Genomic DNA, 115,343 nt, shown 5'->3' with positions numbered 1-115,343 from the left:
CCAGACTGGCCGTACCGTTGAGCTGCGCAATCGCGCTCAGGGCGAAGGTGCCGGTATTGAGGAACAACGTCGCTGCCGCCAGGTATAAGCCGATCGAGGCAATATGGGTGATCAGCAGGGCTTTCATGGCCGAGCGCTGTGCCTTCGGCGTCTGGTAGTAGCTAATCAACCCCCAGGAACAGCCGCCGGTGATCTCGAAGAACAGCAATTGTCCCAGAATGGTGGAGGACATCACCAGCCCGGCCATCGCCCCGATAAAGATCAGCAGGAAAGCGTAATAGCGGTTGCTGCCCTCATGGGGATGTTCGCGGTTGGCCGTGATGAGGTAACCGGTGGAATACAGGCTGACCAGCAGGCCAAGAAACACCACCGCGAAGACAATCAGCGTGCTGATGCGGTCGATGATAAAACCGAACAGCGCCACGTTGCCGTATTGCAGCAGCGTGATGGTGGTATCCGCCTTGCCATGGGCCAGGAATAACCAACCGATGATCACCGTACCCAGCGTGGCCAGCAGCGCAAACAGGGTACAGATCCACTTGGCCATCCGTTGCGGCACGCAGGCCGTCAGCAGCGCGCCGATAAACGGCAGCAGCAGCGTGGCGAGGGCGGTATATTGCAAACAGAGCGTATTTTCCATAATGGGTTTCCTGGCGGCTACAGACCGGTTAGGTAAAAGACAAAGGCCAGCGCCGCTACGCCAAAACCGAGCCAGGTAACGTGATGCGTCAACAAGAACCGCCCACGCGCCAAGGTATTTTCAAAAATGGAGGCGATGACAAACACCGCCAGCAGCTTGGCCAGCATGATGACTGCCGCCAACGCCAGCGCGGGCACCGTCAGTTCCGCCGCCTTGCCAAAGGGAATAAACACCGCCAGGAACAGCTCGGCCACCACCACCTGCTTGAGACCGATCCCCCATTTCACCAACGCCAGGCCAGAGCCGGAGTATTCGGTCAGCGGCCCTTCCTGAAGTTCCTGTTCCGCCTCCGCTACATCGAAGGGGATTTTGCCCATTTCAATAAACGCGGCGAAACCGCAGGCCAGCATGGCCAGCAGGGTAGCCGTCGGGGAACTCCAACCTTCGGTCAGGGTGGCGCTGATGGTGCCAATATTGGTGGACCCGGCAATCAGGGCCACCACCAGCAACGCCAGGATCAGCGTAGGTTCCACCAATACGCCCAGCGTCAGTTCGCGGCTGGCCCCGATCCCGGCAAACGGGCTACCGGTATCCAGACCAGACAGCGAGAAGAAGAAGCGGAACAGTGCGAACAGATAGAGCAGGGTGATCAAGTCCCCCGCACCGGCAAACGGCGACGTCCGCGTGAAAATGGGCAGCGTCATCGCCACCAGCAACATGCTGCTCAGCAACACATAAGGCATCACGCGGAAGATGGCACCCGATTGTGCCGGAGCCACCTCCTGGCGTTTGAACAGCTTGCCCATATCGCGGTAGTCCTGCCAAATGCCGGGGCCACGGCGCGAGTGCATCCGGGCGCGGATTTGGCGGGAGATCCCGGTGAACAGCGGCGCGAGCGCCAGCATTATCAGCGCCTGCATCAGCGCGAAGAGTCCCATCATTAACGACGGTGTTTCCTGCATCGACATGCTATTTCCCCTTAAACCGCGACAAGCAACAGCAGGATCACCAAGGCGATCACCACATACAGGCAATAGAAGCGGAAGTCGCCGCTCTGCATGCCCTGCAACCGCACACCCAGACGTTGAGAGGCCTTGACCAGCGGATTGATGATCCAGTCATCCCAGAACGGTTCGGCACGGGTTGCCCCTGCGGTGGTCTGTTCCAGTGCCCGCGACAATGCAGGCGTTGGATCGAGCTGCTTGCGCAGATGGTACAGCGAAGCAAACATGGCGCGCAGTGGTTGGGTAAAGCCCCCTGCGGACACCGCCATCGCCTGCTCCCAGTTATAGCCACAGGCCCACGGGTCGCCACGGCGGCGGAAGCTGGACTGATTGCTTTTCAGCAGCAGATACACCGCCAATGGGATCAGCGGCAGAGCGAGCAGCAGGATAAAGGTCAACGCCGGTGACAGCATGGCCTGGCTGGCCAGTTGCGGCACCAGCATTGAACCTTGCACGACGGTGAGGTCATGAGTGCCAACCAGCGTCATGGCAACCTGCGCCAGAATGGGTGCAACCACGCTGGCCCCTACGCCGAGCAGTACGCACAGCAGGGCCAGCAACAGCATGGAGACTGTCATCTGCCATGGCACTTCGCGAGCCTGCGCCGCTTTTTCACTGCGCGGCCCGCCGCAGAAGCTGACGCCGTAGACCTTGACGAAGCACATCGCCGCCAGCGCCCCGGTGATCGCCAGCATCACCATGGCAATCGGGCCGCTGAGGCGCATCACAACGTTGCCGTCGTGGCTCATGGAGAATAGCGATTGGTAGGTGTACCACTCGCTGATAAACCCGTTCAGCGGCGGCAGGGCGGAGATCGACATACAGCCGATCAGGAACGCCAGCCCGGTCAGCGGCATCAGCTTCGCCAGACCCCCCATCTGTTCCATATCGCGGGTATGCACGCGCCAAATCACGGCACCGGCCCCCAGGAACAGCAAGCCTTTAAACACCGCATGGTTGAGCAGGTGATACAGCGCGCCGAGCAGGCCCAGCGCAGCCATTATCGGATGTCCGCTAGCCATGCCGACCATCGCCACGCCAACGCCCATTAAAATGATGCCGATGTTCTCTACCGTGTGCCAGGCCAGCAGGCGTTTGATATCGTGCTCGGCCAATGCATACAGCACACCCAACACCGCAGACACCGCACCGAAGGCCAGCACCACGATGCCCCACCACATTTCGGTGGCACCCAGCAGATCGATCCCGACCTTGATGATGCCGAAGATGCCGATCTTCACCATCACGCCAGACATCAGCGCAGAAGCATGAGAAGGGGCTGCCGGGTGGGCACGCGGTAGCCAGCTGTGCAGCGGCAGCATCCCCGCCTTGGCCCCAAAGCCAAAGAAAGCCAGCAGGAAAACGACCGATGCCATCCAAGGGGAAAGCGACAGCGAACGGAAGGAGTCAAAGTCCAGGCTGCCGCTCTGCCGCCACATCAGGAAGAAGGCGATCATGATCAGCACCGATCCGGCATGGGCGATAAAGAAGTACAGCAAACCGGCGCTGATGGATTCGTCATCCTGATCGGCGATTACCAGGAACCAGGAGGCCAGCGACATCATTTCGAACAGAATGATGAAGTAGAAGGCGTTATCCATCACCACCAGCCCGACCATCGAGGCGATAAACAGGTTCATAAAGAACCCCATGCTCGCGGCGCCTTTACCGCGATATTCCTGCACATAGGCGATGGAATACAACGCGCAAACGGTGACCAGCAGCGAAATCACCACCAGCATGAAAGCCGCCAGCGAGTCCATGCGCACCACAAAAGCGGCAAACGAGAACAGGCCAGGGGTGGAGAAGGAGAGGGTATGCCCGCTTAACAGGACGGGAACGGCGCTGCATAGTCCTAACAGGCCACCGAGCATCGCGCTGATCCCCGCCAGCAAAATGGCAAGGCGCTCCCGGCGAAACAGCAGTAGCGACAGCACGCCACCGGCGACATAAATCACCAAAGCCCAAAGCAGTAGAGTGAGAGAGTCCATGTTTATTTCTGCCCCCTGACGAGAGAAGGAGAGGATGGCCAGCCGATCGCGACCTGGCCGGCTCGCGCCAAACGCCGGGCCTGCGCTTCCTGCTCAAACTGCTGTTCATCGACGATATGCAAGGCATTGGTTGGGCAGATGCGTACGCATTCAGGCCCATCGGCGAGGAACGCGCAGAGATCGCACTTCACCGCCACCGTTTTAACCCCGGCATTCCAGGACAGATAGGGCGATTGGCTTGCGGGACTGGTTGGCACGTCGGGCAACAGTTCTGCCGGGACATACTGTTCAAACATCGACGGGATATTGACCGGCCCACTGCCCGCAGGCGTGATTGCACCGAACGGGCAGGCCAGGCCACACAGCTTGCAGCCAATGCACAGGGTCTCGTTCAGCTCGATGGCGTGCTCGCCGTGCGTGATGGCATTGACCGGGCAAACGCGCGCGCAAGGGGCGTCTTCACATTGACGGCAAAGCATCGGTGCCGTTTGCTCTCCGACGCGCGTCACCGTCAGTCTGGGATGCGACTGTAGCCCTTCGGCCTTATGCACCTCGGTGCAGGCGGCCATGCAGGTGTTGCAGCCGATACAGTGCTGAGGATCCGCAATAACAAAGCGGTTCATGGCCGTTCCTCCAACAGAAAGCGATTCACGCTCACATTGCCAACGACAGTGGGGTGAGTGCGGCGCGGCGGCGTTTTTCCGCATTCATTTTTTGCAGCAGTTGTTGGTCTACGCAGTGCAGCGCATCGGTGGGGCAAAACTCCATACAGGCCGGGCCGTTGGCTCGCCCGGAGCAGAGATCGCACTTATGCGCTTCTGCTTTCTCGGCGGCGGGGAACATCAAGGCATTGCCATGGTGGGCTACCGGGCGGGTGATCACTTCCATCACCCCATATGGGCAAGCCATGACGCAGGCTTTACAGCCGATGCAGCGTTCCTGCGTGACCTTGACCATGCCGTCGCTCTGGCTGATGGCCCCGTTGGGGCAAACGCTGGCGCAGGGGGCATCATCACACTGACGACACAGCACCACGGTGCTGATATTGCCGCCTTTCAGCAGATGCAGGCGAGGCGTGAAGTTGGCGGCATCCAGCGCCGAGACATCCTGGTTTTGGCTATGTGCCACTACGCAGGCGATCTCACAAGTGCGGCAGCCGATGCATTTTTGCGGATCGGCCATGATAAACCTGTTCATCAGTCACTCCTGGTTACCTTCCATCGTTAAACCCCAGGCGGCGAGCCTTTGAGTCTGTGCTGCCGTTAGCTATACATAAAACGTGCCAAACGTAATAAATATATATAAAACAAATGGTTGGGTTTTTATTGGCCGCATATGAACGGCTGATTGGCATAAACGACGACGCGGGAGGGGATATTCGTCACATTCAGCCCGGATTGGCGTCGTCACTTCGTCATTTTTGACGAAATCGATAGCAAAAATGACGGTTTGGCCCTCACCCCAGCCCTCTCCCACAGGGAGAGGGAGCTGATAGCCCCTACTCTGTTGGGAGAAGGGCTGTCATATCAGCAACCTCGATCGCTCCCTTTAGCAAAGGTGAGTCAGCCGGTGTTTATGAAGGATCACTATACTTTCAGCCCAACTCGATCGGTCCCCTCTCCCACAGGGAGAGGGAGCTGATAGCCCCTACTCTGTTGGGAGAAGGGCTGTCATATCAGCAACCTCGATCGCCCCCTTTAGCAAAGGTGAGTCAGCCGGTGTTTATGAAGGATCACTGTACTTTCAGCCCAACTCGATCGGTCCCCTCTCCTTGGGGAGAGGGCCATGGGATCACCTTGGCACCGTAATTGCACTAGCTGAAGCTTCGGCCATTCATCGCCGAACAACGGAGGAGAGATGCATGAAATAACCCTGTGCCATCATGCGATGGAAATCATGCAGCAACACGCCCGGCAAAATCATGCTCGGCGTATTACCGCCGTCTGGTTTGAGATTGGCGCATTTTCCTGCGTGGAGGCGGAGTCCCTACGGTTCTGCTTCGACATGGTTTGTCGCGGCACCTTGGCCGAAGGCTGTGAGTTACATCTGCTCGAACAACAGGCCCAGTGCTGGTGTCACGACTGCCGGGCGGAGATGCAACTGCTGGTTCCCCAGGTGTTGATCTGCCCGCAATGCGGCGGCCGCAACCTGCGGGTGCAGGCGGATGACGGCTTGCAACTCAAGCGCCTGGAAATTGAATAACCAAGAGGAAAAAGCATGTGTATAGGCATTCCCGGTAAGGTTGTGGCGCTGGACGAAAACCAACCCCAGCACGCCTGGGTCGACGTCTGCGGTGTGCAACGAGAAGTGAATATTGCCCTGGTGTGTCAGGACGATGAAGCGCCAGAAGCGCTAATCGGTAGCTGGGTGCTGATCCATGTAGGCTTTGCCATGAGCCGCCTGGATGAGCACGAAGCACAGGAAACCTTGTCAGCGCTGCAAGCTATGGGAGAAGTGGAGCAGGACGTCGCGCTGTTCCTGGCAGGCGAAGGTGACCAGGAACGGCGATAAATTGTGCTATCCCCGGCAAATGATATTCCTGTTGCGGTGTTTTGTTGATCCGGTCGGGAGAAATTACCATTAACAAACCTTACTCTTTGTGAGGATGTTCGCTGGCAATAATCTTCGTGACTCAGACAAGTGATAAACCATGTCGACTGTACGCTTAGAACAACAAGACCTGCTCGAAATTACCCGCATGCTGCTCGGGCAGCATAATTTCATCGATCTGTTACTGCAATTGCGCCAGGTGTTGCGGCGCCTGCAACTGGCCGACAGCGTCGCGTTGGTGCTATTTGATCCTCATAGCGAACGGGTGAGTTTTCACGGGCTGGATCACGCCCAGCAGCCGGTAAACTATCAGGACGAAACGCTGCTGGCGAATGGCCCGGTGAGCCGCTTCCAACACAGCTCGTTACCCCAACGCTGGCAGGCCGATGAGCTGCACGATCGCTATCCGCAAATCCGCGCCCTGAAGTTGCATCCGCCCTTCAACCAATACTGTTTGATGCCGCTACATGCGGGCGGTCGGCCGCTCGGTGGCTGTGAATTACTGCGTAGCGGAAACGAGCCGTTCAGCGATGCCAGCCTGGTGCAGTTGCAAACGCTGATGGAGCTGGTGGCATTGGCCACGCAGCAGATTGTTTTGCTGGAAAACGCGCAAGGGCTACAGCACCAACTGCGTCATGAGCTGGATGACTATCGCATCTTGGTGGATGTCACCAATGCGGTGCTGTCAAAGCTGGATCTGGATGACGTAATGGGGGAGATCTCGGAGAAAATTCACCACTTTTTCAACAGTGACGCCATCAGCATCGTGTTACGCAGTAATCACGCCGAGCAGCTCACCATCTACTCCACCCACTATCTGAACAATAACGCCGCCGAACGCCAGCAGTACAACGTGGCGTTGGCAGGCACCTTAACTGAACGGGTGATGCGCAGCGGCGAAATGCTGCTGCTGAACCTGAAAAATGCCGAGCAGCTTTCTGGCTATGAACGTCGGCTGTTTGAACTTTCACAAGGCCGGATCGAGGCATTGTGCGTATTGCCACTGATATTCGGCCAAAAGAAGCTGGGCGTGCTGAAGTTGGCACAATGTCAGGCGGATGGCTTCAATGCGGCCAACTTGCGGGTGCTGCAACAGATTGCCGAGCGTATTGCCATCGCGGTGGATAACGCGCTGGCCTGTCAGGAGATCAACCGGCTCAAAGAGAGCCTGGTACATGAGAACCTGTATCTGACCGAGCAGATCAACGTCAATCATCCCGATCTGAGCGAGATTGTCGGGCGTAGCGCGGGGATGTCTGCGGTACTCAAACAGGTCGAAATCGTGGCTAAAAGCGACTGTTCGGTACTGATCCTCGGGGAAACGGGCACCGGCAAGGAGCTGATTGCGCGAGCGATCCATAACCTGAGCGAACGGCGTGACCAGCGCATGGTGAAAATGAACTGTGCGGTAATGCCTGCGGGTTTGTTGGAAAGCGACCTGTTTGGCCATGAAAAAGGCTCGTTTACCGGGGCTTCCACGCAACGCATGGGCCGATTTGAGCTGGCGGAGAAGGGGACACTGTTCCTCGATGAAGTGGGGGAGATCCCCATTGAGCTGCAACCCAAGCTGCTGCGGGTGTTACAGGAGCGGGAGTTTGAGCGAGTCGGTGGTAACAAACCGATCTCTGTTGATATCCGCCTGATCGCCGCCACCAACCGGGATTTGCAACAGATGGTGGCCGATCGTGAGTTTCGCAGCGATCTGTTCTATCGCTTGAACGTGTTTCCTATCGTCATTCCACCGCTGCGCGAACGGCCTGAGGATATCCCCCAGTTGGTGAAGTTCCTGACCCATAAAATCGCTCGCCGCATGAAACGCACCATCGACAGTATCCCGGCGCAAACGCTGCGGTTATTAAGCCAGATGCCATGGCCGGGCAACGTGCGTGAACTGGAGAACGTGATTGAGCGGGCGGTATTGCTGACGCGTGGCTCGGTGCTCGAGCTACCGCTACCTGAATTGCCGTATTCGCAACCCGCAGTGGTGCTCTCCGCGCCAGCCAAGGAAACGGTATCGCCGGAGGAGGATGAGCGCCAACGGGTGCTACGTGTGCTGAGAGAAACCAACGGCGTAGTCGCCGGGCCACGTGGGGCCGCACAGCGCCTTGGGCTAAAACGGACAACGCTGCTATCGCGGATGAAAAAGTGGGGGATTTCGGTGAATTGAGCGGCGTAACGTCCTGTCTTTGGTCTTTTTATTACTCCCAACTTTCCGACGCTGTATGGTCTAACTTCGCACTCCACGCAGCTCCCTCTCCCTGTGGGGATCGAGTTCGTTGATTTTTTCAGTGTAATGCCCGGACTTTGGTCTTTTTATTACTCCCAAGTTTCCGAAGCTGTACGGGCTAACTTCGCACTCTATGCAGCTCCCTCTCCCTGTGGGGATCGAGTTCGTTGATTTTTTCTGTGTAATGCCCGGACTTTGGTCTTTTTATTACTCCCAACTTTCCGAAGCTGTATGGTCTAACTTCGCACTCCACGCAGCTCCCTCTCCCTATAGGGATCGAGTTCGTTGATTTTTCGGTGTAATGCCCAGTCTTTGGTCTTTTTATTACTCCCAAGTTTCCGACGCTGTACGGGCTAACTTCGCACTCTATGCAGCTCCCTCTCCCTGTGGGAGAGGGTTGGGGTGAGGGGGAGATTAATAGACTAGTTCAAAGGTTTAGGGATACTTACTTACGCGCATCCAGCAGTTGGGCGGCGTTTTCGGTGGTCACCACGGTCCATGGCACCGAGTAGCGTTTAGCCGTGCCGTTATCCCACTGCATCTGGTCTGCATACTGCTTCCAGATATCCGACTGTGGCTGATAGCTGTCGCCTTTTACCGCGCGCAGCGCTACATCGATAGAACCCTGCATCTGGGCATGGGCATCTTGCAGAATCGACACCATCTCACCGGCCTGCACGGCACGAATGGCATCGGAGACGCCGTCGACCCCGGCAATCGCAAAATCTTTCACGTTCAGATTGGCACCCTTGATGGCTTCAATCGCTCCCAAGGCCATTTCGTCGTTTTGCGCGATGACGCCGTTAATCTGGCCACGGTGTTTCTGCAACCAGTTTTCCATCAGCGGCAGTGCCTCGGCACGTGACCAGTTGGCCGTCTTGCGCTCCAGCACCTTGATTTTGCCTGGACCACATTCGGCAATAGCCTTGTCGTTGCCTTGTCCGCGCTGGATCTCGCCGCTGCCGCCTTTTGGCCCTTCGATAATCACCACGTTGCCCTGGCAGTTCATTTTTTGCAGCACCGCTTTGGCTTCCAGATACCCGCCGAGCACGTCGTCAGAGACCACTTCAGAGGTCATCTGGTCGGTATTCAAACGGGCGTTGGTGACTACCACCGGGATCTTGGCCTTGTTGGCCATGGTCACCACATCGATGTTGGCCTCGTAATCCATCGGGTTAATGATGATGGCATCAGTTTTGGTCTGAATGGCGGTTTCTGCCTGATTGTTCTGCACCATCGGGTCGTAGCGGCCATCGTAAACGGTGAGCTGCACGTTGCCGTTTTTAACCTCAGGATGCTCTTTCGCCGCCTTTTCCATCAGTTGGACAAACTCGGCCTTCATGCCGTACATCAGCACGGCGATTTTCACCGGGGCGGCCTGGGCCAACGTTGAGGTCCCCAGCAGCAGGCCGGAGGTGAGCAACGCAATTTTGGTCATCTTGTTCATGGTGACTCCTGGTTATAGGGTTTTGTTGTTATGAGGTAAGTTAGTCACGCTGTTGTTTGCGTGACGGGTCGAGCAACACGGCGACAACAATCAATGCGCCCTTGATGATCTGCTGGTAATAGGACTGCACACCGAGCAAATCGAGGCCGTTATTCATCACGCCGATAATCAATACGCCGAACAGGGTGCCAACCAAGGTGCCGACGCCGCCGGCCATGCTGGTGCCGCCAATGACCACGGCGGCAATGGCGTCCAGCTCGTAGGCGCTACCGGCGTTGGTTTGTGCGGAGCCGGTACGGGCCGTCAGGATCAAACCGGCGATCCCCGCCAGGGCAGCACACAGGGTGTAGACCAATACCTTGATTTGGATCACGCTGATGCCGGAGGTGCGGGCGCTCTTCTGGTTGCCCCCCACGGCATACACATGGCGGCCGAAGATGGTCTTATTGAGCAGGATCCAGGCGAGCACAAACAGGGCGGTGAAAATAATCACCGGCACCGGGATGCCCAGCACATAGCCATTGCCTAACCAGCGGAAATCGTTGTTGAGTTGGGAAACCGGGTTACCGTCGGTCGTCAGCAGTGCCAGGCCACGGGCGGCGGAAAGCATCCCCATGGTGACGATGAAGGGCTGCAAGCGGTAGCGGGCCAGAATGGTGCCGTTGATCAGCCCGCAGACGATACCGATGCCCAGGGCGACAATCAGCGGCACCATCACGGCGTGCGCGGTATCGCCGATAGACAGCCCGCTGTTGGTGGTGGCAAAGCGGGCGGCAACGATGCCGCTCAGCGCCAATACCGAGCCCACGGAAAGATCGACCCCGGCGGTAATAATCACAAAGGTCATGCCGATGGCCAGAATGCCGTTAATCGAGATCTGGCGCAGAACGATCAGCATGTTCTCGTCGCTTAAGAAGTAATTGCTGCTCCAGGCACCTTGCGCCACCTGAACTTCGCCAATCACCGTGACGATCAGACACAACACGAAGAAGGCGATAATAATGCCGTATTTGTGCAGATGTCGTTTATTTTGCGTAAAAAAAGCTAACCCGGGCGTTAATGAGTGGGTGCCATTCATAGTAAGTTCTCTTTAAAATAATGAGTTGATTGCCTGGCTATACGGCCAGTTTCATTAGTTCCGCCTGCGTGGCGTTTTTAGTCGATAATTCACCGGCGAGCATGCCGTTACGAAACACCAGAATGCGGTCGCTCATACCGATAATTTCTGACAGCTCGGAAGACACCATGATGATCGCTTTATCCTTTAGCGCGAATTCGGACATAAAGCGGTAGATCTCTTTTTTGGCCCCCACGTCAATGCCGCGCGTCGGCTCATCGAGCAGCATGATTTGCGGATCGAGCAAGGCCCAACGCCCCAATACCACCTTCTGCTGGTTGCCGCCGCTCAGGTTGCCGACGATGTGGTCGGCATCGGGGGTTTTGATGTTGAAGCGCTGGATCATATCGTTGGCACGCTGCTGTTCCTGGCCTGGGTTAATCATGCCCAGTTGGCTGATGGCACCCAGCGAAGCTACGTTGATATTTTCTTTAACCGAGCGGCACAGCACCAGGCCGGTATCCTTGCGGTCTTCCGTCACGTAGGCCAGGCCGCTGTTGATTGATTCTTGTGGTGAATGTTTGGCGAGCTGACGATCGCCGATCTGGATGGTGCCGCTGTCCGCGTGCTGAATGCCAAAGATCAGATCGAGGAACTCACTGCGCCCGGACCCTACCAGCCCGTAAATCCCCAGGATCTCGCCGCGTTTTAACGTCAGGCTGATGTCGCGGATCTTGTTGCCCCAGCACAGGTGCTGCACCTCCATCATCACTTCATCGCCGGGCTGATTGAACTTGGCAAACTCGCTTTCGAACTCGCCGCCAATGATGTGCTCGATCAGTTGCTCGCGGGTGATATCTTGCAACAACCCTTCATGGATATAGCTACCGTCGCGAAAAATGGTGTAGCTGTCGGCAATCTGGAAGATCTCGGACAGACGGTGCGAGACATAAATGATGCCTTTGCCCTTGGCGGCCAAACGGGTGATCGCCTGGAAGATTTTCTGCACGTCCTCCTCGCCGATGGCCGACGTGGGTTCATCCATGATGATGATGTCGGCATCGGAGTGGGAGAGGGCCTTGGCGATCTCCACCAACTGCTGCTCCGCCACGCTGAGGTTGCGCATTTTTTCCGTCGGCGACAGGGCAAAATGCAGGTCCTGCAACAGCGCAGCGGTCTGCTGGTTCATGGTTTTGAAATCCACAAACCCCAGGCGGCGGGGTTCGCGCCCCAGCCAGATGTTTTCGGCCACCGTCAAATCGGGGATGGCGCTCAGCTCTTGTTGCACGATGGCGATGCCTGCCGCCAGCGCCTCTTTTGGATGAGTAAACTCACAGCGTTGGCCATTGACGAAAATATCGCCGCTGTCGGGCTGGATAAAGCCCATCAGGATGCTGAGGAAGGTGGATTTCCCGGCACCGTTGCCGCCGCACAGCGCGTGGATCGACCCTTTGCGCAGGCAGAATTCGGCGTTTTTCAGTGCGACGACGGAGCCAAACGACTTCCTCACGCCGGTGACTTCCAGCAAGTAGGCCGGGGCTTGGGTCTGGGGATCGCGTGTCATAGCTTCACCTCGGGATACTCTTTTTGCAGTAGGTTCAGGTAACCGGCATACAGATCGGCATATTGCCGCTGGCGCTGCGGATCCGGCATCACGCGGGTCTCTTCATCCAGCCGGACAAAACGCTGGCATAGCCTGGTTAACTCTTCTGAGGCCAACAGGTCGGGTTGGGCCACAAGGTTGTCACACCACATAGCTTGAATGGCGGCACCCAACGCAGCGGTTTCCTTTTCTGCCAGACACACCACCGGGCAGTTCATCACGTCGGCAACGATCTGCCGCCAGCAGGCGCTGCGAGCGCCACCGCCGGTGAGGCGAATTTCGCTGGTGGAAATACCTTGCTGCTGGAACAGGTCGAGGCCGTAACGCAGGCCATAGGTAGCGCTTTCTACTACGGCCCGGCACAGGTTGGCTCCGGTAAAGTTGTCACTGTCCAGGTTATGCAGGCTGGCCTTGGCTGCGGGCAGTGGTGGAACGCGCTCGCCGTTGAAGAATGGCAGCATCATCACGCCCGCCGCTCCAGGCTCGGTGGCGGCAAGGGCCTGATTGAATCCGGCCACGTCCTGCTGTAACAGGCGCTGTACCGAGGTGCTGGCAGAGGTGACGTTCATGGTGCAAATCAGCGGCAGCCAGCCGTTGCTGCTGGAGCAGAAACCGGCAATCGCTTCAGAATGGCTGACCACCGGCCGATCGGCATAGGCAAACAGCGTCCCGGAGGTGCCGAGACTCATCGTCACGATACCGGGGCGAATGTTACCGGTGCCGATTGCCGCCATCATGTTGTCGCCGCCGCCGCTGGCCACCCGGACATTGGGCTGCAGACCCAGCAGGGCTGCGACTTCCGGGCGCAAGTAGCCAACGCTTTCCTCGGCGTTGATCAGGCGAGGCAGGGCGTTCCACAGCAGGCCGCTATCGTCGATCAGCGCTACGGCATCGCGATCCCAGCAGCGCTGACGAATGTTAAACAGCCCGCTGCCGGAGGCATCGCCAAATTCCGCGACCCGCTCTCCGGTCAGCCAGAAGTTAAGATAGTCATGCGGTAACAGTACCGTTTTCAACCGTGCCCACAGCTGTGGATGTTGTTGCTTGAACCACAGGATCTTGGACGCGGTATAGCCCGCCGCCACCATCAGCCCCAGCTTCTGCAAGGAACCTTTGATGCCACCCAGACCCGCCAGCAGAACGTCGTTTTCCCGCTGGGTGGAGGTGTCGCACCATAGTTTCACCGCGTGTAGCACGTCGCCTTGTTCATCCAAAGCAACGAAACCGTGCTGCTGCCCGGAAACCGACAGGGCGACAATGGCCGCTGGGTCAATGCTGGCGCTGTCGATCGCCTGACGAAACGCCAGCAACAATGCCTCAATCCACCACTCGGTCAACTGTTCCCGGCGGCCGGAAGAGTCGCTGATCATCTCATGCGGCGCGCTGCCTTGGCCCACGATGGTGCCGGATGTGCCATCGACAATCACCACCTTGGTGCCTTGTGTACCACAGTCGATGCCTGCATAGAGCGCCATGGGTTACTCCATTTCCAACATGATTTTGATGTCGGTTGGATGACCCGCCGCCGCGCGTTCAAAGGCGGCCACGCTGTCTTTGAACTTGAAGCTTTGCGAGATCAGCGGCTGGACCCGCAACTTGCCGGAGCTGAGCAGGCGCAGGGTGCGTGGATACATATTGGCGTAACGGAAAATGGTCTTGAAGGTGACCTCTTTGGCCTGGGCGGCCACGATGTCCATGGGGGCTGCATCGATCGGCATGCCGACCAGCACTGCGGTGCCACCGGGAGCAATATGCTCGCTGACGCCGCCGATGGCCGGTTTGGCCCCGCTGCATTCGAACACGATGTCAACGCCGTTGCCGCTGGTCAACTCGGCGACCTTTTGCGCCAGGTTGCCGGTTTTGATATTGACCGCGTGCAGCCCCTCATAATTGGCGGCCACCTGCAGTTTCTCTTCAAACAGATCGCAGATAATCACATCTGAGCAGCCACCGGCCAACGCCGCCAGGGCGGTCACCACGCCGATGGGGCCAGCGCCAATCACCAGCGCGATATCACCCGGCTTGATCGCGGCCTTGGTGGCGGCGTGCATCCCGATAGCCAAGGGTTCAACCATGGCACCCTCGGCAAAGCTGACGTTATCCGGCAGTTTAAAGGTGAAGGCGGCAGGGTGGATGACGCTCTCTCTCAGGCAGCCGTGGATCGGCGGCGTGGCCCAGAAGCGAACGGCTGGATCCAGGTTGTAGATCCCTGCACGGGATTGCTGTGATTGCAGATCGGGAATGCCAGGCTCCATGCAAACCCGATCGCCAACCTGCAGGTGGCGAACGTTTTTGCCAACCGCCATGACGACGCCGGCAGCTTCATGGCCTAGCACCATCGGGGCGTTAACCACGAACGGTCCAATGCGGCCATGCTGATAGTAATGCACATCGCTGCCGCAAATACCGACGGAATGGATCTTGACCTGTACATCGTTTTCGCCAAGGACTTCATCAAACTGACAATCCTGGATGCTGATTTTACCGGGTTTTTCTAGCACTAATGCTTGCATGGTTATCATCCTTTCGTATCATTTTTATGGTATCGATATCATTTCAATGATCAGGATAGTAAGCGCGAGCGGGCTAAAAATGTGTGATGTTGGTTGTGTTTTTTGCTTTTGTGTTAAAATTTGTTGGTTTAATGAGGTGAAATAGTCGTTAAGATCACATTTATTGGCATGTGATGTTAATTATGATGGTATCGATATCATTAACGTTAACGAGGACATCATGCAGCGACCTATCGATGCGTTAGAAAGAACCCAAACCTTGCTTGCAGGCTGTGGCATACGGTTGACCGACGTGGAAAAACAGGAGATCGAGCTGACGGATTTCGGCCTGGCCGATTACCCGCGCTCGGGGTTACAGCTACTCACTTACATTAACACCCCGCGCTACTGCGCCAAGGAGCTGGTGTTGTTTCCACACCAGACCTGTCCGGAGCATCTCCATCCGCCGTTTGATGATACGCCGGGCAAACAGGAAACGTTCCGCTGCCGCTGGGGGGAGGTCTATCTGTTTGTGGATGATGATGCCCTGACCTTGAACACCGAGCGGGGGACCCCAGCCTGCCAACCTCCAGCCGGGTTCGAACAGTGGTATACCTGCCAGCGTTATATTTTGTTGCGCGCGGGAGAACAATATACAATCAAGCCTAATACCAGACACTGGTTCCAGGCAGGCAAGCTTGGCGCGGTGGTTTCTGAGTTCTCGTCGCAAAGCCGTGATGATCTGGATGTTTTTACCGATCCCAACGTCCGGCGCGTCGGTTGATGCTGCGGTGATGAGAGTATTTACATAAGAGGTGATAATCCTTGATCACCTTGTCATGATACAAAATGATATGTTCCAACCAGGAGTCACACTTGGCGGCCGATCGACCACTGAAAGCGACGCTAGAGAGCGTCGCAGCGCTTGCAAATGTCAGCAAAATTACCGTATCCCGCGCCTTCTCCCAGCCGGATAAAGTCCACCCCGATACGCTCGATCGCATCCTCAAGACGGCGGAGAGTCTGGGGTATGTGATGAACACGGCCGCACGCAATCTGCGGGCTAAAGCAAGCAAAACGATCGGCATCGTCAACCCTGATATGGCCAACCCGTTTTTTGGCGCACTCACCCGGCTGATGACGCTGGAGGCGCAGAAAGCGGGCTACGATACGCTGGTGTTTGACTCTTATGAGTCGCAGGAAAATGAAAACCGCATTATCGATAAACTGATTGGCTACAACGTGGACGCCATCATTTTATCGGTGATTTCATCGGACCGAAACTACACGCCCGGCTACCTGAAAAACCTGGAAAGACTCGGCATCCCGGTGGTGCTGGTCGATCGGGAACTGGATGGGGCGTTTTGCAGCGGTGTGTATATCGACAATCTGGACTGCGGTTTACAGGCGGGGCGTTATCTGCTGGAGCAGAACAGCCAAAAGGTGGTGGTGGTTTCCGGGCCAGAGGATTCCAACGTGGCCAAAGAGCGGGTTACCGGGCTGATTGCTGCGCTGCAAGGCAAGGTGGCGAGCCTGGAGATTATTCATGCGGATTTCTATATGGATGCCGCCCTGCGCGTGACTAACGAGTATCTCGATCGCCAGCCGCCGCCAGACTATTTTGTCGGCTGTAATAACCAGATCTCGCTAGGCATCATCAAATCCTGTGTCGATCATCGTTTGGCGCTGATGAAAGATGTCTCGCTGTTTGGTATTGATGAAGTTTCCAATGCGGCGATTTACGGGTTTAATTTCCCCTGTATTTCCCACGATCTGCATGAAATCGCCTGGCAGGCGTTGGGTTTGGCTATCCGTCGGGCCGTCGATCACGATATTAAACCGGGTAAAGTCATTGTCAGAGGCAAGCTGATTGGCGGCTAGCCGCTGGCCATTGAGCTTGGTGGTAGGCGGAAATAAAAACAGCCAATCTCTCGATTGGCTGCTTGGGCGAAGCTAAGGCTGGCCTTAGGCTTCGATTGGGGCACGCCAGTCGTCAGAACCCGAAGTCCCGGCGGTGGTGTGTTCCCAAGTGATTTTACGGTATGCCAGTGAAACGCGAACCAACTGAGTGAACTCAGCCTTGGTTGGATCCTGGCAGTGTGGCATTTTGCAGTCGATATCGATGATGGTGGCATCTTCCAGTTTGGTGGTAAAGAAGTGCTCTTGTTTACCTTCGATCGAGGTGCGGTACCATTTCAATTCAACCGTTGGCAGCATTTCGCCAGAGGCCAATGCGTTATACAGCAATGGAACAGCTTTGTTATAAGCCACGGTGAAGCGGAATGGCTTATGTGCACGCTGCCCTGACGGCTGGCCAGACTGCGGATCGGTTGGTACGGTAACAATATGTTCAAATTCCTGAACCAGCATTTGGTCTTCGTGGCCTTGAACAAAGATGTTACCGACAGATTCAGCGGTAAATGCGCTGGCGGTAATATTACCCTGGGTTTTCCCTGTGATAGAGATATAAGCTGGAGTTGGCATCTTAAAGATCCTTGTTAGATAAGCTTAGTAATAACTCAATGCTAGTCACACCCCTCGCCGATAATAATCGACCTCGAATGTGACTTGCCCCACTTCTCACTTCGGCCATCACTATAATCGGGTCTTTCCCTAGTGCCAAGCCACTCACAAATTTGCAAGGTTTATTGGTATCCTTAATGGTATAAATGATTATAATATTTGTATTATTGGTGTTTTATGCTGGATTAGATATTGATGTAGGTTATGGTTTGTGGGTTAAACATAATTATTAAAATTATATTATTTCATAACTATATGTTTTTATTGCATTAATTAAATTTTATAAAATTATTTTTTATGATCATAAGCCGAAAGTTGCTCTCGCCAGGAGATAAATTATTAGGAAGCTTAGTAAAGAAAAATTTATGGACTTTTACCGGTCAGATCGGGGACGATACATTCAGTGAAGCTATGCTAATGCAGGAAATGTCCAGTTTTTGCCGTGGGCAGCAATCCCGTGTTCGGGGTTTTGTCATTATTTGGGATAATTCTCAGAGTCTCGTGAAATATAGGAGGATTCCCAACTTTGCGCGTAAAACTGGATTATTCGCAGACTTCGGCACGGCATAGGAGGAAGGTATTTAGGTTTACGGTGATAGATTTACTATCTGAATAGATGGCGATGACTCTATTAGCATGGATGATATCTGAATGTCATTTTCCGGTGCTCATTCAACAAACATTAGCTGGTATTCCCTTATTGTGACTAAAAGGACGAGTGATGAGTAAGAATAATCAAAGCAGTGTTGCCCCCAAGGAAAGGATCAACATTAAGTATGTTCCTAACACGGGCGATCAAACCACTGAAATCGAACTGCCACTGAACCTGATGGTTGTTGGCGATCTCAAGGGGGTTCGTGAAGATACTCCGATTGAAGAACGTCAGGTCGTTTCCGTCAGCAAGAACAACTTTAACGCGGTGATGAACGAAGCCAATATCAACCTTTCGTTCACTGTACCCAATCACCTGGAAGGCGAAGGGAAAGAAGAGATGCCGGTAACATTGGCGATCAATTCCCTCGACGATTTCTCACCGGATAACGTGGCGAAAAACGTCCCTGAACTGAAAAAAATTCTGGAACTGCGGGAAGCGCTGGTCGCCCTGAAAGGGCCTCTGGGCAACATTCCTGCCTTCCGTTCTCGTCTGCAAGATCTCCTAGGCAATGAAGAAATGCGTGAGCAGTTGCTAAAGGAACTGGACATTCTTAATCAGAAATAATTGAGACGGAAAGAGGGAATTTTACGTATGTCTTTACATGAAGAAAATGCGGTTTTAGCTGCCGAACCTACCAGTACCACTTTCCTGCTAGACGAAATCATGTCTCAGACCCGCATGATGCCGGGCAATGATGGCTATGACGTCGCCAAACAGGGCGTGGCTGCATTTATCAGCAGCATTCTGGACACCGGCACCAACGAAGAACCGATCAACAAGCTGTTGGTCGACAGAATGATCATTGAGCTGGATAAAAAGCTCAGTGCCCAGATGGACGAAATTCTGCATGCCAAAGAATTCCGCGAAATCGAATCCTCCTGGCGTTCACTGAAGCTGTTGGTGGATCGCACCGATTTCCGTGAAAACATCAAAATCAACATCATGCACGCGACGAAAGAAGAGCTGCTGGAAGATTTTGAGTTCTCGCCGGAAATTATCCAGTCTGGTTTCTACAAGCACGTGTATTCATCCGGTTATGGCCAGTTTGGCGGCGAACCTACCGCAGCCATCATCGGTAACTATGCGTTCAGCAACAGCACCCCGGATATGAAGCTGCTGCAATACGTCAGCGCCGTTGGGGCCATGGCACATGCGCCGTTCCTTTCCAGCGTTGCGCCGGACTTCTTTGGTATCAACAGCTTTACCGAGCTGCCAGCCATCAAAGACATGAAGTCGGTGTTCGAAGGGCCAGCACACACCAAATGGCGTGCGCTGCGCGAGTCGGAAGACTCCCGCTATCTGGGCCTGACCACGCCACGTTTCCTGCTGCGTTTGCCGTATTCCACCGTTGAAAACCCGATCAAGAATTTCAACTACTACGAAGACGTCAGCAAGGATCACGAACACTTCCTGTGGGGCAACACCGCATTCCTGCTGGCAGCCTGCCTGACAGACAGCTTTGCCAAGTATCGCTGGTGTCCGAACATCATTGGGCCACAAAGCGGTGGTGCGGTGCACAACCTGCCGGTTCACCTCTATGAGGCGATGGGCCAGGTACAGGCGAAGATCCCGACCGAAGTGCTGATCACCGATCGTCGTGAATTTGAGCTGGCGGAAGAGGGCTTTATTACCCTGACCATGCGCAAAGGAACCGACAACGCGGCCTTCTTCTCGGCCAACTCGGTCCAAAAGCCGAAGGTATTCCCGAATACCCATGAAGGGCGAATGGCGGAAACCAACTACAAGTTGGGTACCCAACTGCCGTACATGTTCATCATCAACCGTCTGGCTCACTACATCAAAGTGCTACAGCGTGAGCAGATTGGTTCGTGGAAAGAGCGTCAGGATCTGGAGCGTGAGCTGAACATCTGGCTCAAGCAATACATTGCCGATCAGGAAAACCCACCGACCGATGTCCGCAGCCGCCGTCCTCTGCGCTCTGCTCAGATCCAGGTGCTGGATGTCGAAGGGGATCCGGGCTGGTACCAGGTGGCGATGCAGGTGCGTCCACACTTCAAATACATGGGAGCCAGTTTCGAGCTCTCGCTGGTTGGTCGTTTGGATAAGGAATAACAGGCAATGGCTGCGCTTCTTAATTGGGAGCGAGGAAGTTCTGCCAGCTTGTTTGAGCGTATCCAGGGGAAGGGCTTTGGCCCTTCCTCACATAGCCGTGTTCAAGAGCTATTAATCTCAATCAAGCAGCATTTGAACGAAGTCCTCAATTCGCGCCCCGGAGCCTGCCAAAGTGCTGCAGGCCTGGGGGTTATTGATCTCAATGATGCCACGGCAACCACGTCTGATTTCCGTAAGAGTATTGAGCAGGCCATCAAGGAGTGTATTGAGCGCTACGAGCCAAGAATTTCCGAGGTTACCGTTCAATCCCTGGTGGATCAGGGGGACCCACTGTTATTGAGTTTCCATATCAGTGCTCACGTTGATTTCGACAATATCGGCGATGTGGTTGAGTTCAATATTCAATTGGACAGCAACCGCCGTTACTGCCTAAACCAGGAAGCATAATGTCGTTCGAAAAGTACTTCAGGGATGAGCTGGATTATCTCCGGCAGCTAGGGCGTGATGCCGCAATCGAACGGCCGCACCTTGCTGCCTTTTTATCCGAACAGGGTTCCGATCCAGACGTTGAGCGGCTGTTGGAAGGCTTCGCCTTTCTGACCGGCAATCTGCGCGAAAAGATCGACGACCAGTTCCCGGAGTTGACACACGGCCTGCTGAATATGCTGTGGCCGAACTATTTGCGGCCAGTGCCCAGCATGACCATCGTCGAATACACGCCGAACAGCAGTGCACTCACTGAAGCGACGTTGATCGAGCGTGGTAGCCAGATCGAGAGCGTCCCGATTGCGCAAAGGGCGGAACGTGGTGCGTTGCAAAACGACAGCGAAACACACGGGCCCCAGTGCAGCTTCACCCTCTGTCGGGATGTCTGGCTGTTTCCGATGGGCATCCAGGATATCGCCGTCAACAACAGCAACGAACAGGGAATATTGAGCATTCACTTTGGCGCCAAGGCAGAGTTGAACGTGCAAGAAATGCGGCTCGATAAACTGCGTTTCTATCTGGGTGAGGACGGTTACACCAGCACCCAGCTCTATTTCTGGATCAGTCACTATTTCGAACGGGCCGACCTGGTGGTCAACGGCATCACCATCCCGATGCCGGACTTCGATTTCAACCCGGTGGGCTTTGAGCGTGAAGATGCGCTATTGCCATATCCGAAAAACGCCTATGTCGGCTACCGTATCCTGCAGGAGTATTTCTGTTTCCCGGAAGGCTTCCTGTTCTTTGACGTGGCCGGCGTGGTGGATTTCCCCGCGCATCTGAAAGCCAGCGAATTCACCCTCAATCTGCATTTCTCCCAGCCATTGCCGCCTGAGGTCAAGATACGGCCAACTACCCTGCGCCTGAACTGTACCCCGGCGGTGAACCTGTTCAAACGCGACAGCGAGGCGATAGCCCTGGATGGCACACAAACCGAATATCCGCTGTGTGCCAGCTACCATCATCCTGAGCGCTACGAGATTTTCTCGGTCGATCGCGTGGAGAGCTGGTTAAGCAAAGATCCCAAGGGCAGCGGGCGGGGGCAGGCCAGAAGCTATCCGGCGTTCGAAAGTTTCCATCATCAGGTGGAGCCTGCGCAGGAACGCAACATGCTCTATTACCGCCTGCGGGTGAGAAACTCGCTGTTCCGTAAGGGCTTTGAGCATTACATCTCCTTTGTGCGCAGTGATGAGACGCAGGTGGCGCTGTCTCAAGAAAACGTGTCGGTCAGCATGACCTGTACCAACCGCGAATTACCGCTGGCGCTACGCGTGGGTGATATTTGCCAACGGACGCAAGCAGGCCCGTCATTTGCCACCTTCCGTAATATTACCCGGCCTTCGGTACCGCTGTATCCGGTGTTGGATGGCAGCCTGCAATGGTCTCTATTGTCCAATATGTCATTGAACTACATGTCATTACTGGACAAGGATTCGTTAAAACAGATCCTGCAGACCTATGATTTTCCCAGCGTACACAACCGGCAATCCGCTCGGTCGTCGCAAAAAAAACTGGACGCGATTTCGCGTATCGAAACCCAGCCGATCGACAGGTTGTTCCGTGGTTTACCGGTCAGAGGTCTGCAAACCACCCTCTGGCTGGAGCAAAGCGCTTTTGGTTCTGAAGGTGAGCTCTACCTGTTTGGTACGGTGTTGGCACGCTTCTTCTCCCTGTATGCCAGCGTCAACTCGTTCCACCTTTTGAAAGTCATCAATCTTGATAATCAGGAATGTTACCAATGGCCGGTACAGACGGGTCAACATGCATTGATGTAAGCGCGGGTGAAGGCGTACCGCCGGAGCCAGTGCTGGATGTGTCACGTTATAACTTTTACCAATTGGTCGAGCTGCTCAACCAAATGGCGGTAGCGTGGCAAAAATCCCCGGGTTCAGCCAGGCCAGCCGATGAGGCTATCCGCTTTAAATCGACCGCCAGCCTGGCTTTTCCAACCCGTGACGTGATCGCGTTGGAGACTTCCGCTCGCGGCCAGTTTGAGCTGGAAGTCTCTTTCCTTGGGTTGCATGGCAGCCAGTCGCCGTTACCCGGTTACTACCTGGATTCGTTGGCCTGGGAAGATGCCCAGAATGAAAACCGCCTGACGGATTTTCTCAACGTGTTCAACCACCGGCTGTTAACGCTGCTGCATCAGATTTGGCGCAAATACCGCTACTACATCTGCTTTGACGAGGGTGGTAACGATGATGTCTCGCAGCGCATGTTTGCGCTAGTGGGATTAAGTAACGAGGCGATCCGCAAAAAACTGCGCATCCACCACGGCAAAATGCTGGCCTATGCCGGTTTGCTGGCCAGCCCTGGGCGTGCCCCGGAAGTGATTTGCAGCCTGGTGGCGCACTGTTTCAACCTGGCAGATGTGACGCTGCAAAGTTGGCAACTGCGCAAGGTCAAAATTGCCCCGGAGCAGCAGAATCGCCTGGGCGGCAGGGTGAAGGTCAGCGGCCAGAAATACCAGGGGAAATCGGTGCTGGGCGTCAATTTCTCACTGGGATCGCAGGTAGCGGATCGCAGTGGCAAATATCAGTTGTGCCTCAACCAACTGACGCGTGAACAGTTCTTGTCATTTTTACCTAACGGGGAGAATTACGAGCCGTTAGAGATGTTTGTGGCTTTCATTATGCGCGACCAGTTTTCGTGGGATTTACGCCTGGGTCTGGCAGAGCAGCAGGTGGGCGGCATGATCCTGGGGACAGAACAAAACAACCTGCTGGGCTGGACCAGCTTCCTCGGGGAACCCGAGCAACAGCCCCACGTAACCATCAGCGTTATGGAATGACAATCAAGATTCAGGAAGAGAGATCATGGATAAACAGCAACCGACGCTATCATTGCGAGTCGTCAATAGCGACAGATTGGAAAGTGGCAAACCGGCCAGCAGCCTGTTTAATGCACAGGGTGGGGTGGTTGGCAGTGACGGCAGCCATCATTGGTCTATTCAAGATCAGGGCGGCAATATCAGCCCTTCACAGTTTGCCATTGAATGGCGTGATGGGTCCTTTTGCCTGCGGGTGCTCAACGGTGCGGTGAGTATTAACCAGTCGATGCTGACGGCAAACTCCGGTTTGGTGCGCATCCAGCAAGGTGATGAAATCAGCGTAGGCAATCTGGCCATCAAGAGCCATATCAGCCGCTCGAGCGCCGATATGATCGATCCGCTGATGGTTTCGCCAGAATCGCTGGTCTCCAGCTACAGCAACCCGTTGGAAGCGATGATGGAGGGGGGCAATACACAGGTTTCCCACCATGAGCAGGACAACCGCCTCGCTGCCACGGTCGCCAACGGTTTCAGCCACGACCCGCTGCGGGTATTGGAAACCGAGAGCCTGACGATGCACGAACCTCTGAGCGCCCTCACCGGTGCCGATCAATCATTACAACAGGATCGCTACCGCGATCCGCTGTTCTCTTCTCCACTTTCTGATATCACCAAGGACAGTGCCATGGATCAGGAGTTTATCGATCTGCCGCAAATCAGCAGTTTTCTTTCCGGCCAGCAGGCACCGTCAGACAGCAAGATGGAACAGCAGCACGTGGCGATCACGCCGCTGATGCGGGGTTTTGGCGCGCAACTGCCAATCCGCAACAGCCAGGAGGCCAATGACTTCCTCGAGGAAGCTGGCAAAACGCTCAGGGCCGCTATTGAAGGGCTATTGGCCTTGCAGCGCAGCCAACACGGCCTGCGGGACAAGCATTTGCGGCCAATCGAAGATAACCCGCTGCGCCTGAATATGGATTACGACACCACCCTCAGCCTGCTGTTTGCCGATCAAAAAAGCCCGGTGCACCTTTCCGCCCCGGCGGCGGTGGCCGAGAGCCTGCATAACCTGCGCCTGCACCATCAGGCCAACCAACAGGCGATTGCCCAGGCGTTGAGCACCATGCTGGAAGCTTTCTCCCCAGAGCGACTGCTGACGCGCTTTAGCCATTACATGCGCAGCAACGAGCGCCAGGAACAAGACTCCGCCTGGGCCTGGGAAATGTACAAAAACTACTACCAGGAATTGGCCTCCAGCCGCCAGCAGGGCTTCGAAAAGCTGTTTGGCGAAGTGTATGAACAGGCTTACGACCAGGCGCTGCGCCAGGGGATGAAGGACAGCGAACGATGAAAGGTGGCAGAGGATACTTTCTGACGACTGCGCTATGCCTGGTGCTGATGCTGTCAGGATGCACGATATGGAAAAACAAGAAGCCGGAGCGCGTTACCGAGCAGCCTTCTACGCTGCGGTTAACGCTGCTGGCGGACGCGAACATCAACCCCAATGAGAAAGGTGAGGCCGCGCCGACCGAGATTGCGGTGGTGTACCTGAGCGACGATTCCAAACTGTTGGCGGCCGATTACGACCAGCTCGACACGGAAATATTGAAGAAAACGCTCAGTAAGAACTACATCGACCACCAGGAATACACCCTGCTGCCGAGCCAATATAAACCGTTACCCGCCATTGAGCTGGAAGAGAAGACCCACTATCTGGGGGTGATTGCCTACTATGCCGACGTTGATCGCGCTGAATGGAAAAAAATCATCAAGCTCAGCGATGTTGGTCATAACTACGGCGTGCTGATCCACGTTAAAGCGGATGAAATCGACTTAAGGAAAGAGGAAGAATAACCATGCCGACCAAGAATCGGGTGATCTGGCGCGAAGGCCTGTTCATTAAGCCACAACACTTTCAACAGCAACAAAGACATAACGATTATCAGCTGCAGCGCCGCATCACCGCGCTGACCAATTACACCTATGGCTTCCACTCGCTGCAGATCAATCAGGAACTGCTCAAGCTGGGGCGTATCGGCTTGACCAACGCCAGCGGTAGCATGGCTGATGGCACGGTGTTTGATATTCCTTATCAGGATTGCTCGCCCAAGCCGCTGGATGTACTGAACTGCAACGATGCCGCCAGCCGCGATATCTATCTGGCGTTGCCGATGCTCAACGACACCATCAATGAGGTTGCCAGCCCGCACAGCCAACTGCCTGGGGCGATCCGCTACGCCGAACATACCGATGACGTGCGTGACTTGCACACCGACGGCGGCGATGTCAGCCAATTGCTGCTGGCCCAGCTTGCGCCGCGTTTGATGCAGGGATCTGAAGATCTCAGCGCCTATTCCGTGCTGCCGGTCTGCCGCATCAAAGAGAAGCACCCGGACGGCTCGCTGATCCTGGATGAAGAATTTATTCCTACCTGCACCACCCTGCACGCTTCCGTACAGTTGAAAGACTTCATGGATGAAGTGGAAGGCACCTTGGTGGAGCGCGCCCGGTTGCTGGCCAAACGTATCGGTTCGCCGGGCCAGCAGGGGATTGCCGACGTGGCCGAATTTATGATGCTGCAGGTGTTCAACCGCATGCAGCCACTATTCACCCATCTGTCCCATCAGGCAGTGCTGCACCCACAGGATTTTTATAGCCACCTGGTGCAAACCTGCGGCGAGTTGCGCACCTTTACCGACGAATCACGTCTGGCGGGCAGCTTCATCGTCTATAACCATGACAACCTGACCGACTGCTTCCAGCCGCTGTTCCTGGCGATGCGCCAAACGCTCAGCACGGTGCTGACACCGCGTGCCATCTCGGTACAGCTGCATCCGCAGCCTAACGGCATTCGTGTGGGGACGATCAACGACAGCGATCTGTTGCGCAGCGCCGACTTTGTGCTGGCCGTCCGGGCGCAGATCCCGCAGGAACAGCTGCGGCGTCAATTCGTGCAGCAAACCAAGATCACCTCGCTGGAGAAAATCCGTGAGCTGGTTAGCCTGCAACTGCCAGGTGTGCCGCTGGTGGCGCTCTCTGCCGCACCGCGTCAACTGCCTTACCATTCCGGCTACACCTACTTCATGTTGGATCGACAAAGCCCGACCTGGAAAGAGGTCCTGCAAAGCAACGCGATTGCCTTCCACGTTTCGGGTGACTTCCCAGAACTGGATATGCAGTTCTGGGCGATTAGGAGCAGCTAATGAAAATGCATGCCGTCACGGATAACCCCGCGCTGCCCGAAACGGAAACCGTCACTTCGTATCGGCAATATCAGCTCCCGCTGCGCGGCGAGAGCCTGAATGCGATGGTGGATGCCGCCACGCCGTTACTCGGCATGGTGCTGCGCTTGAAGGACATGGAAAACCAGCCGCTGCCAGACCAGCTTTATCAGCAGGTGGTGACGGATATCCGCGCCATTGAGCAGTTTCTGCAAACCAAAGGCTACGAGCCAGGGGCGATCGTTTCGTTCCGCTACGTGCTTTGTACCTTTATCGATGAGACGGCGTTAGGGCACGGTTGGAATACGCAAAACGGCTGGCTACAGCAGTCCTTGCTGGTGCATTTCCATAACGAAACCTGGGGCGGTGAGAAGGTGTACGTCCTGCTGGAGCGCCTGATGGGCGAACCCAAACGTTATCAGGATCTGTTGGAGTTCATCTACCTGTGTTTCTGCCTGGGTTATCGCGGCCGCTACAAGGTGACATTGCAAAACAGCGATGACTTTGAACGGCTGTTCCGTCGGCTGCATCACCAACTGCAACAGCTGCGCGGTGAAGCCCCCGCGACCGTCTTGCACCAGAAACAAAGCCGCACCGGCGGGCGCTATTACCTGAGTAAACGGTTGACCATCAAGCATCTGCTATGGGGTGGCTTAGGCCTGTTGACGGTGATTTACCTGTTTTATGCCATCCAGTTACATGGACAGACTCAGGATATTTTGCAGCAGCTAAACAATTTATTGAGCTAGGAAGCACAGATGATTCAAATTGACTTGCCCACGCTGGTAAACCGCCTTAATCCCATCGCCCGCCATGCACTGGAGGCGGCGGCGGCTCACTGCGTCAGCCTGCAGGAAGCGGAAGTGACGGTCTCGCAGGTATTAATGCAGATGGTCGCCAGCCCCTTAAGCGACGTCAGGGTGATCCTTAATCATGCTGGCGTGGACACTGACGCATTGCGTGAGTCGCTCGATCAACGTATTTCCGGCTATCAGTCGGTCACTCAGGCTTATCCCAGCTTCTCCCCTTTGCTGGTGGAGTGGTTGCAGGACAGTTGGTTATTGGCGTCGGCCGAAATGGATCACAGCCAGCTGCGCGGCGGGGTGATGTTGTTGACCTTACTGCTGAGCCCTATGCGTTATCTCACACCGGCGGCCAGCCGGTTGTTATCCCCGGTGAACCGCGAACTGCTGCGCCAGAACTTTGCTGACTGGACCGCCGATTCCGCAGAAGCCCCTCGGGTAGCGAAAGCGGGTGATAAAACCGCCGCTGCCGCCGCCAATGGTGAAAGCCTGCTGGCTCGCTATGCCAGCAATATGACCGAGCAGGCCCGTAAAGGCACCTTAGATCCGGTGCTGTGCCGCGATGAAGAAATCGATCTGATGATCGATATCCTGTGCCGCCGCCGCAAGAACAACCCAATCGTGGTGGGTGAGGCTGGCGTAGGAAAAAGCGCCCTGATCGAAGGCCTGGCGCTGCGCATCGTGGACGGCCAGGTGCCGGAAAAGTTGTGCAACAGCGAACTGATGACGCTGGATCTCGGCGCGTTACAGGCCGGTGCTGCGGTCAAAGGCGAGTTCGAAAAGCGCTTCAAGGGGATCATGGCGGAAGTTGCCCAGTCGGCCACGCCGATCATCCTGTTTATTGATGAAGCCCATACGCTGATCGGCGCGGGCAATCAGCAGGGTGGCCTGGATATCTCCAACCTGTTGAAACCGGCGTTGGCGCGCGGTGAGCTGAAAACCATCGCCGCCACCACCTGGAGCGAATACAAAAAGTATTTTGAGAAAGACGCCGCGCTGTCGCGCCGCTTCCAACTGGTGAAAGTCTCTGAGCCGAGTGCTGAAGAGGCTACGGTGATCATGCGCGGCCTGCGCACTATCTATGAGAAGGCGCATGGCGTGCTGATCGACGACGAGGCACTACAAGCGTCGGCGGTGCTTAGCGATCGCTATCTCTCTGGCCGCCAACTGCCGGACAAGGCCATCGACGTGCTCGATACCGCCGCCGCGCGGGTGGCGATCAACCTGACTTCGGCACCGCGCCAGGTGTCGGCACTGAAAACGCAGCTGCACCAGCAGGCGATGGAAATCCAGATGTTGGAGCGTGAGCAGCGCCTCAACCTGAGCCAGCCGGATGAGCGTTTATCGGTGTTGCAACAGCAGCGCGCTGAGATCGAACAGCAACTGGCAGACCTGAATGCCAGTTGGCAAACCCAGCAGCAGTTGGTGCAGCAGATCATCGCCCTGCGGGCAGAGCTGCTGACGCAGGAAGAGAATGCGACGGAAGAACAGGCTATTAATCTGGCTGCGCTGGGTGCTGAGCTTGAACAACTGCAACAGCATCAAACCCTGGTGTCTCCACACGTGGATAAGCATCAGATCGCGGCGGTGATCGCCGAGTGGACCGGCGTGCCGTTAAACCGCCTGTCGCAGAGCGAATTGTCGGTGGTTACCGAGCTGCCAACGTATCTTGGCGATCAGATCAAAGGCCAGGAAACCGCGATCCACTGCCTGCATCAGCATCTGCTGACCGCCAGGGCCGATTTGCGCCGTCCGGGTCGCCCAATGGGGGCTTTCCTGCTGGTGGGGCCAAGCGGCGTCGGTAAAACCGAGACCGTATTGCAGATCTCCGAGCTGTTGTACGGCGGGCGCCACTATCTCACCACCATCAACATGTCCGAGTTCCAGGAGAAACACACCGTTTCGCGCCTGATCGGCTCACCGCCGGGCTATGTGGGTTATGGCGAAGGCGGCGTGTTGACTGAAGCCATTCGCCAGAAACCCTATTCGGTGGTGCTGCTCGATGAAGTCGAAAAAGCCCATCCCGACGTGCTCAACCTGTTCTATCAGGCGTTCGACAAGGGTGAACTGGCCGACGGCGAAGGCCGCATCATCGACTGCAAGAACGTGGTGTTCTTCCTGACCTCTAACCTGGGTTATCAGACCATTGTCGATCACGCCGAACAGCCGGAACTGCTGGGCGAATTGCTGTACCCCGAGCTGGCGGCCTTCTTCAAACCTGCCCTGTTGGCGCGTATGGAAGTAGTGCCGTACCTGCCGCTGGGCAAAGACACGCTGCAAACCATCATCCACGGCAAGCTCAAACGCCTGGATAACCTGCTGCGTCAGCGCTTTAACGCCGAAGTGGTGATTGAGCCTGAGGTAATCGACGAGATCCTGCTGCGCGCCACCCGTGCCGAGAACGGGGCGCGCATGCTGGAGTCGATTATCGACGGGGCGTTGTTGCCACCGGTTTCCCTACTGCTGTTGCAAAAAATGGCGGCAGGTACGGCAATCAGCCATATCCGCATTGCCACGGAGGGAAATGCGTTTACCGCTCAGGTCGAGGAGGCGCTATGAGGCAACGGCTGAAATGCTTACTGGCGCTGCTGGAAAACGATTCGGTCGAGCATTTGGTCCATGGCTTTTTGACGCTGGATCACCACCGTCACGGGTTTGATGGCTTGATGGTGGCGATGTTCAACGCCAGCGAGGGGCAGTTGGAATGTCTGCGCCTGTCTGATGCCAACCGTCGTGCCACGGTGAAGCTGGAAGCCGATATCGAAGACACCAACCACCCGTTGGTGCGGGTGCTGCGTAATGGCGCGCCCGAAGTCTGGTACGCGCTCAATCGCGGAGTGCGCATCGAAGATGACGGCTTTCGCGGCTTTATTGAGGCGTTGCCCAACGGTTGCAGCATGTATGGCGTACCGCTGTTTGATTTCCAGGGGCGGGCCTGCGGGGTGATAGCGGTGTTTGCCGAGGATATCGATCGATTTGTGGACAGCCGCGGCATGTTCTCCATCTATTGCCAGATTTTTCAGCACCGCCTCAACAAGCTGCAAGAGGTGGAGCATCTGCGATCGCAACTGGTCCAGCTGCGTTCGATGTTCAAGGTGCGTGAAAAACAGCTGGATGAGCTGATGGTCTCGCTGAGTACCTCCGACGTTTCCACCTCGCCAGAGCTATCACGCGATTACAGCAAGATAGATGACCTATCTAGCGCGGTGGAGGCGTTTGAAGCCGCGGTACTGACGCAGCGCCAGCGTCTGTATGGCAATGACAAAAACCGCATCGCCGACAGCCTGGGGATCACGCCGCGCACCCTGGGTTACAAGTTGGCGAAATACAGGTGTTAGCTATGAATACGTGGTTATTGATCGGTTCGTTACTGCTTTCCGGCAGCAATTCAGCCACCGAGTGGCTAAGCGGCCTTTCGCTGGCGCAGCCCGAAGGGGATGCGCATCAGTTGGCGTTGCTGATGAACTGCCGCAGTGAAAGCTCGCCGCTGGTGCGTCTGGACTGCTACGACAACGCGTTGTCAGCGGCCAGCGGCGACAACCCAGGTCAGGTACAGGCCGGGCCAGCCTGGCAGCGAGCCATGGCGCAGGAAAAAGGCCGCCGCGATCACTCGACGGCATTCCTGATAAGCGAAGGGCAGGGCAACAACCCGCAGGTGGTGCTGACCACGCCCGCGATTGGTGTGCCGCCACCGCGGCCGGTGTTGATGCTGAGCTGCATCGACAACATTACCCGTTTGCAGATCGCCTTGGTCGGCCCGCAAAAAGACGGTGCGGTGACGCTAACGGCGGATAGCGACAGGTTTAACGTGCAGTGGTTCCTGCGTGAAAACGGCTATTTGCTGGAATCTAGCCGGGGCCTGGCCGGTATTGATGAGATCAAGCGGTTGATGTCGGCGCAGACGCTGACGATCGACGGTACCAACGGCGGGTTACCCCGTCTGACATTTAATATTTCGCAGTTAACGCCAGCGCTGAAACCGCTGCGTAACGCCTGCCACTGGTGAGGACTATGGATAGCACGTCACAACATCCCTGGCATGCATTATTGCTGACACCGCTGACGCCCGAGCAGACCGCCAAGGCGTTGGCCGATGACGATCCGCAATGGGAGCATATCGACAGCCAGATGGTCAAAGTGGGTTCGCTGACCCACAGCTCGCTGAATATCGATGACCTTCAGCAGCAGGCGATGGCTCTGCTGTCGCAAAAAAGCAAAGACTTCCGTTTGGTGGTGCACCTGCTGCGTACCTTGCAGCACGGCGGTGAACCGGGCGACCTGATGCTGGCGATCTCCTTGCTGACCGCTTACGTGCAGAACTTCTGGACCAGTGCCTGGCCGTTGAACCCGCTGCATAAGCGCCGCTTTGCCCAGCAGATCCTCAAGCGTTTTGACAGCGCCAGCGGCAGCTTTAGCCAACGGGCGACGGACGCCCAACGCCAGGATGTGCAAGGTTTGCTGGCACATCTGGCCCAGGTTTGGCACAGCGAGGAACCGGCCCTGGCGAAAGAGGTGGATAGCCTGCGTGCCAGCTACGCGCGGTTGCCTACTCGCACTGTTGAACCGGTGGTTGAGGAGGAAGAACGCCCTCAGTCTGGTTCGGCATCGACATCAGCCTCTGCTGGCAGAACGATCAGCCCCAGCCTGAGCATTGATAACTCCAGCGATAAAGCCTGGCGGCAAACGCTGCTGAAAATGGCGGATTTGCTGTGTGAACTGCACCCCGAGGCCGCCATTGGTTTCCGCCTGCGTCGCCATGCCCTCTGGGGCAGCTTGACCGCGCCACCGATAGCGCAGGCCGATGGGCGCACGCCGCTGGCTGCTGTCTCTGTCGATCGCATGGCCGATTATCTGGGGCGCGTGGCCACTGCGGATCTGGCCCTGTGGCAACAGGTGGAACAGAGCCTGGCACTGGCACCTTACTGGCTGGATGGCCACGCGCTTTCGGCGCAGATCGCTATTCGGCTGGGATATACAGGGGTTGCGCAGGCCATACGTGACGAGCTGAGCGCCTTTATCGAGCGGATGCCGGCGTTAACCACCCTTTATTTTACCGATATGACGCCATTCCTCTCCCCTGAATCTGCCAGCTGGTTACAGCAGGAAACGGGTGCCAAAGGGGGAGGTAACACTATTGAACAGGATGAAATTTGGCAATGCTATCAACAGCAAGGACTGGAAGCCGCGTTACAGATGATCGATCGGCAATCGCAGCAATCCGAACCCAGGGACCGTTTTTACCTGCAATTGCTCAGCGCCCAGTTACTGGAAAAAGCGGGGATGACGGCGCTGGCACAGCAGCACTACCACAACCTGTTGCAGGTGGGGCAGCAAGTGCAGCTAAGCGAATGGGAACCGGCGTTGATCGCCTTGCTGACAGACAAGCAGCGGCAGCTCAAGCCGTGATGGCCAGGGAAGGGAACAGGAGCGTTAACGCATGAAATTGCCCTCATTTATTCATTTTGCCAGACCAGCCATTCCGCGTATCAAAGCCTCGGTGCCGGTGGTGCTGGCGCTGTTGGCCTGTATCGGCTTGATTTGGGTCTGGATTTACGGGCCGGAATGGAAGCTGAAGGATTACCAACCGTTCGAACCTTTGCTGAGCCGCTGGTTGGTGACGGCATTGGTGGTGCTGCTGGCGGTGTGCTGGCTCACCTTCAAAATGGTGCGACGTTTACAGCAGCTGGAAAAGCTGCAACTGCAGGCTAAAACGCAGGTCGACGATCCGATCCTGGCTGATATCGAACAGCAGGACCAGTATCTGGGCGTCTGGAAGCAGCAGTTGCAACGGCGGCTGAATACCCCGGCTTATCTCTATCGCCTGCCTTGGTACATGGTGATTGGCACCCGCAACAGCGGCAAAAGCACCCTGATCAAAGAAGGCTACAAGCTGACCGAAATCGCCAGCCCGGAACTGACCAGCGTGGAAGACGCCGGTGAGCTGCGCGTGCGCTGCTGGCTGGGTGAACAGGCGGTGCTGATCGATCCGGCAGGTGAGCTGATCGAGCAGCCAACGCTGTCCATCGTGGGCAAAGCGGCGCTCAATAGCCGCCTGTGGCAAAGCCTGCTGAACTGGCTGGTTGAACACCGTAAACGCCAGCCGCTGAACGGCCTGATCCTCACCGTCGATCTGCATCAGTTGCTGACGGCGAACAAGGCTCAGCGCGAAAACATGGTTGCCAGCCTCCATCAGCGTTTGCAGGATGTGCGTCAGGCGCTGCATAGCCAGCTGCCGCTGTACGTGGTGTTTACCAAACTGGACCTGCTGTACGGGTTTGAAGCGATGTACCAGACGCTGGATAAGGCCCAGCGCGAAGCGGTGCTGGGGGTGACATTCAGCCTGAACGCCGCCGAGCCGGAGGTGTGGCGCAAAGAGTTGCAGCAGTTCTGGCAGCAATGGATCGCCCAGTTGAACGGCGCAATGCCAGACATGATGCTCAACGGCGTCGATGCAGGACAACGTAGCCAGCTGTTCAGCTTTACCCGCCAGATGCAGGGCCTGCAAGAGTATGTGGTGCAACTGCTGGAGGGGATCCTCTACAGCGGCGATCATCAACAGCCGCTGTTACGCGGCATCTACCTGACATCTGCCCAACAGCGCGGACAGATGGATGACGTGTTTACCCAGTCTGCCGCCGTGCAGTATCACCTGTCACCGCAGGCCTTCCCAACCTGGCCGGTCGCCGAAACGACCCCGTACTTCACCAAAGAGCTGTTTAATCAGGTGTTGCTGGCGGAACCGAATCTGGCGGGCGAAAACGGCCTGTGGCTGCGTAACTCCAGAAAACGCCTGATGGTGTTCTCCTGCGTGGGGGCCGTGGTGGCGTTGACGCTGTGGGGGTGCTGGCAATACTACTATCAAAGCAACTACCGTGCCGGACAAGAGGTCCTTGCCCAGGCCAAAACCTTCCTCTCCATCCCGACGCCGAAGGGTGACGATCGCTATGGCAATCTGCAACTGCCGTTGCTGAACCCGATCCGTGACGCCACGCTGGCTTACGGCAACTACCATGAGCGCAACAGCCTGCTGGCGGACATGGGCCTGTATCAAGGCAACAACATCGGCCCTTATGTGGAAAGCACCTATCTGCAACTGTTGCAGCAGCGCTTTGTTCCGACGTTGATGAGTGGCCTGTTGGAGCAGTTGAATGCGGCACCTCCAGGTAGCGAAGAGAAACTCGAAATCCTGCGTGTGATGCGCATGCTGGAAGACGGCAGTGGCCGCAATATTGCGCTGGTGGAACAGTATATGGGCGACCGCTGGAGTCAGCAGTTTAACGGCCAGCGCGAATTGCAACAGCAGTTGATGGGCCATCTGGACTATGCGCTCAAGCACACCGATTGGCGTGCCGCGCGGGAAAGTGGCGATCAGGTTGCCGTCAAGAACTTTATCCCTTATCGCCAGCCGATCCAGCTGGCACAGCGCGAGTTGAGCAAGCTGTCGATTTATCAGCGGGTGTACCAGAACCTGCGCATCAAGGCACAGGACGCGCTGCCTCCGGCCCTGAACCTGCGCGATCAGATCGGGGCCAGCTTTGACGACATCTTTATCTCCAACAACGATCGCCTGCTGGTGGTGCCGCAGTTCCTGACGCGCAACGGTTTGCAGAACTACTTCACCAAGCAGAATGACCAACTGGTCGATCTGACGGTGATGGACAGCTGGGTGCTGAATCTCAGCAAAAACGTCGAGTATAGCGAGGCGGATCGCAAAGAGATCCAGCGGCAGGTGACCGAGCAGTATATCGGTGACTATACCGCCACCTGGCGTGCGGCGATGAATAACCTGTCGGTCGGTGAGTTTGAAGATCTGCCGCAGGCGATCAGCGCCATCGAGCAGGTGATCAGCGGCGAGCAGCCTTTCCGCCGTGCCTTGCAGACGCTGAGTGATAACACCCGGTTGCCTGCGGTGCCTGACGCGTTGCAGGGTAAAGAACGCCAGGAACTGATGCAAAAATCCGATTATCAACTGCTGGGCCGCGTCAACCGCGAGTTCGCGCCAGAAACCGGCGTGCTGGTGGAGAACGGTGACAAAGGCAGCGTGCTGCAAAGCGTCTACCAAAAGCTGACCGAACTGCACCGTTACCTGCTGGCGATCCAAAACTCACCGGCACCGGGTAAAGCGGCCATGAAGGCGGTACAGCTGCGCCTGGATCAAAACAGCAGCGACCCGATCTTCGAGGTTCAGCAGTTGGCGAAAAACCTGCCGGAACCGCTGAACCGCTGGGTAGGGGATTTGGCCGAACAAGCCTGGCGCGTAGTGATGATGGAAGCCATCCAATCGTTGGAAGTCGAGTGGAACGAGACGGTGGTGAAACAGTATCAGACCTACCTGGCAGGCCGTTATCCGTTCGATCCTAAATCGCAGCAGGACGTGCCGCTGAGCGAGTTTGAACGTTTCTTCGGCCCGAAAGGCACCCTGGATAGCTTCTACCAGCAGAACCTGAAGCCGTTCGTGGATAACAACCTGAGCAGCGGCAGCGACGGGCAACTGTTAATCCGCCCAGACGTGCTGCAACAGCTGACGCAGGCGCAGAAGATCCGCGAAACCTTCTTCTCGGCACAAAACGGCCTGGGCACTCAGTTCGCCATCGAACCGGTGGTACTGAGCGGCAACAAACGCCGCAGCGTGCTGAATCTGGATGGGCAGTTGCTGGATTACGCCCATGGCCGCAGCAACATGGTGCATCTGGTTTGGCCTAACTCCATGCGGGCCGGGGTAGAAAGCAAGGTAACGCTGGTCCCGGATGAAAACGGCAAGTCCCCGCGCAGCATTACCTTCAGCGGCCCTTGGGCACAGCTGCGGCTGATCAACGCCGGTGAGTTGACCAACGTCGGCACCAACTCGTTCGATGTCCGCTTCAAGGTGGACGGCGGCGAGATGACCTACCGCATCCATGTGGATGAGTCCGACAACCCGTTCGCTGGCGGTCTGTTCAGCAAGTTCACCCTGCCAGACACGCTGTATTAATCGTTGTTATCCCGTCTCTCTGCCGCGCTTGGCAGAGAGACGCTTTAAGGATGAGTCCGCATGAGCGAAGCCTCAGAAAATATCATCATTCAGACCGGCGGCGATCCGCGCCATTGGCCGGAGTTCAGCGCCATTCGTGAAGAGATCAACAAGATCAACCACCCGGCGCGGCCAGAGGTTAACTGGCGGCTGATTGAGTCGCTGGCGTTGACGCTGTTCCGTACCAACGGGGTCGATCTGCAAACCACGGTGTACTACGCCCTCGCGCGTACCCAAAGGCACGGGCTGGCCGGGTTTACCGAAAGCTGCGAGCTGTTGGCGGGCATGGTCGTTAGCCAATGGGAGCGATTGTGGCCAGAGCAGCCCCAGGCCCGCTCGGAAATACTGGAGTGGTTCAACGCCCGCGTCGGTAGCCAACTGCGCCAGCACGAGTTCGGCATTGACGACCTGCGCCTGGTGTATCGCGCCGAGCGGGCACTGCAACTGCTGTGCGACAAACTGCAACAGGTCGAGCTAAAGCGCGTACCGCGCATTGAAAACCTGCTGTACCTGATGCAGAACACCGCCAAACGGCTGGAAGCCGCCCATGAAGCGGCCAAACAGCCGCCAGCGCAACCGCTGAAGATGCCCTCGATGGTGTATCTCTCGGTGCCCGAAGCGGAGCCGATCCGCACCCTGTTCTCAGGAGCAAAACCGGCCGCGAATGAACCGCCTCCGGCCTACGAAGAACCCGTGCCGCCGCCAAAAGAACAACCGCTGCCCAATGTGGAGGTGCGTTTTGCACCGCCACCACCGGCCATACCCAAAGTGGCCAAACGCGCTGCGACGGCTTGGGGATTTGGCGGCGGTGTGCTGTGCAGCCTGGTGGTCGCCGGTGCGGCTTACCTGATGCAGGTTAAGCCGATGCAGGAACGATTGGCGGGGTTGTCCGCCACCCCAGAAGGTTCGGTGCAGTTGTGGCTGGCCCAACCCACTCTGGACGGCTACGGCCAGCAATTGAACACCCTGGAAAATCTTTCTCCGTTGGCCGGGTTGCGTACCGCCGATGCCTCGGTGGCGCTGGCCAACCAACTGTGGCCGACCGATCCGGAGCAGATTGCCCAAAGCCAACGTTGGCAACGGCTGCTACAGGCGCGACTCGGCAGCGAGCGGGCCGACAACAGCTATTTCCAGGTGCAGCAGCGCTTGCAGGCGCTGTCGGACAAGCTGCTTGAACAGGAACAAACGCGCGGCAGCCTGACGCTTTCCTATCTGAAAACGCAGGTTTATCAGATGCAAAGTGAACTGAACCGTGAAACGCCGCTGGAAGAGTTGCTGCGGCAGCTGGCGGTTTCGGTGGAACAACAACAACCGGCTTCACCGGTGCTGCTCAAGCAGATAGACGAGCGCTGGAATGCACTGCTCAGTCGCTATCACCAACTCACGCAGCAGGCAGCATCTGCCCGCTAACCTCCAGGAAGGAAAAGATATGTTTGCTGATGACAAGAAAAACGCCCCCAAGGGGGGCGTGCAGCCGAAGAACATTGTGGCCACGGAGACGCCGTCAGTCAGTGGCGATCAGGTGGTGGATATGGTGGGAGCCGCGGCTGGTGCTGTCGGCGGCAAGACGGGCAAGGTGGTATCGCAGGCGGCGGATATTGCCAAAAAGGCCGGTTCGATAGCCTCATCCGTAGGCATCAATCCGAAGAACATTGTCAGCGGGGGGAGCGCAGCGGGCATCGCGTCATCCGCAGGTGTGAAGCCGATGAACATTGTCAGCAGTGGTAGTGCCGCGGGCATGGCCTCATCTGCGGGCGTGAAGCCGATGAACTTTGCCAGCGGCGGCAGCGCCACGGCGATGGCGTCCTCGGCTGCCAGTGCCCTGATGGGCGGCGCGGAACCGAGCGGGTTGCAGTTTACGCTCTCCACGGCGAACCTGCCTCCGCAGACCTTTGTGGTGGTGGATTTCAGCCTGACCGAGATGCTCTCCTCACCGTTCGTGCTGAACGTAGGCCTGGCCAGTGCCGATCCGGCCATCGACTTTGCCGCGGTGCTGGATGAGGATGCGACGCTGGAGATCAAGCGTGAAGGTGTGTTGCAACGCAGCATCACCGGCATGGTGGCGAGCTTTGAACAGGGCGATACCGGCCTGCACCAGACTCGTTACAGCATGGTGATCCGCCCGGCACTGTGGCGCACCACGCTGCGGCGCAACTCGCGTATCTTCCAGCAGCAGAGCATTGAAAGCATCATCACCACTTTGCTGAAAGAGAACGGCATCACCGATTTTGCCTTTGGCTTGCGTAACCCCCATCCGGCCCGTGAGTTCTGCGTGCAGTACCAGGAATCGGATTTTGACTTCATCCAGCGGCTGGCCGCCGAAGAGGGGATGTTCTACTACTTCGAATATCCCGAAGGCAAAAACATCGTGGTGTATACCGATGACGTAGGCACCCTGCCGCAGGGCGCTGTGCTGCCGTATAACCCGGGCGTAGCCTCACAGGCACTGGAGCTGTGCGTCACCACCTTCACCCGCAGCGCACAGGTGCGCACCGCCGTGGTGGAGCTGAAGGATTACACCTTTAAAAACCCGCAGTGGTCGGCGGCCTTTAATGAGCAGGCCAGCGAACTGCAAAACCAACGGCCAGACTACGAACACTTCGACTTCCCCGGGCGTTTCAAAGACGAACAGCACGGCAAGGCCTTTACCCATTACCGCCTGGAAGCCCTGCGCAACGATGCCAACCTGGGGAATGGGCAGAGTAACGACTTTACCCTGCAGCCGGGCCTGCTGTTTACGTTGACCAGCCACCCGCGTAGCGATTTGAACCACCAGTGGCAATTGCTGAGCATTCAGCACAGCGGCAGCCAGCCCCAGGCGTTGGAGCAGGAGTCTGGTGGGCAAGGCACCACGCTGAGCAACCAGTTCGTCTTCCTGCCGCACACCCAAACCTGGCGACCGACGCCGATGCCGAAACCGGCAATGGACGGCCCGCAGATCGCTATGGTGGTGGGTCCAGCCGGGGAAGAAATCTACTGTGATGAGTTCGGCCGTATCCGCCTGCAATTCCTGTGGGACCGCTACGGTAAAAGCAACGACAACAGCTCGTGCTGGATCCGCGTCACCCAGCCGTGGGCCGGGCAGGGTTGGGGGATGCTGGCCATCCCACGTATCGGCCAGGAAGTGGTGGTGGATTTCCTGCATGGGGATCCGGACCAACCGATCGTCACCGGGCGTACCTATCACGCCAACAATATCCCACCGGGATCGCTGCCTGCCAGCAAGACCCAGATGGCTTTCCGCTCCAAGACCCATAAGGGCGAGGGCTTCAACGAATTGCGGTTCGAGGATGCCAAGGGGGGCGAGGGGTTACATCTCCATGCTCAGAAGGATATGGAGACGATAGTACTGAACGATCGCAGTACCACGGTTATCGCCAATCACGATGAAAAAGTGGGTCAGAATCAGTCTGTCGCCGTGACACAGAATCAAACTGTCGCTGTAGGGGCAAATCAGGAAATCTCTGTCGATGGCGCGCAGAATAAAGTGATCAAAGGCGAAAAAAATCTGGTCGTTAACGGGGGCCGCTATACGGAAATCAAACCGGGAGGTTCCGGTGATGACGCGCCTGCAGGTGGATTCGCAGCGGTGGGTGCGGCCATCGCTAAAGCGCTGGCCCCCAAAGTTAACGACACGTTGGTGGTCCAAGACAATATTACGCTAGAGTCGTTAGAAGGTGGGGTTGTCCTCAATACCAAAGGAGGATCTATCACTATTGATGCCGCAGGCAATATCGCGATAGTGGGCACCAGTATTACCGTAAATGGTGCCTATATTGGCCTGAATGCCTCACCCAAATAAATTAAAAAGGAATTTAAAATGTATCAGATGAATGAAGGCACATTTGTTGCTCCTGAAGGGTGGCGAGATGAAAGTGTTAATGTGTTTATCTGCCCGGATGAAAGCGGCATTAATCTCACGATAACCCGGGCTGCCATCAGTAAAGGTATTCCCCCAGAGGAAACGTATGAAGATACGTTGAAAGAGTTTGAGGCGCATTTACCGGGCTATAAGGAGGTCGAACGCAAACCGATCATGCTTAATGATGAGCCCGCCTATCAGTTGGAATACCACTGGAAAAGCCCAGAGGGGCCAATGCACCAATTGGTGGTGATGTACGCCAAAAGAAACCAGTTGGTGAATTTCACGTTTACATCCCCTGGGGTCATGAGTCATAGCCAGAAGGCCTCATTGTTGCCAACGATAATGGGCTTCAAACCGCGTTAATAGCAGGGAGGCGTGATGCTACAACAATCTATAGGAACCCGCATTGCCCGCATGGGCGCGATGCATGGCTATAAGCCCTCCGGTGACATTCCCAAACCCACGGAGGGTCAACCTGCAGCAACGATCGGCCATGCGATTAAGCATGCCAGTTTTTGGGCTAAATTGGCTGGCGTGGTGGCGGGTGCCATTATTGCGGCCGCCGTCATTGCCGTGACAACCGCGTTGATTGGTGGTCCGGCGGTCTTGGTTCTGGGTATTGCTGCTGTGGGCTGTATGGGGGCAGCCTACGCCGCCTCCGAGCTGGGCTCTCCGGGCGTCGCCAGTGCGGCGGCAAAAGTGGGTTCTGCTATTGGTGACGGCCTGATGCTGGGCATGACTGACATGATCACCGGGGCCAGTAATGCGGTAACGAATTTCTTTGAAGACATGGGCAGCATGGATGGGGCTATTGCCACGGGTGCGGTCGGCGTGGTGATAGAAGGTGCGCTCGCCGCAAGGGCTGGCGTCAAAATCAAAGAACCGGGCGCCCCCGCTTCGGCAGCGGACAGTTCATTGGCTGAAGGGGTATCAGAGGGCTTCTCTGCCGGGGTAACGGATACCGTCGCGTGTTCCAAACATACCTCAGCACCGCCACCAAAAATTGCAGAAGGCAGTGACACGGTCTTTATTAATGGTCAGCCTGCGGCACGTAAGGGCGATAAAATCGAATGTGGCGCGACGATTAAACAAGGGGCAAAGACCGTCTTTATTGGCGTCGAGGGAGCGACCTACCTCAATGTGGCAGAGGAGTTTTCCTGGTGGCAGAAAGCCATATTCATTGCCGTCGAGTTCTTAATCCCCCCAAGCAGGGGTATGGTAAAGGGTTTTGGTAAGCTGTTTACGCGTGCAGGGCGAAAGGCTTTAGTTAAAGGAGCGAAGATTGGCGCGCTGAAAACGGCCCGTACTATACGGCGAAACTCCGGCTGCGCGCGGCATGCTTTCAAAAATAATACCGGGTTCAAGCGTTTTTCTGAGTCAACCAAAAAGTTCTTTAAAGGTGATCCGATTGATGTGGTAACCGGTAGGGTCATGGAGCAGCGAACTGACTTCGAATTGGGGCAGACTATCCCCTTATTCTTTACCCGAACGTTCGTCGCTGACTATGTAGGCAAGGGAGTTGTTGCCAAAAACTGGGCAGACAACTTTAGCGAACGCCTGCTGCTTAATGACAGCCGGGATCTTATCGAAGTCCAATTATTTGACGGGCAATCGCTGTACTTCTCATTGCCAGCTGGTTTCGATGAGGCGTGTAACCCTGAACATCCAGATTATATACTGGCGCGTAGCAATGAAGGGTTCCTGTTAACGGATAGACGCAATCGCATCTCACGTAAATTTATCGTTTCAACCACTAATCCAACCTTGTGTTTATTACATGCGCATTGCGATCTTCACGGTAACTCGATTGTGTTTCACCGGGATGAACAGCAACGACTAACCAAGGTTCATCACAGTGATGGGATCGTTCTGACATTTAGCTGGCATGTTAATGGATATCTTCACCAGATTATTCGGGTTGATTCCGGCCTTAATGATGTGTTGGTGAGTTATCAGCAAAATACGCAAGGTTACTTGGTTGAGGCGGATAGTCTGGCGTATTACCACCTGTTTTATGATTACACTTCTCAGGGCTGGATATCGCGTTGGTTTGATAATGATAAAACCTGGACGCGTTATGAGTATGACAGTGTAGGCCGGTGTACCTTCAGTGAAGCCGCTGAGGGGTATTATACCGTTACGTTCAACTATAGCCCTGGGAGTACCGAGGTCACTGACGGAAAAGGTCATACTTCACATTATTATCATGATGAGCAACAACGGGTCACCGCCGTACAGCAGCCTGATGGTAGCATCACTCGCTATGTTTATGATGAATTTGATCACTTGCTCAGCCAGATATCGCCTCAAGGGAGAACGATAACGTTTGAGTATCTGGGAACCACCGGGTTGGTATCACGCTATATTAATGAGGCGGGTGAGTGTTGGCAGTATACGTACAATTCGGCACAGCAGTTAACCTCAGTAAAAGATCCGTTTGAACGAGTCTGGCTGCAACAATATGACGACAAAGGGGAACCAAACCATTTCCTCGCGCCTGATGGTTCGGCAACCACGCTAAATTATAATGCGGCAGGCCTGGTTATAACCGTGGAAAGTAGTAACGGCATGCGTCAGTTTTTAAATTATGACGGCCAGCATCATCTGCTCACCCTGTTTAACGAAGAGCGTGGTGCTTTGCAATTGCGCTATGACAAACAGGGCCGTGTGCGTTCTCTAGTGCAGAATGGTAAAAACGAATGGGGCTATCAATACGATCGTCGCGGAAGATTGATCAAAAATACCCGGCCGAACGCAAGCCATGAAGATTTTACTCACGATCGGCATGGCAACCTGACGGCCTACACCGACGCGAATGGTGTGGTATGGCGCATGGAGTACGGCGCTTTTGACCTGCCGATGGCGCGAACGGATGGTGAAGGGAACCGTTGGCAATATCATTATGATAAGGACACGTTGGCGTTATGCCGAGTGACTAATCCTGCGGGGGAATCGTATCAGTATGAATTGAATGAGGTTGGCCGTGTCATCACCGAGCGGGATTATGCCGGTACCGAGTGGCATTACGCCTATGATGAGGATGGCAACTGCATTGAGAAGCGGGATGCATTAGGCCAGGTTACACGCTATGAATATGATGCCTGCTGTCAATTGCTGCTAGTCGCTACGCCTGAAGGAGAAACGCGCAACTTCTATGACCGGATCGGACGTTTGCTCAGCGTTGTTACAGAAGACGATGAGTTGGTCTTCACCTATGATGAAAACGATCGCATCGTACGTGAAATGAGCCGGGATCGTGAAATTACCCGAGAATACCCGGATGAGTTCACGGTGATCCGCCATCTGACTTCTGCGAACTCAGCACCCGCTTTAACAACGGTTTTCCACTATAACCGCGTTGGTGAGCTAACGGGGGTTGATTTACCCGATGCACAATATTTGAAGTTCATTACTGACAAGGAAGGGCATGAACGTGAACGCGTGAGCCCGTCAGGATTTATGTTCTGCCAGGACTACGATGAGATGGGGATGTTGACCCGGCAACGGGCCGGACGCCAAACGCAGATCTTCAGTCCTGAAGAAGTCCATGATATTCCAAGACCGACGCTGGCGAGTCTGGACAGGACTTATCATTACGACGCGGCGCTGAATCTGGTAGGGGCCAACGATGATAATGAACGCCTGAGTTATGTGGTGAATGGTAACCAGCAGGTGGTGTCGATCAGCAACGGGCGTTCATTGAAAGAGTATTATCGCTATGATGCCAGTGGTTACGTGGCCCAAAGGCAAACTGGTGAGCAACAGCTTGTTGCCCATGATGAAATTTATCAACGGGGTCATAGGCTAAAGCAACTGGGGCAAAACTGGTATGAATACGATGCCGCGGGCCGCATGACCGTTAAGCGTATTCAGCGAGAGGGTTACCGGCCGGAATACACGCGTTTTATCTGGAACTCGAAGGACCAGTTGGTCGCGTTGAAGGATGCACAGGGGCGACGTTGGCAATACCGCTATGATCCTTTTGGTCGCCGCACGGAAAAACGCTGTGAAGAACAAGGGTTATGCGTTAGCTATCTGTGGGATGGGGACAGCATAGCGGAAATCAGGGAGTATCGGCATGGGCACTTGCAAAAGGTCCGGCACTGGGTATTTAATGGCTGGGAGTTGATTGCCCAGCAAGAGTGTAGTTACGCAACTGAGCCTTCAGAGGAAGGTGTCTGCTGGGTGTTTGAAACACAGTTTGCCGTTTGTGCTCCTTCGGGACAGCCATTGGCGCTCTTTAACACCGCAGGAAAACGCGTCTGGCGTAGGCCACAGGAATCGTTGTGGGGGATTGCCTTAGGCAAAGCAGATCTGAACCCCCAGTTAGATCCGGGGCTGAAGTTTGCAGGCCAACTATGGGATGCCGAGTCAGGGCTGCATTACAATCGGTTCAGATATTATGATCCGCAGGCTGGATGTTATCTGACGTCGGACCCGATAGGACTGGCGGGGGGCGAGAATACTTATAGTTATGTTAAGAACCCTATAGACTCGATCGATCCATTCGGTCTTTCAACTTGCTCTGATGCGAGAAAGTTAGCCGACAATTTAGGTCCGAAACCGTTAGGGGGAGGGCAGCATGATGCTCACCACATTGTTATGTCGAATTCTACGGATCCTAAAATGAAAGACTTGAGAAAGTTGATGGATGATTTGAATATTGACATCAATGATAAAAGAAACGGTATTTGGCTGCCAAATACTAAAAATGATAGGATAACGGATACATTAACTACAGCCCATAAAGGTAATGGTGTCCATGGTAAAGCATATAAACAATATGTTTATGATAAGTTGATAAATTCAAAGACGGATAAAGAGTTCTTTAGTGCTCTGAAAAATATCAAAACAGAATTATCTAATGGGAAAATATTCCCGTTGGCAAATGGAAAAATGCCAGTGTGATTTTAGAGGTGATACATGGATAAGATAATAGATGAAATGAATAAAAAGATTAATCAACTAAAAAATGAATTGGAAGATCATGAGTTTCTAGAAAATAAAATAGCGTCATGTAGCTTTAATAGTAATTTTGTCTCATGGTCTAAATCAAGAGCTTATAGTCTCATTCCGTTTTATAGTGAGTTAACTGGTTATAAAACAGATAAAATGTTAACAAAAGAGCCAAAAAATAAAAAAAATTCATATTGTTATTTTGGACGGCCAGAGATAGATAGAATTGTGAGTTATAATTCTAGAGGAGTGATTGAAGCTGAAGAGTATATTATAAGTTCTGTTAATCATAAAATCGGCATAATGAAGGATTTTAGAGGTGATTTTAGAGCTTTAACTCAGCTATTTTTTGATAGCAAGGGTCGCTATTTAGAGTGTTATTCTGTAACTGATGATGATGAATACTTCGGATATCATTATATTTATAATGAGAACAACGTATCAGAGATCATATCTGTAGCAAGTAATGGCTTAAAACCATATGTTACGCTTTATCTAGAGTATATGGATGATGGTAATTTAAGGCGAATATATTTTAAAAATGACATGAAATTAGTTGATGTTTATAGTAGTAACTAAAAATGTTATAAATGATATTTTAATTGTTTATTCTGGGAGTTTCTATCTGAAACTCCCATTTTTATGAACGCATCTCTGTTAAACTTTAGTTGCCTTGCACAACGAGGTTACTAATCTATTAATTGTCTTAATTGAAGAAGGTTTTTTCAATTTTACGAGCTAATGTAGAAAAAGTTCCTTTTGTAACTCCAGAGCGCGAGCAGTACAGTGCGTCACGTTGATCGTCAGTAGTTACGTGGTAAGGCTGCTGTATGTCCGCGACCTCAAGGTAAAGTTTGTTAATCGTACTCAGCCCACATCTTTATAGGGGCATTCCCCTGACTCAATTAATCTGTATCTACATTACCATTTGATTTACAATAATTTTGTGCAGATAAAACTATCAAGGTAGGGCGGTAGCGTATGTACTACGATGCAAAGCCCTTGATTATTTACAGACGAATTTGATGTTACGATCCGGTGGTGGGTTGTTACCTGATGCCGGACCCGATAGGACTGGCGGGGAGGGGGAAAGGCCGTACGCATATGTTCATAATCCGTTGGATTCTATGGATTCTATGGATTCTATGGATTCTATGGATTCTATGGATTCTATGGATTCTATGGATCCTTTGGGATTAGCGGCGGCTGACTATCCTTGGAATCAAAGTAACATTAGTTTCGGTGAATGGTTTGATTCTGCTAATGTTCAAGATGTCAAAGATGCAATGGCTAATAAAGCCACAAAGACTGGTGTAACTGATGCGTTACGTAACGGCGGTGGAGCTCATGAATGGTTCCTTGTTTCGATGGCTGAAAAAGCCAAGTCATTAGGATTTACTTATAATGAACTTATTGAACTATCGACGCCGCGCTCGAGTGTTTGGTTCCAAAATGTGCCAGATCCTAGAAATATAGGTGCTTATTTAAAAGGGCCGCATTCTACCGGAGCTAAATTGCCACTTGGTCAATCGGGGCGAGCAAGTTCTATTGCACATACAATTCTCTCTGAGAGATTAAGTCAAGTTACATCAAAATCTGAAGTAATAAAAACAATCAAGTCATTTGCAAGTCAATATGTGAAAAATGGTGCGGAATTTGTTAGGGCATTCAAATGCGGAAAGGGATGATTTATGGAAAATAATAGAAAAAGTTACCCAGTAAGTATATGGATTGGTATAGCTGATGAGAATTTTGATGAATATATAGATCAAGATAGCTATGGTGAGGCATGTGGTTTTTGCAAAGACATCGGACAATCATATGATGTGGATACATTCTCTGTATATGTTGCAGAGGGTCTGGTGGAGTTAATGGATTTGATTGTTGAGATGCCATTTAGTGAGTCATATGAGGATGCTTTAATTGCTAAATGCAATGAAATAGGATTAGTGAAGGTTAACTCCTATATATCGATATTAAATGAGGAGTTTGATTTCCCTGATGATAAAAAAGATTTTTCAGGGTTAAAATTTATAGGTACCTTCCAATACTATTTGCCAGATGCATGGTCTAAGGGAGGGATCATTTAAGTTTTATTTATGGAAGCTCCACATTGGAGCTTCTCTATCACCGTTGCCTGTTATTTCCGCAGTATTGCTGGCTCAAATCGAATCACCACCTTACTAGATATCACACTGATCCCTAGCGGTTGCCCGGTAAGGCCACACTGCGTAAACCTGTCCCCGCCAGATACAACTCGCTGTTATCCCGCATCCAGTCATGGAGTTAGCTGCTAATGCTTTAAATTCCAATAAAATACGTATCTGGTTCATTAGAAGCGTTGTATATGACAAAGCATAGATTCTCTGATGGCACTAGAAAGGGGTGGATTGTGTCTGCTAAGTTAAATGTTCCTGAGAGTTTTGAACCTAATATGGTTTTTGTTGAGAATACCACCGATATTATAAGCTCACCTTCGAATAAGTTCATATCATATATCTGTTATATAAAAACAAAATAACCTGAAAAATCCCCCTAGATCTTTTCGGTTATTTTTATCTGTTGCTATGCTACCATATTATCTTGCTGTACCTGAATCACCATCTGACCGAGCAGCTCGTTGTGACCGTCAGAGATTGCCCGGTCAGGCAACACTGCATTAGCTATACAGCTCGCCGTTATCCCGTACCTAGTCCACGATCTTTTTGGGGATACTGGTATGTGCATTTACATTACCATTTGATTTAAAATGACTTTGTGCAGATTAAATTAGGTAGTGTATGTACTACGATGCAAAGCCTTTGGTTTTTACAGACGAAGTTGATGTTACGACCCGCAGGAGGGTTGTTACCTTACGCCGGACCCGATAGGGCTGGCGGGGGGAATGAATACATATGGCTATGTATTTAACCCGAATGAAGGCATCGATCCCTATGGGTTAGCTGGATGTGCCCGTGCCTTAGCTCGTGAAATGACCAGAGCTAATAAAGAATTAGCTAAAGCCGAAGGTTATATGACGAGCGCTTGGCACAAGGTGAGAGGTGCAGCCACTCACTATATAGTTGCATGGGATGACCCACGGGCACTAAAGCTAGGGAGATTATATAGAGACATAAAATACATATTGATTCGGCAGTGAATGGGATATTTTTAAAACATATGGTTTCAAACTCTATTCAGCCTGGTGCGTACCACCGAGTTATAAATAAGAATAAATACTATAATAATGTTTTTTAATAATTAGAGATGCCGATAAATCAGGTGAAAAACAGGGTGTTTTTGATGAATTGAATGCGATCAGAGAAGACCTCCTTTTTAACAGGTTGATATATTTACGGTGTGGTTATGAAAATTTTCTCAATAAAGCAGGATGTTGATGCTTTTAAATTTTACTTACAAAATGAGAATGATCCTTTGTCAATAAAGGCTTACTCTTATGAAGGAGAGTCCTTGGCTTCAGGTTGGACTCCATTTAGCATAAATTTATTTAGAGGGAAAACAAAGCTGGAGAAATCCTTGAGAGAGGATTTTAATGCATCTTGCTTTGATGACGGGTTACTTTTTGTTACGGAAGATGTGGCAGAAGCTTTATGTAAAGTGACGGACTTTTTTGAACAACTACAGGTAATTACAGATGATGGTAGATGTTTTTATTATATGAACTTAACTAGAAAAATACCGTCACTAATTTTTAATGATAGAAGTGAAATTAAAGACATGTATCGCAGTGGGGTTTATACTTTCAATGAAAGTATCATTGCCAATGAAACTGTTTTTAGAGATGATATTTTGACTTCGAATTACTTTGTTACGGAAAATTTTCTAAAGGAATTTAAATATGATATTAAAGGAATCTACTTTAAAGAGGTAGGTGAGGTTTAAATACGTTAACCGGAAAGATGCCCAGAATCTTTCCGGGTGTTTTATTGTTATTATAGTGACATATTACCTTACTGAGCCTGAGTTATTACCTTACTGGGCATCATGTTGATCACCAGCGATTGCCAGTTCAGGCCACTTAGCATCAACTACTCCCAGCTAAATCCAACTCATCGCTCCGCGTATCCAGTGCCGCGCTGATATCGATTGTGTTCCAGCTTCCTAATCTGTCTGTATGTTCATTACTATCTGATTTATAATTCTTTTTAAAAAAACTATCAAGGTAGGGTGGTAGCGTATGTACTACGATGCAAAACCTTTGGTTTTTACAGATGAAGTTGATGTTACGAACCGCTGGAGGGTTGTCACCTGACGCCGGACCCGATAGGGCTGTTGTGAGGTATGAATACTTACGGGTATGTGCCAAACCTCGTGCTGAAGTTGCAAGAAAAATCCTTGGGAATCATGATATACATATAGATTCTGCTGCAATAGGATATTTTAAAAAATATGGATCCAAAATCTATACAACCTAGAGCCTATCATCAAATTATTCATTACAGATAAGTATTATAGGGATGTAGTTACAAGATTAACATCTGCCGATAAATCAGGTGGAAAATAAGGGATCCCTAACGAACTTCGAGCAATAAGTGATGATTTTCTTTTCAACAAAAAATTTGGTAGGATCTTGTCTGTGAGGATTTTTTTAATAGAACCTGATGCCGAAAATTTTAAGTTTTATGTCTTGGATGCTCAGGATCCTTTGGCTGACAACATACCTTCATTTGAAGGTCAATCATTAATGAACTCATGGAAACCATTTCGCGTTAACATTTATGATGGGAAGACAAAATCAGAAAGGAATCGGAGAGAAGATTTTAACGCATCATGCTTCGATGTTGGGTTATTGTATGTTACCCCTGACTTGGCTGTGGAAATAATTGAAATAACGAAATATGCTTAAAGTCTAAAAATAATAACAGATAACTATCGTGATTTTAATTACATAAATATCACAAGGAAAATACCATCTCTTTTATATAATGATAGGAATGAAATAAAAGACATGTATCGCAGTGAAAAATATAAGTTCATTAAAGACAATGTCCTTAATGAGATAATATTTAGAGATGAGATTCTATCGTCAAACTACTTTGTGACGGAAAAGTTTGTAGATAATCTAAAATGCGATATTAAAGGTATCATTTTTAAAGAGGTTGGTGAAGTTTAAAATATATTCACAGATGTCCATTGGACACTGACTTAAATCGTAAAGATCCTTTTTGGATCTTTACGGCTATTATCTACTTGTTGTTACGCCAACACAATATCCCGCTGTACTCGAATCACTACCTTGCCAGGTATCACCCTGATCGTCCGGTAAGGCCGCGCGGTGTCAGCTAGTCCCCCTGCAAGATACAGTTCGCCGTTATTGCGTATCCAGTCTATGTTCTCATTAGATGATGTACCCTTAATCAGTCTGCATTTACATTACTGTTTGATTCACAATAACTTTATGCAGGTAAAACTATCAAGGTAGGGCGGTAGCGTATGTACTACGATGCAAAGCCTTTGGTTATTTACAGACGAAGTTGATGCTACGGTCCACCGGTGGGTTGTTACCTGGCGCCGGACCCGATAGGGCTGGCGGGGGAATGAACCTGTATGCGTATGCACCAAATCCTATTACTTGGATCGATCCGTTAAGGATAACTGGTTGTGGGCTTGTCAATGGTGTTCCTATAAACCCAGGAATAGTACGCCGTTTTATGTCAAAAATTGAATATAAAGACTTCCTCAAAAATGGATTTAAATTTGATCCTATAGATACTCGAGGTGGAATTAGCGTAACTTCTGTGAAAGTTGATCCTAAGAATCCAGACTCTGTACAGAGAAGTACAGGGGCATTAGGTGCTGATTACTATGTTGATATTGATACTAAAAATAAAAATGTAGAATTAAAAGGGAAAACAAAAGGCGGCGTAATGGATTGGAAAATAAAAGATGATGTCAGCCCTAGCGATGTGAAAAACAAAGGCAAGGTGAGCAAATGTTAAGCGAAACGTTACATGAGTTTGACCGGATTTATAATAAGCTGTGGGCAGAGATTAGAGATGAATCAGAAAGGGGAAATTTGATTTCACAAGGTTTTGATTCTGAGGTTTCTGTTATTTTAACTGATTTAATTAAACGGAGAATATTTCAATTAAACGCATTTGAAATTATGCTTCATTTAGAGCCTAATCAAGCTTTAGATACCTTGAAGAGTTGGTATCTTTCTTTGGATCTTTCTCGTCATATTAAAGATCAAGTGTCAGATCTTGAAATTATGTTATCTGACATAAAAGATATTTTAGGTGAGGAAAAGCTTAGAGAGGTACTAAGCTGCTCTGAGTTCTTACCAGAAAATAAAAAAAATCAAAGAGTCAAGGATGCGATTGCTTTTGCATTGGATGAGGATTAAATAAAAACCGGAAATATCTCTTGGATCTTTCCGGCTTTTTCTCCATTACTATACTTGCATATTGCTTTGTTGTACCTGAATGATTACCTGACCGGGCATTACGCTGGTTGTCTGGTCAGACCGCATTGCGTCAGTCAGTCCCCGCCAGATACAGTTCACCATTATCCCGTATCCAGTCTATGCTGATTTGGGGATACTATTATGCTTCAATCAGTATGTATCTTCATTACCAATTGATTTACAATAATTTTGTGCAGGTACAACTATCACGGTACGGCGGTAGCGTATGAACTACGATGCAAAGTCTCTGACCCATTACAAGCCAAATAGGTAGTACGACCCAGAGGTAGGCCGGTTTACGACGCAGGAACCGATAGGGCTGGCGGGGGGAATGAACCTGTATGCTTATGCGCCGAACCCTATTACTTTGATCGATCCGTTAGGACTCGCTGAACTTTTTGATCTGGGTATTTATGGTGGTTTAAATGGCGGTATCCATGTTGGCGATGGCTTACAAGCACATGAACTGATTCGCCATGAGTTTCTTAAACAATCAGGATTAGCCAATGACTCTCGTTTATCTGCTAACCCCTCGATTGCATTAGACCTTGATCATCATACTCGAGGACCACTAAAAGACTTCAGGGGTATTGGAGGTGTCCACTATCATGAAGCTCAGGTTAGAGCTCAGAGAGGGTTGGGACCTAACCAATTCGCATCTACGATCGCAGATGAATTAGATATAACAACTGAAGGAATGAGAAGGGCAGGCGTTCCTGAGTCACAATTAGTAAATTACGAAGTAAAGCGGAAAAGTTCTATAATAAACTTTCTGGATGCTAACGAGGTGGCTATGCAAAAAATTTATCGGTTTATAGATGCACTTTTGCCTAATGAAGATAGTGGGGTTAAATTTGGTGGTGGTGCATTTATTGAGGGGGAATGGCCCAAAAATCCTATTGGAGAAGACTTGACGTTGTTGCTGACTATTGACAGCGATAAGTTAAATGAGAGAGTGAATACATTTAAGTTACCTGAGGGTAAATACATATCTGTGTTCTCAACGTACAATGAAAATAGATATTTTCTAGATGATGTAGTTTTCTTTGGCGATGATGTTGAGTTAAATTACATAAAATCTGGATTCACAAGGGTAACTCTAAGTGAAAGCTCAAAATTGAGTGTGAATAGTAACAACCTAAATTGTAAAAGTGTTAAGTTGGAAGTGAGAGAATTAGACTCTAGTGACTACCCTACCTTTTCTTTTCTTTCAAATGAAATTCCAAAAGGAATGGTTGGATATGAAAGTTTGCTAAGTGAATATAATTTCATATGTCAATTATACTCGGCAGATATTCCTTCAGAAGATGGAGGGGTATTGGGTCTATCAGACGCTGTTGGTTACTTATTCCTGAAAAAAGAAATTGAAGATTATAATGATGCCGGTCTGTTTTTTGTCCAAACAGCATGACTGTAATAGGCTGGAAATGGTTTTATATTTTCCCGCCTATTTATAGTGTTATTTTAGCATATTCTGCTATTGTCTTTTAATGATGACCTTACTGGGCATTACGTTGACCGCTAACGTTTGTCCCGTCAGGCCGCTTTGCATCAGCCATTCCCCCATCAGATACAGCTCACCGTTATCCCCCAGTACTACTAGATACGGGTGATACACCTACACCTCAATCAGTCAGTATTTTTATTACCAATTGATTTAAAATAATTTTGTGCAGACAAAAACTATCACGGAAAGGCGGTAGCGTATGAACTACGATGCAAAATATCTGACCCATTACAACCCAAATAGGTAGTGCGACCCAGAGGTAGGTCAGTTTACGTAGCAGGACCCGATAGGGCTAAGAGGTGGAATAAACCTCTATCAATATGCACCTAATCCGCTTACTTGGGTCGATCCGTTAGGGGTAAGCGGTGAGTGGGTTAATCCATCCTCTCTTAATTACTCACAGGCATATATATCTGATAATGTTGCGGCTTACATAAAAGATATGAAGGCTGGTAATTGGGATTGGGGGCGAAGTGGTCCATTAAATGTAGCTGAAATTGATGGTCAATTAGTTTCTCTTGACAATAGGCGACTTTATGCTGCACAAATGTCTGGCTTAGATTCAGTCCCTATTAATAAAGTTAATTTGTCAGATCCTTTGCCGAAACCTGCAACCGGTGGAATTTACGGTAGCAATCTTGATAAAAAGTTAAATTCGAAACCGAAAAATACTAATGTGCCTAAAGTGAAATTACCTAGAACGGGTACACCAGATAAACCTCAAATCGTAAGTAAAAAGACAGGTGGTGGGTGTTGAGTAAATATAATGAATTGCAAGATAAGTGGCTAAATAACCAGCTTATTGGTTTGGATGTTATTATTGCTAAGTCAGGCGTGGTAACCCCTATTAACATAGAGTATATGGAAAATGATAGTCTAACGCATACATTTGGAAAGGAATACAGTATTTCATATGGAAATAACTCTACCTTAGAAGCGTTGTTTGATAACTATGATGAACCTTGGTCTGAAATCCAAGTAAATGATCAAATCTTGATAAATAATGACTGCTTTATTCTTTGTGGTGAAGGAGAAATGGGGAGTGAAGGGTTTATTGTAAAAACAGATATCAATAGTAATATAACTTGGATGTTATACTCAACTATATCTAATCCTTTTGTAAATATAAAGACGATGGGTGATATTGTCTATGTTCAATCCTCAGCTAATTTTTATGTTGCGGTGAATCCTATAGGTGATAGTGTTTCTATCGTAAATGAAAACATCCAAAATAGATTGAAACAGAGTTAGTAATACTAAAAGACCGGGATGATCCAGAAAATATCTTCCCGGTCTTTTTTATCTGTTACCACGCAATAATATTACCTTGTTGTACTTGAATGATTACCTGGCCGGGCATTACGCTGATCGCCAGTGGTTGCCCGGTCAGGCCGCACTGCGTCAGCCAGTCTCTTGCCAGATACAGCTCGTCGTTATCCCGTATCCAGTCGGCACCGATTATGGGGCCTGTACATCCACCCGTCTGTATTTTCTTTACCATCTGATTTAAAATAGTTTTGTGCAGATAAAAACTATCACGGAAGGGCGGTAGCGTATGAACTACGATGCAAAATCCTTGACCCATTACAACTCAAATAGGTAGTACGACCCAGAAGTAGGCCGGTTCACGCAGCAGGACCCGATAGGGCTGGCGGGGGGATGAACCTGTATGCTTACGTCAAAAATCCGCTGGGATGGATCGACCCGCTAGGGTTAGCCGGATGTAATGCCAATCCTAAAAATATTCACTACATGCAAAATGCAAAGCTCAATTAAAAATCAAACAGGAGCTCATACTGTTCTGGATATCGCTGCTGCATTAGCAAATGGAGCACTTAAAGCTGCGGATCTCCCTGCTATTAAGGTTTGGCGGGATGCTACAGGAAAATATGGACTCTAGATCATCGAAGATTGGCCGCATTTAAAAATAGCAGGTCTTGAAAGCGTGCCAGTCCAATGGGCTGCAGCTAAAGAAGTTGCAGGCCAAATTTGGAAAATGACAACAAAAACTGAAGGTAAGAGCATCATTTTAAAATTAGGTGATGGAATTAAACAGATAATAGGTGGGTGAAATGGAAAGTGATTTATATCCTGTTGAAACTAGAAATGAGTTAATTAAATTGATTTTATCTTTGGCTTCGGAAGTAAAAAATAATCCTGGTGAGTGGGAGAATAATGATCTTCCATCCTTTTTAGAGGCGATGGCTTCATGGATGGAAGATATGGATGGTTTTTATGAGAATATGAATAAGCCATGCCCAGATAATGCCAGTTGGAGTGTCCTTGCTGACATATTAATGGCTGCTAGGATCTATGAATAACTAGAACAAACCGGAATGGTCATAAGAGATCTTCCGGCTTGTTTTACCGTCATTATGCCAATATATTCCCTTGCTGTACCTGTATTATCACCTTGCCGGGCATCGCATTAATCGCCAGCGGTTGCCCGGTCAGGCCGCACGGCGTCAGCCAGTCCCCCGCCAGATACAGCTCACCGTTATCCCGTATCCAGTCCACGCCGATATTGGCCTGAGCGTCCACCTCCAATAATAACCGCTCAATCTCTTCCTCATTAGAAACTAACGTTATTATCAATCCATCCTGATACGGCTCTATCTTAAATACAGCCCTCGACAAAAATCCCGCCTTGATAATATCCTCACCATCGATAATCAGCTCAGGAATAAATCTGCCAGTGGTTGCCTGTAAAATATGAGTTCCGTTCATACACTTCCCTCCGCTTGAATAATCAATCTTCCCTGTTCAACATTTACCGTGACCGACTGGCCGGTTAAAAACCCCAGCTCCTCCAGCCAATAACCCTTAATAATCAGCTGAGGAGCGGGCTTCTTGATGCCCCGGTTGGGCGTATAGCCCACGGTGTAGCGGCGTGTTGTTTTGGGTGCTTTATTTGCGGGGATACCTGACTTAGAATCGTGCTTAGCCATAATCAACTCCTGCTTAGTTGCTTGTGGTGAGCGGCGATAGTGGGCTGCAACCCGTTATCGCCGCGTTACTTATCAGTTAGTTACGCACCTGTGCAATGATTGCGCTTAACATCTCTGAAATTATCTGCTGTTTTTCCTGCGGCAAATTAGCAATCGCTTCTATCTGCTGCTGCCACTTCGGAGTCGGGACACTCTCGCGGAGGGAAGACTCCGTCGTTGCTCCAAACAATTCCTCTAGCGAAACCGAAAAAATGTTTGCTACGTCTGGGAGTGAAGACACCTTGATACGACGGCGGCCAGCCTCCCATGCTTGCACTGTCTGTTGAGAAACGCCCAACTGCTCAGCCAATTCGGTCTGAGTAATGGTACGTTCTTTACGCAGGCTGGTAATGCGTTTGCCCAACGCAATGAAAAAATCACGTTCTTCGCTACTGATCGCCATAGTTGTCTTGGTTCCTGAATGTCATAAGACAACCATAACATACCGTGCATTTTACTACGATATGATGTAAATACTACAATATGTGGTTTTATTGAGTCTAGCTGTTTTCATATGTAAATTGAGGTTTTTTGAAGCAAAAATAATGCGATGCATTTCGCAGATTGAGATAAGAGCGCTAATACGCCTTGAAAAGAGATATTGATAGCAGAAACAAGGACGATCTTGGGCTAGCCAGCTAAACGCGCCAGCCCGGCACATAATTAATCTCCCCCCTCAATGAGAAGACAGCTCGTACTTCTTTATCTTGCGATACAGCGTCGCGATGCCAATCCCCAGCTTCTCCGCCACCACCTTCTTGTTCGCATGCTGGCTCAGCGCCTCCTCAATCATCAGCTTCTCCATACTCTCCAACCCCGCCATATCGTGGTTTTCGCAACTCTCTGTGGCCTTATAAGTAGATACGCTGGCGCGAGCCTCCAGATGCTGCCCTCGGGTCAGATTGGGCGGCAGCAGATAGGTATCGATGATTTCACCGCTCGGCACCACGTTAACCAGATACTCCATCAAATTACTCAGTTCGCGCACGTTGCCTGGCCAGCGGTGTCGGCGTAACAGCTCGAGTACCTCTGCCGAGATGCCGGGGTAGATAATGCCGATCCTCTTGGTGTGCAAACTGAGGAAATAGTGCACCAGCAGTTCGATATCGCCTTCGCGCTCACGCAGCGGTGGCAGGGTGATGGGGATAACGTTCAAGCGGTAATAGAGGTCTTCACGGAACTTGCCTTCGGCAATGTACTGTTCCAGGTTCTGGTTGGTGGCGGAGATAATGCGGATATCGACCGGGATCGGCTTGCTGGAACCGATCGGCAACACCTCACGGGATTCCACCGTGCGCAGCAGCTTGGCCTGCAACATTAGCGGCATATCGCCGATCTCATCCAGGAATAGCGTCCCCTGATTGGCCGCCTGGATCAGCCCCACCTTGCCATTGGCCGAAGCGCCGGTAAATGCGCCCTTCAGGTAACCAAACAGTTCACTCTCCAGCAGTTGATCCGGAATGGCGGCGCAGTTAATGGCGATAAAGGGTTTATCGCTGCGGTTGCTCAGCCGGTGGATCGCCCGCGCCACCACTTCTTTGCCGGTGCCGCTTTCGCCAACCACCAATACGCTGGAAGGACTGGGAGCAATACGGGTAATTAAATTTTTCAGCAGGCGCATCGGTTTGCTTTCCCCCGCCAGTTGCTCAATACGCGGGTCTTGCAGGACTAGAGTTTCGTTAAATGAGGAATGTGACTGATGGAAGGCCATTAAAAATAATTGGTGATCCTGAACCTGATGTAGCTGGCCAATCATAATCTCCTGGTTATCGTCGAAGGAGAGAATATGTTGCAGATGTCCGCTGGTGTAATTTTGCTGGAAGGTGAGGGCGCGAATAGTAAAGGTTTTGCCGATAATATTTTCCTGCGGCATATTGAGCTGTTTCAATGCCATCATATTGGCAAATTTCACCTGGCTCTTTTCATTGAGTATTAACACCCCCTGATCCATATTTTCAATCAGGCTGAAAAGCACTTTATTTAAGCCACCGCTGCTGCCTTGTGTCTCCAATAAGTTAGAAACGAAAACGTTGGAGATATTGCGCACGTACCCCGAGAACTCTTGCAGATTATCCCGCAACCTTTGCTGCTGCTCCAGGGTAAAAGCCACCAGGCTGATCACGCCGATGCAGGTATCCTGGAACAGGATAGGAATGCCGAGGAAGGCCTTTTCCTGGCACTCATCTTTGCTGGTGCAGCCTTCGCACACCGGGTCATAACGGGAGTGGGTGACTATCTTTTCATTTTTAGTATCAAGTACATATTTCAACAACCAGGAATTGCTGCCGAGCTTGATGCCAAATTGTTTGCCATACGGGCCAGTGCCTGCCACGCGTACCAGGTTGGCATCGACAATCTCTACCTCCAGCAGCAACACGCTGGAGAGCATCTTGGTAAAACGCAAAATTGTCGGTTGGATCTGCATAAGAGCCGACTGGGCAGTGGCCGGTGCTATCATCACGCGTCTCCCGTTATCGTCATTGAAAAAGAAACGATAATACACTACGGCCAGATATAATTTGATAGTCATCAAGCTAATCCCACAGAGAATAGAGATTCTGCTGTTAGCATCACATTTTATTATCAAAATGATACTGCACGCTAATTCCTATCATTTTGGGTCGCGAGAAAGCTTGATAATTATAAATGGCAGGTTTACGCCGCAGGGAATTATCCCTCGCCAGCAATAGCCTGACTAAAAATTTCACTTTAACCGCTGCTAAAACCCCATTTTATGTGATCGCCATCATAATAATCCGCAGTTTTATGTTGCGTAGCTTAACTTTCCCCTTGTTGGCACGCTTATTGATTGTCCTGTAGTCAGACGCTGAAAAAAGCGTATTTGTTATTCCGAAGTTAGGCACTTGTTTTAACGGATCACCACCACACTCTCTATTTAGGGGCAAAGATGAGAACAGTTAACCAGTTAATTAAGGAAATAAGCGCGTTAAAGTCCAATTTACATCAAAAGGACTTTTTGCTGACGTGGGAACAGAGCCGTGACGAGCTGGAACTGGTGCTCAAGCTGGCGGAATCGCTGAAAACCATGCGCTCAGAAAACATTGCCACCAAGATTTTCAACAGTGGCTTAGGCATCTCCATTTTCCGTGATAACTCCACGCGTACCCGTTTTTCTTATGCCTCGGCGCTCAACCTGCTGGGGTTGGCGCAGCAAGATCTGGATGAAGGTAAATCGCAGATCGCCCATGGGGAGACGGTGCGTGAAACGGCCAATATGATCTCCTTCTGTGCGGATGCCATCGGTATCCGTGACGACATGTATCTGGGGGCAGGCAACGCCTACATGCGTGAGGTGGGGGCCGCGCTGGATGAAGGGTTCGAGAAGGGTGTGCTGCCACAGCGCCCGGCACTGGTCAACTTGCAGTGCGATATCGATCACCCAACCCAGGCCATGGCAGATCTGGCCTGGTTGCAGGAGCACTTCGGCAGCCTGGAAAACCTGAAAGGCAAGAAGATCGCCATGACCTGGGCCTATTCACCCAGCTATGGCAAACCGCTGTCGGTGCCGCAGGGCATCATTGGCCTGATGACCCGCTTTGGCATGAAGGTGACGCTGGCCCATCCAGAAGGTTACGACCTGATCCCGGACGTGATCGAAGTGGCGAAGAACAACGCCGCCGCGTCCGGTGGCAGCTTCCAGCAGGTGACCTCGATGGCCGAAGCCTTCCAGGGTGCGGACATCGTTTATCCGAAATCCTGGGCGCCGTACAAGGTCATGGAGCAGCGTACCGATCTGCTGCGTGCCGACGATCACGCGGGCCTCAAGGCGCTGGAGCAACAGTGCCTGGCGCAAAACGCCTACTACAAAAACTGGCACTGCACCGAAGAGATGATGAAGCTGACCAAAGGCGGCGAAGCGCTCTATATGCACTGCCTGCCAGCGGACATCACCGACGTCTCCTGCAGTGAAGGGGAAGTCTGTGCCAGCGTATTCGAGAAGTACCGTATTGCCACCTATAAGGAAGCCAGCTGGAAGCCTTATATCATCGCGGCGATGATCATGGCGCGCAAGTTCTCCAACCCGGGCCTGGTGTTGGATCAATTACTGAAAGAAGCAGAAAAACGCATTAAATAAATTTACCTGGTCAGGGATACCGGGCGGTGTCCCTGCACGGTGAAGATTAATGCGACCAGAAGAGGTAGCGGTTATGTCGGTTTTTTCATTGAAAGTGGCGATAGAGGATAACCGTTATTTTAACGGCGAAACCTCCCCTCTGTTCTCTAAGGCGCAAGCGCAGAAAGCGCGCGAGTTTCATAAAAAGATTGCGGGTTATCAGCCAACGCCGTTATGCGCGTTGGACGATCTCGCTCAGCTGTTCGGCGTGCGGAAAATCCTGGTCAAAGACGAATCCAAACGCTTTGGCTTAAACGCCTTCAAGATGCTCGGCGGTGCGTACGCCATTGCCCAGTTGCTGTGTGAAAAGTACCAGATTGATATCAATGCGTTTTCTTTTGAAAAGTTTAAAGCCATGGCGACCGAGAAGATGACCTTCGCCACCACCACCGACGGCAACCATGGCAGGGGCGTCGCCTGGGCGGCGCAACAGCTGGGCCAGCATGCGGTGGTGTATATGCCAAAAGGCTCGGCTCAGGAGAGGGTGGACCACATTCTTAATCTGGGTGCCGAGTGCATCGTCACCGATATGAACTACGACGATACCGTGCGCCTGACCATGAAAACGGCCCAGGAACGTGGCTGGCAGGTGGTGCAGGACACCGCCTGGGAAGGCTACACCAAGATCCCAACCTGGATCATGCAGGGTTACGCCACGCTGGCAGACGAAGCGACCGAACAGATGCGGCAGATGCAGATCGAGCGGCCAACTCATGTGCTGTTACAGGCCGGTGTCGGGGCGATGGCTGCGGGCGTGTTGGGCTATCTGGTCGACGTGTTTGGTGCGGATAAGCTGCATTCGGTGATTGTCGAGCCCGAGCTGGCCGACTGCGTTTATCGCTCCGGGGTAAAAGGGGAGATCGTCAACGTGGGCGGCGATATGGCCACCATCATGGCCGGTCTGGCCTGTGGTGAGCCTAACCCCTTGGGCTGGCCGCTGCTGCGTAACTGTGCCACACAATTTATTTCCTGCCAGGACAGCGTGGCGGCGTTAGGGATGCGGGTGTTGGGTAATCCGCTGGGTAACGACCCGCGCATTATCTCCGGCGAGTCCGGTGCCGTGGGGTTGGGCGTGCTGGCTGCGGTGCATCACAGCCCGCAACGTGCGCAGCTGATGCAAAAACTCGGTCTGGATAGCCAGTCGGTAGTGCTGTTGATCAGCTCCGAAGGCGATACAGACGTGAAGCACTATCGCGAAGTGGTGTGGGAAGGGAAGCATCCGGTTTAACCACCACCGTCAGATTACTCAACCTCTCGCAGTAGTGAGGGGGAATAAAAAATTGGAGAAAAAAATACAATGGCAAAGCAAATTCCTTTCGAATTGGTGTTAGAGAAAGCCTACCAATACAAAGATGAGATGACGCGCTTCCTGCGGGACATGATCGCCATCCCTAGCGAAAGCTGTGACGAAAAGCTGGTGGTGCTGTGTATCAAGAAAGAGATGGAGAAGGTCGGGTTCGACAAGGTTGAGATTGACCCGATGGGCAACATCCTGGGCTATATCGGCCACGGCCCACACCTGATCGCGATGGACGCGCATATCGATACCGTCGGCATCGGCAACATCAAGAACTGGACCTTTGACCCTTATCAAGGCATGGAAAACGACGAGATCATCGGTGGCCGTGGCGCATCGGATCAGGAAGGCGGCATGGCTTCCATGGTTTACGCGGGCAAAATCATCAAGGATCTGGGGCTGGAAGATCAGTATACGTTGCTGGTGACCGGCACCGTGCAGGAAGAAGACTGCGACGGCCTGTGCTGGCAGTACATTATTGAGCAATCCAACATCCGCCCAGAGTTTGTGATCAGCACCGAACCAACCGACTGCCAGATCTACCGCGGCCAGCGTGGCCGTATGGAAATCCGCGTGGATGTGCAAGGCATCAGCTGCCACGGCTCGGCACCGGAGCGTGGCGACAACGCCATTTTCAAAATGGGCCCAATCCTCAACGAACTGCAACAACTGTCCGGCAACTTGGGCAACGATGATTTCCTGGGCAAAGGTACGCTGACCGTTTCTGAGATTTTCTTCACCTCACCTAGTCGCTGCGCGGTAGCCGACAGCTGTGCGGTATCCATCGACCGCCGCCTGACCTGGGGCGAAACCTGGGAAGGGGCGTTGGACGAGATCCGTGCGTTGCCAGCGGTACAGGCGGCCAAGGCAGTCGTGTCGATGTATGACTATAGCCGTCCGTCTTACACCGGTCTGGTGTACCCAACCGAATGCTACTTCCCAACCTGGAAGGTCGAAGAAGATCACATCACGGTGAAAACCCTGAGCAAAGCCTATCAGGGCCTGTTCAAGAAGCAGCCGGTGGTGGACAAGTGGACCTTCTCAACCAACGGGGTCTCCATCATGGGGCGTCACGGTATTCCGGTGATCGGTTTTGGCCCGGGCAAAGAGCCTGAAGCCCACGCGCCGAACGAGAAGACCTGGAAAGATCATCTGGTGACCTGCGCGGCGATGTATGCCGCCGTGCCTTTGGCTTACCTGGAAGAGTTGGAGAAATAAGCGGCCCCTCACCCCAACCCTCTCCCACAGGGAGAGGGAGCTGTCCGGAGCGTGCGGCTGGCCCGTGCAGCTTCGGACAGTGGGGTGTAAGAGGAAAAGTATTACACATAGAAATCAGCGAACTTGATCGGTCTCCACCGGGAGAGGGCGCTGGTGCAGAGTGGTGATCAAATACGTAAGTTTAATCTGTAACAAGGGTGATGTAGTAGGCGAGCCTCTGTATCTCCATGAAGAACGCTAAAACATCTGCGCACTCGATCGGTTCCCTCTCCCTGTGGGAGAGGGTTAGGGTGAGGGGCATATCCAGCACCCAGCCAGCATCACACAGCAATATACCCGGCACGATCTGCCGGATTTTTTTATGGAGTGCCAGCAATGAAGCAACTGATTAAGAACGGCATTCTGGTTGATAGCGACGGACAGTATTCTCAGGATTTGTTGATTGAAAACGGGGTGATCTGCCAGCGCGACACGGCGATCGAAGCCGATAGCCAGTGTGAAGTTATCGATGCATCCGGCTGTTATGTCATGCCCGGCGGCATCGATGTCCATACCCATTTCAATATTGATGTCGGCATCGCCCGCAGCTGTGACGATTTTTTTAGCGGCACCCGCGCGGCAGCCTGCGGCGGCACTACCACCATTATCGATCATATGGGATTTGGCCCGGCGGGCTGCAATCTCCATCACCAGCTCAACGTCTACCACCAGTATGCGGCTGGCAATGCGGCGATCGACTACGGCTTTCACGGCGTGATCCAGCATATTGACGACGGCATTCTCGAAGAGATGGCCAGCATGGTGCATGACGAAGGGATCAGCAGCTTTAAGCTGTATCTGACCTACCTCTATAAGATCAATGATGCCGACGTGCTGCGGGCCTTAGGGCAACTGCGGCAGGTCGGGGCATTGACTACGGTCCATCCAGAAAACGATGCCGCGATAGCTCTGCGCCGTGCTGCGCTGGTGGCCGCGGGTAAAACAGCGCCGATCCACCACGCATTGAGCCGCCCGTTGGAATGTGAGGCAGAAGCGATTGGCCGGATGATCAATCTGGCCCATCTGGCAGACAACGCGCCGCTGTACATCGTCCATTTATCCAATGGTCTGGGGCTGGATTATTTACGTCTGGCGCGTCAACAACGTCAACCGGTATGGGTAGAAACCTGCCCGCAGTATCTGCTGCTCAACGAACAATGTTACCTGCGTGCAGATGGGGCGAAATACATACTTAGCCCACCGCTGCGTGACCAGCGGGAGTTAGATCGCCTGTGGATCGGCATTGCCGACGGTTCTATCGATACCGTCGCCACCGATCACTGCTCATTCCCTTATCACCAACGGCAAGCTATGGCGGCAGGGGATTTTACCCGTTGCCCGAACGGCCTGCCTGGGGTCGAGAATCGCATGATGCTGTTGTTCTCTCACGGGGTAATGAGTGGGCGTATTTCCCCTTCACGCTTTGTGGCGCTCACCAGCTGCAATCCGGCGCGGTTGTTCGGCCTGTGGCCGCGTAAAGGCAATCTAAACCCCGGCGCAGATGCCGACGTGGTGATCTTTGATCCGCGCCAATCCACGGTTATCAACCACGCTCGGCTTCATGACAATGCGGACTATTCCCCTTATGAAGGTTTTCAGTGCCAAGGCGCGCCGGTGCTGACGATGTGCCGGGGTGAAATCGTGGCTCGTAATGGCGAATTTACCGGGCGGCAGGGATACGGGCAGTTCTTGCGTCGTCGACCTTTCAATGCCCAGATCGCGGCAAAAATGGGGTAACACCTCACTAAACAACAAGGATCAAAATGAACAAGAAAATAGTGCTGGCATTGGGCGGTAACGCATTGGGTGAAGGCCTGGCGGAACAGATGCAGGCGGTCAAAACCACCGCGCGGGCAATTGTCGATTTAATCGAGCACGGTCATCAGGTGGTGGTCACCCACGGCAATGGCCCTCAGGTGGGCATGATCAACCTGGCGTTTGAGGCGGCGGCAAAAAGTGAAGCTCATACGCCGATGCTGCCGATGTCGGTGTGCGTCGCATTGAGCCAGGGATATATAGGTTACGATCTGCAAAACGCCCTGCGTGAAGAGTTGCTCGATCGCAATATCGTCAAACCGGTAGCCACGCTGATCACCCAGGTGATCGTCAACGGCAGCGATCCGGCGTTCCTCAATCCAACCAAGCCGATTGGCTCGTTCTTTACCAAGGCCGAAGCCAGCCAACTGACCAAGAACGGTTACAACATGGTAGAAGATGCGGGCCGTGGCTATCGCCGGGTAGTGGCCTCGCCCAAGCCGATCGACATCGTTGAGAAAGAAACGGTACGCGCCATGATGGAGGCCGGGCAGGTGGTGATCACCGTGGGGGGCGGCGGTATTCCAGTGATCCGCGAGGGTAACCATCTGCGGGGTGCCAGCGCGGTGATCGATAAAGACTGGGCCAGTGCCAAACTGGCAGAGATGATCGATGCCGATATGCTGATCATCCTCACCGCGGTGGAAAAGGTGGCGATCAACTTTGGCAAACCGAATGAGCAATGGCTGGAGCAGTTGAGCATTGCCGATGCCCAGCGCTTTATCGAAGAAGGGCACTTTGCCAAAGGCTCAATGCTGCCGAAGGTTGAGGCGGCGGTGGCGTTTGCCGAATCCAAGCCAGGGCGTCAGGCGTTAATCACGGTACTGAGCAAGGCTCAGCAGGGCATTGAAGGCAAAACCGGCACGGTGATTAGCCATTAATCACAGACACCAGACTCACTCGGGGCGCTGTATGCTGCGTACATTTGCGCCCCTTGTGAGTCAGCAGCCGTTATCTGCGGCCAAGTTTCATAATGGCTTCAAGCACCGCCCCGGCGATTGCCCGCGCCTTATCTGACACCGTGGTGTAATCCGCCAGCGTGCCGCGTGGATCGATATCACCGATTTTAGTGCCGGTCTTAACCTCCAGCCCATCATGCAGCAAACCGCGTACCATACCGGAAAGCGGCGCAATCACCGGTGCTTCGCCGCAGTGAGCCACCACATCCCCCTCCTGCACCAAATCCCCCAAAGCGACGCGACATTGCATGACGCCATCGGCTGGTGCACGGATCACCCGGCGGGTGGTGTGGCCAGCGATATTGCCGGGAATACCGGTATTGGGATGGGTGTAGCCATGATAAATCACCCGGCCCAGCGCGTGGCCGCGATTGGTTTCGATCACCGCATCGCAATCCTGCCCGGCGTTGAAGCCAGGGCCGAGGGCCACGGTGAACGGTGCCATATTGCGGTGGGTGCCCAGGTTTTGCTTGGCCAGAATAGCGTCCACCAGAAAACGGGGTTTGAGGTGTTCCAGGCTGCGGGTCTCTGGGTCAACCAGCAGCGGGATCTCGCCACGGTTGATGATGTCGAAGGCTTCGTTGACGTCGTTGGCCAGGCAGGCGGTGACGCCCTCCACGCAGGTTTTACCGTCAAACATCGCCTGAGCAAATGCCACCGTCCGGCGGATCGCGGTCGGTTGGGCAATGTCCAGCATGATGACCTGAAAACCGGCATGGTACAGCCGCAGCGCCACGCCGGTGGCGATATCGCCCGCACCACGGATCACCACCAGTTTGTCGCGCGTTAAGCGGATGTCATTCTTCATCAGCCCGCCAGCGGACTGGTTGCGCACCTGCAACAACTCCGCCAGTACGCTGATGGCGATTTCTTCCGGCGTTTCTGCACCGATGTTGTAGCCGATTGGGGCATGGAGCCTGGCAAGCTTGTCATCATCTACGCCGCGCTGGCGCAATTGTTGGGTAAAGGTTTGCACCTTGCGGCGGCTGGCTAGCAATCCCAGATAGCGCAGCGGCTGCTCGATCAGCACGTTGAGTGCCTCGCAATCCTGATTGTTGGTGGCGATGATCACAAAGTTTGCCGGTTCAATATTCATCTTGTCGATGGCTGCCGGAAAGGTCTCGCCATGAACCAGAGTGGTGCCCACCGGAAATAGCGCCGGGTCGAGGCTGGCCGGGTAGATATCGGCAACGTGAATATCAAAGCCGAGTGGCTTGGCGGCGTTGGCGATGGCGCGATTGACGTGCCCGGCCCCAATCAATATCAGACGCGGGCGCAGGCCATGCACGTCGATATACACCGACATGGCACCCCCACAGTCCGAGCCTACCGCATCCTGCCCAGTGCGTGCCATGCGGCCATGAAACACCCTGGCCTTGCGCTCCGAAATGGCGGCAATTGCCTGTTCAATTACCAGGCGTTCGATCATGCCGCCACCGATAGTGCCAATACAGTCACCATCGGCCATCACCAGCATCTGCCCTGAATGGCGCGGTGTAGAGCCACGGCTTTCGATAATCTGGGCGAGCGCAAAGGGCCGGTTTTCTTCTTCTAAACGTGCAGCTTCGGCGAAGATATTCATTATGACCTCGTCAATAACCTCAGAAATATTATCGTGTTAAGCGCCGTATCACGTGGTGGATCGCCGGGCTCTCCTGCACTGCGCCAAACCAGATGGCGCTGAGCGCCAGTTCTGGCCGTAGCAGCGGTTGCCAGCAGGCAGCCGGTTGATTATCACAATGAGAAACCTGATTGATCAGCCAGATCCGTCGCGCCTGAGAGGGCGTACCTTTGAACATCCCATCAGGGTGTGCGATCAGGGCGTCGAATACCTGGTGATCCAGTGTTTCACCGGCACCGACCCCCGTCAGCGCTGAGAAAATCGCCCAACGGTGAATTTGCTGTGGGTCTGCGGGACGATCGATCACCTGGCCTCCGGTTAGCGCGATAACACAATCACTGCGGGAGGGGATGCAAGGTTCATGCCTTGCCGGGGCTTTCAGGGGTAACCCTCGGGAGCCGTCCGCTTCGACCAGGATCACGTCGAAGGCTCCACGCTGTTTGATCTCATCGATTTGCTCGGCGGTTAACCCGATAACCTTGTTATCCTGCGGTTGATAATGACTGAAGCAGGCGGTAATGGCCGGGGTGCTGCTGGCGGTGGGAGTTTGGCCTATCAACAGGTGGTGGTAGTTGGCAGCGGTGGGCAGGTACATCTTGGTGGTGGTAGTGAACAGCACTCGCTTGCCCTGGTGATAAAAGGCCTGCGCCAGCCAGTGCAGGGTGCTGGTTTTCCCCCCGGCCCCAATCAGGGCGATCAGCAGCGGCTGGCCCCGATCGAGGCGGTTAAATTCCTCACTGAATAATTCTCTGAAGCTGGGTGTCATAAATAGCCTGTTTTATGAGTCAGAAAGCGGCCCCTCACCCTAACCCTCTCCCACAGGGAGAGGGGACTGCCCGTGCCACGTTGGTATTGCGGTGTCTTCCTTGGCGTGCCGAAGCGCTGAACCTGCATATAACACCGCATCAGATCCCCATTCCAAAGGGCGAGGGGACTGTCCGTGCCACGTTGGTATTGCGGTGTCTTCCTTGGCGTGCCGAAGCGCTGAACCTGCATATAACACCGCATCAAATCCCATTCCAAAGGATGAGGGGACTGTCCGTGCCACGTTGGTATTGCGGTGTCTTCCTTAGCGTGCCGAAGCTCTGAACCTGCATATAACACCGTATCAGCTCCCTATTCCAAAGGGCGAGGGGACTGTCCGTGCCACGCTGTTATTGCAGTGTCTTCCTTGGCGTGCCGAAGCTCTCAACCTGCATATAACACCGCATCAAATCCCATTCCAAAGGGTGAGGGGACTGTCCGTGCCACGCTGTTATTGCAGTGTCTTCCTTGGCGTGCCGAAGCTCTCAACCTGTATATAACACCGCATCAAATCCCATTCCAAAGGGTGAGGGGACTGTCCGTGCCACGTTGGTATTGCAGTGTTTTTGGCGATCAATGCCGCTATTTACTCCAAACTAACCACAACACTGCATCAGCTCCCTCTCCTTGGGGAGAGGGTTGGGGTGAGGGAGAAATAACGGTGATTTAACCGATAACCAATAGGCGGTTTTTCTAGGATAGAGTGCCGATTTAATAGCAAACAACCTTGATGTAATCGATATTTAGCGAATATTCATACTTTATCGATTGCGGTCTCGTTTTTAACCGAAGTGTTTTCTGGCCGTATCAAAGTGATAGCTGGCGATGTTTTTTTGATAATTGATTCTATTAGCGTAGCCGTGATGATTAAGCGACTACCGGCACTGATTTTTATTCTCACTTGCGATTGTGAGCCCGTTCACAAATAAAATTAACAATTAGAACTGCCTCACGAATTTAACCGCTGCCCAACCCCGAGGGGAGATTTGGCCTGATTGTTGCTGCGTTATGCGTAACCGATGTGAAAAACCGCCCCCAGGTTTTTACTCACTCATCATTCAGGCATTTCGTCGCAAGGAGATAAAGCTATGGGAGATTTAATGCGTCCCGTTCCGTTCAAGGCGCTGTTAACCCGGATTTTCGATGAATATCATGAGAGCCGGTCTATTTTTGGTATTCCAGAAAAGCAGTTTTATCGTAAACATGACGATCGGCGGATTAACGTCTTTAACGAAAGTTGTGAAACTCCGCTTGGCCCAGCCGCAGGCCCACATACTCAGTTGGCGCAGAATATCATCGTCTCCTGGTTGACCGGCGGGCGCTTTATCGAATTGAAAACCGTGCAGATCCTCGATCGGCTGGAGCTGGAAAAACCCTGTATCGATGCCGAAGACGAATGCTTCAACACCGAATGGTCGACCGAGTTCACGCTGCTCAAAGCCTATGATGAATATTTAAAAGCCTGGTTTGCCCTGCACCTGTTGGAAGAGATGTTTGATCCACGGGCCAAAGGGGAAAGTAAATCCTTCATCTTCAACATGAGCGTGGGCTATAACCTCGACGGGATTAAACAGCCGCCGATGCAGGACTTTATCCATAATATGATGGACTCTGCACAGCACCCGAAATATGCCGAGTATCAACATATTCTTGCCGAATGGGTTAAGGACGAAGGCTTTATTAGCCAGTTCGCTTTATCCGACCAGCGTGGGGCATTGGCACAGCTGCCAGAGCATATTCCCGCGCAATTGGTCAGCGGTATTACCCTTTCGACCATGCACGGCTGCCCGCCAGATGAAATTGAAGCCATCTGTCGCTATATGCTGGCAGAAAAACGGCTCAATACCTTTGTAAAATTAAACCCGACGCTGCTGGGTTATCCGCGCGTGCGTTCCATTCTGGATAGCTGCGGGTTTGATTATGTCGGGCTGAAAGAAGAGTCTTTCGAGCACGATCTCAAACTGGAGCAGGCGATTGCGATGTTGCATCGCCTGACCGCCTTGGGGAAACAGCAGAATTTAGGCTTCGGGGTCAAACTGACCAATACCCTGGGGGCGATCAACCATAAAGGCGCCTTGCCGGGCGAAGAGATGTATATGTCCGGGCGCGCGCTGTTCCCGCTTTCCATCAACGTGGCGGCGGTTCTCTCCCGTGAATTCAACGGGGAACTGCCGATTTCCTATTCCGGCGGGGCAAGCAAGTTTAACGTTCGCGAGATTTTTGACACCGGCATCCGGCCAATCACCATGGCCACCGATTTGCTCAAACCCGGCGGCTATTTACGCCTGACGGAGTGCATGCAAGAGCTGGACGCTTCCGATAGCTGGCCGATGACGCGCATCGATGTCGATAAGCTGCAAGCGCTGGCAGACAAGGCCGTCAGCATGGAGTACACCCAGAAACACTGGAAATCAACGGATCGCATCGACGCCGGTGGCCCGCTGCCGATGATTGACTGCTACGTGGCTCCTTGCGTCACCGCCTGCGCCATCAAACAGGATATCCCGGAATATATCCGGTTGCTGGGCGAACAGCGCTATGCCGATGCGTTGGAGCTGATTTATCAACGTAACGCCTTGCCAGCCATTACCGGGCATATCTGCGATCACCAGTGCCAGTACAACTGCACCCGTCTTGATTACGACAGCGCGCTGAACATCCGCGAACTGAAAAAAGTGGCGTTGGAGAAGGGCTGGGATGAGTATCAGCGCCGCTGGCATAAACCGGCAGGCTCTGGCAGCAAACGCCCGGTTGCCATTTTGGGGGCTGGCCCGGCGGGCTTGTCTGCTGGGTACTTCCTGGCGCGGGCCGGGTATCAGGTTACGCTGTTTGAGCGCGAGGCCAATGCGGGCGGGGTGGTGAAAAACATCATTCCACAGTTCCGCATCCCGGCGGAGCTTATCGAGCACGATATCGACTTCGTGGCCGCACACGGCGTGAAGATGGTCTATGGCTGCGATCCCGATCTGACCGTCGACAAACTGCAACAGCAGGGTTTTGACTACGTGTTTATCGGCATCGGCACCGATAAAAACAGCGGCGTGAAGCTGGCGGGTAATAACCGCAACGTCCACAAGTCATTGCCGTTCCTGCGCGATTTCAACCTCGGTAAGCCCATGAACCTGGGCAAACACGTGGCCGTGGTCGGTGCTGGTAACACGGCAATGGACTGTGCCAGGGCTGCATTGAAAGTGCCTGGCGTGCAGGACGTCACCGTGCTGTACCGCCGCACGCTCAATGAGATGCCAGCCTACCGCGAAGAGTATCAGGAGGCGGTAGAGGACAACGTGCAGTTTATGTTCCTCACCAACCCGGAACACTTTGATGCCAACGGCACTTTGACGGCCAGAGTGATGGTGCTGGGAGAGCCGGACGAGAAGGGCCGCCGCCGCCCGGTCGCCACCGAACAGACCCTTACGCTGCAGATGGATACCTTGATCACCGCCATTGGCGAGCAGGCTGATGAGGAGGTGCTGCATAAGCTGGGCGTACCGCTGGATGACGCAGGCTATCCGCAGGTCAACACCGCCACCGGCGAAACCACCCGGCCTAATGTGTTCCTGATTGGCGACGTGCAGCGTGGCCCGTCATCCATTGTCGCTGCCATCGGTAGCGCCCGCAACGCCGCTGAAACGGTGCTGGCGCGGGAAAACGTCAAAACCCATCACGCCGATAAATACTGGTCGAACGTCGATCCGGCGGAAATCTATCGCCGTAAAGGCACTATTTCAATAGCGCTGGTGGATAAAACCGAGCGCGAAGCCTTCGTGGCTCAAGAGGCCCAGCGCTGCCTGGAATGTAACTACGTGTGCAGCAAATGCGTCGACGTTTGCCCGAACCGCGCCAACGTATCCATTGCCATTCCGGGCTTCCAGGATCGTTTCCAGACCCTGCACCTGGACGCTTACTGCAACGAATGCGGCAACTGCGCCCAGTTCTGTCCGTGGCAGGGTAAGCCATACAAAGACAAGGTGACGATCTACAGCCTGCCGCAGGACTTTGCCAACAGCACCAATCCAGGGTTCCTGGTGGATGGAGCGCAGGTCAGCGTACGGCAGAACGGTAAGCTTTACCAACTGCAGATCGATAGTGACGGCCAGCTTGAGCAAGTGCCGTCGGAGCTGGAGGAGATGTGCCGCATTATCAGCCATGTGCACACTCATCATCATTATCTCCTTGGCCAGGTGGAGGTGTAATCATGCTGATATTAACCAATGCAACCGGCGTGCAGCTCGACCCCGCCAGCGTACAGCAAGGTATCGATATCGCCATTGAAGGGGCGTTGATCAAAGAGGTGGGCCAAGGGTTGGCGGCCAAATATCCCCAGGCCGAAGTGCGCAATATGCACGGCAAATGGGTGATGCCAGGGATTGTGTGTGCCCACAATCATTTCTACTCCGGGTTATCGCGCGGGATTATGGCCAACATTGCGCCAAGCCCGGACTTTATCTCCACGCTGAAGAACCTGTGGTGGCGGCTGGATCGGGCGCTGGATGAGGAATCACTGTATTACAGCGGCCTGATCTGCTCGCTGGAAGCCATCAAGAGCGGCTGTACGGCGGTGATCGATCACCACGCCTCGCCCAACTTTATCGCCGGTTCGCTGAAAACCCTGCGCGCAGGCTTTATCGAGACCGGTCTGCGCGGCATGACCTGTTTCGAGACCACCGATCGTAACGGCGGGGAGCGAGAGCTGCGGGCTGGCGTGGAGGAGAATATTGCCTTTGCCCAGTTGATCGACGTCGCCAAAAAAGCCGGTAAGGAGCCTTACCTGGTGGAGGCGCATATTGGCGCTCACGCACCGTTCACGGTTTCTGATGCCGGGTTGGAGATGCTGCAAGCGGCGGTTAAAAGTACCGGCCGTGGTCTGCATATCCACGCCGCCGAGGACAGCTACGACGTTTCCCACAGCCACGACAAATATGGCAAGGATCTGATCGAGCGCCTGGCGCAATACGACCTGATCGGGTCAAAAACGTTGGTCGCGCACGGTCTGTATCTGTCTGCGGCGGATATTGAGCTGATCAACCAGCAGGATGCCTTCCTGGTGCACAACGCCCGCTCCAATATGAACAACCACGTGGGCTATAACCATCAACTGGTGCAGTACCGCAACCTGGCACTCGGCACCGATGGTATCGGCTCAGACATGTTTGAAGAGATGAAGTTTGCCTTCTTCAAACACCGTGATGCGGGTGGGCCGCTGTGGCCAGATAGCTTCGCCCGCTTCTTGGCCAACGGTAACCAACTGCTGGCGCGCAACTTTGGTGCCCATTTCGGTTGCCTGGCCGCCGGTTACAAAGCGGATCTGACCATCTGCGACTACCCGTCACCCACGCCGCTGGCGGCGCAAAATATCGGCGGACATCTGGCCTTCGGCATGGGGGCTGGCAGCGTCAACAGCGTAATGGTGGAAGGCCGCATGGTCTATCAGGATCGCCAGTTCCCGTTCGATGTGGAACCGATCTATGCAGAGGCGCGCAAGGTAGCGGCCAAGCTGTGGCAGCGTATGGATGCCTTGAATTAAACCGGTCGCCGCCCTGCGAACACCGGGGGCGGCTGACATTGATGAGGGTGCAATATGATTGAGCAATTCTATCGGCCAGGATCGGTACAGCAGGCGCTAGAGCTAAAAAGCCAGTTCCAGCAGGATGCCGTCTATTTTGCTGGTGGCAGCAAACTAAATGCCACACCCACTAAAACACGGCAAAAGATCGCCATCGCGCTGTCGCAACTGGGGTTGGATCAGGTGAGCTGGCAGCAGGGGGCATTGCATATCGGTGCCACCATTAGCTTACAACGTTTAATGGAGACCCAGCTTATCCCGCAGGCCCTGCGTGAGGCGCTGGGGTTTGTCTATTCCCGCCATATTCGCAATCAGGCCACGCTGGGTGGTGAAGTCGTTTCGGCGGCGAAAGACTCGGTGCTGCTGCCGGTGCTGCTGGCATTGAGTGCCCAGGTGGTGGTGGGCAGCGGCAAGACGATGGCGCTGGAAGACTATCCGCTGTGCGGCGGTAGTGAATTACTGCTGGCGGTGGTGCTGCCGGATCCTTACCGTACCTGCGCTACCCGTAAAATTGCCCGTTCAGCCGCGGGGTTGCCGGTGGTGACTGCGGCGGTATCCCGCGATGCGCAAGCGAAAATTCGTATCGCCCTGAGCGGTGTGGTGGCACCTGGCCGCCTGCGTGATGCAGAGAACAGTGGCCTGAGTGGCCCGGCGCTGGAACAGGCAGTGGCGCAGATGATATCTCCGCCAGATGACATCTGTGGCAGCCGCGCCTATAAGCGCTATATCGCCGGTGTGGTGGTGGCAGACCTGTTGGCGGATTGCCAGGCATCAGGGGAGAAAGCATGATGAATATTCGCTTTACGCTTAACGACATCCCGCAGGAGATGCAATGCCAACCCGGCGAAAACGTCCAGCAACTGCTGTTCAAGTTGGGCATGCATTCGGTCCGCAATAGCGATGACGGCTTCGGGTTTGCCGGTTCGGACGCGATCCTGTTTAACGGCGTGGTGGTCAATGCTTCGTTGCTGATCGCCGCCCAGTTGGATGATGGCGCGGTGACCACGGCCGAAGCGCTGGGGAGTTGGAACCAGCTCAGCCTGGTGCAGCAGGCGATGGTTGACGTGGGGATAGTCCAGTCTGGTTATAACGACGCGGCGGCAGCGCTGATCCTGACGGACCTGTTGGCCCGCATCGAAGAGCCAACACGCGCGCAGATCGACGATGCGCTGTCGGGCTTGTTCAGTCGTGACGCCGGTTATCAGCAGTTCTATCAGGTCGTGGCTCTGGCGGTGATTCGCCGCAACGATCCCGAATTCCAGTCGCTCGCCGCTCCTGAGTTTCGCAGCGATCTGAACGTGGTCGGTAAGCTGTGCCCTAAGGTGGACGCGGCGAAAATGGTACAGGCCAAGCCTTGCTATGTGGAAGACCGCGTAGCCCGCAATGCCTGCATCATCAAGATGCTGCGTAGCCCGCATCCTCATGCCTTGATCACGCATCTGGACGTCAGCAAAGCCGAGGCGTTGCCAGGGGTGGTTCATGTGATCACCTATCGCAATTGCCCGGATATTTATTACACCCCCGGTGGGCAAAGCGCGCCAGAACCCTCGCCGCTGGATCGCCGGATGTTTGGCCAAAAACTGCGGCACGTAGGTGACCGGGTGGCGGCGGTCGTGGCCGAGAGCGAAGAAATTGCGTTGGCCGCGCTGGCGTTGATCGACGTCGAATACCAGGTGCTTAAACCGGTGATGTCAATTGATGAGGCGATGGCGGAAGGAGCACCGCTGGTACACGACGAGCCGATTGTCTACGTTCACGGTGCACCGGATGACTTGGCCGAGCAGAACCAGGGTAGCGCACAGCGTGGTACCGAACATGTGACGATCAACTTCCCGATTGGTGCCAAGCCCCACAGTAATATTGCCGCCGCGGTACATGGGCGCATTGGCAACGTGGATCAAGGCTTTGCCGAGGCGGACGTGGTGCTGGAGCGCACCTACGAATCCAAACAGGTGCAGCAGTGCCCGGCGGAAATGCACGTCTGCTACACCTACATGGATGGCGATCGGCTGGTGATCCACGCGTCAACCCAGGTGCCTTGGCACCTGCGCCGCCAGGTTGCCAGGATCGTCGGGCTCAAACAGCATAAGGTGCACGTGATCAAAGAGCGGGTCGGCGGCGGCTTTGGTTCCAAGCAGGACATCCTGTTGGAAGAGGTATGTGCCTGGGCTACCTGCGTGACCGGCCGTGCGGTTTATTTCCACTATACCCGCGAAGAAGAGTTCATCAGCAATACCTCGCGCCACGTGGCCAAGGTGCGGGTGAAGATTGGGGCGAAAAAAGACGGCCGCCTGACGGCGATCGACATGAACTTCCTGGCCAATACCGGCCCTTATGGCAACCATGCGCTGACGGTGCCCAGCAATGGCCCGGCGCTGTCGTTGCCGCTCTATCCCTGCGATAACGTCAATTTCCAGGTAACTACCTATTACAGCAACATCTGTCCGAATGGGGCTTATCAGGGTTATGGCGCGCCAAAAGGCAACTTCGCACTGACTATGGTCCTGGCGGAGATGGCGGAAAAACTGCAGATGGATCCGCTGGATATCATTGAGCGCAATCGGGTAGTTGAAGGGCAAGAGTTGAAAATCCTCGGGGCGATTGGTGAAGGCAAAATGCCGACTTCGGTGCCAAGTGCCGCCAGCTGTGCGCTGGAGCCGATTTTGCGTAAAGGGCGTGAGCTGATCCAGTGGAGCTCACCGAAAGTGGGTCAGGGAGACTGGCAGATTGGCCGTGGCGTGGCCATTATCATGCAAAAATCCGGTATTCCGGATATCGATCAGGCCAACTGCATGATCAAGCTGGAGTCGGACGGGACCTTTATCGTGCATTCCGGCGGGGCGGACATCGGTACCGGGCTGGATACGGTCGTGGGCAAACTGGCGGCGGAGGTGCTGTGCTGCCCGTTCTCCGAGGTGCATGTGATCTCCGGTGATACCGATCATGCCCTGTTTGATAAAGGGGCCTACGCCTCTTCCGGCACCTGCTTCTCCGGCAATGCGGCGAAGAATGCGGCGGAAAATCTCAGGAAGAAAATCCTGTTCCACGGCGCGCAGATGCTGGGTGAGCCAGAAAGCGATGTCACGCTGGTGGTTCCAGGCGTGGTGCGCGGTAAACAGGGCGAAGTGACGTTCGCGCAGATTGCCCATAAGGCAGAGACAGGAACCGGCTTTGGCACCCTGGTGGCCACCGCCAGCTATATTTCTTCTGACTTTGCCTTCCCGTTTGGTGCCAACTTTGCTGAAGTGGCGGTCAACGTGCGCAGCGGGGAGATCCGGTTGGATAAGTTCTATGCCTTGCTCGATTGTGGTACCCCGGTTAACCCGGAGCTGGCGCTGGGGCAAATCTACGGGGCTTCAATGCGCGCCATCGGCCACAGCATGACGGAAGAGATTATCTATGATAGCCAAGGCTCGCCGATCACCCGAGATCTGCAAAGCTATGGCGCGCCGAAGATTGGCGATATCCCGCTGGACTTCCAGGCGTTCCTGGTGCCCAGCGACGATCGGGTGGGGCCGTATGGAGCCAAGTCGATCTCCGAGATTGGCGTCAACGGGGCGGCTCCGGCCATCGCCATGGCGATCCACGATGCCTGTGGCGTTTGGCTGCGCGAATGGCATTTCACCCCAGAGAAAATCTTGAGGGGGTTAAATAAGCTGTCAGCGTAGACTCTGTAATAAGTCGTACCGGGATAGTGACCAATTACGGTCATTATCCCGCTATACCTGCCGAGTTAAACCGGCGGCGGGTATAAACGATTCAATATATTAGCCAAAGGCTAATCTGTTATTGCCGCCATATATGAGCTAATCGCTCAGGCTAGCCCGTGGATTTAACATGGCGAAAGTGCAGGGCGTGGAGCTTATTGAATCAGATGATCAAATTTACTGGAATGGAGTAAAGAGATGTCTGATATGCCTAGTTCAAATAACGACCTTATTTATCGGGTGGAAGATAAACCACCCTTTGACCAATGCATCGTGGGGGCGATTACCCATTTACTGGCTATTTTTGTGCCGATGGTGGCCCCGGCGTTAATTGTCGGCACCGCGCTGGGGTTGCCGCCGGACGTCACAGCCTATCTGGTTTCGATGGCGATGATTGCTTCAGGGATTGGCACCTGGCTGCAGGTGAATCGCTATGGCCGCGTGGGCTCCGGCTTATTGTCCATTCAATCGGTCAACTTTTCCTTTGTGACGGTGATGATCGCCTTGGGCAGCACCATGAAAGCAGATGGCATGCATGTGGAAGCGATCATGTCCACTCTGCTGGGCATCTCTTTTGTTGGGGCATTCCTGGTGGTGGGCTCCTCGTTTATTCTGCCCTATCTGAAACGGGTGATCACACCCACCGTGAGCGGCATTGTGGTGCTGATGATTGGCCTGAGCCTGATCAAGGTGGGCATTATCGATTTTGGCGGTGGTTATTCAGCGAAAAGCAGCGGCACCTTTGGCAACTACGAAAATATTGGTATCGGCCTGTTGGTGCTGTTGGTGGTGATCGGGTTTAACTGTTGCCAGAACGCATTATTGCGCATGGGGGGCATCGCCATCGGCTTGATTGTCGGTTATGTGGTGGCTTTGTGCCTGGGCATGGTGGATTTCTCGGTAATGCAAAACCTGCCGGTAATGACCGTTCCCGTTCCCTTTAAATACGGATTCTCTTTCGATCTGCATGCCTTCCTGGTGGCTGGCATCATCTATCTGCTCAGCGTGTTGGAGGCGGTCGGCAGTATCACCGCTACTGCAATAGTGTCCGAGCAGCCCATCAAAGGGGATGAATATACCGCACGCCTGAGCGGTGGAGTGCTGGCCGATGGGCTGGTCTCGGTGATTGCTGCCATGCTGGGCTCGTTGCCACTGACGACATTTTCCCAGAATAACGGCGTGATCCAGATGACCGGTGTCGCCTCGCGTCATATCGGCAAATATATCGCCGTGATCCTGGTAGTGCTGGGGCTGTTCCCCGTCATTGGCCGCTTCTTTACCACTATCCCGGCGCCAGTGCTGGGCGGGGCGATGACGCTCATGTTCTCGATGATCGCCATCGCCGGGATACGCATCATTATCTCCGACGGCTTAAACCGCCGCGAAACCATTATCGTTGCGACTTCGCTGGGTCTGGGTCTTGGCGTCTCTTATGATCCGGAAGTGTTTCGTATTTTGCCCGAGTCGATTTATGTGCTGGTGGAAAACCCGATCTGCGCCGGTGGGCTCACTGCCATTTTCCTTAATTTGCTGATACCGCAGAACCAACGTGAGAAACCTGGCGTCAGTGAGGCTGAATTTGAGGTGGTTCCGGCGGAAAAAAACACCGATTGACCGGGCGCTGCACACGACGCCCTTCTAGCAACAGCCGTTTTATGGTGATAAGGAATTTGAGTATGGAGCGTGAGCAATCAATCAAGGCCGTGCGGGGCAGTTTTCTCGATATCACCCGCACCGTACAGCATCCGGAAGAAATCGAGGGCCATCTGCGCTTTATTAAAGACGGGCTACTGATCGTTCGTGATGGCCGGGTGGAGTGGTTTGGCGACTGGGAAGAGGGGCACCACCAGATCCCCGATAGCATCCGGGTGCGCGACTATAGCGGTAAAATGATCGTGCCAGGGTTTATCGACACCCATATTCATTATCCACAATGTGAAATGGTGGGAGCCTATGGCGAACAACTGCTGGACTGGCTGAACAAGCACACCTTCCCGGCGGAGAAACGCTATAACGATCTGGAATACGCCCGCGAGATGTCGGCGTTTTTCATCAAGCAACTACTGCGCAATGGCACTACCACCGCGCTGGTGTTCGGCACCGTTCATCCCGAATCGGTAGAGGCGTTGTTTGAGTCGGCGCGCCATATCAATATGCGGATGATCGCCGGCAAGGTGATGATGGATCGTAACGCGCCCGATTACCTGCTGGATACCGCAGAAAGCAGCTATAGCCAAACCAAGGCGCTGATTGAGCGCTGGCATAACAATGGCCGCCTGTTGTACGCCATCACCCCGCGTTTTGCGCCAACCTCCTCACCGGAACAACTGGAGATGGTGCAACGCCTGCGCCAGGAATACCCGGATGTTTATCTGCATACCCACCTGTCGGAAAACAAGGATGAAGTGGCTTGGGTGAAAGCCCTATATCCAGAGCGAAAAAGTTATCTCGATGTTTACCATCACTACGGCATGACCGGCAGAAAAAGCGTATTTGCCCACTGCGTGCATCTGGAAGACGCCGAGTGGGATTGTCTGCACCAGACCCAATCATCCATCGCCTTTTGCCCGACCTCCAACCTGTATCTCGGCAGCGGCCTGTTTAATTTGCCCAACGCCTGGCGGAAAAAGGTGCGGGTGGGAATGGGCACCGACATCGGCGCGGGCACCACCTTCAACATGCTGCAAACGCTGAATGAGGCATACAAAATCATGCAGCTGCAAGGTTACCGGCTCTCGGCGTATGAGGCGTTCTACTTGGCGACGCTGGGTGGGGCCGATGCTCTGGGGCTGGCGGACACCATTGGTAACTTCAACCTGGGGAAAGAGGCAGACTTTGTGGTGCTGGAGCCGACGGCCACGCCGTTGCAACAGCTGCGCTACGACAACTCAAAAACCTTGATGGATAAGCTGTTTGTCATGATGACACTAGGGGATGACCGGTCGATCTATCGCACCTATGTCGATGGCCGGCTGGTGTATGAACGTACTTAATCAACCGCACTGCAATTTGCCAGGATTGGCGTTACCCCAAGCGAGTGCCGTTGCGGCCAGACGATAATGCCGTAACGGCAAGCCAACGGGGTAGGTGAGTGTAAACCTTCAGAGGGCATTGATATGTCTAATAATTTATCGCAGGCGACGTCAGAAAAAGCGGCCAGCTCGCTAGACAGCTATTTTAAGATTAGCGAACGGGGCAGCAGCGTACGGCAGGAAGTGTTGGCAGGGTTGACCACCTTTTTGGCGATGGTCTATTCGGTGATCGTGGTGCCTGGCATGTTGGGCAAGGCGGGTTTCCCTCCGGCTGCGGTGTTTGTCGCCACCTGTCTGGTTGCCGGTGTGGGGTCGCTGGTGATGGGCCTGTGGGCTAACTTACCGATGGCTATTGGCTGCGCCATCTCATTGACGGCGTTTACCGCTTTCAGCCTGGTGCTTGGCCAGCACATCAGCATACCCGTCGCCCTGGGGGCCATCTTCCTGATGGGGCTGATATTCACCGCCATTTCGGTGACCGGGGTGCGTTCATGGATCCTGCGTAACCTGCCGATGGGCATAGCGCACGGTACCGGGATTGGTATCGGGCTGTTCCTGCTGCTGATCGCTGCCAACGGCGTCGGCATGGTGATCAAGAACCCGCTGGACGGTTTGCCGGTGGCGCTGGGGTCGTTTGTGTCTTTCCCGGTGATGATGTCATTGCTCGGCCTGGCGATGATCCTCGGGCTGGAGAAACTGCGCGTGCCGGGTGGGATTTTATTGGTGATCATTGGTATTTCCCTGATCGGCCTGATCTTTGATCCGAACGTAAGATATCAGGGGCTGTTTGCGCTGCCGAGCCTGTCCGGGCCGGATGGCAGCTCGCTGATTTTTAGCCTGGATATCAAAGGGGCGTTGAACCCGGCGATACTGCCCAGCGTATTGGCGCTGGTCATGACAGCGGTGTTTGATGCTACCGGCACCATCCGGGCGGTAGCCGGGCAGGCTAACCTGTTGGACGAGGATGGGCAGATTATCAACGGTGGCCGGGCATTAACTGCCGACTCCATGAGCAGCATGTTTTCTGCGCTGGTTGGAGCCTCACCGGCTGCGGTGTATATCGAGTCCGCTGCGGGAACGGCTGCTGGCGGTAAAACGGGCATGACGGCGGCGGTCGTGGGGGTACTGTTCTTGCTGATCCTGTTCTTGTCACCGCTGTCTTATCTGGTCCCCGGCTATGCGACGGCACCGGCGCTGATGTATGTGGGGCTGCTGATGCTGAGCAACGTGGCCAAGTTGGACTTTGACGACTTTGTCGATGCTATGTCCGGCCTGGTGTGCGCGGTATTTATCGTGCTGACCTGTAACATTGTCACCGGCATTATGCTGGGCTTCAGTACGCTGGTGATTGGCCGCGTGTTCTCTAACGAGTGGCGCAAACTGAATATTGGCACGGTGATTATCGCGGTGGCGCTGGTGGCATTCTATGCCGGCGGCTGGGCTATTTGATGGCAAACTCAGGGTTAGTCGTTTACTGACCAATCAACACTCGATTCTTCATGTAGGGGCGCTGCATGCCGCGCCCATTCACAGTTCAATACATCAACTCATATGAACGTCCTGAAGGATTACAGATCAGAACAACGCTGACAGGTAATAATCTCGGCCTTATTTTTTAGTTAAATCAATGGATTGAGTTGTTTTTATTTGAATGGCTTACCGCTTCCTCTGATGATCATGAATCATATCGTAGATAAACTATATGCTGCAGGTGGGGGGGACGACCAAACCGGAGAGACTGATCCGTGAATTGGCTAGGCGCGCGCCGCAGCATGAGGAGGAATTGATGACTATTGCCGAATATCTCGAACAAAAAGGGCGAGAGGAAGGACTTCAGGAAGGACTAAAACAAGGTAAACGCGAAGCGTTTATGGAAATAGCCCGTTCCATGCTAGTTAACGGCTTCGAGAGCGCCATAGTCATACAGTTGACCGGTCTTTCAGAAGAAGAGTTGGCGCAAATCCGTCACTAGCGTTTACCCGCGTTTCTCAACGCGGTATCTCTTCATCCAACTGCTGCGCCTTTTCCACCGCCTTGACGATCGAGGTATAGCCGGTGCAGCGGCATAAATTCCCGGCCAGCCCGCGGCGGATCTCCTGCTCGGTAAGGCGGTGGCCGCGAAAACGCTCCACCATCGAGGTGCTGGTCATCACCAACCCCGGCGTACAAAAACCACACTGTACCGCCCCCACATTCACATAAGCCTGCTGTACGGCAGACAGTTTGCCCTGTTTCACCTCGCCCTCGGTGGTGCGGATGGTTTTGCCATCGGCCCAGAGTGCCAGGTAAATACAGGTATCGGTAGCGACATCGTCGATCAATACGGTACAGGCACCGCACTCGCCCACGCTGCACCCTTGTTTGACGCTGTTAAGCCCTTGCTGGCGCAGTAACTCCATCAGCGACAGGCGGGGATCGACCTCGAATTGATTGGGGCGGCCATTGATGGTGCAATTGATCAACATGATAACTCTCCTCCTGCGCGTTGGGCCGCCTGGGCCAGCACGCGCTCTGCCAGCGTACGGATGATTTGCATACGGAACTCTTTGCTGGCGCGCCAGGATGAACGTGGCAGCACGTCACGTATGACCGCTTCACGCACGGCGGCGAGCGTTTGCGCATTGAATGGCTGACCCAGTGCTGCGGCCTCGGCATGGGGGGCGCGGATCGGCGTTGGGGCCGCTACGCCAAAGGCGATTTTCACCGCGCTAAAGTGGCCGTCTTCGATTTTGCAGGCCGCAGCGCAACCGATGGTGGCAATATCCATCGCACCACGCATGGCGTATTTGTAATAGCTGGCACCAAAGTGCTGATAGTGCTGTGGCCTGAACAGTAACGCCACGGCGACCTCATTTTGCCCCAGCGCAACCTTGCCTGGGCCGGTGTGGAAACCTTGGATCGGCGTGCGGCGTAGCCCTGCGGGGGTAGCGATTTCCAGTTCGGCTTCCATCACCACACAGGGTGAGGCGGAATCGGCACTGGTGGCACCGTTGCAGATATTCCCGCCCAGCGTGGCCATATTCCGCACCTGCGGTCCGGCGATCGTCGCGGCTGCCTCTGCCAGGATCGGGATATGGCGTTGCACCAACGGTGAATCGATAATCTGGCTAAAGGTGGTGCCGCTGCCGATGCGCAGTGTGCCATCCGGCAGCAACTCGATACCGTTCAGCTCGTTCAGGCCGTGAATATCCACCAGATGGCGATATTTGCCGTTCATATGATGGAGCTGGATTAACACGTCGGTACCGCCAGCAATCAGCCTGGCCTGAGGATTGGCGGCTAATTGCCGTACGGCATCGTCTATGCTGGTCGCCCGATAATAGTTTGCAATATCGTACATGGTTTTCTCCAGTTACTCGATCAGGCCCGCCTGCGAAAAATAGCGATACAGCGTTTTTGGCGTCAGCGGTAGTTCATCTATTTTCACGCCGGTTGCCATCCAGATGGCGTTACGGATCGCCGGGGCGGGAGAGATCAGCGGCGGTTCACCTAGCGCCTTGTGCCCATAGGCGGATTGCGGCTCATAGGTTTCGACAAACGCACAGTCCAACTCTGGCAGATCGAGAATGGTAGGGAACTTGTAATCCAGCAGATTGTTATTGCGCACGATGCCGCTTTGCTCGTCGATGATCATCTCTTCGAATAGCGTCCAGCCGATGCCCATTCCCATGCCGCCATGCACCTGGCCCTCGGCCAACAACGGGTTAAGGATCTGGCCGGAGTCGTGCAGATTCATGATCTTGTTGATGGTGACCTTACACAGCTCAATATCGACGGTGAGGTCAACAAAGGTGCAGCCAAAGGCGGGTGGATTGCTGCGGGTTTTGCAGGAAACCTCGGCCATAATCTGCCCGCCGACCTCCTGATCGTAATGGGCGCTCATGGAGACCTCTTGCACCGAGCACAACACTTTTTCCGGCATCTCCTTCAGCACCACCTCGCCGTTGATCACATCCAGCGCCCATTCGGGCTGGCTGCACATATAGGCTGCATGGGTCAGGATCTTGGCGCGCAGCTCCGTAGCGGCCTGACGGATGGCGGGGGCGGCCACATAGCTTTGCCGCGAGGCGAAGGCACCAGGGTCGTAGGCGGTAATATCGGTGTCTTGGGTGGAGATAACGTAGATGGAAGAAAAGGGCACGCCAATGGTTTGTGCCGCCATTTGTGCAAACACGGTATCCGATCCCTGGCCAATTTCCGTCGCGCCGACTTGCAGATGGACGGTGCCATCCTGGTTCAGTAACAACCGGGCGCTGGCAATCTCGACGCCAACTGGATAGGTATTAGACGCATAGCTAAGGCAGGCCACGCCAACGCCGCGGCGGATGGGGCCACTCTGATTCAGGCAGGCGGCTCGGCGGGCATCCCAATCAAACAGTTCCCGGCCTTTTTGCAGGCACTCGATAATCCCGGCGCTCTTGATCTCTTTATGATTGAGTGGGTTGAGATCTCCTTGGCGGGCGACGTTTTTGAGCCGCAGTTCCAGCGGATCCATCCCCAGTTGGGCGGCGGCTTCGTCAATCATGCATTCCAGGGCAAAGGTTACCTGCGGTGCACCGTAGCCGCGCATGGCCCCGGCGTTGGGCAGGTTGGAGTAAAAGGTGGTGGCTTTGTAGCCGAAGGCGATACGCGGATACAAATAGGCGATTTTATTGGCCCCGGCTGAGGCAATGGAATGGCCGTGAGAAGCATATCCCCCGGTATTGGAAAGTACTTCCAGGCTATAGGTTTGCAGGATGCCGTCGCGGTTAATGCCCATCTTACCGCTGATGGCGAACGAGTGCCGGGTACGTGATGCCAAAAAACACTCTTCGCGGCTCAGTTCAACCTTGACCGGTACGCCGCCGAGTTTCCAGGTCAGGAATGCGGCCATCGGCTCTTCCAATACGTCCTGCTTATTGCCGAACCCGCCGCCGATATAGGGTTTGATCACCCTGATGGATGACCATGGCCGATCCAGCGCCTGGCCTACCACACGGCGTACTAGATGGGGAATTTGGGTGCTGGAGACAATCACGATGCGATCCATCTCATCCATATAAGCGTAGGAGATCACCCCTTCCAGATGACAATGTTGCACTACCTGCGTGCTGTAGTTGCCTTCGATCACTACCTCTGACGCAGCCAGTGCCGCTTCGGGATCGCCGCCGCTGAGCTGGTGTTGTTTCAGCAGATTGCTTTTACCGCCGTGTAACAACGGCGCTTCGGCTGCCAGCGCGGTTTTTGCGGTGGTCATCACTGGCAGTTCCTGATATTCCACTTCGACCAGCATGGCGGCTTTCTCTGCCGTTAACGCGTCGCAGGCGACCACGATCGCCACGCCATCGCCGTGATGGCGTACATGCTGGGTCAGCAGCTGTTTATCCGCTACGTCACGCTTATTGGCATCCAATGACCAGGCATGGCCCGCCGTCGGAAAACCGTGCTGCGGCACATCCTGATAAGTAAATATGGCCTCAACCCCCGGCAGTTGCAGGGCTTTGCTGGTGTCGATACTCATAACCAGACCATGGGCAATCGGGCTACGGACATATTTGGCATGACGCATACCGGGCAGGGTCATATCGTCGGTATAGCGCGCCCGGCCGGTGACTTTGGCTTGTGCATCGACGCGTTCGGGCGAGGTTCCTACAGGCATCTTGCTCTCCTCGGTGAGAGAAAAAGTCGCGATAGCCAACAGCAGCAACTTACAGGCCATAATGGGTTGAAAAATCAGCCGGATGTGAGATTTGTGAGTTGAATCTGGTTTATGGCGTGGGCGTGATGGTTTTGGTGGCCAAAGAGGGGGGAGGACGCACCAATGTCGGTATGGCAAAGACTATGTGCGACGATAATTTATCATATTGATAAGGATAAGATTATCAGGTTGATACACACCTGACTCGGGCCGCGGCAGGGTTGAGAGTGAGCAGAGCAACTGTCGGAGAAGAACGGTCCGTTGTCGAAAACATTATTTTTAAGGTTAAATGAATAAATAACAGGCCCACATAATATCCTTCTGGTGCTTTAATTTATTTTCAAAGTAAAGCGTTTTCTCCAGAGTTGAGTAGTAAATCTGAAAGTTAAGTAAATCATAGGGATGTGTTGTGTATAAGTGAGTTTATATTTATACAGGTTACTTGATTGGCTAATAAATAATATGTTGCATGTAAAATTGCGTTGGGTTAATAATGATTTTGAACGAGGTTGCTTTATATTACTTAACAAAGGAGCTGTTTATGATAGAACTAGATAAATCTATACTTAGTCAAATTTCCGGCGGTCGAGGGAATAATGGTGGTGATCGGTCGGATAACGGCGGTCGTAATAACAACAAGGGAAGAGGCGCATCCACTAACTATGGCGGGCAGGCCAACGGCTTTGTCGGCAATTCATCACCCGGGATGGATGCTGCTTGTGCCGCAGCTCTTGCGGCTGGCGCTCTTGGGGGGGCCTTTGGCGGTGTGCGGGGGGCGGTTGGCGGTGCGATTGGTGCGGTTAGCAGCTGTATCAACACGGGAAACGGGGGTGGTGGTGGAACGGGTAGCAATAGCAATTGTGGTGGGAATTCAGGTAACAGCTGTAGTAGGTAATGTGATTCATGGCTAAAAACTAATACCAGCATGTTACCTATCGCATCACCTAAACAGAGGGTTATACAATGATGATTAAATCAAATTTCTTATATAACATATGGACTTTTATTCTTGTGTTTTTCATTATTAACCCTCTATTTTATTGCGTTGGCATTTTAGCTGTTTCTGTTATCGAACTCCCTTCATGGCTTACTAAGGCAATCCTTATTTTCGTCATACCTTTAGGCTGCTACCGTTTGGTCGATCTGGTTTACAACGCGGTGCGTAAGATAGTGGCCAGAATGTCGAAAGAAAAATGATTGCCAGCCTAATCAAGGCAAAAGATTGGCCCCATAACGGTTAATCAGTTTGGGGCCAATCTTGCCGTGGCTTTGATGGTTAAATCGCAGTCATACCGCACCTTGCGTTGTATGCCAGTACGGTAGCGAGTCGCTACCGTCGCACACCTCCACCGTCAGCATTAATTCTCCGCGCCGCAGTTGAATACGCAGACCACCGTTATCCCGGCCGACTGCAACCCGCCCCAAACCACCTATAGCTTCACAATCTGCACCAGATTGGTGTGTTGAGGGTTGCCCTTGGCCAGCGGGGAAGGGCGATGGTGGGTCAGAATATTCACGCTGCCGCCGTGATCGACCTTATCGCCAAACATATCTGCCGCCAGCCAGGCACCTTGGCCCATAGCGGTGACGCCAGGCATAATGCGTGGCGTTACCTTCGCCTGGATCTGCGTTTCTCCCCGGCCATTAAAGACCTTCACTCGATCGCCGTTCTTGATGCCGCGCGCCTGCGCATCCAGCGTGTTGATCCACACCTCCTGCGGGCAAGCCTGCTGCAACACGTCAATGTTGCCGTAACTGGAGTGGGTTCTGGCCTTATAGTGGTAACCAAACAGCTGCAGCGGATATTGGCTGCTCAGCGGATCTTCCCAACCTTCGAACCCGGCGGCATAGACAGGTAACGGGTGGATCACATCTTCTGGTGCCAACTCCCAGGTGGCTGCGATCTCCGCCAGCCGTTCGGAGTAAATTTCAATCTTGCCTGAGGGTGTTTTCAGCGGGTTGGCCTGCGGATCTTCTCTGAACTCCTTGAAGGCTACCACGTGCTCTTCCGGGCATTTGCGTTTATAAATGCCTGCGCTCTTCATCTCTTGATAACTTGGCATTTCCGGGTTGCGTTCGCGGGTTTTCTCACACAGGTATTCGATCCACTGCTGCTGGTTGCGCCCCTCGGTGAAGGTCGCTTCGGCCTGTGGCCCAACCCGTTTGGCCACCTCAGAAAGGATCTCGTAAATCGGGCGGCGTTCAAACTTGCGCGTGGTGGCGGGCTGGCCCAGGATCACGTAGCCCATATTGCCCGCGGACTCATGAGAGATCAGGTCTTCCTGCTCGGTTGGCATCAGGTCGGGCAGCAGAATGTCGCAATATTTGGCCGATGAGGTCATAAAGTGCTCGATGCCGACGATCATTTCACACTTGCTGTCGTCTTGCAGGATCTGGTGGGTACGGCTGATATCACCATGCTGATTGATCAGCGTATTACTGGCATAGCACCAGATAAATTTGATCGGTACGTCCAGCTTATCTTTGCCACGGATGCCGTCACGCTTGGCGGTCATTTCCGGGCCGCGCATGATCGCGTCGGTCCAGGTAAACACCGAAATCTTGGCCTGTACCGGGTTGGTCAGCATATCGAACCATTCCACGCCCAGATCGAAGCTGCCTTCGCGGCAGCCGGTATTACCGCCGTTGATACCGACGTTACCGGTCAGGATCGGTAACATGGCAATAGCCCTGGCGGTTTGTTCTCCGTTGGCGTGACGCTGCGGCCCCCAGCCCTGGCAGATATAGGCCGGTTTGGTCATGCCGATTTCGCGGGCCAGTTGGATAATGGTGTTGGCCGGTATCCCGGTAATACGAGCCGCCCACTCTGGCGTTTTGGCGGTACCATCGTCACCCTGGCCGAGGATATAGGCTTTGTAATGGCCGTTTTTTGGCGCGCTGCCGGGCAGGGTGGTTTCATCATAACCTATGCAGTATTTATCCAGGAACGGCTGGTCCACCAGATTTTCGCTGATCAACACATGGGCTATGCCTGCAACCAACGCCGCATCGGTGCCCGGGCGAATCGGCACCCACTGATCTTCACGGCCACCGGCGGTATCGGTATAGCGCGGATCGATGACAATCATCTTGGCGTTAGAGATTGCCCTGGCTTGCTCCAGATAATAGGTTACTCCGCCACCGCTCATGCGGGTTTCCGCCGGGTTATTGCCAAACAGCACCACCAGCTTGCTGTTGGCGATATCATCCGGGCTGTTGCCCTGCTGTGCGCCGTACAGGTAGGGCATGGCGGCGGTGATCTGCGCGGTGCTGTAGCTGCCATAGCGGCTGAGGAAGCCACCGCAGGAGTTCATCAGGCGATAAGGCACGTTGGAGTTGGTGATATTGCCGCCGTCGACCCCGGTACCGTACAGCACGTGCACCGCCTCATTACCGTATTCCGCCAGAGTGTGCTTCAACTGGCCGCTGATGGTATCCAGCGCCTCTTCCCAACTGATGCGTTTGAATTTGCCTTCGCCGCGTTTGCCGACGCGTTTCATCGGGTACTTCAGCCGGTCCGGGTGGTTCATGCGGCGGCGGATAGAGCGCCCACGCAGGCAGGCCCGCACCTGGTGGTTGCCATAGTGATCGTCGCCGGTGTTGTCGGTTTCCACCCAGTATACTTCGTCATCCCGCACGTGCAGGCGCAGTGCACAGCGGCTACCGCAGTTTACGGTGCAAGAACTCCAGACCACCTTGTCTTGCGGCTGTTGGGGATTTGGCAACGGCTCGGCGGCGGCGATTTTACGGAAGGGCAACACCAGCCCTGAGGTGGCGGCCAGTAAGCAGCCGGTAGCCGAGCCGGTTTTGATTAGCTTACGGCGGCTGAACGGGTGATGAAGCAGGTCGGGGATGTTGTTATCGTTCATGATAGTGCTCCCTGTGCTGGCCTATTTCTTTGCCGATAACGCCTGATGTCTGGTTTGTTATTAACCCATGATGTCTCTTGGCAAGACGTTTTAAGCCAGGCAACCGTGGTGTGATCTATTAAAAGTGCTAACCTGTAGCGAGTAAAGTCGTCTGCATTAATGAATTTGCATTGATAATATTCGCCATGCAAATTCATCTATCAGCTTGATAATTGGATTACCTCTTAATAAGTATACCCACGCGCGGGCTAGTTGAAGTTTGCTTGAGGTCAAGTTTTCGCTTTGCGCAAGCAAATAAAGCAGGATGGTTGCCTTTTTTCTATAGCAGCAATTGTTGTGTTCAGGCCGGAGTCTTAATCTGTAGCATATTTGGTTGGTGGAATTAGGGGATGTTGGTGAATTATATCCAGCGGCGGTACAATATTGTTATGGCCTCGTGCAACATAAGCCCCCCATTGCGCGCTTGGCAGAGGGATTAGCAAAGTCATTTATTGCTTTATTCCCACTGGTTCGCATAAAGACCAACGCCCGCCAACCGTCACTGATGCACGCAGCATCCGATAAAATAGCGGCATAATGCAATATCATTGCCATGCATGACCCCGCCGATGACTCTGCAATAAAATTTTAAACTAAAACGGCATATTACGTGTTTTCCTGCCCCGGCCTTTTCTATACTCATCACGCTTGATTGTGTCGTAAAGCTTATGCTGAAGCCGGGGAGATATTAATTGTTACAAAACTATGCAAGAGAATACATTATTATTCTTGTTGTTTGATTTGTGGGTTATTTAATGGCGTTAGGATTTTTATTTAAAAGATAATGAGAGTTATTGTTATTTAAATACGTGCGCGAATAAATCTAGCGAGATAAATATGCAAGAAAAATATTTTTTGCTGAAGCGATTTTTCTCATGTTACGCAAATATTAACTGTTACCTCAGCAAAGGTTGATAAAGATCAACTCAGGGTAGCCGGAAAATAACAATATATTAACCACCCGCACACTGTGTTTACGGGCTTGTATGTCGGTCATCAACAGGGGATAGATAATAATGATAAGGGAAAATCAAACATTTTTCCGGGATGGCGTGAATCGCCGCGATTTTATGAAGTTATGTGCGGCACTCGCCGCCACCATGGGGCTCAGCACCAAAGCCGCCGCCGAAATAGCCCACTCGGTAGGTTCGCCACAGCGGCCACCGGTCATCTGGATCGGGGCTCAGGAATGTACCGGCTGTACGGAATCCTTGTTACGGGCCACTCACCCAACGATCGAGAACCTGTTGCTTGACGTGGTTTCCATGGAATATCACGAAGTCCTCTCTGCTGCGTTTGGTGAACAGGCGGAAGAAAACAAGCACCGCGCGATTGAGCAATACAAAGGGAAATACGTGCTGGTGGTCGACGGCTCCATTCCGATGAAGGATGGCGGCGTCTACTGCATGGTGGCGGGTAAGCCGATCGTTGAGCATATCCGTAATGCGGCAGAGCACGCCGCTGCGGTGATCGCCATCGGCTCCTGTGCTGCCTGGGGCGGCGTCGCGGCTAGCGGACCTAACCCGACCGGCGCGGTCAGCCTGCAGGATATTTTACCCGGCAAAACCGTAATCAACATTCCCGGCTGCCCACCTAACCCGCACAACTTCCTGGCGACGGTGGCCCATATCATCACCTATCAACGGCCACCGGCGCTGGATGCTAAAAATCGCCCTGAGTTCGCCTATGCTCGTCTGATCCATGAAAACTGCGAGCGCCGTCCGCACTTTGACGCCGGGCGTTTTGCCAAACAGTTTGGTGATGAAGGTCATCGGCAGGGCTGGTGCCTGTATCACCTTGGTTGCAAGGGGCCAGAAACTTATGGCAACTGCTCAACGCTGGAGTTCTGCGACGTGGGCGGTGGCATCTGGCCGGTCGGGATCGGTCATCCCTGCTACGGCTGCAACGAGCAGGGTATCGGCTTTACCAAAGGGATCGCCCAGTTGGCCAGCGTCGAAAATCCTACCCCCCGCAACGCCAAACCCGAGGTGGGTAGCGTTGAAGGCGGGCATGTCAGCCCAACGGCGATGGGATTGCTTGGCGGCGTGGTCGGCCTGGTTGCCGGTGTCAGCCTGATGGCGGTGAAAGAGCTGGGGCGGCAGCAAAAAACGCAGCGTAAAGACGACGAGCAGCCGCCAAGCAAGGAGTAAGCCGTGAATCGACGTAACTTTCTAAAACTGACCTGCGGTGGCGCAATGTTGGCAGGGGTTGCCCCTGCGGCGCAGGCCGGGCCGGAGAACAAGCCGCCCATCCCCAACTCGCTGGGCATGCTGTATGACTCGACCCTGTGTGTAGGTTGCCAGGCTTGTGTCAGCAAATGCCAACGTATCAACCATACCGATGAACCGCATGGCGAAACCTATGCCTACGCGGGTACCGAAGCGACCTGGTCGAACAACGACAAGCTCAGCCCTTACACCAACAACATTATTCAGGTGTGGACCAGCGGAGACGGCAAGCACAAAGACCAGGTGGACAACGGCTATGCCTATATCAAAAAACAGTGCATGCACTGTGTCGACCCCAACTGCGTTTCTGTCTGTCCGGTTCAGGCGCTGCACAAAGATGCCAAAACCGGCATCGTGCATTACAACCCGGATGTTTGCACCGGCTGCCGCTACTGCATGGTGGGCTGCCCGTTCAACGTGCCGAAATACGACTACGACAACCCGTTCGGCAAGATCCACAAATGCGAACTCTGTAACCAGAAAGGCGTTGCCCGGCTGGATCAGGGCGGGCTGCCAGGCTGTGTCGAGGTGTGCCCAACCGGGGCGGTGATCTTTGGCACCCGCGAGCAGTTAATGGCCGAAGCCAAGCAGCGTCTGGCCAGTAAGCCCGGTGAGAATTACCGTTACCCGCGCCAAACCCTACAAGGCAACGACCATTACGAACACCCGGTGCCGCATTACCAACCACACCTGTATGGCGAGCACGAGGGCGGCGGAACGCAGGTGCTGGTACTGACCGGCGTGCCTTTCGAGGATCTCGGCTTGCCAGCGCTGGAGGAACTGTCAACCGGTGCACGTTCCGAGCATATCCAGCACACGCTGTACAAAGGCATGGTGTTGCCGTTTGCCGCTCTGGCCGGGATCACTTTCCTGGTGCAGCGTAACCAGCGTAACGAGCGTCAGGACAAGAAGGAAGATAAACATGACGACGCATAAAACGCAGCCACTCGGCGGGCGGCTGGTGAGCTGGCCGGTGATGATGCTGGCACCGTTTGTGGTGCTGTGCCTGTTGCTGATCCTCAAACGTCTGGTGTTGGGGTTGGGCGATGTTTCCGATCTGAACGGCGGCTACCCATGGGGTATCTGGATCGCATTCGATCTGCTGGTGGGCACCGGTTTGGCCTGCGGCGGCTGGGCGTTGGCCTGGGCGGTGTATGTGTTCAACCGGGGGGAATATCACCCGCTGGTGCGGCCTGCGCTGTTGGCCAGCCTGTTCGGCTATTCGCTGGGCGGGCTGTCGATCACCATCGACGTCGGCCGTTACTGGAACCTGCCTTATTTCTATATTCCCGGCCATTTCAATACCTCGTCGGTGCTGTTTGAAACCGCGGTCTGTATGACGATCTACGTGGGCATCGTGGCGCTGGAGTTCGCCCCGGCGCTGCTGGAACGGCTGGGCTGGAAGGTGTCGCTCAAACGGCTCAACAAGGTGATGTTCCTGGTGATCGCCCTGGGCGCATTGCTGCCAACCATGCACCAATCCTCGATGGGCTCGCTGATGATTGCGGCGGGGATCAAAATCCACCCGCTGTGGCAAAGCTACGAAATGCTACCGCTGTTCTCGCTGTTGACGGCAGGCATTCTGGGCTTCTCGATAGTGATATTTGAAGGCTCGCTGGTGCAGGCCGGGCTGCGGGGGAAAGGGCCCGAGGAAACGCCGCTGCTTGCCCGCATGACCTACATCATCGATGGGTTCTTACTGCTGTTTATTGTGCTGCGTTTTGGGGAGCTGATCTGGCGCGGCAAAACGGCCTATCTGTGGCATCTCGATCGCTTTGCCATCTCGTTCTGGGTGGAAACGCTGTTGATGTTGGTGCCGCTGGTGATGTTCCGCTGGAAGCGTAACCGCCGCAACTCACGCCTGCTGTTTCTCGGCGCGCTGAGCATGGTCTGCGGAGCGTCGTTCTGGCGGCTGAATTACGCGTTGCTGGCCTACGACCCTGGCAATGGCTACCACTATTTCCCGACGGCCAGCGAACTGCTGATCTCCATCGGCTTTGTGGCAATTGAAGTTTGTGCGTACATCCTGTTGATCCGGTTGTTACCGGTGCTGCCTGCGCATCAACATAAGAATGAAAACAACCAGTTAGAGGTAGAGCATGAGCCAACGCATCACCATTGATCCCGTCACCCGTATTGAGGGCCACCTGCGCATCGACTGTGAAATTGAAGACGGCAAGGTGGTTAAAGCCTGGTCCTCCGGCACCATGTGGCGCGGAATGGAAGAGATCCTGCAAGGTAACGACCCGCGCGACGCGTGGATGATCGTCCAGCGGATTTGCGGCGTGTGCACCACCATTCACGCGTTAGCCTCCGTGCGGACGGTGGAAAATGCGCTGGGGATGGAGATCCCGGTCAATGCCCAGTACATCCGCAATATCATTGCCGCCGCCCACAGCATTCACGACCATATCGTGCATTTCTATCAGCTCTCGGCGCTGGACTGGGTGGATGTCACCTCGGCGCTGAAGGCCGATCCGCAGAAGGCTGCCGATTTGCTCAGTGGCCTGTCTAGCTGGCCGTTGAACAGCGCTGCCGAGTTCACCCGAGTGCAGCAGAAGATCAAGGATCTGGTCGCCAGCGGCCAACTGGGCATCTTCGCCAATGGCTACTGGGGGCACCCGGCTATGGCGCTACCGCCGGAGATTAACCTGATCGCCGTCGCCCACTATTTGCAGGCGCTGGAATGCCAGCGTGATGCCAACCGCGTAGTGGCAATACTGGGCGGTAAAACGCCGCATATCCAGAACCTGGCGGTGGGCGGGGTGGCTAACCCGATCAACCTCGATGCGCCTAGCGTGCTGAACCTCGAGCGCCTGATGTACCTGAAAACCTTTATCGACCGCCTGGGCGACTTTATCGAGCAGGTTTACCTGGTGGACAGCGCGGTGATCGCGGCGCATTACCCTGAGTGGCTAACCCTCGGCAAAGGCTCGGACTGCTATCTCTGCGTGCCGGAACTGCCGATCGATCGTAAAGGCGACCAGTTCCTGATGCCGGGGGGCTATCTGGAGAACGGCAAGTTCCGACCGATCGCCAACCAGCGCGATGAGTATCTGATCAAGGGTATTCAGGAGAGCGGCAAGCACGCCTGGTATCAGGACGATGAACCGCTGGCACCGTGGGAAGGGCTGACGAGGCCTAAATACACCGGCTGGCAGGAAGATGGCAAATACTCCTGGGTTAAAGCGCCAACCTTCTACGGCAAAGCGGTAGAGATGGGGCCGTTGGCCTGGCTGATGTGTACCCTGCAAGCCGAGCACCCGCCAACCCAGAAATATTTTGCCAAGGTCAACAGCAATTACCAGGCCCTGACCGGCAAAGCGTTAACCGCCGATCAGTTGCCGTCGACCCTGGGCCGCATTGTCGGGCGCACGGTACATGCCTGCGTGCTGCATGAAACCCTGGGCCAGCAGTGGCAGGCGTTGGTGAGCAACATTGGCAGCGGCGACCACGAAACCTTTATCCCACCGAATATACCGTTGACCGGTGAGATCCGGGGCGTGGGCTTTATCGAAGCCCCGCGCGGCGCGTTGTCGCACTGGGTGGTCATCAAGGACGGCAAGATCGCCAACTATCAGGCGGTAGTGCCCTCAACCTGGAACGCCGGGCCACGCAACTTTAACGATGAGCCCGGTCCTTACGAGCGCTCGCTGGTTGGCACGCCGGTGGCCGATCCGAGCAAACCGCTGGAGGTGGTGCGAACTATCCACTCGTTCGACCCGTGCATGTCCTGTGCGGTACATATTGTAGACACCACTGGCAATGAAGTGACCAGGGTCAAGGTGCTGTAATGAGAATCTTGGTATTAGGCATAGGTAATCTGTTGTTGGGCGATGAAGCGGTGGGCGTGCGCATCGTCGAAGCCCTTGAGCAGCGCTATCGTTTACCGGCCCATGTTGAGGTGCTGGACGGCGGCACCTCGGGGATGGAACTGATGGAAATGATGGCCGATCGCGATCATCTGATTGTGGCGGACGCGGTGTTGACCGGTGCTGCTCCGGGCAGCGTCGCCGTGCTGTATGACGAAGAGATCCCGGCGCTGTTTACCCGTAAGGTTTCGCCCCATCAACTGGGGCTTTCCGACGTGCTGATGGCGCTGCGGCTGACGGATGAGTTTCCCCGTCGGCTCACCCTGGTGGGCGTGGTGCCAGAGTCGCTGGAGCCCGGAATTGGACTGAGCGCCGTGGTCAGCCAGGCGATTGAGCCAGCGTTGGCCCAGGTGTTGCTGGCGCTGCAAGAGAGCGGCGTGGTGGCGGAGCCAAAAGAGGTGGCCAATGCAGACTGTGACTAACGGTTTTCAGCTCAACCCCAGCGCGCTGTTGGAAACCGCCTTTCAGGCGATTGCCGACGGTGAGATGCAGGATTTGCCGTTTTTCCAACCGCAAATCCCGGTGCGTGCCTGTGGCTTTCAGCTGTTTGAACGGCAGTGGGTCGGCACCATTCTCACGCCGTGGATGCTTAGCCTGCTGGTGTTGCCCGGTCCTGAACAGGTTTGGCAGCCCCATGCGGTGGGAGACAAGTTGGCGTTAAGCCTGCCTTGCGGCAGCGTGCGGTTCATCGTCGGTGAGATTGCGGGTTGCGGGCAATACCTGGCCTGTTCACTGATGTCTCCGTTGGATCGCCATCTGGGGGCCGAGCAGGCGCTGGCGTTGGCACAACAGAGCGCGCGGATGGCGCTTTCGCTACCGGTGGTGGATGGCAACATCCCCAGTAATCCGGGGCGCAGGGCGCTATTTGGCCTATCACAGAGAACGGCATAGATGCATGAAATCAGCCTGTGCCTGAGCACGATGGAATTGATTGAACAGCAGGCTCGGCAGCACGGAGCAAAACGGGTGACGGCGGTGTGGCTGGAAATTGGGGCGCTCTCCTGTATTGAAGAGCACGCGCTGCGTTTCAGCTTCGCCTCGGCATCCCGCCATACGCTGGCAGAGGGGTGCCAGTTATTGCTGGACTACCAGCCGGCCCGCGCCTGGTGCTGGAGTTGCAGCATGAGCGTGCAGATTGAAAAACATGATGAAGGTTGCCCACAGTGCGGCAGCCACCAGTTGCGCGTTGAGAGCGGTGACAGCCTGCGGTTGAAGCAGCTGGAAGTGGAATAATTTTGAGGAGTGAATAACGATGTGTACGACTTGCGGTTGCGCCAGTGGCGAAAAAACCATCGAAGGTGACGAACATCATCACCACGACGACCACCATCATCACGACCATCATGATGCTCACCATCATCATCCTGATCATCATCACGACGGGGAACATCAAGCACCGGCAGGCATAGTGATCCATCACCATCATCACTATCACCATCAAGGCGATGTACATCACCATTACGCGGGTGTCGCTGCGGCGGAACGTTTTACGCCAGAGGTGCAACCGCATTCGCAAGACCTACACTATGGGCACGGCGAGGCGGGGAGCCACGCACCGGGTATCGGGCAGCGCCGTCTGGTACAGATTGAACAGGACGTACTGAGCAAGAATAACCATCTGGCGGCCCACAACCGCGAACACTTTTCCGCACAACATATTCTGGTGCTGAACCTGGTTTCCAGCCCAGGTTCGGGCAAAACTACCTTGCTAACGGCCACGCTGGAACGATTGGCGGGCAAATTACCCTGCGCGGTGATTGAGGGCGATCAGCAAACCAGTAACGATGCCGAGCGTATTCGCGCCACCGGCGTACCAGCCATTCAGGTTAATACCGGCAAGGGCTGTCATCTGGATGCGCAGATGGTACACGACGCGGCACACCGCCTGGATTTGCAGGATCACAGCCTGCTGTTTATCGAGAACGTCGGCAACCTGGTCTGCCCGGCCAGCTTCGATCTGGGCGAACGGCACAAGGTCGCGGTGCTGTCGGTGACGGAAGGGGAAGACAAGCCGTTGAAATACCCCCATATGTTTGCCGCCGCTACGCTGATGATCATCAACAAGATCGATCTGCTGCCCTATGTAAACTTCTCGGTGGAAAACTGCATCGCCTTTGCCCGTCAGGTTAATCCGTCCATCCAGGTGATCGCGTTGTCGGCCACCAGCGGTGAGGGAATGGATCTCTGGCTGAACTGGCTGGGAGAGCAATAATGTGCCTCGGTGTGCCCGGTAAGGTGACCGCAGTCGGGGAGGATATCCACCAACTGGCCTGGGCCGACGTGTGCGGCGTGGCGGTCAGGATCAATATTGCGCTGGTGTGTGAAGGCTCGCCGCAGGAGCTGATCGGCCAGTGGGTGTTGGTGCACGTCGGCTTTGCCATGAGCCTGCTCGATGAGCAGGAAGCGCTGGAAACGCTGGCAGCATTGCAGCATATGCGCGCCGTCGGGCTGGCACGGGATGACGAGGATGCCAATGCGCTACGTTGATGAATTCCGCGATCCGGCGCTATGTCAGGCGCTGTTACGGCGCATCGAAACGCTGATGCTAGCCATTCCCCAGTCGCAGCGCCTGCCGTTACAGGTGATGGAGGTCTGCGGTGGCCACACCCACGCTATCTTCAAGTTTGGTCTTGACCAACTGCTGCCGGAAAGCCTGGAATTTGTCCACGGCCCCGGCTGCCCGGTTTGCGTATTACCGATGGGGCGCATTGATAGCTGCCTGGAGATTGCCGCCCATCCGGAGGTGATTTTCTGCACCTACGGTGATGCGATGCGGGTCCCTGGTCGCAATGGGTCTTTGCTGGATGCTCGCCGCCGTGGAGCCGATATCCGGGTGGTGTACTCGCCGCTGGATGCGTTACAGCTGGCGGCGGATAACCCCCAGCGCGAAGTGGTGTTTTTTGGCCTGGGCTTTGAAACTACCATGCCCGCCAGCGCCTTAACGTTGCAGCAAGCCCGCCAGCGTCAGCTGCGCAATTTCACCCTGTTTTGCCAGCATATCACCCTGATCCCCACCTTACGCAGCCTGTTGCAGCAGCCCGATGTGCGCATCGACGGCTTCCTGGCACCGGGCCACGTCAGCATGGTGATCGGCAACGCGCCTTATCAGTTTATCGCTGCGGATTATCATAAGCCGCTGGTGGTGACCGGCTTTGAGCCGTTGGACATTCTGCAAGGTTTGGTGATGTTGCTGGAACAGCTGCGTGATGGCCGCTGCGCGGTAGAAAACCAATACCGGCGCATCGTGCCCGAACAGGGCAATCTTCTGGCTCAGCGGGCGATGGCAGAAGTGTTTGGCCTGAAAGAGAGCAGCGAATGGCGCGGCTTGGGCGAGATTGCCCACTCTGGCGTGCAGATCAAACCGGAGTATGCGGATTTTGATGCCGAACTGCGGTTTAAACCGCAGGCGCAGCGGGTAGCGGACGATCCGCGTTCGCGCTGTGGTGAAGTGTTGACCGGGCGCTGCAAACCGGATGCCTGCCCGCTGTTTGGCAAACAATGTACTCCGGAGAACGCCTTTGGTGCCTTGATGGTGTCCTCAGAAGGGGCCTGTTCGGCTTACTATCAGTATCGCAGGGAGACCGCATAATGCGTGAAGTGAACAACGGGTGGGAAATTACCCTGGCCCATGGCAGCGGTGGCCGCGCCATGCAATCCCTGATTGAAGAACTCATGCTGCCCGCCTTTGCCAATCCGGCGTTAAATGCCCGGGAAGATCAGGCACGAATTTCACTGGATGAGCTCGCCATCTCGGGCGATCGTTTGGCCGTATCGACAGACAGTTACGTTATCGATCCTATTTTCTTCCCCGGTGGTGATATCGGCAAACTGGCGGTTTGCGGCACCGCTAACGACGTAGCCGTCAGTGGCGCCCAGCCACGTTATCTGAGCTGCGCCATGATCCTGGAGGAAGGGTTGCCGTATGCCACGCTGGAACGCATCGTTCAGTCGATGGCCAGCACGGCGCAGCAGGCCGGGATCCAGATTGTGACCGGCGATACCAAAGTGGTACCCCGCGGTGCGGCAGACAAAATCTTTATCAATACCACCGGGTTAGGAACCATCCCGGCTGGCGTCCACTGGGGGGCCGCTAACATCCGCCTGGGTGACAGCATTATCGTCAGCGGCACCTTGGGCGATCACGGCGCAACCATTCTGAATCTGCGTGAAGGGCTGGGCCTGGAGAGTGAATTAAGCAGCGATTGCGCGCTGTTGGCTCCGCTGATTGCTCCATTGTTACCGATTGCCGGAGTGCGTGCTTTACGCGATGCGACTCGCGGCGGCGTGACGGCGGTGCTGCATGAGTTTGCCGCCGCTAGCGGCTGTGGCATGGCGATATCAGAGGCGGCGCTGCCGTTGAAACCGGCAGTGCGGGGGATTTGCGAACTGCTGGGGCTGGATGCGCTCAACTTTGCCAACGAAGGCAAGCTGGTGTTGGTGGTAGCACCCGAGGCTGAGGCTGAAGTGTTGGCTGCTTTGCATCAGCATCCGCTGGGGCGCGATGCGGCTGTGATTGGCCGTACCACCGAGCGGCAGCAGGTGAGCCTCACCGGGTTGTTCGGGGTTTCCCGTCGGCTGGATCTGCCGTTGGATGAGCCTCTGCCACGGATCTGTTAGTGATTCGGTTGGCGGAAGCGTGTGGGTATTCCTAACCCTCCCACAGGGAGAGGGGCCCGATCGAGTTTGCGTTTGTGGCAGAGGATCACTTGACTACAGCCGATGGTGAGGGATAACAGGACCCGCTAACGACACCAAAGCAGCTCCCTCTCCTTAGGGAGAGGGTTGGGGTGAGGGAAATACAGATTGATCACGATAACTGACCGAGGCTCCGAATCACCTTCTTCCCTTTTAGGAAGCGCGGAAAAGATCGCCAGGGCAACAGGAGAGTTAACACAACATGGCAGATTTTGAGCCGGAGAATATCGCCAGCAGCAATGGCCTTCGCCTGCGGATCAAGGGCAAGGTACAAGGGGTCGGGTTTCGTCCCTATGTTTGGCTGCTGGCGAGGCGCTTTAACCTGTGCGGCGAGGTCAGTAATGACGGAGCCGGGGTAATCGTCCAGCTATGGCAATCGCCAGCCATAACGGATTTTTTGCGGGTATTGCCGCAAGAGTGTCCACCCCTGGCGCGGATCGATAGCGTCACCTCTACACCTTTTAACTGGCCGCAGCAGCCAGCGAGTTTCACCATTGCCAGCAGCGGCGCGGGGCAAGTGGATACCCATATCGTGGCGGATGCGGCCACCTGCGATGCCTGCCTGGCAGAGCTGAACATGCCGCATAATCGGCGCTATCACTATCCGTTTATCAACTGCACCCACTGCGGCCCACGATTTACCATCATACGCCGGATGCCCTACGATCGGCCCAATACCTCGATGCAGCCTTTTCCGCTGTGCCCGCAGTGCCTGGCGGAGTATCAGGATCCTGCCGACCGTCGTTTTCATGCACAACCTACCGCCTGCCCGGAGTGTGGCCCGCACCTGTGGCTCAGTGATGCCACAGGCCAAACCACCGCCAGCGCCGATGACGCACTGCAACTGGCCGCGCAGGCGCTGATTGCCGGGCAGATCGTAGCAGTGAAGGGGATCGGCGGTTTTCATCTGGCCTGTGACGCTACCAACCCTGCTGCGGTCCAGCGTCTGCGAGCTCGCAAACATCGCCCGGCCAAGCCTCTGGCGGTGATGATGCCGGATACCTACTGGCTGCAACAATGTGTTCAGGTCGCGGAACCGACGGCACTGTTAAAGCTGTTGCGTAGCCCACCAGCCCCGATAGTGCTGGTAATGGCTCACCCGCAAAGTCCCTTGTGCGGCGAGATTGCGCCGGGGCTTAATGAGATAGGGGTGATGTTACCGGCCAATCCGCTGCAACATCTGCTGTTGCAACAGGTTGCGCGGCCACTGGTGATGACCTCCGGCAACCCGGCAGGTAAACCACCAGCGTTGAGCAACCAGCAGGCACTGGAAGAACTCGCTGGCGTGGCCGACGTCTGGCTGCTGCATAACCGCGAGATCGTCCAGCGAGCCGATGACTCTTTAGTACGCTTGACCGAGCAGGGCAGTGAGATGCTGCGGCGGGCACGTGGCTATGTCCCGGATGCGATGCCTCTCCCCCCTGGCTTTACCGCCCAACCGGCCATTCTGGCGCTGGGGGCCGACAGCAAGAACACCTTTTGCCTGCTGTGGGGTAACCAGGCGGTGGTCAGCCAGCATTTAGGCTCGCTGGGGGATGAGGCCACCCGGCAACAACAGCAGCAACTGCTTGCTCTATTTGGTGAAATTTATGGTGTGGTGCCGCAGGCGATCGCCATCGATGCCCACCCCGGCTATCTCAGCCATCAGCAGGGCCAGGCGTTGGCCACAGAGCTGGCGATCCCTTGCATCACCACGTTGCATCATCATGCCCATCTGGTTGCCTGCCTGGCGGAACATGGTTGGCCGCGCGACGGCGCTAAGGTGATTGGTCTGGCTTTGGATGGGCTGGGATATGGCCTTGGCGGGCAACTGTGGGGCGGAGAATGTCTGCTGGTGGATTATCAGCATTGTGAGCATCTGGGTGGGTTGCCCGCAGTGGCATTGCCGGGCGGCGATGTTGCCGCCCGCCAGCCATGGCGCAACCTGTTGGCCCAGTTACAGCGCTTTGTCCCCGATTGGCAGACGTTGCCAGAGGCCGCGGCGATCCCTCAACCGCAGGCGACGATCTTGCTGCGGGCGGTCGAACGGCAAATCAACTCGCCGCTGGCCTCTTCCGCCGGGCGCTTGTTTGATGCGGTGGCCGCAGCATTGCAGATCGTGCCGCAACAACTTTCCTGGGAGGGGGAGGCCGCCTGCCAGTTGGAAGCCTTGGCATGGCAAAGTCCGCCTCATCAACCGCCGGTTTCGTTGCCGCTGCTCGATAATCAGCTGGATCTGGCCACCTTCTGGCGGCAATGGCTGGCCTATCAGGCCCCCCCGGCGCAGCGCGCTTATGCGTTTCATGTTGCCTTGGCCCAAGGGTTTGCCGCACTGGCCCGTAGAGCCATGCAGCAATACGGCATCAATACCATCGTGCTGTCCGGTGGAGTCATGCATAACGTTCTGTTGCGGCAACTCTTGCTTCAGCAGTTGGACGGAACACAGGTCTTACTGCCATCCCGCCTACCGGCAGGAGATGGTGGGGTGGCCTTGGGACAGGCGCTGATTGCCGCCAATCGACTTATTTCAGGCAAGCATAAGGATGAATTTATAACGTAATCAACTGTTTTCACGAGTAAAAACATCACCTTCATTCACTGGAAAATTTAGGTATTCATTATGCGTATTAATGTCAAAGCTGTGGCTGTATCCCTACTGGCGCTGTTCCCCATGCTGGCCTTTGCCCATGTGGGCCATGACGGTGGCGCGCATCACGTATTAAGCTTTACCGAAGGCTTTATCCACCCGCTGACCGGGATGGACCATCTGGTCGCCATGGTTCTGGTGGGTATCTGGAGTGCCATGAACACCAAACGGTGGTGGCTGGCTCCGCTGGTATTTGCCGGTTTATTGCTGACCGGTGCGCTGGTTGGCATGGCAGGCGTGACCGTGCCAGGCACTGAGTTTATCGTTGCCGCCTCGCTGCTGGGCATAGGGGTGATGGTTGCCTTACAGCTCAAACTGTCGGCGATAACGGGCGCGCTGATTATTGGTGCTTTTGCCATCTTCCACGGTCTGGCCCACGGTGCGGAGCTTTCCCATTCGGTGGCGGCGCTTTCCGGTATGGTGATTGCAACGGTGTTGCTGCACGTGGCTGGGTTGGGTATCGGCTATCTGCTGGCGTCTTCGTCTACGCATAGCGGCTGGGCGCGGGTGATTGGCGGCGGTTCATCGCTGCTGGGGATCGGCCTGCTCAGTGGAGTGATCTGAGTTTATCCAATTACTCACCATGGTTTGCTGGCAGTGACTTTGCGATAGCTGCCAGCAGTCACCCTGTTTATCTCAAAAAATAACAAGCGGCTGGATTTGTGCCTATTTTATAGTTAGATTCCCTGCACACCAAGTGCGCTTGGTACTGCGCTATCTTCCGCACAACTTTTAACTGCATGAGTTAATTCAAGAGTTACAGGGAACGTTGCTATGAACAGGGTTATAGGTTTACTTTCGTTATGCTTGGTTTCTTTTTCTTCTCTGGCCGATTGCCAGCCTCTCCTTGCCGATCTGGCTAAGCCCTTTGCCGCCAAAGCGACCATGAATACCGAGCTATCCACCTGCAAGGTGTGGCCCTATGCTCCGGAAAAAACCATTGCGGTGCTGATGCTGGAGCCCAAGGAGGAGGCCCAACCCGATTTTACCGACTATGACGTCGCCGTTTTGGTGGTCGATAGCCAGTCCGGCAAGGTGCTGGCCAGCAAATATCATCCCAGGGCGATTATGGATGATGCCATTTCTACCCGCAGCGTGACCATTGACACTGCACGCTACCAATTGTCTCCGGCGATACGCGCTTTCGGAGTGCGCTTTGACCACCGGGGAGCTTCCTCGGTCAATCCCATCAGCATCGAACGCCTTAACCTCTATACCCTGCAAGAACAGCAATTAACTCTGGTACTCAATAATCTCACCATGAATGAATATAGCGGTGAGTGGGATGGCCAGTGTGTCGGGGATTTCGCCGCGACCAATCGCGCATTGGCGCTTGGCAAGAGCGCACATAACGGCTTCCAGGATCTGCAGCTACAGACCATAGCGACGCACAAGGGGGCGAGCAGAAAAGGGGAGGATTGCGTGGAAAGCAACAAAGTCGTTGCCAAGACCCGCGTCGAGCTCAAGTTCGATGGTAAAGCCTATCCCGTAGAGCAGGATAAGCTGCTCGATCATCGTTTTTAATCCGTGCCTGGTCGTTAGCAACCATGAAAAAAATCTGCTTCTATGAGCTGTCTTTTATCCGCCACGATCTCAACGCGCCCAGCGAAAGTAAGCTACGGCGCATTTTGGCCGGGGACAAGGTGTTCTATACCTACAGCAAACAGTTTGTTGATGCCAAAGTGTTATACCGTTTGGTATCGGGAGATCGCGTGTATATCGGTGCCCATCAGTTGGCTGATGGTAGCTACTGGCTGCATTGGCTGGTTTCGCCTGAAAAGGGGGAGCTGCAACCGAAGCTGGCCGACATTAGCAAACCGGTTGCGTTGATGAAGCTGGTCGGCGCGATCATGGTGATGACGCTCTCAGCGGTGGGTTATTTCCAGTTGCTGAATATCTGGGTGATGGTGCTACTGCTTTTTGTTTTCATCTTTGGCTGCTGGTGGTTCGTGGCTTCGTTACATACGCTGATGGTGGGAACCAGCCGTCATACGCGTAGGTTGTTAAAAGGGCTGGAGAGCGTCAAACAAGGCGACACGTCCCTTTGCCTTACCACCACCGAATCATTAACCGAGCCGGGGGGCGGTGCGCCTTCACTACAGGCCAGCAAAGAATTGGCTAACGATCTGGATGCGCTGCAGCCGAATGATTGGCTATTGGCCGATAAAGTCACCTTGACCAGCGTGAGCGGAGAGGCTGCCGATGTTAGCGCCCGCCGCGATTTTACCGGCGGAGGCAAAAGCCGCCGGGATTTTATCGAGTACCAATTTAGCTGCAATGGAGAGCGGTTCTCATTTCGTAGCGGAATTAACTCGCTGATGGAAGACCTCAATCCGCTGTTCTATCGGCAACATCCGTTCTTCCTGGCGGCCGAAGATCCGCTGATGTTGGTGGTCAATCAGCAAGATAATGCGGTGCTGGGCCTGTGTAATGAAAGGGATGGCAGCGCCTATCTCAAGCTCGGCGGGATTGCCGTTTCTTTTCACCAGCTCAAGCTGATGTATAAAGTGATGTTTGGCTGCTGCTCTTTTTTACTGGTGATGCTGGTGTTTTTCACCCTGCATGATTGGTGGGAGCAGGGCGGTGCGCCGGATAAGTGGGACTGGCTGGACGCCGCAGGCATGTTTTATGACTTTGCTCTGATGAGCATCATGATTTTCTGCGTGTTCATGCTGTTGGTGGAGGTCTGCACTTGGATAACGCGCAGGAACTCGCTCAGTGCGGCGCGCTTTGTCTTTGCCCGCCAACTGTTGGTGTTGTTTAAAAAACGCAACGGTGGCAAACCCTATATTCAGGAAGTCCCCTGATGTTCAGCAATAGCCTAACGCGCATCATCCTGCTGGCATTGGGGCTTATCATTTCCTGGATGCTGTTTTATATCGACAGCTTTGCCGGGTTTGCCCCCGACTGGCAGTGGCAGCGAAACTATCAGGCAGAACGTCCTGCGGTAGTCATGAGTGGGGAACGCCTGAGCAGTTTTCAACAAGGGGTGCTGTTAACGGGTATCAGCGATGTAATAAATACGCGGATCACGGATATTGAGCGTGACCAGAATACGCTGATCTCTCACTATGAAAATTCGGTGCAGATCGATGTGCTGGCAGACATTGGTCCCCCTTTGTTAAACCTGCAGATATCCCCTGATACCACCATGTTACGCTTGATGCTGGAGGCAAAGGTTGGCCGTGGAACAATCCGGCACCGGAGCTATGATGACAGCGCCACGATCCCGGTCAGCCAACTCATCATCGAAGAGAATGGCAAGCTGCGCGTCAGCGCCCGTTTTTTGGGCTACGTGGCTGAGCAACAGTGTGATGTTCAGGGGCATTGCCTGGTGGTGTTCGGCACCCGTTCTTATAGCAAAGATGCCGTATTTTATTCTGCCGATGGCGGGCGTAACTGGTGTTGGTTACCCCAGTGGCAAGCACCCGGTGGTAACCAGACTTATCAGCTCTTGGGGCTCTCTGGAGCGCGGAGCGTGCTGCTGGTTCAACAGGGTAAACTCTACCGGTCGGACGATCTCGGCCAGCATTGGCAACAGATATTCGATCTGGCCAGGTTGTTAACGGAACGTGGGATCGATCCTGCTCTCTATGCGGCCAGTTGGCACTATAACGGCGGCGATCGGGTGATCGTCAGTAATCAGCCCCATAACACCGGGGAAGAGGATCGGTTAACTGCTTCATTGCTGCTTGATTTCAATCTGAAATCCGCTCAAATCCAGTCCAGCCAGTGGGTGGGCGGAGATATCGTTGCGGCCGACATCAGCCCGCAAGGGGATTTTGATTTTGTCTTACGCCAGCGGCCACGGTGGCTTTATAGCCTGAACCGGTTGCGGGAGAATGGCGCGCTGCAACCGCTGCTGGAAACCGGTAAAAAAGCCTTGGGCACGTTTTATGCGGGTAATGATCTGCTGATGATGGAGAAAGCGTTCAACGACCCGCTGCATATGACAGTCTCTACCGATGGCGGCCAGCACTGGTTCAGAATGAAAAAACTGCCTGATAGCTATAACTATCGCGTGCAGTTTGACCGCTGGCGTAACCGCCTGTTCCGCTTTCCAGCCCATGATTTCGATTACCCTAAGTTGGGCAATAGCGACGGCCTGGTGTATGAGACAACCACTCCGCCGTAATTGCCATGCTGCATCCGTTCCAATAATCAAAGGGTAACGTTTGATATCTAAAAACGCCTCAGTCCTCCACCAGCACCTGTTGCAGCGCGGCGATCAGCTTGCGGTTGGCCGCTGCGCTTTTGATAGCCACCCGGTAATAGTCGGCGGAAAGGCCAGGGTAGTTGGCACAGTGGCGGATCAGGATGCGGTGCTGCAACAACGCCTGTTGCAGATCGTAGCCAGGGCGCAGGCAGCGTAGGAAAATATAGTTCGCCGCTCCTGGCCAGATACGCAAGTGCGGCAAGGCTGTCAGCGCGTCAAACAACCAAGCACGCTGCTCTGCCAACCATTGGTGGGTTTGCTGGATGTAATCGAGATCGTCGAGGATCACTTCGCCGGCCAGTGCCGCATAGGCATTGATGGTCCAGGGTTCGCGCAGTTGCTTCATCTGCTGCAGGCCAGCGCGATCGTTGCTGACCAGATAGCCTAGGCGCAGTCCGGGAATGGCAAAGAACTTGGTCAGCGAACGCAGGATATAAAGGCGGGAATACTCTGCCATTTGCGGGATCAGGCCCGGTGTATCCGGCAGAAAATCGATAAAGGCTTCATCAACGATCAACGCAATATTGTGCTGGCGACAACAGGCGACAATGGCCTGCAACAGCGTGGGGTCAGGCATCAGCCCGGTAGGATTGTTGGGAGTGGCCAGGAACAGGCAGTCCGGTTGGCGCTCGGCCAGCACCTGCAGCAGCCGCTCATCGGGTTGAAAACCACCGGCTTCATCCAGCGGGAAATCCTCGATCTGGCAGTCAATCCGCTGCAATGCCCGGCGGTATTCGGCAAACCCTGGCGTAAGAAGCAGCGCCGTGCGGGGGCGTAGCCGGTTCACTATGGCGTAAATCAGCTCGGTGGCCCCGTTACCTGCCATGATATTTTCCGGCGGGCAGTGATGGACTCGCGCCAATGCCGCATGCAAACGCCGATATTCGACGTCGGGATAGCATTCGGCGCTGGTCAGATGCTCGATAATCGCCGCCTTCAGGCTGGCGGGCATGCCCAATGGATTGATATTGGCGCTGAAATCAATCATCTCGGCCGGATCCAGGCCGTTTTTCAACGCCATTTCCAGTACGTTACCACCATGTTCACTCACGGTTTTGCTATTCCCCTGTCAAGTTTGCGTGCAGGATAGCACAGGGTAATTGCCGTTGATCCGTTGCAAACTAAAGCTGTCGCCCAGGTAAATGCCAGATCTTGGCGTGTATTCGCCATATCAACAGGTTATTATGGCATGGCCATTGTCGAGGCTATCGAGATGAAAACTAAGTGATAAATTGAAGCGTTGAGTGCATTGAACCCATAACGTTTTATTAACCATATTATTGCCAACTGGATAACCCACACCCTGAACGATGACAGGTTGTGGTTGGGAAGGGGGTGTAACTCCCCCGCAGCCCCCGCTGCTGTGATGCCGACGAGTCCACTGCGCCACTGATCTGAGGATTGGGAAGGGAGTAGATGAGGATGACGCTAAGCCAGAAGACCGGCCAGTTGGTCACACATTCAACACCTTCGGTGGGAAGGGGGTTGTCATGAGATACGTGCGGCTATTTTGTACCGCCCGGTCGTATCCTGTTGACGCCCAAATCCCGCCCGAGAGGTCGGGATTTTTTTATGCCATTAACCCACCATCAGGCTTCTATAAGGTGCGCGCCATGACGCTGCTAGCCTGGTTCGCGGCCTTTCTGCTCGACAGTCTGTTAGGGGACCCGCCACACTGGCCGCATCCGGTGCGCTGGATCGGTAACCTGATCACGGCGCTACAGCGCGCGATCCGCCGGATTTGCCATAGCGAGAGGGCGCTAAAACTTGGCGGCGGGCTGCTGTGGCTGGGCGTCGTCGGGGTGGTTTGGCTGGTCAGTTGGGGCTTTTTAACGCTGATGCAGTATATCCACCCATGGTTGGGTTGGCTGGCGGAAGTCTGGCTGATTTATACCCTGCTCGCCGGGCGCTGTCTGGAACAGGCTGCCATGGAAGTTCACCGGGCACTGCAAAGTGCCGATCTTGAGGAGAGCCGCCGCAAGCTGTCGTGGATTGTCGGGCGGGATACCTCACACCTGGAAGAACCGCAAATCACCCGGGCGGTGGTGGAGACGGTGGCAGAAAACAGTGTGGATGGCGTCATTTCGCCGCTGTTCTTTTTGCTGATAGGCGGAGCGCCGTTGGCGATGGCGTATAAAGCGGTTAACACCCTCGATTCAATGGTGGGCTACAAAACGCCGAAATACCGCGCTATCGGCTATGTGTCGGCGCGGATGGATGACTTCGCCAACGGGTTACCGGCCCGGCTTAGCTGGCTACTGCTGAGCTGTGCGGCTTGGCTGAATGGTTTGGACTTTCGCCAGGCGCTTCGCATTGGCTGGCGCGATCGCTATCAGCACACCAGCCCCAACTGCGCCTGGTCGGAAGCCACCGTGGCTGGAGCGTTGGGAGTGCGACTTGGCGGTCCTAGTAACTACTTTGGTCAGCGGGTCGAAAAACCGTGGATCGGCGAGGCTCGGCGGGAGATCGAGCTGGCAGATATTCCACGCAGTACGCGTCTGATGATGACGGCCTCGCTATTGGCTCTGCTGCTGTTTGCAGCGTTGCGCCTGCTATGGCTTGGCGCTTGAAATAATAATTGTTTGCGCGGCTCAGCTAGCGCGACGCGGAGAACATGTGATGAAACGGTGTGTGATGGTGCAGGGAACCGCATCTGATGTGGGTAAAAGCGTGCTGGTGGCCGGTCTGTGCCGGATCTTCATGCAGGATGGCTATCGCTGTGCGCCGTTCAAATCGCAGAATATGGCGCTTAACTCTGGCATTACCGCCCGTGGCGAAGAGATGGGCCGGGCACAGATTTTTCAGGCCGAAGCCGCCGGTATCGCACCCGATGTGCGGATGAACCCGGTACTGTTGAAACCGACCAGCGATTGCCAGGCACAGGTGGTGCTGATGGGCAAAGTGGCCTGCAATATGGACGCGGTCAGCTATCACGAGTACAAGCCGCAGTTACAGCAACAAATCAGCGAGGTGTATCACAGCCTGGCCAGCGGCTACGACATCATGGTGCTGGAGGGTGCTGGTAGCCCGGCGGAAATCAACCTGCGCGACCGCGACATCGTCAATATGGGCATGGCGGCGATTGCCGATGCGCCAGTGTTGTTGGTGGCGGATATCGATCGTGGCGGGGTGTTTGCCGCTATTTACGGCACACTGGCCCTGCTAGAGCCAGAAGAGAAAGCCCGAGTGAAAGGGGTGATCATCAATAAATTCCGTGGCGATATTGCCTTACTCTACTCGGGTCTGGAGCAGATTGAGGCGCTGACCGGTGTGCCGGTGCTGGGTGTGATGCCCTGGTTGAATATCGATCTGGAAGATGAGGATGGTGTGGCGTTGCAAAATGGTAAGTATGCCCCGACAGGCAGCAGCCATGAGCTGGACATCGCGGTGGTACAGCTGCCCTATATGTCCAACTTTACCGATTTTAATGCCTTGGCGGCCCAGCCGGACGTAGGGCTGCGCTATGTTTCGCACCCGGCGGCGCTGGCCGGTGCCGATCTGATCATCCTGCCGGGTAGCAAAAACACCCTGGGGGATCTGCAGTGGCTACAACGGAGCGGGTTGGCGGCGGCGTTACAGGATCAGCACCGTGCTGGAGTGCAGATCGTGGGTATTTGCGGCGGCTACCAAATGCTCGGCAAGCACATTGTTGATGGCGTGGAATCCGGTGTGGAACAGATGGCAGGTTTGGGATTGCTGGATGTTACCACCCGCTTCGCACCGCAAAAAGTCACTACACAGGTGACAGCACAATGTGAGCCTGGGTTGCCCGGCCTCTGGTCTGGCTGTGGCGAGCAGGATATCGTTGGTTATGAAATCCATATGGGCACCACCCAGCTTGGCTCAGAGGCTACGCCTTTCTCCCGCCTTTCCCTACGTAACGGCCAACCGGACAGCGCTTTTGACGGGGCTGTTAACTCCACCGGTAACGTGCTGGGCAGCTATATTCATGGCCTATTCGACAGCGCGCCTTTTTGCCGCGCGCTGCTAAACCAGCTGCGCCAGCGTAAAGGGTTGCCGGTTTATGACGGCCCGGCTTTCGATTATGCCGATTATAAGCAGCAACAGTTTGATCTCTTGGCCGATAAGATGCGGGAACATATTGATATGGATAAAATTTACCGCTTTATGACCGAGCACCAACAAACGGGGGCCCAATGATCCTGATCACCGGCGGAGCACGCAGCGGCAAAAGCTCGCTGGCCGAAAGGTTAGCGAGTGGTGTCAGTGAGCGGGTGTTGTATATCGCCACCTCGGTGGTCACCGATGAGGAAATGGCCGAACGGGTTAAGCTGCACCGCCAGGCCCGGCCTGCACATTGGCGTACCTGGGAGGGGAGCCAGCAACTGGCCAGCGTGATCGACCAACAGGCGGCGGCGGGAGAGGCGGTGATCCTGGAGTGTATTACCACGCTGATCGCCAACCTGATGTTTGACCTGACCGGGGAGACGCCGGTGGAAAGCATCGATTTTGCCGTGGTTGAAACGGCAATCCAACGGCAGATCGACGATTTGCTGGCCGCCTGCTCCCGCAGCCCGGCGGCGATCTATCTGGTCACCAACGAGTTGGGGATGGGCATCGTGCCGGAAAACCGTCTGGCACGTCACTTCCGTGATATTGCCGGGCGTGTTAACCAGCGTTTGGCCGCCGCTGCCGAGTCGGTGCTATTGGTAATTTCTGGTATTGAGGTCAAGATCAAATGAGTTTGCGACTGTTTTGGGCCACCCTGCAATTGATGACGCGTATCCCGCTGCCTGCCAGTTGGACACAGGGGTTAGCGATGGACAATTATCAGCGTGGCATCGTCGGTTTCCCCTTGATTGGCCTGATCGTCGGTGCAATTGGCGGCGCCGTATTCACCCTGTTGGCTCCCTGGTGTGGGGGGCCGTTGGCAGCGTTGGGCTACGTGCTGGCGTTGGCTCTGGTGACCGGTGCCTTCCACCTCGACGGATTGGCCGATACCTGTGATGGCGTGTTCTCGGCCCGCACTCGGGAAAAAATGTTGGAGATCATGCGCGACAGCCGCCTAGGTACCAATGGTGGGCTGGCGCTGATCTTTATCGTCGTGGCCAAGGTGTTGGTGATCAGCGAACTGGCACTGCGTGGGGTACCGATGTTGGCCACGTTGGCGGCAGCAGGAGTGGCTTGCCGGAGCCTGGTGGTGTTGATGATGTATCGCCAGCCCTATGCCCGTGAGGGTAATGGGCTGGGGAACCTTTACATTGGCAAGATCAGCGGCGGACAGACGCTGTTCACTCTGGTGCTAGGGGCCGCTTTGGTCGCCTTGTTAGGGCATGGGCAGGGGCTGTTTGCGCTTGGCTATGCGCTGATCGCCGTGCTGTTGCTGCGGGCCTATTTGCGCCGCCGTCTGGGCGGGCAAACGGGTGACACCCTGGGTGCGGCGATAGAAATTGCCGAGTTGATCTTCTTACTGGCACTGCTGTGAGTGGGCGCTATGCGGCTATTTTTGGTACGACACGGGCAAACGGCAGCGAATCGGCAGGGCGTATTTTGCGGCATGACCGACTTGCCGTTGACCGAACAAGGTGAGCAGCAGGCGAGGCAGATCGCACAATGGCTGGCCGAGGTGCCTTTTACCCAGGCGATCAGCAGTGAGTTAAGACGCGCCCGACATACCGCCGAGATCGTGCTTGGGCAGCGGGAACTGGTGATCCAACCCGACGGTGGCTTTAACGAAATGAATTTTGGCGACTGGGAGATGCGCCATCACCAGGATTTACAGCGGGAGGATAGTGCTGCCTGGGCCGACTGGGTGGCGGATTGGCAACTAGCTTGCCCGCCAGCAGGAGAGTCCTTTCCACTGTTTTCACATAGGATCGACCAACAGGCCCAACGTCTGCTGAACGAACCGGGCGATGGCGATCGTCTGCTGGTGGCGCACCAAGGCTCTCTGAGCCTGCTGCTGGCCGGGCTGCTAAAGCTGCCTGCCGCTGGGATGTGGCATTTCCCGTTTACCCAGGGAGCCTACAGCGTGGTGGAACTCAACCAGGGGTTTGTCACGCTAAAAGTATTTAACAGCCAGGCTCATTGGCAGCCTGCAAGCAGAGAATAAAGTTATGCAAACATTGTCATCGTTAATCGACTCGATTAAGCCGTTGGACGCGGCTGCCATGCAACAGGCAGCGGCAAAGATTGATGGCCTGCTCAAGCCACCGGGCAGCCTTGGTCGCCTGGAACAGTTGGCAACCCAGTTAGCCGGGATGCGCGGTTTTAGTGGGATGGCCGCCAGCCGCAAACAAATCATCGTCATGATGGCCGATCACGGCGTTTATGCCGAAGGGGTGGCGGTGTCACCGCGTGAAGTGACGGTGATCCAGGCGCTGAATATGGTGAAAGGCAATACCGGCGTCTGCGTATTGGCCGCCAATGCTGGTGCCGAGGTAAAGCTGGTGGATGTTGGCATCGACAGCGCCCCCTTGCCGGGTCTGATCGACATGAAAGTCGGACGTGGCAGCGGTAACATTGCGCGCGGTGCGGCAATGACGCGCCAGCAGGCGAAGGAGTTGCTGTTGGCCACGGCTCAACTGACGCTGGAACAGGCGGCGCTTGGGGTGAAGCTGTTTGGCGTCGGGGAACTGGGGATGGCTAATACGACGCCAGCCGCAGCGCTGGTCAGCGTCTTTACCGGCCGCGATCCGCAGGAAGTGGTCGGCATTGGTGCCAACTTCCCCAGCGACCGTTTACACCACAAGGTGGACGTGGTGCGCCGGGCTATTGAGGTAAATCAGCCGGATACTCAAGATGCGCTGGACGTACTGGCAAAGCTGGGTGGATACGATTTGGTGGGAATGGCTGGCGTGATGTTGGGGGCTGCGGCGGCCGGTCTGCCGGTGATCCTCGATGGTTTTCTCTCATATGCCTCTGCGCTGGCGGTCTGCGGCATTGCGCCTCAGGCTCGGGATTACCTGCTGCCGTCCCATTTCTCTGCGGAGAAGGGCGCGGCTGCCGCACTTGAGCACCTGAAATTGGCACCTTATCTGCATCTGGATATGCGACTGGGGGAGGGCAGCGGTGCCGCCATTGCCATACATATCGTGGATGCGGCCTGCGTGATGTTTCATCAGATGGGGTCGTTGGCGGACAGTAATATTGTAATTCCCGGTAGCGCGACCTGACCGGTTGATTAACTCAGCGAGCGCAGAATGCTGCGCCCGCTTGTTTCGCGTTCTTGGAACTAGGCGGTTTGCAGGCTGGTTGCCCGGCCAAACAGGCGTTTAAACAGCCAGTAAATCACGCTGGCTGCCAGCAGTGAGTTAATGGTTGGCACGCCCCATTCCGTCACCAGACCAATCACGCTTCCGACGATGCTGGCGATAATCGCCGCCCAACCGATGAGCGGCGTTTCCTGCGGCAGTTGTCCAAGCTGGCGGCTGGCGTCCAAAGCGTCTCGGTGGCTGCGCAGCAGGAAATAGTCCACCAGCATGACGCCGAGGATCGGTGGGAATACCACGCCCAGCACGGTCAGGAAATCCACAAACCGATCCAGGATCCCCAGAACCGAAAGCAGCGTGCCCAACAGACCGATAATCACCGTGGTTGCGGTGTATTTCAGCTTTTTACCGGTAATCCCTTCAACCGCATTCACCACGCCCAAGGACGACGAATAGAGGTTCAGATCGTTAACGCGCAGGGTG

The 115,343-nt window shown here is 54.3% G+C and carries 94 protein-coding genes, 3 pseudogenes and 1 riboswitch (2 of these 98 running past the window's edge); of the genes and pseudogenes, 72 read left to right on the top strand and 25 right to left on the bottom strand.

Going from position 1 to position 115,343, the window contains the following annotated elements:
- The 5 genes in view from N6G83_RS17435 to hydN are tightly spaced (at most 31 nt apart) and all read right to left on the bottom strand, a layout consistent with a single transcriptional unit that may run on beyond the window.
- A protein-coding gene (locus N6G83_RS17435; RefSeq protein ID WP_282440797.1) for a hydrogenase 4 subunit D crosses the window boundary here: on the bottom strand, nt 1–640 show its 5' portion. The gene continues 818 nt to the left of window position 1, outside the view; 640 of the gene's 1,458 nt are visible here — the first part of the coding sequence; its start codon is at nt 638–640; the stop codon falls past the left edge of the window.
- A 17-nt stretch (nt 641–657) separates the two neighbouring features.
- Nucleotides 658–1,608: a respiratory chain complex I subunit 1 family protein gene (locus tag N6G83_RS17430; RefSeq protein ID WP_282440796.1), complete on the bottom strand. Its 951-nt coding sequence runs from the start codon at nt 1,606–1,608 to the stop codon at nt 658–660.
- A gap of 11 nt (nt 1,609–1,619) precedes the next feature.
- Nucleotides 1,620–3,635 (bottom strand): hydrogenase 4 subunit B, encoded by a 2,016-nt coding sequence (gene hyfB, locus N6G83_RS17425; protein WP_211134828.1) that lies wholly within the window; start codon nt 3,633–3,635, stop codon nt 1,620–1,622.
- Between the two features lie 2 nt (nt 3,636–3,637).
- Nucleotides 3,638–4,258 carry a 4Fe-4S dicluster domain-containing protein gene (locus N6G83_RS17420; RefSeq protein ID WP_211134827.1) on the bottom strand — a complete coding sequence of 207 codons (621 nt, stop codon included), beginning with the start codon at nt 4,256–4,258 and terminating at the stop codon, nt 3,638–3,640.
- A gap of 31 nt (nt 4,259–4,289) precedes the next feature.
- Complete coding sequence (gene hydN / locus N6G83_RS17415) at nt 4,290–4,832, bottom strand: electron transport protein HydN (RefSeq protein ID WP_161712243.1); 543 nt, start codon at nt 4,830–4,832, stop codon at nt 4,290–4,292.
- 660 nt (nt 4,833–5,492) lie between these two features.
- On the opposite strand from hydN, the gene hypA (N6G83_RS17410) reads away from it, so the two are divergent.
- The 3 genes from hypA (N6G83_RS17410) to flhA all read left to right on the top strand — a co-directional run bounded on the left by hypA (N6G83_RS17410) (nt 5,493) and on the right by flhA (nt 8,352).
- Nucleotides 5,493–5,837 (top strand): hydrogenase maturation nickel metallochaperone HypA, encoded by a 345-nt coding sequence (gene hypA, locus N6G83_RS17410; RefSeq protein ID WP_024529692.1) that lies wholly within the window; start codon nt 5,493–5,495, stop codon nt 5,835–5,837.
- Nucleotides 5,838–5,852: 15 nt separating this feature from the next.
- Nucleotides 5,853–6,146 carry a hydrogenase maturation factor HybG gene (gene hybG, locus N6G83_RS17405; protein ID WP_024529693.1) on the top strand — a complete coding sequence of 98 codons (294 nt, stop codon included), beginning with the start codon at nt 5,853–5,855 and terminating at the stop codon, nt 6,144–6,146.
- Between the two features lie 139 nt (nt 6,147–6,285).
- Nucleotides 6,286–8,352, top strand: coding sequence for a formate hydrogenlyase transcriptional activator FlhA (gene flhA, locus N6G83_RS17400; protein ID WP_211136854.1), 2,067 nt, complete (start codon nt 6,286–6,288; stop codon nt 8,350–8,352).
- 505 nt (nt 8,353–8,857) lie between these two features.
- Here flhA and N6G83_RS17395 read toward each other — a convergent pair.
- The 5 genes from N6G83_RS17395 to N6G83_RS17375 are packed head-to-tail and all read right to left on the bottom strand — an operon-like array spanning nt 8,858 to nt 15,032.
- Nucleotides 8,858–9,850: a substrate-binding domain-containing protein gene (locus N6G83_RS17395; protein ID WP_370505618.1), complete on the bottom strand. Its 993-nt coding sequence runs from the start codon at nt 9,848–9,850 to the stop codon at nt 8,858–8,860.
- Nucleotides 9,851–9,899: 49 nt separating this feature from the next.
- Nucleotides 9,900–10,937 (bottom strand): ABC transporter permease, encoded by a 1,038-nt coding sequence (locus N6G83_RS17390; protein WP_024529696.1) that lies wholly within the window; start codon nt 10,935–10,937, stop codon nt 9,900–9,902.
- Between the two features lie 37 nt (nt 10,938–10,974).
- A complete protein-coding gene (locus N6G83_RS17385) occupies nt 10,975–12,480 on the bottom strand; it encodes a sugar ABC transporter ATP-binding protein (protein WP_211136620.1) in 1,506 nt (501 codons plus the stop codon).
- Nucleotides 12,477–13,994 carry a xylulokinase gene (gene xylB, locus N6G83_RS17380; RefSeq protein ID WP_211136621.1) on the bottom strand — a complete coding sequence of 506 codons (1,518 nt, stop codon included), beginning with the start codon at nt 13,992–13,994 and terminating at the stop codon, nt 12,477–12,479. Before xylB ends, N6G83_RS17385 begins: the two co-directional genes overlap by 4 nt.
- A 3-nt stretch (nt 13,995–13,997) precedes the next feature.
- The gene (locus tag N6G83_RS17375; protein ID WP_161712239.1) at nt 13,998–15,032 is read right to left on the bottom strand and encodes an NAD(P)-dependent alcohol dehydrogenase; all 1,035 of its coding nucleotides are present in this window, start codon (nt 15,030–15,032) and stop codon (nt 13,998–14,000) included.
- A gap of 220 nt (nt 15,033–15,252) precedes the next feature.
- Between N6G83_RS17375 and N6G83_RS17370 the strand changes: the two genes are divergently transcribed.
- Together N6G83_RS17370 and N6G83_RS17365 are read left to right on the top strand one after the other, a co-directional pair.
- Nucleotides 15,253–15,795: a D-lyxose/D-mannose family sugar isomerase gene (locus tag N6G83_RS17370; RefSeq protein ID WP_024529700.1), complete on the top strand. Its 543-nt coding sequence runs from the start codon at nt 15,253–15,255 to the stop codon at nt 15,793–15,795.
- 92 nt (nt 15,796–15,887) lie between these two features.
- On the top strand, nt 15,888–16,892 hold the full coding sequence (locus tag N6G83_RS17365; protein WP_074031864.1) for a LacI family DNA-binding transcriptional regulator: 1,005 nt from the start codon (nt 15,888–15,890) through the stop codon (nt 16,890–16,892).
- 84 nt (nt 16,893–16,976) lie between these two features.
- On the opposite strand, the gene N6G83_RS17360 is transcribed toward N6G83_RS17365, so the two are convergent.
- Complete coding sequence (locus tag N6G83_RS17360) at nt 16,977–17,495, bottom strand: Hcp family type VI secretion system effector (RefSeq protein ID WP_021178406.1); 519 nt, start codon at nt 17,493–17,495, stop codon at nt 16,977–16,979.
- Nucleotides 17,496–18,255: 760 nt separating this feature from the next.
- Here N6G83_RS17360 and tssB point away from each other — a divergent pair.
- The 26 genes and pseudogenes from tssB to N6G83_RS54930 form a co-directional block, all read left to right on the top strand.
- Complete coding sequence (gene tssB / locus N6G83_RS17355) at nt 18,256–18,753, top strand: type VI secretion system contractile sheath small subunit (protein ID WP_024529701.1); 498 nt, start codon at nt 18,256–18,258, stop codon at nt 18,751–18,753.
- Between the two features lie 27 nt (nt 18,754–18,780).
- Nucleotides 18,781–20,262 carry a type VI secretion system contractile sheath large subunit gene (gene tssC, locus N6G83_RS17350; RefSeq protein ID WP_021804827.1) on the top strand — a complete coding sequence of 494 codons (1,482 nt, stop codon included), beginning with the start codon at nt 18,781–18,783 and terminating at the stop codon, nt 20,260–20,262.
- Between the two features lie 6 nt (nt 20,263–20,268).
- Nucleotides 20,269–20,709 (top strand): type VI secretion system baseplate subunit TssE, encoded by a 441-nt coding sequence (gene tssE, locus N6G83_RS17345; RefSeq protein WP_211135936.1) that lies wholly within the window; start codon nt 20,269–20,271, stop codon nt 20,707–20,709.
- Nucleotides 20,709–22,523: a type VI secretion system baseplate subunit TssF gene (gene tssF, locus N6G83_RS17340; protein WP_024529703.1), complete on the top strand. Its 1,815-nt coding sequence runs from the start codon at nt 20,709–20,711 to the stop codon at nt 22,521–22,523. Before tssE ends, tssF begins: the two co-directional genes overlap by 1 nt.
- Nucleotides 22,487–23,539 carry a type VI secretion system baseplate subunit TssG gene (tssG, locus tag N6G83_RS17335; protein WP_024529704.1) on the top strand — a complete coding sequence of 351 codons (1,053 nt, stop codon included), beginning with the start codon at nt 22,487–22,489 and terminating at the stop codon, nt 23,537–23,539. Before tssF ends, tssG begins: the two co-directional genes overlap by 37 nt.
- A 25-nt stretch (nt 23,540–23,564) precedes the next feature.
- The gene (gene tagH, locus N6G83_RS17330) at nt 23,565–24,869 is read left to right on the top strand and encodes a type VI secretion system-associated FHA domain protein TagH (RefSeq protein WP_024529705.1); all 1,305 of its coding nucleotides are present in this window, start codon (nt 23,565–23,567) and stop codon (nt 24,867–24,869) included.
- The gene (gene tssJ, locus N6G83_RS17325) at nt 24,866–25,372 is read left to right on the top strand and encodes a type VI secretion system lipoprotein TssJ (protein WP_024529706.1); all 507 of its coding nucleotides are present in this window, start codon (nt 24,866–24,868) and stop codon (nt 25,370–25,372) included. The genes tagH and tssJ overlap by 4 nt, the downstream gene beginning before the upstream one ends.
- A 2-nt stretch (nt 25,373–25,374) precedes the next feature.
- A complete protein-coding gene (gene tssK, locus N6G83_RS17320) occupies nt 25,375–26,721 on the top strand; it encodes a type VI secretion system baseplate subunit TssK (protein ID WP_024529707.1) in 1,347 nt (448 codons plus the stop codon).
- Nucleotides 26,721–27,488 (top strand): type IVB secretion system protein IcmH/DotU, encoded by a 768-nt coding sequence (icmH, locus tag N6G83_RS17315; RefSeq protein WP_021178397.1) that lies wholly within the window; start codon nt 26,721–26,723, stop codon nt 27,486–27,488. Before tssK ends, icmH begins: the two co-directional genes overlap by 1 nt.
- A gap of 9 nt (nt 27,489–27,497) precedes the next feature.
- On the top strand, nt 27,498–30,101 hold the full coding sequence (tssH, locus tag N6G83_RS17310) for a type VI secretion system ATPase TssH (protein WP_024529708.1): 2,604 nt from the start codon (nt 27,498–27,500) through the stop codon (nt 30,099–30,101).
- Entirely contained in the window at nt 30,098–30,880 is a 783-nt protein-coding gene (locus N6G83_RS17305) for a helix-turn-helix domain-containing protein (protein ID WP_021178395.1), read from the top strand. Before tssH ends, N6G83_RS17305 begins: the two co-directional genes overlap by 4 nt.
- Before the next feature lie 2 nt (nt 30,881–30,882).
- A complete protein-coding gene (gene vasI / locus N6G83_RS17300) occupies nt 30,883–31,548 on the top strand; it encodes a type VI secretion system-associated protein VasI (RefSeq protein WP_065685186.1) in 666 nt (221 codons plus the stop codon).
- 5 nt (nt 31,549–31,553) lie between these two features.
- The gene (gene tssA / locus N6G83_RS17295) at nt 31,554–32,948 is read left to right on the top strand and encodes a type VI secretion system protein TssA (RefSeq protein WP_024529710.1); all 1,395 of its coding nucleotides are present in this window, start codon (nt 31,554–31,556) and stop codon (nt 32,946–32,948) included.
- Nucleotides 32,949–32,979: 31 nt separating this feature from the next.
- Nucleotides 32,980–36,513: a type VI secretion system membrane subunit TssM gene (tssM, locus tag N6G83_RS17290; protein WP_074031870.1), complete on the top strand. Its 3,534-nt coding sequence runs from the start codon at nt 32,980–32,982 to the stop codon at nt 36,511–36,513.
- Between the two features lie 60 nt (nt 36,514–36,573).
- Nucleotides 36,574–37,962 (top strand): VasL domain-containing protein, encoded by a 1,389-nt coding sequence (locus tag N6G83_RS17285; protein WP_211135935.1) that lies wholly within the window; start codon nt 36,574–36,576, stop codon nt 37,960–37,962.
- 388 nt (nt 37,963–38,350) lie between these two features.
- On the top strand, nt 38,351–40,354 hold the full coding sequence (locus tag N6G83_RS17280; RefSeq protein WP_409529719.1) for a type VI secretion system tip protein VgrG: 2,004 nt from the start codon (nt 38,351–38,353) through the stop codon (nt 40,352–40,354).
- A gap of 18 nt (nt 40,355–40,372) precedes the next feature.
- Nucleotides 40,373–40,780 carry a DcrB-related protein gene (locus tag N6G83_RS17275; RefSeq protein ID WP_211135934.1) on the top strand — a complete coding sequence of 136 codons (408 nt, stop codon included), beginning with the start codon at nt 40,373–40,375 and terminating at the stop codon, nt 40,778–40,780.
- Between the two features lie 15 nt (nt 40,781–40,795).
- The gene (locus N6G83_RS17270) at nt 40,796–45,325 is read left to right on the top strand and encodes an RHS repeat-associated core domain-containing protein (RefSeq protein ID WP_260524007.1); all 4,530 of its coding nucleotides are present in this window, start codon (nt 40,796–40,798) and stop codon (nt 45,323–45,325) included.
- Between the two features lie 15 nt (nt 45,326–45,340).
- Entirely contained in the window at nt 45,341–45,952 is a 612-nt protein-coding gene (locus tag N6G83_RS17265; protein ID WP_211136947.1) for a hypothetical protein, read from the top strand.
- 557 nt (nt 45,953–46,509) lie between these two features.
- A complete protein-coding gene (locus N6G83_RS17260) occupies nt 46,510–47,061 on the top strand; it encodes a hypothetical protein (RefSeq protein ID WP_260524006.1) in 552 nt (183 codons plus the stop codon).
- 3 nt (nt 47,062–47,064) lie between these two features.
- Nucleotides 47,065–47,463, top strand: coding sequence for an immunity 22 family protein (locus N6G83_RS17255; protein ID WP_211136940.1), 399 nt, complete (start codon nt 47,065–47,067; stop codon nt 47,461–47,463).
- Between the two features lie 776 nt (nt 47,464–48,239).
- Nucleotides 48,240–48,512 (top strand): hypothetical protein, encoded by a 273-nt coding sequence (locus N6G83_RS17250; RefSeq protein WP_312847377.1) that lies wholly within the window; start codon nt 48,240–48,242, stop codon nt 48,510–48,512.
- 206 nt (nt 48,513–48,718) lie between these two features.
- Entirely contained in the window at nt 48,719–49,255 is a 537-nt protein-coding gene (locus N6G83_RS17245; protein WP_211136939.1) for a hypothetical protein, read from the top strand.
- Nucleotides 49,256–50,910: 1,655 nt separating this feature from the next.
- Entirely contained in the window at nt 50,911–51,312 is a 402-nt protein-coding gene (locus tag N6G83_RS17240) for a hypothetical protein (RefSeq protein WP_260524005.1), read from the top strand.
- Entirely contained in the window at nt 51,306–51,719 is a 414-nt protein-coding gene (locus tag N6G83_RS17235) for a hypothetical protein (RefSeq protein ID WP_248006619.1), read from the top strand. The genes N6G83_RS17240 and N6G83_RS17235 overlap by 7 nt, the downstream gene beginning before the upstream one ends.
- Before the next feature lie 334 nt (nt 51,720–52,053).
- Nucleotides 52,054–52,170, top strand: a pseudogene (locus N6G83_RS54930) (RHS repeat-associated core domain-containing protein); the annotation flags it as partial.
- A 1,086-nt stretch (nt 52,171–53,256) separates the two neighbouring features.
- Here the strand turns inward: N6G83_RS54930 and N6G83_RS17225 are convergent.
- Nucleotides 53,257–53,397: a type I toxin-antitoxin system SymE family toxin gene (locus N6G83_RS17225; RefSeq protein WP_260524004.1), complete on the bottom strand. Its 141-nt coding sequence runs from the start codon at nt 53,395–53,397 to the stop codon at nt 53,257–53,259.
- 139 nt (nt 53,398–53,536) lie between these two features.
- Between N6G83_RS17225 and N6G83_RS54925 the strand changes: the two are divergent.
- The 3 genes and pseudogenes from N6G83_RS54925 to N6G83_RS17215 all read left to right on the top strand — a co-directional run.
- Nucleotides 53,537–53,653, top strand: a pseudogene (locus tag N6G83_RS54925) (RHS repeat-associated core domain-containing protein); the annotation flags it as partial.
- A gap of 75 nt (nt 53,654–53,728) precedes the next feature.
- Nucleotides 53,729–54,043, top strand: a complete 315-nt coding sequence (locus tag N6G83_RS17220) for a hypothetical protein (protein ID WP_211135602.1) — start codon at nt 53,729–53,731, stop codon at nt 54,041–54,043.
- Nucleotides 54,040–54,537: a hypothetical protein gene (locus tag N6G83_RS17215; protein ID WP_409529717.1), complete on the top strand. Its 498-nt coding sequence runs from the start codon at nt 54,040–54,042 to the stop codon at nt 54,535–54,537. Before N6G83_RS17220 ends, N6G83_RS17215 begins: the two co-directional genes overlap by 4 nt.
- Nucleotides 54,538–54,592: 55 nt before the next feature.
- Here the strand turns inward: N6G83_RS17215 and N6G83_RS17210 are convergent, their stop codons facing one another.
- Nucleotides 54,593–54,871, bottom strand: a complete 279-nt coding sequence (locus N6G83_RS17210) for a SymE family type I addiction module toxin (protein ID WP_248006620.1) — start codon at nt 54,869–54,871, stop codon at nt 54,593–54,595.
- 18 nt (nt 54,872–54,889) lie between these two features.
- On the opposite strand from N6G83_RS17210, the pseudogene N6G83_RS54920 reads away from it, so the two are divergent.
- Both N6G83_RS54920 and N6G83_RS17205 read left to right on the top strand, forming a co-directional pair.
- Nucleotides 54,890–55,005: pseudogene (locus N6G83_RS54920) on the top strand (RHS repeat-associated core domain-containing protein); the annotation flags it as partial.
- Nucleotides 55,006–55,358: 353 nt separating this feature from the next.
- Nucleotides 55,359–55,607 carry a hypothetical protein gene (locus N6G83_RS17205; protein WP_211135604.1) on the top strand — a complete coding sequence of 83 codons (249 nt, stop codon included), beginning with the start codon at nt 55,359–55,361 and terminating at the stop codon, nt 55,605–55,607.
- A 52-nt stretch (nt 55,608–55,659) separates the two neighbouring features.
- On the opposite strand, the gene N6G83_RS17200 is transcribed toward N6G83_RS17205, so the two are convergent.
- The 4 genes from N6G83_RS17200 to N6G83_RS17185 form a co-directional block, all read right to left on the bottom strand.
- Nucleotides 55,660–56,013, bottom strand: a complete 354-nt coding sequence (locus N6G83_RS17200; RefSeq protein ID WP_211135605.1) for a SymE family type I addiction module toxin — start codon at nt 56,011–56,013, stop codon at nt 55,660–55,662.
- Nucleotides 56,010–56,234, bottom strand: coding sequence for a SymE family type I addiction module toxin (locus N6G83_RS17195; RefSeq protein ID WP_211135606.1), 225 nt, complete (start codon nt 56,232–56,234; stop codon nt 56,010–56,012). The genes N6G83_RS17200 and N6G83_RS17195 overlap by 4 nt, the downstream gene beginning before the upstream one ends.
- Before the next feature lie 76 nt (nt 56,235–56,310).
- On the bottom strand, nt 56,311–56,676 hold the full coding sequence (locus tag N6G83_RS17190) for a helix-turn-helix domain-containing protein (RefSeq protein ID WP_211135607.1): 366 nt from the start codon (nt 56,674–56,676) through the stop codon (nt 56,311–56,313).
- 273 nt (nt 56,677–56,949) lie between these two features.
- The gene (locus tag N6G83_RS17185) at nt 56,950–58,698 is read right to left on the bottom strand and encodes a sigma-54 interaction domain-containing protein (RefSeq protein ID WP_173410205.1); all 1,749 of its coding nucleotides are present in this window, start codon (nt 58,696–58,698) and stop codon (nt 56,950–56,952) included.
- Between the two features lie 483 nt (nt 58,699–59,181).
- Here N6G83_RS17185 and ygeW point away from each other — a divergent pair, with 483 nt between their 5' ends.
- The 5 genes from ygeW to arcC all read left to right on the top strand — a co-directional run bounded on the left by ygeW (nt 59,182) and on the right by arcC (nt 65,658).
- Nucleotides 59,182–60,369 (top strand): knotted carbamoyltransferase YgeW, encoded by a 1,188-nt coding sequence (gene ygeW, locus N6G83_RS17180; protein ID WP_024529727.1) that lies wholly within the window; start codon nt 59,182–59,184, stop codon nt 60,367–60,369.
- Between the two features lie 73 nt (nt 60,370–60,442).
- Complete coding sequence (gene dpaL, locus N6G83_RS17175; RefSeq protein WP_211135608.1) at nt 60,443–61,636, top strand: diaminopropionate ammonia-lyase; 1,194 nt, start codon at nt 60,443–60,445, stop codon at nt 61,634–61,636.
- 69 nt (nt 61,637–61,705) lie between these two features.
- Entirely contained in the window at nt 61,706–62,923 is a 1,218-nt protein-coding gene (locus N6G83_RS17170; protein WP_024529729.1) for a YgeY family selenium metabolism-linked hydrolase, read from the top strand.
- 375 nt (nt 62,924–63,298) lie between these two features.
- Nucleotides 63,299–64,699: a dihydropyrimidinase gene (gene hydA, locus N6G83_RS17165; protein WP_211135609.1), complete on the top strand. Its 1,401-nt coding sequence runs from the start codon at nt 63,299–63,301 to the stop codon at nt 64,697–64,699.
- Nucleotides 64,700–64,725: 26 nt separating this feature from the next.
- Nucleotides 64,726–65,658: a carbamate kinase gene (gene arcC / locus N6G83_RS17160; protein WP_024531380.1), complete on the top strand. Its 933-nt coding sequence runs from the start codon at nt 64,726–64,728 to the stop codon at nt 65,656–65,658.
- A gap of 70 nt (nt 65,659–65,728) precedes the next feature.
- Here the strand turns inward: arcC and yqeB are convergent, their stop codons facing one another.
- Nucleotides 65,729–67,318: a selenium-dependent molybdenum cofactor biosynthesis protein YqeB gene (gene yqeB, locus N6G83_RS17155; protein ID WP_211135610.1), complete on the bottom strand. Its 1,590-nt coding sequence runs from the start codon at nt 67,316–67,318 to the stop codon at nt 65,729–65,731.
- A 28-nt stretch (nt 67,319–67,346) separates the two neighbouring features.
- The gene (gene yqeC, locus N6G83_RS17150) at nt 67,347–68,123 is read right to left on the bottom strand and encodes a selenium cofactor biosynthesis protein YqeC (RefSeq protein WP_211135611.1); all 777 of its coding nucleotides are present in this window, start codon (nt 68,121–68,123) and stop codon (nt 67,347–67,349) included.
- A gap of 1,126 nt (nt 68,124–69,249) precedes the next feature.
- Here yqeC and ygfK point away from each other — a divergent pair.
- From ygfK to N6G83_RS17110, 8 genes are all read left to right on the top strand, one after another.
- The gene (ygfK, locus tag N6G83_RS17145) at nt 69,250–72,357 is read left to right on the top strand and encodes a putative selenate reductase subunit YgfK (protein WP_211134510.1); all 3,108 of its coding nucleotides are present in this window, start codon (nt 69,250–69,252) and stop codon (nt 72,355–72,357) included.
- Between the two features lie 2 nt (nt 72,358–72,359).
- A complete protein-coding gene (gene ssnA, locus N6G83_RS17140; protein WP_211134511.1) occupies nt 72,360–73,688 on the top strand; it encodes a putative aminohydrolase SsnA in 1,329 nt (442 codons plus the stop codon).
- A gap of 54 nt (nt 73,689–73,742) precedes the next feature.
- Nucleotides 73,743–74,516 carry a molybdopterin-dependent oxidoreductase FAD-binding subunit gene (gene ygfM, locus N6G83_RS17135; RefSeq protein ID WP_211134512.1) on the top strand — a complete coding sequence of 258 codons (774 nt, stop codon included), beginning with the start codon at nt 73,743–73,745 and terminating at the stop codon, nt 74,514–74,516.
- Complete coding sequence (locus N6G83_RS17130) at nt 74,516–77,395, top strand: molybdopterin-dependent oxidoreductase Mo/Fe-S-binding subunit (protein WP_065685410.1); 2,880 nt, start codon at nt 74,516–74,518, stop codon at nt 77,393–77,395. Before ygfM ends, N6G83_RS17130 begins: the two co-directional genes overlap by 1 nt.
- 237 nt (nt 77,396–77,632) lie before the next feature.
- Nucleotides 77,633–79,048 carry a nucleobase:cation symporter-2 family protein gene (locus tag N6G83_RS17125; RefSeq protein ID WP_211134513.1) on the top strand — a complete coding sequence of 472 codons (1,416 nt, stop codon included), beginning with the start codon at nt 77,633–77,635 and terminating at the stop codon, nt 79,046–79,048.
- 62 nt (nt 79,049–79,110) lie between these two features.
- Nucleotides 79,111–80,427, top strand: coding sequence for a guanine deaminase (gene guaD / locus N6G83_RS17120; RefSeq protein WP_211134514.1), 1,317 nt, complete (start codon nt 79,111–79,113; stop codon nt 80,425–80,427).
- Between the two features lie 123 nt (nt 80,428–80,550).
- On the top strand, nt 80,551–81,915 hold the full coding sequence (locus N6G83_RS17115; protein ID WP_024528462.1) for an NCS2 family permease: 1,365 nt from the start codon (nt 80,551–80,553) through the stop codon (nt 81,913–81,915).
- Between the two features lie 253 nt (nt 81,916–82,168).
- Nucleotides 82,169–82,438, top strand: a complete 270-nt coding sequence (locus N6G83_RS17110) for an Rpn family recombination-promoting nuclease/putative transposase (protein ID WP_211134515.1) — start codon at nt 82,169–82,171, stop codon at nt 82,436–82,438.
- 16 nt (nt 82,439–82,454) lie between these two features.
- Here N6G83_RS17110 and xdhC read toward each other — a convergent pair whose 3' ends face one another.
- Genes xdhC through xdhA form a run of 3 tightly spaced genes read right to left on the bottom strand, consistent with a single transcriptional unit; the run spans nt 82,455 to nt 86,104 of the window.
- Entirely contained in the window at nt 82,455–82,931 is a 477-nt protein-coding gene (gene xdhC / locus N6G83_RS17105) for a xanthine dehydrogenase iron sulfur-binding subunit XdhC (protein WP_211134516.1), read from the bottom strand.
- On the bottom strand, nt 82,925–83,806 hold the full coding sequence (gene xdhB, locus N6G83_RS17100; RefSeq protein WP_211134517.1) for a xanthine dehydrogenase FAD-binding subunit XdhB: 882 nt from the start codon (nt 83,804–83,806) through the stop codon (nt 82,925–82,927). Before xdhB ends, xdhC begins: the two co-directional genes overlap by 7 nt.
- Nucleotides 83,807–83,818: 12 nt before the next feature.
- Complete coding sequence (xdhA, locus tag N6G83_RS17095) at nt 83,819–86,104, bottom strand: xanthine dehydrogenase molybdenum-binding subunit XdhA (RefSeq protein WP_211134518.1); 2,286 nt, start codon at nt 86,102–86,104, stop codon at nt 83,819–83,821.
- 532 nt (nt 86,105–86,636) lie between these two features.
- Between xdhA and N6G83_RS17090 the strand changes: the two genes are divergently transcribed.
- Entirely contained in the window at nt 86,637–87,038 is a 402-nt protein-coding gene (locus N6G83_RS17090) for a hypothetical protein (protein ID WP_260524003.1), read from the top strand.
- Nucleotides 87,039–87,573: 535 nt separating this feature from the next.
- Here the strand turns inward: N6G83_RS17090 and ynfF are convergent.
- Nucleotides 87,574–90,012, bottom strand: a complete 2,439-nt coding sequence (gene ynfF / locus N6G83_RS17085) for a selenate/tellurate reductase subunit YnfF (protein WP_260524002.1) — start codon at nt 90,010–90,012, stop codon at nt 87,574–87,576.
- 1,055 nt (nt 90,013–91,067) lie between these two features.
- Here ynfF and hybO point away from each other — a divergent pair.
- The 16 genes from hybO to N6G83_RS17005 all read left to right on the top strand — a co-directional run bounded on the left by hybO (nt 91,068) and on the right by N6G83_RS17005 (nt 107,607).
- On the top strand, nt 91,068–92,201 hold the full coding sequence (hybO, locus tag N6G83_RS17080) for a hydrogenase 2 small subunit (RefSeq protein ID WP_024528471.1): 1,134 nt from the start codon (nt 91,068–91,070) through the stop codon (nt 92,199–92,201).
- A gap of 3 nt (nt 92,202–92,204) precedes the next feature.
- Nucleotides 92,205–93,215 (top strand): hydrogenase 2 operon protein HybA, encoded by a 1,011-nt coding sequence (hybA, locus tag N6G83_RS17075; protein WP_024528472.1) that lies wholly within the window; start codon nt 92,205–92,207, stop codon nt 93,213–93,215.
- Nucleotides 93,202–94,401, top strand: coding sequence for a Ni/Fe-hydrogenase cytochrome b subunit (hybB, locus tag N6G83_RS17070; RefSeq protein ID WP_211136095.1), 1,200 nt, complete (start codon nt 93,202–93,204; stop codon nt 94,399–94,401). Before hybA ends, hybB begins: the two co-directional genes overlap by 14 nt.
- Nucleotides 94,379–96,073, top strand: coding sequence for a hydrogenase 2 large subunit (hybC, locus tag N6G83_RS17065; RefSeq protein ID WP_024528473.1), 1,695 nt, complete (start codon nt 94,379–94,381; stop codon nt 96,071–96,073). The genes hybB and hybC overlap by 23 nt, the downstream gene beginning before the upstream one ends.
- Complete coding sequence (locus N6G83_RS17060; protein ID WP_024528474.1) at nt 96,073–96,573, top strand: HyaD/HybD family hydrogenase maturation endopeptidase; 501 nt, start codon at nt 96,073–96,075, stop codon at nt 96,571–96,573. Before hybC ends, N6G83_RS17060 begins: the two co-directional genes overlap by 1 nt.
- Entirely contained in the window at nt 96,557–97,042 is a 486-nt protein-coding gene (gene hybE, locus N6G83_RS17055; RefSeq protein ID WP_024528475.1) for a hydrogenase-2 assembly chaperone, read from the top strand. The genes N6G83_RS17060 and hybE overlap by 17 nt, the downstream gene beginning before the upstream one ends.
- Entirely contained in the window at nt 97,043–97,384 is a 342-nt protein-coding gene (hypA, locus tag N6G83_RS17050; protein WP_065685141.1) for a hydrogenase maturation nickel metallochaperone HypA, read from the top strand.
- A gap of 19 nt (nt 97,385–97,403) precedes the next feature.
- Nucleotides 97,404–98,363: a hydrogenase nickel incorporation protein HypB gene (hypB, locus tag N6G83_RS17045; RefSeq protein ID WP_074031272.1), complete on the top strand. Its 960-nt coding sequence runs from the start codon at nt 97,404–97,406 to the stop codon at nt 98,361–98,363.
- A complete protein-coding gene (gene hybG, locus N6G83_RS17040; protein ID WP_024486886.1) occupies nt 98,363–98,638 on the top strand; it encodes a hydrogenase maturation factor HybG in 276 nt (91 codons plus the stop codon). The genes hypB and hybG (N6G83_RS17040) overlap by 1 nt, the downstream gene beginning before the upstream one ends.
- Nucleotides 98,625–99,740 (top strand): hydrogenase formation protein HypD, encoded by a 1,116-nt coding sequence (gene hypD / locus N6G83_RS17035; RefSeq protein WP_211136094.1) that lies wholly within the window; start codon nt 98,625–98,627, stop codon nt 99,738–99,740. Before hybG (N6G83_RS17040) ends, hypD begins: the two co-directional genes overlap by 14 nt.
- Nucleotides 99,740–100,768 (top strand): hydrogenase expression/formation protein HypE, encoded by a 1,029-nt coding sequence (gene hypE, locus N6G83_RS17030; RefSeq protein ID WP_282440828.1) that lies wholly within the window; start codon nt 99,740–99,742, stop codon nt 100,766–100,768. The genes hypD and hypE overlap by 1 nt, the downstream gene beginning before the upstream one ends.
- A gap of 280 nt (nt 100,769–101,048) precedes the next feature.
- The gene (gene hypF, locus N6G83_RS17025) at nt 101,049–103,385 is read left to right on the top strand and encodes a carbamoyltransferase HypF (RefSeq protein WP_211136093.1); all 2,337 of its coding nucleotides are present in this window, start codon (nt 101,049–101,051) and stop codon (nt 103,383–103,385) included.
- Between the two features lie 60 nt (nt 103,386–103,445).
- Complete coding sequence (locus N6G83_RS17020) at nt 103,446–104,036, top strand: HupE/UreJ family protein (protein WP_024528480.1); 591 nt, start codon at nt 103,446–103,448, stop codon at nt 104,034–104,036.
- 210 nt (nt 104,037–104,246) lie between these two features.
- Nucleotides 104,247–104,996, top strand: coding sequence for a hypothetical protein (locus tag N6G83_RS17015; RefSeq protein WP_211136092.1), 750 nt, complete (start codon nt 104,247–104,249; stop codon nt 104,994–104,996).
- Nucleotides 104,997–105,019: 23 nt separating this feature from the next.
- Nucleotides 105,020–106,279, top strand: a complete 1,260-nt coding sequence (locus N6G83_RS17010; RefSeq protein ID WP_211136091.1) for a hypothetical protein — start codon at nt 105,020–105,022, stop codon at nt 106,277–106,279.
- Nucleotides 106,279–107,607 carry a hypothetical protein gene (locus N6G83_RS17005; RefSeq protein ID WP_211136090.1) on the top strand — a complete coding sequence of 443 codons (1,329 nt, stop codon included), beginning with the start codon at nt 106,279–106,281 and terminating at the stop codon, nt 107,605–107,607. Before N6G83_RS17010 ends, N6G83_RS17005 begins: the two co-directional genes overlap by 1 nt.
- Nucleotides 107,608–107,665: 58 nt before the next feature.
- Here the strand turns inward: N6G83_RS17005 and cobD are convergent, their stop codons facing one another.
- On the bottom strand, nt 107,666–108,739 hold the full coding sequence (gene cobD / locus N6G83_RS17000; protein WP_211136089.1) for a threonine-phosphate decarboxylase CobD: 1,074 nt from the start codon (nt 108,737–108,739) through the stop codon (nt 107,666–107,668).
- Between the two features lie 220 nt (nt 108,740–108,959).
- A riboswitch (cobalamin riboswitch) is annotated at nt 108,960–109,153 on the top strand.
- A gap of 148 nt (nt 109,154–109,301) precedes the next feature.
- Here cobD and cbiB point away from each other — a divergent pair.
- Genes cbiB through cobT form a run of 6 tightly spaced genes read left to right on the top strand, consistent with a single transcriptional unit; the run spans nt 109,302 to nt 114,824 of the window.
- Nucleotides 109,302–110,258 (top strand): adenosylcobinamide-phosphate synthase CbiB, encoded by a 957-nt coding sequence (cbiB, locus tag N6G83_RS16995; protein ID WP_024528485.1) that lies wholly within the window; start codon nt 109,302–109,304, stop codon nt 110,256–110,258.
- A 49-nt stretch (nt 110,259–110,307) separates the two neighbouring features.
- Nucleotides 110,308–111,849 carry a cobyric acid synthase gene (locus tag N6G83_RS16990; protein WP_211136097.1) on the top strand — a complete coding sequence of 514 codons (1,542 nt, stop codon included), beginning with the start codon at nt 110,308–110,310 and terminating at the stop codon, nt 111,847–111,849.
- Nucleotides 111,846–112,391, top strand: coding sequence for a bifunctional adenosylcobinamide kinase/adenosylcobinamide-phosphate guanylyltransferase (gene cobU, locus N6G83_RS16985; RefSeq protein ID WP_211136088.1), 546 nt, complete (start codon nt 111,846–111,848; stop codon nt 112,389–112,391). The genes N6G83_RS16990 and cobU overlap by 4 nt, the downstream gene beginning before the upstream one ends.
- Complete coding sequence (gene cobS, locus N6G83_RS16980) at nt 112,388–113,134, top strand: adenosylcobinamide-GDP ribazoletransferase (RefSeq protein ID WP_074031284.1); 747 nt, start codon at nt 112,388–112,390, stop codon at nt 113,132–113,134. The genes cobU and cobS overlap by 4 nt, the downstream gene beginning before the upstream one ends.
- 9 nt (nt 113,135–113,143) lie before the next feature.
- Nucleotides 113,144–113,761: an adenosylcobalamin/alpha-ribazole phosphatase gene (locus tag N6G83_RS16975; RefSeq protein WP_074031338.1), complete on the top strand. Its 618-nt coding sequence runs from the start codon at nt 113,144–113,146 to the stop codon at nt 113,759–113,761.
- Nucleotides 113,762–113,765: 4 nt separating this feature from the next.
- Nucleotides 113,766–114,824: a nicotinate-nucleotide--dimethylbenzimidazole phosphoribosyltransferase gene (cobT, locus tag N6G83_RS16970; RefSeq protein WP_211136087.1), complete on the top strand. Its 1,059-nt coding sequence runs from the start codon at nt 113,766–113,768 to the stop codon at nt 114,822–114,824.
- A 59-nt stretch (nt 114,825–114,883) separates the two neighbouring features.
- Here cobT and N6G83_RS16965 read toward each other — a convergent pair whose 3' ends face one another.
- Nucleotides 114,884–115,343, bottom strand: the final stretch of a protein-coding gene (locus N6G83_RS16965) for a cytosine permease (protein ID WP_074031286.1). The gene runs 830 nt beyond the window's last position; 460 of the gene's 1,290 nt are visible here — the last part of the coding sequence; its start codon lies off the right edge, out of view; it ends in the stop codon at nt 114,884–114,886.

It is taken from the genome of Serratia sp. PL7, from assembly GCF_945957435.1.
The sequence above is the reverse complement of the archived record's forward strand: the minus strand, read 5'-3'. Positions and strand labels throughout refer to the sequence as shown.

Coding starts and splice junctions, on each gene's coding strand:
- yqeC (WP_211135611.1), bottom strand. CDS start 68,123: ATGACACCCAGCTTCAGAGAATTATTCAGTGAGGAATTTAACCGCCTC.
- N6G83_RS17420 (WP_211134827.1), bottom strand. CDS start 4,258: ATGAACCGCTTTGTTATTGCGGATCCTCAGCACTGTATCGGCTGCAAC.
- N6G83_RS17125 (WP_211134513.1), top strand. CDS start 77,633: ATGTCTGATATGCCTAGTTCAAATAACGACCTTATTTATCGGGTGGAA.
- N6G83_RS17270 (WP_260524007.1), top strand. CDS start 40,796: ATGCTACAACAATCTATAGGAACCCGCATTGCCCGCATGGGCGCGATG.
- N6G83_RS17360 (WP_021178406.1), bottom strand. CDS start 17,495: ATGCCAACTCCAGCTTATATCTCTATCACAGGGAAAACCCAGGGTAAT.
- cobU (WP_211136088.1), top strand. CDS start 111,846: ATGATCCTGATCACCGGCGGAGCACGCAGCGGCAAAAGCTCGCTGGCC.
- tssK (WP_024529707.1), top strand. CDS start 25,375: ATGCCGACCAAGAATCGGGTGATCTGGCGCGAAGGCCTGTTCATTAAG.
- icmH (WP_021178397.1), top strand. CDS start 26,721: ATGAAAATGCATGCCGTCACGGATAACCCCGCGCTGCCCGAAACGGAA.
- tssC (WP_021804827.1), top strand. CDS start 18,781: ATGTCTTTACATGAAGAAAATGCGGTTTTAGCTGCCGAACCTACCAGT.
- hypA (WP_065685141.1), top strand. CDS start 97,043: ATGCATGAAATCAGCCTGTGCCTGAGCACGATGGAATTGATTGAACAG.
- N6G83_RS17200 (WP_211135605.1), bottom strand. CDS start 56,013: ATGAACGGAACTCATATTTTACAGGCAACCACTGGCAGATTTATTCCT.
- guaD (WP_211134514.1), top strand. CDS start 79,111: ATGGAGCGTGAGCAATCAATCAAGGCCGTGCGGGGCAGTTTTCTCGAT.
- vasI (WP_065685186.1), top strand. CDS start 30,883: ATGAATACGTGGTTATTGATCGGTTCGTTACTGCTTTCCGGCAGCAAT.
- N6G83_RS16990 (WP_211136097.1), top strand. CDS start 110,308: ATGAAACGGTGTGTGATGGTGCAGGGAACCGCATCTGATGTGGGTAAA.
- N6G83_RS17265 (WP_211136947.1), top strand. CDS start 45,341: ATGGATAAGATAATAGATGAAATGAATAAAAAGATTAATCAACTAAAA.
- ygeW (WP_024529727.1), top strand. CDS start 59,182: ATGAGAACAGTTAACCAGTTAATTAAGGAAATAAGCGCGTTAAAGTCC.
- N6G83_RS17430 (WP_282440796.1), bottom strand. CDS start 1,608: ATGTCGATGCAGGAAACACCGTCGTTAATGATGGGACTCTTCGCGCTG.
- xdhA (WP_211134518.1), bottom strand. CDS start 86,104: ATGCCTGTAGGAACCTCGCCCGAACGCGTCGATGCACAAGCCAAAGTC.
- ssnA (WP_211134511.1), top strand. CDS start 72,360: ATGCTGATATTAACCAATGCAACCGGCGTGCAGCTCGACCCCGCCAGC.
- N6G83_RS17115 (WP_024528462.1), top strand. CDS start 80,551: ATGTCTAATAATTTATCGCAGGCGACGTCAGAAAAAGCGGCCAGCTCG.
- N6G83_RS17220 (WP_211135602.1), top strand. CDS start 53,729: ATGAAGGCTGGTAATTGGGATTGGGGGCGAAGTGGTCCATTAAATGTA.
- hypF (WP_211136093.1), top strand. CDS start 101,049: ATGGCAGATTTTGAGCCGGAGAATATCGCCAGCAGCAATGGCCTTCGC.
- N6G83_RS17280 (WP_409529719.1), top strand. CDS start 38,351: ATGGCGTCCTCGGCTGCCAGTGCCCTGATGGGCGGCGCGGAACCGAGC.
- N6G83_RS17285 (WP_211135935.1), top strand. CDS start 36,574: ATGAGCGAAGCCTCAGAAAATATCATCATTCAGACCGGCGGCGATCCG.
- flhA (WP_211136854.1), top strand. CDS start 6,286: ATGTCGACTGTACGCTTAGAACAACAAGACCTGCTCGAAATTACCCGC.
- N6G83_RS17235 (WP_248006619.1), top strand. CDS start 51,306: ATGTTAAGCGAAACGTTACATGAGTTTGACCGGATTTATAATAAGCTG.
- N6G83_RS17260 (WP_260524006.1), top strand. CDS start 46,510: ATGGATTCTATGGATTCTATGGATTCTATGGATTCTATGGATTCTATG.
- hyfB (WP_211134828.1), bottom strand. CDS start 3,635: ATGGACTCTCTCACTCTACTGCTTTGGGCTTTGGTGATTTATGTCGCC.
- hypE (WP_282440828.1), top strand. CDS start 99,740: ATGCGTGAAGTGAACAACGGGTGGGAAATTACCCTGGCCCATGGCAGC.
- N6G83_RS17185 (WP_173410205.1), bottom strand. CDS start 58,698: ATGCAGATCCAACCGACAATTTTGCGTTTTACCAAGATGCTCTCCAGC.
- tagH (WP_024529705.1), top strand. CDS start 23,565: ATGGATAAACAGCAACCGACGCTATCATTGCGAGTCGTCAATAGCGAC.
- N6G83_RS17240 (WP_260524005.1), top strand. CDS start 50,911: ATGAACCTGTATGCGTATGCACCAAATCCTATTACTTGGATCGATCCG.
- ynfF (WP_260524002.1), bottom strand. CDS start 90,012: ATGAACGATAACAACATCCCCGACCTGCTTCATCACCCGTTCAGCCGC.
- hypD (WP_211136094.1), top strand. CDS start 98,625: ATGCGCTACGTTGATGAATTCCGCGATCCGGCGCTATGTCAGGCGCTG.
- N6G83_RS17245 (WP_211136939.1), top strand. CDS start 48,719: ATGAAAATTTTCTCAATAAAGCAGGATGTTGATGCTTTTAAATTTTAC.
- yqeB (WP_211135610.1), bottom strand. CDS start 67,318: ATGAATATCTTCGCCGAAGCTGCACGTTTAGAAGAAGAAAACCGGCCC.
- cobT (WP_211136087.1), top strand. CDS start 113,766: ATGCAAACATTGTCATCGTTAATCGACTCGATTAAGCCGTTGGACGCG.
- N6G83_RS17010 (WP_211136091.1), top strand. CDS start 105,020: ATGAAAAAAATCTGCTTCTATGAGCTGTCTTTTATCCGCCACGATCTC.
- ygfM (WP_211134512.1), top strand. CDS start 73,743: ATGATTGAGCAATTCTATCGGCCAGGATCGGTACAGCAGGCGCTAGAG.
- N6G83_RS17210 (WP_248006620.1), bottom strand. CDS start 54,871: ATGGGTCAAGGATTTTGCATCGTAGTTCATACGCTACCGCCCTTCCGT.
- xdhB (WP_211134517.1), bottom strand. CDS start 83,806: ATGTACGATATTGCAAACTATTATCGGGCGACCAGCATAGACGATGCC.
- N6G83_RS17195 (WP_211135606.1), bottom strand. CDS start 56,234: ATGGCTAAGCACGATTCTAAGTCAGGTATCCCCGCAAATAAAGCACCC.
- tssJ (WP_024529706.1), top strand. CDS start 24,866: ATGAAAGGTGGCAGAGGATACTTTCTGACGACTGCGCTATGCCTGGTG.
- N6G83_RS17020 (WP_024528480.1), top strand. CDS start 103,446: ATGCGTATTAATGTCAAAGCTGTGGCTGTATCCCTACTGGCGCTGTTC.
- N6G83_RS17005 (WP_211136090.1), top strand. CDS start 106,279: ATGTTCAGCAATAGCCTAACGCGCATCATCCTGCTGGCATTGGGGCTT.
- N6G83_RS17375 (WP_161712239.1), bottom strand. CDS start 15,032: ATGCAAGCATTAGTGCTAGAAAAACCCGGTAAAATCAGCATCCAGGAT.
- N6G83_RS17060 (WP_024528474.1), top strand. CDS start 96,073: ATGAGAATCTTGGTATTAGGCATAGGTAATCTGTTGTTGGGCGATGAA.
- dpaL (WP_211135608.1), top strand. CDS start 60,443: ATGTCGGTTTTTTCATTGAAAGTGGCGATAGAGGATAACCGTTATTTT.
- hybG (WP_024486886.1), top strand. CDS start 98,363: ATGTGCCTCGGTGTGCCCGGTAAGGTGACCGCAGTCGGGGAGGATATC.
- N6G83_RS17190 (WP_211135607.1), bottom strand. CDS start 56,676: ATGGCGATCAGTAGCGAAGAACGTGATTTTTTCATTGCGTTGGGCAAA.
- hybO (WP_024528471.1), top strand. CDS start 91,068: ATGATAAGGGAAAATCAAACATTTTTCCGGGATGGCGTGAATCGCCGC.
- N6G83_RS17390 (WP_024529696.1), bottom strand. CDS start 10,937: ATGAATGGCACCCACTCATTAACGCCCGGGTTAGCTTTTTTTACGCAA.
- cbiB (WP_024528485.1), top strand. CDS start 109,302: ATGACGCTGCTAGCCTGGTTCGCGGCCTTTCTGCTCGACAGTCTGTTA.
- N6G83_RS17275 (WP_211135934.1), top strand. CDS start 40,373: ATGTATCAGATGAATGAAGGCACATTTGTTGCTCCTGAAGGGTGGCGA.
- cobS (WP_074031284.1), top strand. CDS start 112,388: ATGAGTTTGCGACTGTTTTGGGCCACCCTGCAATTGATGACGCGTATC.
- N6G83_RS17305 (WP_021178395.1), top strand. CDS start 30,098: ATGAGGCAACGGCTGAAATGCTTACTGGCGCTGCTGGAAAACGATTCG.
- N6G83_RS17205 (WP_211135604.1), top strand. CDS start 55,359: ATGGAAAGTGATTTATATCCTGTTGAAACTAGAAATGAGTTAATTAAA.
- tssF (WP_024529703.1), top strand. CDS start 20,709: ATGTCGTTCGAAAAGTACTTCAGGGATGAGCTGGATTATCTCCGGCAG.
- N6G83_RS17385 (WP_211136620.1), bottom strand. CDS start 12,480: ATGACACGCGATCCCCAGACCCAAGCCCCGGCCTACTTGCTGGAAGTC.
- tssA (WP_024529710.1), top strand. CDS start 31,554: ATGGATAGCACGTCACAACATCCCTGGCATGCATTATTGCTGACACCG.
- tssG (WP_024529704.1), top strand. CDS start 22,487: ATGGCCGGTACAGACGGGTCAACATGCATTGATGTAAGCGCGGGTGAA.
- hybB (WP_211136095.1), top strand. CDS start 93,202: ATGACGACGCATAAAACGCAGCCACTCGGCGGGCGGCTGGTGAGCTGG.
- ygfK (WP_211134510.1), top strand. CDS start 69,250: ATGGGAGATTTAATGCGTCCCGTTCCGTTCAAGGCGCTGTTAACCCGG.
- tssM (WP_074031870.1), top strand. CDS start 32,980: ATGAAATTGCCCTCATTTATTCATTTTGCCAGACCAGCCATTCCGCGT.
- xdhC (WP_211134516.1), bottom strand. CDS start 82,931: ATGTTGATCAATTGCACCATCAATGGCCGCCCCAATCAATTCGAGGTC.
- hybG (WP_024529693.1), top strand. CDS start 5,853: ATGTGTATAGGCATTCCCGGTAAGGTTGTGGCGCTGGACGAAAACCAA.
- N6G83_RS17130 (WP_065685410.1), top strand. CDS start 74,516: ATGAATATTCGCTTTACGCTTAACGACATCCCGCAGGAGATGCAATGC.
- hybC (WP_024528473.1), top strand. CDS start 94,379: ATGAGCCAACGCATCACCATTGATCCCGTCACCCGTATTGAGGGCCAC.
- hypA (WP_024529692.1), top strand. CDS start 5,493: ATGCATGAAATAACCCTGTGCCATCATGCGATGGAAATCATGCAGCAA.
- arcC (WP_024531380.1), top strand. CDS start 64,726: ATGAACAAGAAAATAGTGCTGGCATTGGGCGGTAACGCATTGGGTGAA.
- xylB (WP_211136621.1), bottom strand. CDS start 13,994: ATGGCGCTCTATGCAGGCATCGACTGTGGTACACAAGGCACCAAGGTG.
- N6G83_RS17090 (WP_260524003.1), top strand. CDS start 86,637: ATGATTTTGAACGAGGTTGCTTTATATTACTTAACAAAGGAGCTGTTT.
- tssB (WP_024529701.1), top strand. CDS start 18,256: ATGAGTAAGAATAATCAAAGCAGTGTTGCCCCCAAGGAAAGGATCAAC.
- N6G83_RS17395 (WP_370505618.1), bottom strand. CDS start 9,850: ATGACCAAAATTGCGTTGCTCACCTCCGGCCTGCTGCTGGGGACCTCA.
- N6G83_RS16975 (WP_074031338.1), top strand. CDS start 113,144: ATGCGGCTATTTTTGGTACGACACGGGCAAACGGCAGCGAATCGGCAG.
- tssH (WP_024529708.1), top strand. CDS start 27,498: ATGATTCAAATTGACTTGCCCACGCTGGTAAACCGCCTTAATCCCATC.
- hypB (WP_074031272.1), top strand. CDS start 97,404: ATGTGTACGACTTGCGGTTGCGCCAGTGGCGAAAAAACCATCGAAGGT.
- hybE (WP_024528475.1), top strand. CDS start 96,557: ATGCAGACTGTGACTAACGGTTTTCAGCTCAACCCCAGCGCGCTGTTG.
- N6G83_RS17110 (WP_211134515.1), top strand. CDS start 82,169: ATGCTGCAGGTGGGGGGGACGACCAAACCGGAGAGACTGATCCGTGAA.
- N6G83_RS17255 (WP_211136940.1), top strand. CDS start 47,065: ATGGAAAATAATAGAAAAAGTTACCCAGTAAGTATATGGATTGGTATA.
- N6G83_RS17170 (WP_024529729.1), top strand. CDS start 61,706: ATGGCAAAGCAAATTCCTTTCGAATTGGTGTTAGAGAAAGCCTACCAA.
- hydN (WP_161712243.1), bottom strand. CDS start 4,832: ATGAACAGGTTTATCATGGCCGATCCGCAAAAATGCATCGGCTGCCGC.
- N6G83_RS17370 (WP_024529700.1), top strand. CDS start 15,253: ATGCAGCGACCTATCGATGCGTTAGAAAGAACCCAAACCTTGCTTGCA.
- tssE (WP_211135936.1), top strand. CDS start 20,269: ATGGCTGCGCTTCTTAATTGGGAGCGAGGAAGTTCTGCCAGCTTGTTT.
- N6G83_RS17015 (WP_211136092.1), top strand. CDS start 104,247: ATGAACAGGGTTATAGGTTTACTTTCGTTATGCTTGGTTTCTTTTTCT.
- hydA (WP_211135609.1), top strand. CDS start 63,299: ATGAAGCAACTGATTAAGAACGGCATTCTGGTTGATAGCGACGGACAG.